Annotated in this window: 109 protein-coding genes, 1 pseudogene and 1 riboswitch (2 of these 111 only partly in view); of the genes and pseudogenes, 69 read left to right on the top strand and 41 right to left on the bottom strand. The window is 66.4% G+C overall.

From position 1 onward, the window contains the following. The 3 genes from KB874_RS11960 to KB874_RS11950 all read right to left on the bottom strand — a co-directional run. Positions 1-66, bottom strand: partial view of a MarR family winged helix-turn-helix transcriptional regulator gene (locus KB874_RS11960; protein WP_212536772.1) — the start only. The gene continues 432 nt to the left of window position 1, outside the view; 66 of the gene's 498 nt are visible here — the first part of the coding sequence; the start codon lies at positions 64-66; the stop codon falls past the left edge of the window. A gap of 131 nt (positions 67-197) precedes the next feature. Beyond that, a complete protein-coding gene (locus KB874_RS11955) occupies positions 198-455 on the bottom strand; it encodes an FAD assembly factor SdhE (RefSeq protein WP_212536771.1) in 258 nt (85 codons plus the stop codon). A gap of 17 nt (positions 456-472) precedes the next feature. Next, a complete protein-coding gene (locus KB874_RS11950) occupies positions 473-865 on the bottom strand; it encodes a helix-turn-helix domain-containing protein (RefSeq protein ID WP_212536770.1) in 393 nt (130 codons plus the stop codon). A gap of 85 nt (positions 866-950) precedes the next feature. Between KB874_RS11950 and KB874_RS11945 the strand changes: the two genes are divergently transcribed. Together KB874_RS11945 and KB874_RS11940 are read left to right on the top strand one after the other, a co-directional pair. After that, positions 951-2,153, top strand: coding sequence for a pyridoxal phosphate-dependent aminotransferase (locus KB874_RS11945; protein WP_212536769.1), 1,203 nt, complete (start codon positions 951-953; stop codon positions 2,151-2,153). A gap of 4 nt (positions 2,154-2,157) precedes the next feature. Next, positions 2,158-2,565: a hypothetical protein gene (locus KB874_RS11940; protein WP_212536768.1), complete on the top strand. Its 408-nt coding sequence runs from the start codon at positions 2,158-2,160 to the stop codon at positions 2,563-2,565. Positions 2,566-2,574: 9 nt separating this feature from the next. Here the strand turns inward: KB874_RS11940 and KB874_RS11935 are convergent, their stop codons facing one another. After that, complete coding sequence (locus tag KB874_RS11935; RefSeq protein ID WP_212536767.1) at positions 2,575-2,859, bottom strand: hypothetical protein; 285 nt, start codon at positions 2,857-2,859, stop codon at positions 2,575-2,577. Positions 2,860-3,015: 156 nt separating this feature from the next. On the opposite strand from KB874_RS11935, the gene KB874_RS11930 reads away from it, so the two are divergent. The 4 genes from KB874_RS11930 (at position 3,016) to KB874_RS11915 (ending at position 6,541) form a co-directional block, all read left to right on the top strand. After that, positions 3,016-3,324 (top strand): hypothetical protein, encoded by a 309-nt coding sequence (locus KB874_RS11930; protein WP_212536766.1) that lies wholly within the window; start codon positions 3,016-3,018, stop codon positions 3,322-3,324. Between the two features lie 75 nt (positions 3,325-3,399). After that, positions 3,400-4,191 (top strand): inositol monophosphatase family protein, encoded by a 792-nt coding sequence (locus KB874_RS11925; RefSeq protein WP_212536765.1) that lies wholly within the window; start codon positions 3,400-3,402, stop codon positions 4,189-4,191. Positions 4,192-4,257: 66 nt separating this feature from the next. Next, positions 4,258-4,845: a thymidine kinase gene (locus KB874_RS11920; protein WP_212536764.1), complete on the top strand. Its 588-nt coding sequence runs from the start codon at positions 4,258-4,260 to the stop codon at positions 4,843-4,845. A 142-nt stretch (positions 4,846-4,987) separates the two neighbouring features. Further along, complete coding sequence (locus tag KB874_RS11915; RefSeq protein ID WP_212536763.1) at positions 4,988-6,541, top strand: DUF1963 domain-containing protein; 1,554 nt, start codon at positions 4,988-4,990, stop codon at positions 6,539-6,541. Here the strand turns inward: KB874_RS11915 and KB874_RS11910 are convergent. The 5 genes from KB874_RS11910 to pcaQ all read right to left on the bottom strand — a co-directional run bounded on the left by KB874_RS11910 (position 6,505) and on the right by pcaQ (position 10,483). Then, positions 6,505-7,623: a beta-ketoacyl-ACP synthase III gene (locus tag KB874_RS11910; RefSeq protein WP_212536762.1), complete on the bottom strand. Its 1,119-nt coding sequence runs from the start codon at positions 7,621-7,623 to the stop codon at positions 6,505-6,507. The two genes, KB874_RS11915 and KB874_RS11910, sit on opposite strands and share 37 nt — an antisense overlap. A gap of 75 nt (positions 7,624-7,698) precedes the next feature. Beyond that, entirely contained in the window at positions 7,699-8,037 is a 339-nt protein-coding gene (locus KB874_RS11905; protein WP_212536761.1) for a tRNA-binding protein, read from the bottom strand. Next, the gene (gene proC, locus KB874_RS11900; RefSeq protein ID WP_212536760.1) at positions 8,030-8,845 is read right to left on the bottom strand and encodes a pyrroline-5-carboxylate reductase; all 816 of its coding nucleotides are present in this window, start codon (positions 8,843-8,845) and stop codon (positions 8,030-8,032) included. The genes KB874_RS11905 and proC overlap by 8 nt, the downstream gene beginning before the upstream one ends. A gap of 33 nt (positions 8,846-8,878) precedes the next feature. Beyond that, a complete protein-coding gene (locus KB874_RS11895) occupies positions 8,879-9,379 on the bottom strand; it encodes a type III secretion system chaperone family protein (protein ID WP_212536759.1) in 501 nt (166 codons plus the stop codon). A 180-nt stretch (positions 9,380-9,559) separates the two neighbouring features. After that, positions 9,560-10,483, bottom strand: a complete 924-nt coding sequence (gene pcaQ / locus KB874_RS11890; protein ID WP_212536758.1) for a pca operon transcription factor PcaQ — start codon at positions 10,481-10,483, stop codon at positions 9,560-9,562. 91 nt (positions 10,484-10,574) lie between these two features. On the opposite strand from pcaQ, the gene pobA reads away from it, so the two are divergent. The 5 genes from pobA (at position 10,575) to KB874_RS11865 (ending at position 14,475) form a co-directional block, all read left to right on the top strand. Further along, positions 10,575-11,753, top strand: coding sequence for a 4-hydroxybenzoate 3-monooxygenase (gene pobA / locus KB874_RS11885; RefSeq protein WP_212536757.1), 1,179 nt, complete (start codon positions 10,575-10,577; stop codon positions 11,751-11,753). Between the two features lie 16 nt (positions 11,754-11,769). After that, entirely contained in the window at positions 11,770-12,153 is a 384-nt protein-coding gene (pcaC, locus tag KB874_RS11880) for a 4-carboxymuconolactone decarboxylase (RefSeq protein WP_212536756.1), read from the top strand. A gap of 44 nt (positions 12,154-12,197) precedes the next feature. After that, the gene (gene pcaH, locus KB874_RS11875; RefSeq protein ID WP_212536755.1) at positions 12,198-12,920 is read left to right on the top strand and encodes a protocatechuate 3,4-dioxygenase subunit beta; all 723 of its coding nucleotides are present in this window, start codon (positions 12,198-12,200) and stop codon (positions 12,918-12,920) included. Beyond that, complete coding sequence (pcaG, locus tag KB874_RS11870; protein WP_212536754.1) at positions 12,920-13,507, top strand: protocatechuate 3,4-dioxygenase subunit alpha; 588 nt, start codon at positions 12,920-12,922, stop codon at positions 13,505-13,507. Before pcaH ends, pcaG begins: the two co-directional genes overlap by 1 nt. 137 nt (positions 13,508-13,644) lie before the next feature. Then, positions 13,645-14,475, top strand: a complete 831-nt coding sequence (locus KB874_RS11865; protein ID WP_212536753.1) for a 3-oxoadipate:acetyl-CoA acetyltransferase — start codon at positions 13,645-13,647, stop codon at positions 14,473-14,475. 33 nt (positions 14,476-14,508) lie between these two features. Here the strand turns inward: KB874_RS11865 and KB874_RS11860 are convergent, their stop codons facing one another. Next, a complete protein-coding gene (locus KB874_RS11860) occupies positions 14,509-15,051 on the bottom strand; it encodes a DUF3859 domain-containing protein (protein WP_212536752.1) in 543 nt (180 codons plus the stop codon). 23 nt (positions 15,052-15,074) lie between these two features. Continuing rightward, complete coding sequence (locus KB874_RS11855) at positions 15,075-16,673, bottom strand: phosphoenolpyruvate carboxykinase (RefSeq protein ID WP_212536751.1); 1,599 nt, start codon at positions 16,671-16,673, stop codon at positions 15,075-15,077. Positions 16,674-17,011: 338 nt separating this feature from the next. Here KB874_RS11855 and KB874_RS11850 point away from each other — a divergent pair, with 338 nt between their 5' ends. The 7 genes from KB874_RS11850 to KB874_RS11820 are packed head-to-tail and all read left to right on the top strand — an operon-like array spanning position 17,012 to position 22,435. Next, the gene (locus tag KB874_RS11850; RefSeq protein ID WP_212536750.1) at positions 17,012-17,713 is read left to right on the top strand and encodes a response regulator transcription factor; all 702 of its coding nucleotides are present in this window, start codon (positions 17,012-17,014) and stop codon (positions 17,711-17,713) included. 4 nt (positions 17,714-17,717) lie between these two features. Beyond that, complete coding sequence (locus KB874_RS11845; RefSeq protein ID WP_212536749.1) at positions 17,718-19,439, top strand: sensor histidine kinase; 1,722 nt, start codon at positions 17,718-17,720, stop codon at positions 19,437-19,439. 4 nt (positions 19,440-19,443) lie between these two features. Further along, the gene (locus tag KB874_RS11840) at positions 19,444-19,878 is read left to right on the top strand and encodes an HPr kinase/phosphorylase (protein WP_212536748.1); all 435 of its coding nucleotides are present in this window, start codon (positions 19,444-19,446) and stop codon (positions 19,876-19,878) included. Then, positions 19,875-20,804 carry an RNase adapter RapZ gene (rapZ, locus tag KB874_RS11835; protein WP_212536747.1) on the top strand — a complete coding sequence of 310 codons (930 nt, stop codon included), beginning with the start codon at positions 19,875-19,877 and terminating at the stop codon, positions 20,802-20,804. Before KB874_RS11840 ends, rapZ begins: the two co-directional genes overlap by 4 nt. After that, positions 20,801-21,199 (top strand): PTS sugar transporter subunit IIA, encoded by a 399-nt coding sequence (locus KB874_RS11830; protein ID WP_212536746.1) that lies wholly within the window; start codon positions 20,801-20,803, stop codon positions 21,197-21,199. Before rapZ ends, KB874_RS11830 begins: the two co-directional genes overlap by 4 nt. Positions 21,200-21,231: 32 nt before the next feature. After that, on the top strand, positions 21,232-21,510 hold the full coding sequence (locus tag KB874_RS11825) for an HPr family phosphocarrier protein (protein ID WP_212536745.1): 279 nt from the start codon (positions 21,232-21,234) through the stop codon (positions 21,508-21,510). Between the two features lie 40 nt (positions 21,511-21,550). Then, a complete protein-coding gene (locus KB874_RS11820; RefSeq protein ID WP_212536744.1) occupies positions 21,551-22,435 on the top strand; it encodes a lysophospholipid acyltransferase family protein in 885 nt (294 codons plus the stop codon). Between the two features lie 3 nt (positions 22,436-22,438). Here KB874_RS11820 and KB874_RS11815 read toward each other — a convergent pair whose 3' ends face one another. Beyond that, positions 22,439-23,314, bottom strand: coding sequence for a 3-hydroxybutyryl-CoA dehydrogenase (locus KB874_RS11815; RefSeq protein WP_212536743.1), 876 nt, complete (start codon positions 23,312-23,314; stop codon positions 22,439-22,441). A 158-nt stretch (positions 23,315-23,472) separates the two neighbouring features. Between KB874_RS11815 and KB874_RS11810 the strand changes: the two genes are divergently transcribed. Beyond that, the gene (locus tag KB874_RS11810) at positions 23,473-24,312 is read left to right on the top strand and encodes a DUF6473 family protein (protein WP_212536742.1); all 840 of its coding nucleotides are present in this window, start codon (positions 23,473-23,475) and stop codon (positions 24,310-24,312) included. A gap of 52 nt (positions 24,313-24,364) precedes the next feature. Here the strand turns inward: KB874_RS11810 and KB874_RS11805 are convergent, their stop codons facing one another. From KB874_RS11805 to gloB, 7 genes are all read right to left on the bottom strand, one after another. After that, positions 24,365-25,291, bottom strand: a complete 927-nt coding sequence (locus KB874_RS11805; protein ID WP_212536741.1) for an electron transfer flavoprotein subunit alpha/FixB family protein — start codon at positions 25,289-25,291, stop codon at positions 24,365-24,367. Further along, complete coding sequence (locus tag KB874_RS11800; protein ID WP_212536740.1) at positions 25,291-26,049, bottom strand: electron transfer flavoprotein subunit beta/FixA family protein; 759 nt, start codon at positions 26,047-26,049, stop codon at positions 25,291-25,293. The genes KB874_RS11805 and KB874_RS11800 overlap by 1 nt, the downstream gene beginning before the upstream one ends. A 142-nt stretch (positions 26,050-26,191) precedes the next feature. Continuing rightward, on the bottom strand, positions 26,192-27,271 hold the full coding sequence (locus KB874_RS23300; RefSeq protein ID WP_212536739.1) for a M48 family metallopeptidase: 1,080 nt from the start codon (positions 27,269-27,271) through the stop codon (positions 26,192-26,194). Beyond that, the gene (locus tag KB874_RS11790; RefSeq protein WP_212536738.1) at positions 27,268-28,548 is read right to left on the bottom strand and encodes a DUF898 family protein; all 1,281 of its coding nucleotides are present in this window, start codon (positions 28,546-28,548) and stop codon (positions 27,268-27,270) included. Before KB874_RS11790 ends, KB874_RS23300 begins: the two co-directional genes overlap by 4 nt. Positions 28,549-28,608: 60 nt before the next feature. Then, the gene (locus KB874_RS11785; RefSeq protein ID WP_212536737.1) at positions 28,609-29,565 is read right to left on the bottom strand and encodes a M23 family metallopeptidase; all 957 of its coding nucleotides are present in this window, start codon (positions 29,563-29,565) and stop codon (positions 28,609-28,611) included. Further along, a complete protein-coding gene (gene clpA / locus KB874_RS11780; RefSeq protein ID WP_212536736.1) occupies positions 29,562-31,892 on the bottom strand; it encodes an ATP-dependent Clp protease ATP-binding subunit ClpA in 2,331 nt (776 codons plus the stop codon). Before clpA ends, KB874_RS11785 begins: the two co-directional genes overlap by 4 nt. Before the next feature lie 150 nt (positions 31,893-32,042). Continuing rightward, entirely contained in the window at positions 32,043-32,804 is a 762-nt protein-coding gene (gloB, locus tag KB874_RS11775; RefSeq protein WP_212536735.1) for a hydroxyacylglutathione hydrolase, read from the bottom strand. 62 nt (positions 32,805-32,866) lie between these two features. On the opposite strand from gloB, the gene KB874_RS11770 reads away from it, so the two are divergent. From KB874_RS11770 to KB874_RS11735, 8 genes are all read left to right on the top strand, one after another. Continuing rightward, positions 32,867-33,613 carry a methyltransferase domain-containing protein gene (locus KB874_RS11770; RefSeq protein ID WP_212536734.1) on the top strand — a complete coding sequence of 249 codons (747 nt, stop codon included), beginning with the start codon at positions 32,867-32,869 and terminating at the stop codon, positions 33,611-33,613. A gap of 280 nt (positions 33,614-33,893) precedes the next feature. Next, the gene (locus tag KB874_RS11765) at positions 33,894-34,460 is read left to right on the top strand and encodes a F0F1 ATP synthase subunit delta (RefSeq protein ID WP_346346541.1); all 567 of its coding nucleotides are present in this window, start codon (positions 33,894-33,896) and stop codon (positions 34,458-34,460) included. Further along, positions 34,461-35,999, top strand: coding sequence for a F0F1 ATP synthase subunit alpha (gene atpA, locus KB874_RS11760; protein WP_212536732.1), 1,539 nt, complete (start codon positions 34,461-34,463; stop codon positions 35,997-35,999). It begins immediately after the preceding gene. 12 nt (positions 36,000-36,011) lie between these two features. Further along, positions 36,012-36,893 (top strand): F0F1 ATP synthase subunit gamma, encoded by an 882-nt coding sequence (locus tag KB874_RS11755; protein WP_212536731.1) that lies wholly within the window; start codon positions 36,012-36,014, stop codon positions 36,891-36,893. Between the two features lie 18 nt (positions 36,894-36,911). Beyond that, positions 36,912-38,336, top strand: a complete 1,425-nt coding sequence (gene atpD, locus KB874_RS11750) for a F0F1 ATP synthase subunit beta (protein WP_212536730.1) — start codon at positions 36,912-36,914, stop codon at positions 38,334-38,336. 52 nt (positions 38,337-38,388) lie between these two features. Continuing rightward, positions 38,389-38,823 carry a F0F1 ATP synthase subunit epsilon gene (locus tag KB874_RS11745; RefSeq protein ID WP_212536729.1) on the top strand — a complete coding sequence of 145 codons (435 nt, stop codon included), beginning with the start codon at positions 38,389-38,391 and terminating at the stop codon, positions 38,821-38,823. A 91-nt stretch (positions 38,824-38,914) separates the two neighbouring features. Next, on the top strand, positions 38,915-39,556 hold the full coding sequence (locus tag KB874_RS11740; protein WP_212536728.1) for a MarC family protein: 642 nt from the start codon (positions 38,915-38,917) through the stop codon (positions 39,554-39,556). Between the two features lie 47 nt (positions 39,557-39,603). Next, positions 39,604-39,954 carry an H-type lectin domain-containing protein gene (locus KB874_RS11735; protein WP_212536727.1) on the top strand — a complete coding sequence of 117 codons (351 nt, stop codon included), beginning with the start codon at positions 39,604-39,606 and terminating at the stop codon, positions 39,952-39,954. Between the two features lie 86 nt (positions 39,955-40,040). On the opposite strand, the gene KB874_RS11730 is transcribed toward KB874_RS11735, so the two are convergent. Beyond that, a complete protein-coding gene (locus KB874_RS11730) occupies positions 40,041-41,048 on the bottom strand; it encodes a ribose-phosphate pyrophosphokinase (protein WP_212536726.1) in 1,008 nt (335 codons plus the stop codon). Positions 41,049-41,141: 93 nt separating this feature from the next. On the opposite strand from KB874_RS11730, the gene KB874_RS11725 reads away from it, so the two are divergent. Further along, entirely contained in the window at positions 41,142-41,741 is a 600-nt protein-coding gene (locus tag KB874_RS11725) for a 2-hydroxychromene-2-carboxylate isomerase (protein ID WP_212536725.1), read from the top strand. After that, positions 41,738-42,526 carry an alpha/beta fold hydrolase gene (locus KB874_RS11720; RefSeq protein ID WP_212536724.1) on the top strand — a complete coding sequence of 263 codons (789 nt, stop codon included), beginning with the start codon at positions 41,738-41,740 and terminating at the stop codon, positions 42,524-42,526. Before KB874_RS11725 ends, KB874_RS11720 begins: the two co-directional genes overlap by 4 nt. On the opposite strand, the gene KB874_RS11715 is transcribed toward KB874_RS11720, so the two are convergent. Both KB874_RS11715 and KB874_RS11710 read right to left on the bottom strand, forming a co-directional pair. Next, complete coding sequence (locus KB874_RS11715; RefSeq protein ID WP_212536723.1) at positions 42,523-43,302, bottom strand: ChaN family lipoprotein; 780 nt, start codon at positions 43,300-43,302, stop codon at positions 42,523-42,525. The two genes, KB874_RS11720 and KB874_RS11715, sit on opposite strands and share 4 nt — an antisense overlap. After that, entirely contained in the window at positions 43,299-44,177 is an 879-nt protein-coding gene (locus KB874_RS11710; RefSeq protein ID WP_212536722.1) for an RNA polymerase factor sigma-32, read from the bottom strand. Before KB874_RS11710 ends, KB874_RS11715 begins: the two co-directional genes overlap by 4 nt. Before the next feature lie 234 nt (positions 44,178-44,411). On the opposite strand from KB874_RS11710, the gene KB874_RS11705 reads away from it, so the two are divergent. Beyond that, positions 44,412-45,278 (top strand): glutathione S-transferase, encoded by an 867-nt coding sequence (locus tag KB874_RS11705; RefSeq protein WP_212536721.1) that lies wholly within the window; start codon positions 44,412-44,414, stop codon positions 45,276-45,278. A 4-nt stretch (positions 45,279-45,282) separates the two neighbouring features. Here KB874_RS11705 and KB874_RS11700 read toward each other — a convergent pair whose 3' ends face one another. Continuing rightward, entirely contained in the window at positions 45,283-46,071 is a 789-nt protein-coding gene (locus KB874_RS11700; RefSeq protein WP_212536720.1) for a protein-disulfide reductase DsbD domain-containing protein, read from the bottom strand. A 146-nt stretch (positions 46,072-46,217) separates the two neighbouring features. Here KB874_RS11700 and KB874_RS11695 point away from each other — a divergent pair, with 146 nt between their 5' ends. Further along, positions 46,218-46,799: a YqgE/AlgH family protein gene (locus KB874_RS11695; RefSeq protein ID WP_212536719.1), complete on the top strand. Its 582-nt coding sequence runs from the start codon at positions 46,218-46,220 to the stop codon at positions 46,797-46,799. Between the two features lie 4 nt (positions 46,800-46,803). Here the strand turns inward: KB874_RS11695 and KB874_RS11690 are convergent, their stop codons facing one another. Beyond that, a complete protein-coding gene (locus KB874_RS11690) occupies positions 46,804-47,766 on the bottom strand; it encodes an L-threonylcarbamoyladenylate synthase (protein WP_249200422.1) in 963 nt (320 codons plus the stop codon). A 114-nt stretch (positions 47,767-47,880) separates the two neighbouring features. Here KB874_RS11690 and KB874_RS11685 point away from each other — a divergent pair, with 114 nt between their 5' ends. Continuing rightward, a complete protein-coding gene (locus tag KB874_RS11685) occupies positions 47,881-49,581 on the top strand; it encodes an acyl-CoA dehydrogenase (RefSeq protein WP_212536718.1) in 1,701 nt (566 codons plus the stop codon). Further along, on the top strand, positions 49,581-50,618 hold the full coding sequence (locus tag KB874_RS11680) for an MBL fold metallo-hydrolase (protein WP_212536717.1): 1,038 nt from the start codon (positions 49,581-49,583) through the stop codon (positions 50,616-50,618). Before KB874_RS11685 ends, KB874_RS11680 begins: the two co-directional genes overlap by 1 nt. 1 nt (position 50,619) lies before the next feature. On the opposite strand, the gene KB874_RS11675 is transcribed toward KB874_RS11680, so the two are convergent. Then, complete coding sequence (locus KB874_RS11675; protein WP_212536716.1) at positions 50,620-50,865, bottom strand: DUF6356 family protein; 246 nt, start codon at positions 50,863-50,865, stop codon at positions 50,620-50,622. Between the two features lie 103 nt (positions 50,866-50,968). On the opposite strand from KB874_RS11675, the gene KB874_RS11670 reads away from it, so the two are divergent. From KB874_RS11670 to KB874_RS11655, 4 genes are all read left to right on the top strand, one after another. Further along, positions 50,969-51,430 (top strand): Lrp/AsnC family transcriptional regulator, encoded by a 462-nt coding sequence (locus KB874_RS11670; RefSeq protein WP_212536715.1) that lies wholly within the window; start codon positions 50,969-50,971, stop codon positions 51,428-51,430. 13 nt (positions 51,431-51,443) lie between these two features. Beyond that, the gene (locus KB874_RS11665) at positions 51,444-51,875 is read left to right on the top strand and encodes a DUF6173 family protein (protein ID WP_212536714.1); all 432 of its coding nucleotides are present in this window, start codon (positions 51,444-51,446) and stop codon (positions 51,873-51,875) included. Between the two features lie 89 nt (positions 51,876-51,964). Continuing rightward, the gene (locus KB874_RS11660; RefSeq protein WP_212536713.1) at positions 51,965-52,099 is read left to right on the top strand and encodes an aa3-type cytochrome c oxidase subunit IV; all 135 of its coding nucleotides are present in this window, start codon (positions 51,965-51,967) and stop codon (positions 52,097-52,099) included. Positions 52,100-52,109: 10 nt separating this feature from the next. Beyond that, a complete protein-coding gene (locus tag KB874_RS11655) occupies positions 52,110-52,751 on the top strand; it encodes a hypothetical protein (RefSeq protein WP_212536712.1) in 642 nt (213 codons plus the stop codon). On the opposite strand, the gene KB874_RS11650 is transcribed toward KB874_RS11655, so the two are convergent. Both KB874_RS11650 and KB874_RS11645 read right to left on the bottom strand, forming a co-directional pair. Beyond that, the gene (locus tag KB874_RS11650) at positions 52,736-53,062 is read right to left on the bottom strand and encodes an AzlD domain-containing protein (protein ID WP_212536711.1); all 327 of its coding nucleotides are present in this window, start codon (positions 53,060-53,062) and stop codon (positions 52,736-52,738) included. The two genes, KB874_RS11655 and KB874_RS11650, sit on opposite strands and share 16 nt — an antisense overlap. Continuing rightward, positions 53,059-53,787 carry an AzlC family ABC transporter permease gene (locus tag KB874_RS11645; RefSeq protein ID WP_212536710.1) on the bottom strand — a complete coding sequence of 243 codons (729 nt, stop codon included), beginning with the start codon at positions 53,785-53,787 and terminating at the stop codon, positions 53,059-53,061. The genes KB874_RS11650 and KB874_RS11645 overlap by 4 nt, the downstream gene beginning before the upstream one ends. A 52-nt stretch (positions 53,788-53,839) precedes the next feature. Between KB874_RS11645 and KB874_RS11640 the strand changes: the two genes are divergently transcribed. The 10 genes from KB874_RS11640 (at position 53,840) to KB874_RS11595 (ending at position 63,304) form a co-directional block, all read left to right on the top strand. Then, positions 53,840-54,706 (top strand): formate dehydrogenase accessory sulfurtransferase FdhD, encoded by an 867-nt coding sequence (locus KB874_RS11640; protein WP_212536709.1) that lies wholly within the window; start codon positions 53,840-53,842, stop codon positions 54,704-54,706. Next, complete coding sequence (locus tag KB874_RS11635; protein ID WP_212536708.1) at positions 54,703-55,119, top strand: cytidine/deoxycytidylate deaminase family protein; 417 nt, start codon at positions 54,703-54,705, stop codon at positions 55,117-55,119. Before KB874_RS11640 ends, KB874_RS11635 begins: the two co-directional genes overlap by 4 nt. Further along, entirely contained in the window at positions 55,116-55,742 is a 627-nt protein-coding gene (gene mobA, locus KB874_RS11630) for a molybdenum cofactor guanylyltransferase MobA (RefSeq protein WP_212536707.1), read from the top strand. The genes KB874_RS11635 and mobA overlap by 4 nt, the downstream gene beginning before the upstream one ends. Further along, positions 55,739-56,230, top strand: a complete 492-nt coding sequence (gene mobB, locus KB874_RS11625) for a molybdopterin-guanine dinucleotide biosynthesis protein B (protein WP_212536706.1) — start codon at positions 55,739-55,741, stop codon at positions 56,228-56,230. The genes mobA and mobB overlap by 4 nt, the downstream gene beginning before the upstream one ends. Continuing rightward, a complete protein-coding gene (locus tag KB874_RS11620; RefSeq protein ID WP_346346540.1) occupies positions 56,227-57,075 on the top strand; it encodes a molybdopterin guanine dinucleotide synthesis in 849 nt (282 codons plus the stop codon). Before mobB ends, KB874_RS11620 begins: the two co-directional genes overlap by 4 nt. After that, positions 57,066-58,325 carry a molybdopterin-binding protein gene (locus KB874_RS11615; RefSeq protein WP_212536705.1) on the top strand — a complete coding sequence of 420 codons (1,260 nt, stop codon included), beginning with the start codon at positions 57,066-57,068 and terminating at the stop codon, positions 58,323-58,325. Before KB874_RS11620 ends, KB874_RS11615 begins: the two co-directional genes overlap by 10 nt. A gap of 47 nt (positions 58,326-58,372) precedes the next feature. Next, positions 58,373-59,566: a bifunctional phosphopantothenoylcysteine decarboxylase/phosphopantothenate--cysteine ligase CoaBC gene (gene coaBC / locus KB874_RS11610; RefSeq protein WP_212536704.1), complete on the top strand. Its 1,194-nt coding sequence runs from the start codon at positions 58,373-58,375 to the stop codon at positions 59,564-59,566. A 99-nt stretch (positions 59,567-59,665) separates the two neighbouring features. Beyond that, positions 59,666-60,118: a dUTP diphosphatase gene (gene dut / locus KB874_RS11605; protein ID WP_428849247.1), complete on the top strand. Its 453-nt coding sequence runs from the start codon at positions 59,666-59,668 to the stop codon at positions 60,116-60,118. 1 nt (position 60,119) lies between these two features. Beyond that, the gene (locus KB874_RS11600) at positions 60,120-61,187 is read left to right on the top strand and encodes a HesA/MoeB/ThiF family protein (protein WP_212536702.1); all 1,068 of its coding nucleotides are present in this window, start codon (positions 60,120-60,122) and stop codon (positions 61,185-61,187) included. A gap of 95 nt (positions 61,188-61,282) precedes the next feature. Continuing rightward, positions 61,283-63,304, top strand: coding sequence for a M3 family metallopeptidase (locus KB874_RS11595; RefSeq protein ID WP_212536701.1), 2,022 nt, complete (start codon positions 61,283-61,285; stop codon positions 63,302-63,304). Positions 63,305-63,355: 51 nt separating this feature from the next. Here KB874_RS11595 and KB874_RS11590 read toward each other — a convergent pair whose 3' ends face one another. Continuing rightward, positions 63,356-64,345 (bottom strand): TraB/GumN family protein, encoded by a 990-nt coding sequence (locus KB874_RS11590; protein WP_212536700.1) that lies wholly within the window; start codon positions 64,343-64,345, stop codon positions 63,356-63,358. 51 nt (positions 64,346-64,396) lie between these two features. On the opposite strand from KB874_RS11590, the gene KB874_RS11585 reads away from it, so the two are divergent. Further along, the gene (locus KB874_RS11585; RefSeq protein ID WP_212536699.1) at positions 64,397-65,065 is read left to right on the top strand and encodes a DUF2161 domain-containing phosphodiesterase; all 669 of its coding nucleotides are present in this window, start codon (positions 64,397-64,399) and stop codon (positions 65,063-65,065) included. Between the two features lie 25 nt (positions 65,066-65,090). On the opposite strand, the gene KB874_RS11580 is transcribed toward KB874_RS11585, so the two are convergent. Continuing rightward, complete coding sequence (locus KB874_RS11580; RefSeq protein WP_249200420.1) at positions 65,091-66,014, bottom strand: DMT family transporter; 924 nt, start codon at positions 66,012-66,014, stop codon at positions 65,091-65,093. A 236-nt stretch (positions 66,015-66,250) separates the two neighbouring features. On the opposite strand from KB874_RS11580, the gene KB874_RS11575 reads away from it, so the two are divergent. The 7 genes from KB874_RS11575 (at position 66,251) to KB874_RS11545 (ending at position 74,173) form a co-directional block, all read left to right on the top strand. Further along, positions 66,251-66,562, top strand: coding sequence for a co-chaperone GroES (locus tag KB874_RS11575; protein WP_212536698.1), 312 nt, complete (start codon positions 66,251-66,253; stop codon positions 66,560-66,562). Between the two features lie 45 nt (positions 66,563-66,607). Beyond that, complete coding sequence (groL, locus tag KB874_RS11570; RefSeq protein ID WP_212536697.1) at positions 66,608-68,245, top strand: chaperonin GroEL; 1,638 nt, start codon at positions 66,608-66,610, stop codon at positions 68,243-68,245. A 185-nt stretch (positions 68,246-68,430) separates the two neighbouring features. Continuing rightward, positions 68,431-69,273 carry a GGDEF domain-containing protein gene (locus KB874_RS11565; protein ID WP_212536696.1) on the top strand — a complete coding sequence of 281 codons (843 nt, stop codon included), beginning with the start codon at positions 68,431-68,433 and terminating at the stop codon, positions 69,271-69,273. Between the two features lie 45 nt (positions 69,274-69,318). Continuing rightward, the gene (gene rnhB / locus KB874_RS11560) at positions 69,319-69,948 is read left to right on the top strand and encodes a ribonuclease HII (RefSeq protein WP_212536695.1); all 630 of its coding nucleotides are present in this window, start codon (positions 69,319-69,321) and stop codon (positions 69,946-69,948) included. A 90-nt stretch (positions 69,949-70,038) separates the two neighbouring features. Continuing rightward, positions 70,039-71,154: a site-specific DNA-methyltransferase gene (locus KB874_RS11555; protein ID WP_212536694.1), complete on the top strand. Its 1,116-nt coding sequence runs from the start codon at positions 70,039-70,041 to the stop codon at positions 71,152-71,154. Between the two features lie 152 nt (positions 71,155-71,306). After that, positions 71,307-72,191, top strand: coding sequence for a DMT family transporter (locus tag KB874_RS11550; RefSeq protein WP_212536693.1), 885 nt, complete (start codon positions 71,307-71,309; stop codon positions 72,189-72,191). Positions 72,192-72,271: 80 nt separating this feature from the next. After that, the gene (locus tag KB874_RS11545) at positions 72,272-74,173 is read left to right on the top strand and encodes a methyl-accepting chemotaxis protein (RefSeq protein WP_212536692.1); all 1,902 of its coding nucleotides are present in this window, start codon (positions 72,272-72,274) and stop codon (positions 74,171-74,173) included. Between the two features lie 98 nt (positions 74,174-74,271). On the opposite strand, the gene aroC is transcribed toward KB874_RS11545, so the two are convergent. Then, the gene (gene aroC / locus KB874_RS11540; RefSeq protein ID WP_212536691.1) at positions 74,272-75,381 is read right to left on the bottom strand and encodes a chorismate synthase; all 1,110 of its coding nucleotides are present in this window, start codon (positions 75,379-75,381) and stop codon (positions 74,272-74,274) included. Positions 75,382-75,472: 91 nt separating this feature from the next. Then, positions 75,473-75,585: riboswitch (TPP riboswitch) on the top strand. Positions 75,586-75,623: 38 nt separating this feature from the next. Between aroC and thiB the strand changes: the two genes are divergently transcribed. From thiB to KB874_RS11525, 3 genes are read left to right on the top strand one after another with little or no spacing between them, the layout of a single operon-like run. Continuing rightward, the gene (thiB, locus tag KB874_RS11535) at positions 75,624-76,601 is read left to right on the top strand and encodes a thiamine ABC transporter substrate binding subunit (protein WP_212536690.1); all 978 of its coding nucleotides are present in this window, start codon (positions 75,624-75,626) and stop codon (positions 76,599-76,601) included. Continuing rightward, on the top strand, positions 76,577-78,085 hold the full coding sequence (locus KB874_RS11530) for an ABC transporter permease family protein (protein ID WP_212536689.1): 1,509 nt from the start codon (positions 76,577-76,579) through the stop codon (positions 78,083-78,085). Before thiB ends, KB874_RS11530 begins: the two co-directional genes overlap by 25 nt. Further along, positions 78,072-78,779: a thiamine ABC transporter ATP-binding protein gene (locus KB874_RS11525; protein WP_212536688.1), complete on the top strand. Its 708-nt coding sequence runs from the start codon at positions 78,072-78,074 to the stop codon at positions 78,777-78,779. Before KB874_RS11530 ends, KB874_RS11525 begins: the two co-directional genes overlap by 14 nt. Before the next feature lie 84 nt (positions 78,780-78,863). On the opposite strand, the gene KB874_RS11520 is transcribed toward KB874_RS11525, so the two are convergent. Genes KB874_RS11520 through petA form a run of 3 tightly spaced genes read right to left on the bottom strand, consistent with a single transcriptional unit; the run spans position 78,864 to position 81,588 of the window. Next, complete coding sequence (locus KB874_RS11520; protein WP_212536687.1) at positions 78,864-79,649, bottom strand: cytochrome c1; 786 nt, start codon at positions 79,647-79,649, stop codon at positions 78,864-78,866. Between the two features lie 19 nt (positions 79,650-79,668). After that, positions 79,669-81,009: a cytochrome b gene (petB, locus tag KB874_RS11515; protein ID WP_212536686.1), complete on the bottom strand. Its 1,341-nt coding sequence runs from the start codon at positions 81,007-81,009 to the stop codon at positions 79,669-79,671. 12 nt (positions 81,010-81,021) lie between these two features. After that, a complete protein-coding gene (gene petA / locus KB874_RS11510) occupies positions 81,022-81,588 on the bottom strand; it encodes a ubiquinol-cytochrome c reductase iron-sulfur subunit (RefSeq protein WP_212536685.1) in 567 nt (188 codons plus the stop codon). Between the two features lie 210 nt (positions 81,589-81,798). On the opposite strand from petA, the gene KB874_RS11505 reads away from it, so the two are divergent. Continuing rightward, entirely contained in the window at positions 81,799-82,458 is a 660-nt protein-coding gene (locus tag KB874_RS11505) for an outer membrane protein (RefSeq protein ID WP_212536684.1), read from the top strand. A 45-nt stretch (positions 82,459-82,503) separates the two neighbouring features. Here KB874_RS11505 and KB874_RS11500 read toward each other — a convergent pair whose 3' ends face one another. Genes KB874_RS11500 through KB874_RS11490 form a run of 3 tightly spaced genes read right to left on the bottom strand, consistent with a single transcriptional unit; the run spans position 82,504 to position 84,852 of the window. Next, on the bottom strand, positions 82,504-83,109 hold the full coding sequence (locus KB874_RS11500) for a glutathione S-transferase (RefSeq protein WP_212536930.1): 606 nt from the start codon (positions 83,107-83,109) through the stop codon (positions 82,504-82,506). Positions 83,110-83,167: 58 nt separating this feature from the next. Then, complete coding sequence (locus KB874_RS11495; RefSeq protein WP_212536683.1) at positions 83,168-84,091, bottom strand: tyrosine recombinase XerC; 924 nt, start codon at positions 84,089-84,091, stop codon at positions 83,168-83,170. Positions 84,092-84,141: 50 nt separating this feature from the next. After that, positions 84,142-84,852 (bottom strand): DUF484 family protein, encoded by a 711-nt coding sequence (locus tag KB874_RS11490; protein ID WP_212536682.1) that lies wholly within the window; start codon positions 84,850-84,852, stop codon positions 84,142-84,144. Positions 84,853-85,045: 193 nt separating this feature from the next. Here KB874_RS11490 and KB874_RS11485 point away from each other — a divergent pair, with 193 nt between their 5' ends. Continuing rightward, the gene (locus KB874_RS11485; protein WP_212536681.1) at positions 85,046-85,366 is read left to right on the top strand and encodes an antibiotic biosynthesis monooxygenase family protein; all 321 of its coding nucleotides are present in this window, start codon (positions 85,046-85,048) and stop codon (positions 85,364-85,366) included. On the opposite strand, the gene KB874_RS11480 is transcribed toward KB874_RS11485, so the two are convergent. Next, positions 85,363-86,049 (bottom strand): response regulator transcription factor, encoded by a 687-nt coding sequence (locus KB874_RS11480; RefSeq protein ID WP_212536680.1) that lies wholly within the window; start codon positions 86,047-86,049, stop codon positions 85,363-85,365. The two genes, KB874_RS11485 and KB874_RS11480, sit on opposite strands and share 4 nt — an antisense overlap. A 214-nt stretch (positions 86,050-86,263) precedes the next feature. Here KB874_RS11480 and KB874_RS11475 point away from each other — a divergent pair, with 214 nt between their 5' ends. From KB874_RS11475 to KB874_RS11455, 5 genes and pseudogenes are all read left to right on the top strand, one after another. Beyond that, a complete protein-coding gene (locus tag KB874_RS11475) occupies positions 86,264-86,812 on the top strand; it encodes a hemerythrin domain-containing protein (protein ID WP_212536679.1) in 549 nt (182 codons plus the stop codon). Positions 86,813-86,879: 67 nt separating this feature from the next. Further along, complete coding sequence (gene choX, locus KB874_RS11470; RefSeq protein WP_212536678.1) at positions 86,880-87,800, top strand: choline ABC transporter substrate-binding protein; 921 nt, start codon at positions 86,880-86,882, stop codon at positions 87,798-87,800. Further along, on the top strand, positions 87,797-88,516 hold the full coding sequence (locus KB874_RS11465; protein ID WP_212536677.1) for a DUF6946 family protein: 720 nt from the start codon (positions 87,797-87,799) through the stop codon (positions 88,514-88,516). The genes choX and KB874_RS11465 overlap by 4 nt, the downstream gene beginning before the upstream one ends. Before the next feature lie 184 nt (positions 88,517-88,700). After that, complete coding sequence (locus KB874_RS11460) at positions 88,701-90,014, top strand: NAD(P)/FAD-dependent oxidoreductase (RefSeq protein ID WP_212536676.1); 1,314 nt, start codon at positions 88,701-88,703, stop codon at positions 90,012-90,014. Positions 90,015-90,196: 182 nt separating this feature from the next. Further along, a pseudogene (locus KB874_RS11455) lies at positions 90,197-90,490 on the top strand (integrase core domain-containing protein); the annotation flags it as partial. A 206-nt stretch (positions 90,491-90,696) separates the two neighbouring features. On the opposite strand, the gene rfbD reads toward KB874_RS11455, so the two are convergent. From rfbD to KB874_RS11435, 4 genes are all read right to left on the bottom strand, one after another. After that, positions 90,697-91,539 (bottom strand): dTDP-4-dehydrorhamnose reductase, encoded by an 843-nt coding sequence (rfbD, locus tag KB874_RS11450; protein WP_212536675.1) that lies wholly within the window; start codon positions 91,537-91,539, stop codon positions 90,697-90,699. After that, entirely contained in the window at positions 91,536-92,585 is a 1,050-nt protein-coding gene (gene rfbB, locus KB874_RS11445; RefSeq protein WP_212536674.1) for a dTDP-glucose 4,6-dehydratase, read from the bottom strand. Before rfbB ends, rfbD begins: the two co-directional genes overlap by 4 nt. Next, positions 92,582-93,148: a dTDP-4-dehydrorhamnose 3,5-epimerase gene (gene rfbC / locus KB874_RS11440; RefSeq protein ID WP_212536673.1), complete on the bottom strand. Its 567-nt coding sequence runs from the start codon at positions 93,146-93,148 to the stop codon at positions 92,582-92,584. The genes rfbB and rfbC overlap by 4 nt, the downstream gene beginning before the upstream one ends. Before the next feature lie 66 nt (positions 93,149-93,214). Next, positions 93,215-94,402, bottom strand: coding sequence for a DUF1972 domain-containing protein (locus tag KB874_RS11435; RefSeq protein ID WP_212536672.1), 1,188 nt, complete (start codon positions 94,400-94,402; stop codon positions 93,215-93,217). Between the two features lie 438 nt (positions 94,403-94,840). Here KB874_RS11435 and KB874_RS11430 point away from each other — a divergent pair, with 438 nt between their 5' ends. The 4 genes from KB874_RS11430 to KB874_RS23155 form a co-directional block, all read left to right on the top strand. After that, entirely contained in the window at positions 94,841-96,256 is a 1,416-nt protein-coding gene (locus tag KB874_RS11430; protein WP_212536671.1) for a hypothetical protein, read from the top strand. A gap of 3 nt (positions 96,257-96,259) precedes the next feature. Then, entirely contained in the window at positions 96,260-98,563 is a 2,304-nt protein-coding gene (locus KB874_RS11425) for an AAA family ATPase (protein WP_212536670.1), read from the top strand. Beyond that, positions 98,560-99,483, top strand: coding sequence for an HNH endonuclease (locus KB874_RS11420; RefSeq protein ID WP_212536669.1), 924 nt, complete (start codon positions 98,560-98,562; stop codon positions 99,481-99,483). Before KB874_RS11425 ends, KB874_RS11420 begins: the two co-directional genes overlap by 4 nt. 413 nt (positions 99,484-99,896) lie before the next feature. After that, positions 99,897-112,782, top strand: partial view of a tandem-95 repeat protein gene (locus KB874_RS23155; RefSeq protein ID WP_283054479.1) — the start only. 17,315 nt of this gene lie beyond the right edge of the window; the window shows 12,886 of its 30,201 coding nt (coding positions 1-12,886); it begins with the start codon at positions 99,897-99,899; its stop codon lies beyond the right edge, outside the window.

Raw genomic sequence — 112,782 nt, 5'->3', positions numbered from 1 at the left:
CGCCTCGAGATAGCTGGTCATGAACCCCTGGTCGGTGGCAGCCTTGACCGAAGCATGCATGCTCATATCCAAATCGTCTCCGCCTGTTCTGGTTCAGCCGAGATTTGGACAAAAAGACCAATATTGCGTTAAACCGAGTCGCATTTGACCGGAGTTGAAACCCGCCTTTGCGATCATATGGTTAACAGGACGTTCGGTCAGCCGTTCGCGGCGATCCGCGCAATGTCGGCGACCAGGGGCGCGTGCGTGTCCGGAGCGGGCGCCTGACCCGAGATCCACTGGTAAAGATCCTGGTCGTTCTCGGCCAGCAACGCCTCGTAGGCGTCGAGTTCCTGGCCGGTCATGTCGGGCAGCCGCGCCTCGGAATAGCGGATCAGCAGGATGTCCATTTCCTTGGTCCCCCGCCGCATCGAGCGCATGGCCAGCCGTTTCAGCCGGGTTTCGCGATCTTCCATCGTCTTCTCCTGCCGTTTCAGCCCTGCGCCCTGACTATCCCGCGCAACCGCTTTTCCAGACGCGACAACTTGTCCGAACTGGTTTGCAGGTGAGCGCGGATGCCGCGGATCTCCAGCAGGATCGACTGGATGTCGGGACTCGTCTCCTCTGCTTCCTCGGGTGCGGACAGACCTTCGCCTTCGCCTGTGATCAGCCAGCCCATCGAGACATTCAGCAGCCCCGACAGCATCGACAGCTTGTTGGCGCGCGGTTCTGCCGTGTCGTTTTCCCAGGATTGCAGCGATTTCAGCTTGATGCCCAGCCGTTTCGCCAGATCGTCCTGCGTCATGCCGGCGGCTTCGCGGGCGGCGGCCAGGCGGTCGCCGAAGGTGGCGATGTCGGGGCCATACCATTGGCTCGTGTCGGTCATGTCGTGATCCTCCCAGCGTGTGCTTGAACGGTTTTCGAGGGCAAACTATGACAGGCGGTGCCGGGTGACAAACAGGAGACGCGCCATGCCTTTTCTCTCTACTGCGCTGGACCGCGTGAAACCGTCGCCCACCGTGGCCGTCACGCAACTGGCGCGCGAGCTGGCCGCAGGCGGGCGCGACATCATCAGCCTCAGCGCCGGCGAGCCCGACTTTGACACGCCCGAGAACATCAAGGCTGCGGCGATTGCGGCAATCCAGGCGGGGAAAACGAAATACACTCCGCCCGACGGCATCGCCGAGTTGAAACAGGCGATCTGCGACAAGTTCCGGCGCGAGAACGGGCTGGAGTATCGCCCATCCGAGGTCAGCGTTTCGACCGGGGGCAAGCAGGTGCTGTACAACGCGCTGATGGCCACGCTGAACCCCGGCGACGAGGTGGTGATTCCTGCGCCCTACTGGGTCAGCTACCCGGATATCGTTCGCCTGGGCGGCGGCGAGCCGGTCATCGTCGAGGGCGAGCGGCAGCTGGGGTACAAGATCACGCCCGAGGCGCTGGAGGCGGCGATCACGCCGAAAACCAAGTGGTTCATCTTCAACTCGCCGTCGAACCCCACCGGCGCGGGCTATTCCGAGGCCGAATTGCGCGCGCTCACCGACGTTCTGATGCGGCACCCGCATGTCTGGGTGATGTCGGACGACATGTATGAACACCTTGCCTATGACGGGTTCCGCTTTGTCACGCCGGCGCAGGTCGAGCCGGGGCTGCATGACCGCACGCTGACGGTCAACGGGGTCAGCAAGGCCTACGCGATGACCGGCTGGCGGATCGGCTATGCGGCAGGCCCGGAACCGCTGATCGCCGCCATGCGCAAGCTGCAATCGCAATCCACGACGAACCCCTGTTCGATCAGCCAATGGGCGGCGGTCGAGGCTCTGAACGGTCCGCAGGATTTCCTTGCGACGCGCAACGACGCCTTCCTGCGGCGGCGCGACCTGGTGGTGGCGGGGCTGAACGCCTGCAAGGGCGTCGATTGCCCGGTGCCCGAGGGTGCCTTTTATGTCTATCCCTCGATCGCGGGCTGTATTGGCAAGACCAGCTCAGGCGGGCGGCGGATCGCCACGGACGAGGATTTCTGCACCGCGCTGCTCGAGGAACAGGGGGTCGCGGTGGTCTTTGGCGCGGCCTTTGGCCTGAGCCCGAACTTCCGCGTCAGCTATGCGGCGTCTGATACCGTGCTGGCGGATGCCTGCCGCCGCATCAAGGCCTTCTGCGACGGGTTGGAGTAGGGCGATGGCCGACCTGCCCGACTATTTCTTTCGCGTGCGGGACAATGGCGCGCTGGTCTTTCGCGTCGACACCGAGAACCGCAATCGCCGGATCGAGATGGAGCCCATCGCCGCGGTCAACCTCGCGCGGGACGAGGTCAAGGCGCAGGGCGGGCGCGACCTGACCAAGGCGGATCTTGTCGCGATCCGGGGCTGGATGGCCGAGCGGCAGGCCATCGCCGCGCTGCGCGAGATCGACGACATCCACCGGACCATCGACCAGCTCAATCGCGCCGCCCACTGGGCGCAGACACGGGCCGAGGACGTGCAACTGGACGAGGTGACTGATGCGCTGCTGATGGCGATGCACGACCTGCGCAGCGTCCTGGTGCGGCGCAAGGCCGAGCGGCTGGCGCGCGGCGAGGCGGACTAGGGCTCCGCGCTACGACAGGTCGGGACTGCCCAGCCGGGTCCTCGCGGCGCCCCGCAATTCCTGCACCAACTCGGGGTTCCCGGCCTCCCACGCCTTGAAGCCGCGATACGCCGCACGCCGCTGTTCGACCTGTTCCGCTCTGCCCTCGGGCGCAGGCGGCGCATCGGAAAAGCGCTGCTTGACGCTTTCGTAGAGCGCGACGCAGCCTTCGGCCTCGGCAGCGTCCAGCACGCGCCGGGCGGCGGTCTCGTCGCAGAGATAGTAGAGGCTGAGAAGCCGTAGCAGGTCGATCATGGTGGCGTTCCTTTGCGGCAGGCCCGGCCGCGAGGGTCGGACGGTGGCCTTTTCAAAGGGTAAACGCGCCGCACGGCGGGTCGCGCCCGGGAAGAAATTGACAGGCCTCACCGTGCTGGTAGCCTGATGTCAGCGACTAGCCCGAAGGGGGATGACATGACGATTGTCAGACTGTTTGCCGCAGCAACCGCTGTCACCCTGTCGGGCGGCGCCGCCCTGGCCTGGGGCGACATGTATGGGGGGGACGCGACGAACGACCCCAATTCGAATTTCCTCACGCATGAATACCGCGCCGCGAGCCATTGCCCGGCGGGATTGCAGCCGGTCTTCGCCGCTGGCGTGATTGCCTGCGGTGTGCCCAATGCCGGGCCTTACGTGGACCGGGCGGGCGGCAGCAGGGGCCATCGCCCGGCCGCGCCCGGCGCCCATGCCCCGGTGGGCGAAAAGGGCGTCGTCTATCGCTGACGGTCCTCCCCCTTGGCATTCCGGGTCAGTCCGCGTATAGGCGCGGCCTGACTTCCTATACATGCGGGGGCGGCCATGCAGGGCAGCGCGAATCTCAACATCATGATCAAGGCTGCCCGCAAGGCGGGTCGTTCTCTGGTCAAGGATTTCCGCGAGGTCGAGAACCTGCAGGTGTCGATGAAGGGCGCGGGCGATTTCGTCTCCAAGGCCGACCTCGAGGCTGAACGCATCCTGCGCGAGGAACTGCGTGGCGCACGCCCGACCTATGGTTGGCTGGGCGAGGAGACCGGCGAGGAAGCAGGCGAGGATCCGACCCGCCGCTGGATCGTCGATCCGCTCGATGGCACAACCAACTTCCTGCACGGCCTGCCGCATTTCGCCATCTCGATCGCGCTGGAACACAAGGGCCAGATCGTGGCGGGCGTCGTCTTTGACCCGGCCAAGGACGAGATGTTCTATTCCGAGAAGGGGCAGGGCGCGTGGATGAACGACTCGCGCCGCCTGCGCGTCTCGGGCCGCCGCCGCATGATCGAGGCGGTCTTTGCCACCGGCATTCCCTTTGCCGCCAAGCGCACGCTGCCCGCGACGCTCAAGGACCTGGCGCGCGTGATGCCGGAATGCGCAGGCGTCCGCCGCTTCGGTTCAGCCGCGCTGGACCTCGCCTATGTCGCCGCCGGCCGCTACGACGGCTACTGGGAGCGAGAGCTGAACCTGTGGGACATGGCCGCCGGCTGGCTGATCGCCAAGGAGGCCGGTGCGCTGGTCGAAGGCGTCCGGGCCGAGGCCGACCCGGCTGAAACCGGCTCCATCCTCTGTGCGAATGGCGAATTGTTCGGCCATCTCGCGGGCTTGATCCGCGCCGAGTGAAGGCCACCCCGGCACGCGGTGCCGCGTCACCTTGCCATGCCCGGCGGGCTGCGGCATCACACGGCCATGGCCAAGCTCTATTTCCACTACTCGACCATGAACGCGGGCAAGTCGACGCTGCTCTTGCAGGCGGCGCACAATTACAACGAACGCGGCATGGACACCTACCTGCTGACTGCCGCGCTGGATGACCGCGCCGGCAAGGGCAAGATCGGCTCGCGCATCGGGCTGGGCCGCGAGGCGGACACGTTCCGTCCCGGCGAGGACCTGTTCGCCAGGATCGCTGCCCGGCTGAAGGCGGGACCGGTGGCCTGCATTTTTGTCGACGAGGCGCAGTTCCTTGACCGCGACCAGGTCTGGCAACTGGCGCGGGTGGTTGACGACCTCGGCGTGCCGGTGATGGCCTACGGTCTGCGCGTCGATTTCCGTGGCGAATTGTTTCCCGGATCGGCCGCCTTGCTGGCGCTGGCCGATACGATGCGCGAGGTTCGCACGATCTGCCATTGTGGCCGCAAGGCGACGATGGTCGTTCGCCAGGATGCGCAGGGCCGGCCCCTGCGCGAAGGCGCCCAGGTGCAGATCGGCGGCAACGAGACCTATGTCAGCCTGTGCCGTCGCCACTGGCGCGAGGCCATGGGCGACCGTCCCGCCTGAGTTGCGCCGCCCGCTTGGTTTCGCCTCATCCTTGCCACGTTCATTCCCGAAAACGGCCAGACTGTTCGCCGATCCTCAACAATGGGATTGGATAGACAGGTGGGAGACACGAGCCATGGTTCTATTTGCGCGATCGACTTTCATGTTTGGCACGGCACTGCTGATCGCGGGGCTGCTGTGGCAAGCGGCGATTGCAAAGGGGTTTACGGAAGTCTCGCCGGCAGTGCTGGACAAGCCGTGGACTGCGCTGGCCGTCGCAATTCTGGGCTTTACGCTGCTTCGGCTTGGCCGGCGGATCGAGGCGGAAGAACGGGCATCAATCGAGTCCGCCGTTGCGGGCGACGAAGCGCAGACGGCCCGGTTCGGGATGAAGCCAAAGGACTTCCGCGACATGCTGCAAGAACTTTCTGCTTCTGCGCTGTCCGCGCGACAGTCGGAACCGGCGCCGAAACCCGCGCCCGAGGCGGCGCGTGTCGCCAAGCCGGTGGAGCCCGAAACGGTGCCCGAGGATGAAGAGGCCGAAGATGCCGATGCCCCGACCCGCGTCGTCATGGCGGCACTGGCCCGCATCCAGGCCGAGGCACGGAACCCGGCGCTTATGGCGGTGGGCCACACACGGTTCCGTGCCGTGCCGGGCCAGGTCGCCGGGCGCAGCTGGATCGGTGGATTGCCCTCGCTGCCCCATGGGGTCGACTGGCCACGCCTTGCGGGGTCGCCTGCGGCGTTCCTGGCGCAGATCGACCTGTCGGAACTGCAACCCGAGATCTGGGGTGGGCAAGGCCCGCGCACGGGCTGGCTGTCGGTCTTTGTAGGTGGTCCGCGCCTCGGCCGGATCGCTGTCCTGCACAACCGTCTCCAGGGCCGCCTGCGCCCCTTGCCGAAAGGCGCTCCCGACCTCTTCCCCGAGCGCGCGCCGGAGTGGCGGCTGTCCGCTTTGGTTGGTCCCGAGGCGCTGATCGCCCCGCGCTGGAGCCTCGAGGCGATGCGCGACGATGGCGACGCGGAACCCGTCGCGGCCCCGGCAGCCTTCCTCGAGGACGGCCGTCTGGACGAGCCCGCGCTCTATCCGTTCGACTGGGTCAGCGCCCTTGCGCTGCTTGACAGCCTGTCGCTCATGCTGCGCCGCCTGCTGAAGAAATGGGAGGCGGATGTCGCCCCGACGCTGGCGTCCGATGCTGCCAGCGCCGCCCGCGAGGCGCGGATGATGACGCTGGCGCGCCTGCGCCTGTTGTCCCGCCAGACCGAGGCACGGGCAGAAGGTGCGCCGTTCGACGAGGATGAGGCAGAGGTGCTGATGTCGCGCCTTGCCGAGCTGACGACCGAGGGCTGGGATGCCGGTCGCCCGGCACGTCTCCTGCTGTCGCTGCCGCTGTTCCGCGCCTACAAGCCCCTGGTCGAATTGCACGCGCGCCGCGTTCTGGCACAGGATCCCGAGGCGCTGCCGCGTATCCCGCGCCGCGCCTTGCTGCCGCACTGGCAGGCGCTGGCCGCGCAGCCTGCGCTGACCATGGGCGGCGAGGCACCGGCAGGGCAGGTGGCCTTGCTGACGGTCCGCGGCGGTGGCCTGACCGGCTGGCAACTGGGCCCGCGCAACGTGCTGACCGTCACCTTGCCGCAAGACGCGCTGGAGCGCGGCGATTTTTCGGCGGCGAGGGTGGCTCAGCCGCGCTCGACCAGCACCGAGCCCACCGAGTAGCCTGCCCCGAAGGAACAGATCACGCCCCTGTCACCGGGGGCGAGATCGTTCGAGTGCAGCGAAAAGGCGATGATCGACCCGGCGGACGAGGTATTGGCGTAGTCCTGCAGGATGTTGGGCTGTTCGCCCGGTCCGGGATCGCGGCCCAGCACCTTGCGCCCGATGAAGTCGTTCATCGTCTTGTTGGCCTGGTGCAGCCACAGCCGCTTGAGGTCGTCGGCGCGCCAGCCGGCATCCTCCATGTGCCCCAGGATATGGGCCGATACCATCGGCAGCACTTCCTTGAACACCTTGCGCCCGTTCTGCATGAACTGCATGTCGCGGCGGTCGTCCATCTGGTCATGCGCGCGGCGCAGGAAACCGTTGTTGTTGCGGATGTTGTTCGAGAACTCTGTGGCGCAGCGGGTGCCGTGGATGACGAAATGCGCGCCTTTCGCCTGTCCCGCGTCCTCGATCAGCACGGCGGTGCAGACATCGCCGAAGATGAAATGGCAATCCCGGTCGCGCCATTCCAGATGCCCCGAGCAGATCTCGGGGCAGACCACCAGCGCGCGCCTTACGCTTCCTGCGCGCACCATGTCCGCTGCCGCCTGGATGCCGAACGTGGCCGAGGAACAGGCCACGTTCATGTCGAAGGCAAAGCCGCCCGCGCCGATCAGCTTCTGGATCTCGATGGCGATGGCAGGATAGGCGCGTTCGTGGTTCGAGGCGGCGCAGATCACCAGGTCGACCTCCGAGCCCTCGCGCCCCGCCACGGCCAGCGCCCTGGTGCAGGCGTCCAGCGCCATTTCGGCCATGATCGAGGGCGTGTCGTCAGGCCGCGCGGGCAGGCGCGGATACATGCGCGCCGGGTCCAGCACGCCGGATTTGTCCATCACGTGTCGACGCTCGATCCCCGAGGCCGAGAGGATGAAGCCGCTGCTGGAATGGGCCATGGGCTCGATCTCGCCGGCGGCGATCTCTCCGGCGTTCTCGGCGTTCCAGCGGTCGGCATAGGCGTTGAAGGCCACCACCAACTCGTCATTGGTGATGATCTCTTGCGGCGTGAACACGCCGTGGCCTGTGATGGCGGGCTGGGTCATGGGGATCCTCCGGTTTCCGAAAGCCAAGCCCGATCGGTGCAGCAAGGTCAAGCTGGACGGTCGGTTGACGCCCCGTCAGTGCATCCGGCCGCCGTTCGGCACCGGGTGGTCCGGCGACAGCAGAACGATTGCGCCGCTCGCGTCGCTGACGCCCAGCACGAGGATTTCAGACAGGAATTTGCCGATCTGGCGGGGCGGAAAGTTGACCACGGCCATCACTTGCCGGCCGACCAGGGTTTCGGGATCGTAATGCACCGTGATCTGGGCAGAGCTTTTCTTGACGCCCAGGTCACCGCCGAAATCCACCCAGAGCTTGATCGCGGGCTTGCGCGCCTCGGGGTAGGGTTCGGCGCGGATCACCGTGCCGGCGCGGATGTCGACGGCCAGGAAATCGTCATAGGCGATCTCAGCCATCGGCTAGTTCCTTCGAGCGGCAGGTTGCCGCGGCGACGGTGTCGCGGATCAGCGGGGGCAGGCCCTTGTCCTGGTCCATCAGCACGGCCAGCCCGGCCTGCGTCGTGCCATTGGGCGAGGTGACGTTGACGCGCAGTTGCGTCGGGTCTTCCTTGGCCTGCATCGCCAGCGCGCCTGCGCCCGCGACGGTCGCCTTTGCCAGCTGCATCGCGAGGTGGGGTGCCAGGCCCTGCGCCTCTCCGGCTGCGGCGAGGCATTCGATCAGGTGAAAGACATAGGCCGGGCCCGAGCCGCTGAGGCCCGTGACCGCGTCCATCTGGCTTTCGCTGTCGAGGTGCACGACCTCGCCCACTGCGGCCAGCAGCGCCTCGGCCATGGCCGTCTGTTCGGTGGTCACGTGATCGTTCCCGATGATGGCACTGATGCCCCGGCCCACGGCGGCAGGGGTGTTTGGCATGGCACGGACGATCGGAGTCCGGTCGCCCAGCGTCTCTGCCAGCGTCGCCAGCGTCGTGCCCGCCGCGATCGAGACGAACAGCGTGTCGCGATTGCCCAGCGCCTGGAGCCCGGGCAGCGCCTCGCCCATCATCTGCGGCTTGACCGCGACGATGACCACCGCCGGGTTCGGCGGCAGCGCGGCGTTGAGATGCGTGTGCTGGTTGATGACCCAGTCCGAGGGTTTTGGGTCGATGACCCAGACCGAGGACTCGGGCAGGCCGCGGGCAAGCCAGCCCTCGAGCATCGCCGATCCCATCTTGCCGCAGCCCAGAAGGACAAGGCCGCGATGCGCCAGTTCGGAATGTTCCATGGTTTTCCCCCGCCTGTTCGACGGGGGCAAGGTTTACGCGCGGCCGTAAGCCTCTGCAATGGCGACCTGCAACGCCTGTGCGGCGGTCTGGTCGGTCCAGCTCATCAGCTGGAAGGCCGGATAGTAGCGTTCCGCCGACAGCACGGCGGCGGTGATCATCGTATCGATCTGTTCCGGCGAGGCGACATTGCCGCCCGCCAGCACCAGGCCGTAGCGGTAGACCATCAGCTTGTGCTGCGCCCAATAGCTGAAGGCGCCTGCCCAGCACTGGTCGTTGACCAGGTTCAGACCCTCGTAGAGCACGTCCATGCGGTCCTCGGGCGGGTCGAACTCGAACGTGCAGATCATCCGCAGCGTCTCGTCAAAGCCCGACCATGCCAGGGTGATCGAATAGGTGCGCCATTGTCCCTGAACCGCCATGGCGATCTGGTCGTCTCCGACGCGATCGAATTCCCAGTCGTTGTGCTCGGCGATGTGCTCGACGATGTCGATCGGGTGCAGATCTTCGGTCAGGAATTGCTCGGACAGGGCCATGCCGCCACCTCTTTGGTTATTGCGCCGGGGTCGGCAAAGACCCCAAGCGCTTGCTGCCTGCTCAAGGGTCTGGGGCGTCCCCAGAGGCCCTTACCAGATATGGTGCATGGGGCACAGGGTCTGTGTAAAGCGAAATCTCGGTGACACCCACATTAAGTTGTGGATGAAGCGCGGGCAGCGTCAGGATATGGGCAGGTCTGCGACCGCGCCCTGCAACGTCCGGACAAAGACCTGCTGGCTGCGCGATGGGGCACTGTCGGGCCGCGTCATCAGCCCGACCGGCCCGGCTGTCAAGTCGAGGTCCAGCGGCAGGGCGCAAAGCCGCCCCTCTGCCAGGTCCGGCGCAACGACCCCTTCGGAGATGAACCAAAGCGCGTCGCTGTCGCGCACATGGACTCGCCCGAACGCGCCCGAGACGCAGTCGATCCGATCGGCGAAGGGCGACAGGCCCTGCGCCAGGCACCAGCGGTCGAGGAAAGGCCGGATCGCCGCATCCTCGGGCGGATAGATCACCGGCCAGTCGGCCAGCCCCTCTGCCACCGGCGTTCCCCGCTTCAGCAGCGGGTGCCCCGGGCGCACGACGCAGATCACCCGCTCGACATAGAGCAGGGTAAAGGACAGGCCCTGCATCACCTTTGGCGCCCCCATCCGCCCGATCACCATGTCCAGCGCCCCGTCGCGCAGCGCGTCGGTCAGCGCGCCATGGGTGCCGTCGCGCAGCGTCAGGCGGGTTTCCGGCGACAGGCGGCGGAAACCCGCGATGGCGCGCGGCAGCAACCGGGCCGAGACGCTGGGCAGCGCGCCGATCGACAGCGTCTCGGCTCCGGCGGTGCGCAGCGCCTCGATCCCCGCCACGCCCCGGCGCAGCGCGGCCAGGCTCTGCCCGGCGAATTCGAGGAACACCTCGCCCTCGGGCGTCAGGCGCACGCCGCCACGGTCACGGTCCATCAGCCGGGCGCCGAGGGTTTCCTCGAGTTCCTTCAGCGTCTTGGACAGGGCGGGCTGCGTCAGCGCCAGCGCATCGCAGGCGGCCTTCAAACTGCCCTGCCGCGCGATGGCGGAAAAGGCCTCGATATGGCGCAGCTTGATCCGGCGATCCAGCATTCACTTTCCCTTTTCGATAAGAAATAGGCCTGAAATGTCATTTTACATGCCGGATGGCTTTAGTATCTACTGGTTTTTGAGGGAGGACGACATGCGGACACAGGTTTGCATCATCGGTGGCGGTCCGGCGGGCCTGTTGCTGGGCCAGTTGTGCCATCGGGCAGGCATCGACGCCATCGTGCTCGAACGCCGCTCGCGCGAGCACGTGCTGAGCCGTATCCGGGCCGGTGTGCTGGAGCAGGGGCTGCTGCGCCTGCTGGACGAAGCCGGGGTGCCGACGCGCATGGACCGGCTGGGCTATCCGCATGACGGCACGGTGATGAGCTTTGCCGAGGGCGAGGTGCGCATCGACTTCAAGGCGCATACCGGCACATCCGTCATGGTTTACGGCCAGACCGAGGTGACGCGCGACCTGTATGACGCACGCGACGCCTGCGGCGCGCCCACCCTGCACGAGGTCGACGAGGTCGAGATCGTCAATGCCGGATTCGACGACGCGCGCGGCTGCACGGTCCGTTTCACCCATGAAGGCACGCGCAAGCAGATCGCCTGCGACTACATCGCCGGCTGCGACGGGTTCCACGGCCCCAGCCGCCACGCGATCCCGGCCGACAAGCGGCGCGAGTTCGAGCGGGTCTATCCGTTCGGCTGGCTCGGCATCCTGTCGGAAACGCCGCCCGTGCACCACGAACTGATCTACGCCAATTCCGAGCGCGGCTTTGCCCTCTGCTCGATGCGCAACGAAAGGCTCAGCCGCTACTATGTGCAATGCCCGATGACCGACCGGGTCGAGGACTGGTCGGATGAGATGTTCTGGGACGAGCTGCGCCGCCGCATCCCCTCGCGCCATGCCGACGCGCTGGAGACCGGCCCCTCGATCGAGAAAAGCATCGCGCCGCTCCGCTCCTTTGTCTGCGAGCCGATGCAGTATGGCCGCCTGTTCCTGGCCGGAGATGCCGCCCATATCGTGCCGCCGACCGGCGCCAAGGGGCTGAACACGGCGGCCAGCGACGTGCATTACCTGTTCCAGGGGCTGAAGGCCCGCTACCAGCACGGCGACGCCGCCGCGCTGCACGCCTACTCGGAAACCGCGCTGAAACGGGTCTGGAAGACGCAGCGCTTCAGTTGGTGGATGACCAAGCTGCTGCACCAGTTCCCCGACACTGACGATTACGAACGCCGCCTGCAAGTGGCCGAGATCGAGCATCTCGCCACCATCCCCGAGGCGCAGGCGACGCTGGCCATCAACTACGTGGGTCTGCCATATTGACGCCGAAAGGGACGCCATGACCAACCGTTACGACACCGGCATGCAGGTCCGGCGCCGCGTCCTTGGCGATGCGCATGTAGACCGCGCCGAGGCCGCAAGGACATCCGAGGACACGCCCTTCCAGACGCTCATCACCGAGGCGGCCTGGGGCACGGTCTGGGCCTCTGACGGGATCAGCGACCGCGAACGCTCGATGCTGACGCTGGCGCTGCTGGCGGCGCTGGGCAATTTCGAGGAGATCCCGATGCATATCCGCGCCTGCGCCCGCACCGGCGCCTCGCGCGTCGACGTGATGGAGGCGTTCCAGCACGTCGCCATCTATGCCGGCGTGCCGCGCGCCAACCACGCGATCAAGCTGGCCAAGCAGACCTGGGCCGAGCTTGACAAGGACACGAACTGACCTGGAAACGCGCCGCTTTCGGGCAAGAGGAGACCGGACCGACCATGACGAAGATCAACGGATACACGGCGCGCGACAGGGCATGGCACCCGCCTGCGCTGACGCCGCTTTACAAGACCTCGGTGGCGCGCAGCCCGCGCTTTGCGCCGCTGGGTTTCGCCACCTCGCTGTCCGAGGAAACCGGGCCGGTCTTCGGCCATGACATCCTCGGGCCGCGCGACAACGACCTGATCCACAACTTCACCGGCGAATCCGCCATCGGACCCCGCATCATCGTGCAGGGCCGGGTGATCGACGAGGTCGGCCGCCCGATGCCGCACACGCTGGTCGAGGTCTGGCAGGCAAATGCCGGCGGCCGCTACCGCCACAAGAAAGAGGGCTATCTCGCGCCGCTCGACCCCAATTTCGGCGGCTGCGGGCGCTGCATCACCGACGAGAACGGCTTCTACGAGTTCCGCACGGTGAAACCCGGCCCCTATCCCTGGCCCAACGGCGCAGATGACTGGCGCCCGGCGCATATCCATTTCTCGGTCTTCGGCCACAGCTTTGCGCAGCGCCTGATCTCGCAACTGTATTTCGAGGGCGACCCGATGATCTGGCAATGCCCCATCGTCGGCACCATTCCGACGCGGGAAGGCATCGAAAGCCTCGTCGCGAAACTCGACCGGCAGAACTCGGTCCCCATGGACGCGCTCTGCTACCAGTTTGACATCGTGCTGCGCGGCCGCCGCCAGACCATGTTCGAAAACCGCATGGAGGGCTTGTGATGAAACGCTTCAACGAAAGCCCGTCGCAGACGGCGGGGCCTTATGTCCATATCGGCTGCACGCCCAATTTCAGCGGCATCCACGGCATCTATCCCGAAGACCTTGGCACCTCGCTGTTCAAGGGAGAGCCGAAGGGCAAGCGGATCACCATCACCGGGGCGGTGATCGACGGCGCGGGCAACACGCTCAAGGATGCGATGGTCGAGATCTGGCAGGCCGATGCCGAGGGGCGGTTCGCGGGCCGCGGCGGCGATCCGGCCTTTACGGGCTGGGGCCGCAGCCCGGGCGACATGACGACCGGCGAATTCACCTTCGAAACGGTCAAGCCGGGCCGCGTCGCCTGGCCCGACGGCCGCCTCCAGGCGCCGCATGTCACCTTCTGGATCGTGGCGCGAGGCATCAACCTGGGCCTGCATACCAGGATGTATTTCGCCGACGAGGAAGCCGCCAATGTCGAGGACCCGATCCTGTCGCGGGTCGAGCACCGGCAGAGGATAAAGACCCTGCTGGCCCAGCCGGCCGAAGGCGGCTACCGTTTCGACATCCGCCTGCAAGGCGAGGACGAGACGATCTTCTTCGACATCTGAGACCATCTACCGCCGGGGCCGCGCACCGGTCCCGGCTTCATCTTGCCCGTAAACTCCGGGGCGCCCGAATGGGCGGGGGCAGAGCCCCCTCGCCACCAGCCAGCAGCGCGCCCCGCGCAGTCCACAGGAAACCGACCATGACCAAACCCTGCATCATCTGCGTCGCGATCACCGGTTCGGTGCCGCAGAAATCCGACAACCCGGCCGTGCCGATCACGGTCGAAGAACAGGTGGAAAGCACGCAGGAGGCCTTCGAGGCCGGGGCCACCATAGCGCATTGCCACGTGCGCAACGACGACGGCTCCACCACCTCGGACCCGGAACGCTTCGGCCGCCTCGTCGAAGGGCTGAAGAGACATTGCCCCGGCATGATCATCCAGCTGTCGACCGGCGGGCGGTCGGGGGCGGGTCAGGCGCGGGGTGGCATGCTGCCGCTGCGGCCCGACATGGCGTCTCTGTCGGTCGGTTCGAACAACTTCCCCACCCGGGTCTACGAGAACCCGCCGGACCTGGTCGACTGGCTGGCCTCGGAGATGCGCAACTACGTGATCAAGCCCGAGATCGAGGCCTTCGACCTCAGCCACATCTTCAAGGCCGCCGAGATGAACCGCGACGGGCGGATTCCGGGCAGGCTCTATGTCCAATTCGTGATGGGCGTGAAGAATGCCATGCCCTGCGACCGGGACGTGTTCGACTATTACATCCGCACGGTGCAGCGCCTTGCGCCCGAGGCCGAATGGTGCGCCGCGGGGATCGGGCGGCATCAGGTCGAAGTCAACGAGTGGTGCATCGCTGCGGGCGGGCACACACGCACGGGGCTGGAGGACAACGTGCGTTGGGACAAGGACCGCCTCGCGCCGTCGAACGCCGCACTGGTGAAACGCGCGGTGGACCTGTGCGAGAAATACGAACGCCCCGTGGCGACATGGCAGGAGGCCCGCAAGATCCTCGACCTGCGCCCGGCCTGAGCCGGTCGGGACGGAACCCCGTCCTGCGTCCCGTCAGGACATCGGCATCGTGCCGAAACAGACCCGTTCCACGGCGGGCACGGGGATACCGTTCAGCACGGTAAAGCGCTGCTCGACCAGCACGGTTTCGCCGTCCGTCAGGCGAAAGGCCCAGGCGCCCGGCACGCGTTCATACTCGTGCTCGAAGGTGAACAGGTTGAGGCTGGCCTCGCCGGGGTAAAGCGTCACGTCCCAGGCCTGCGACGTGACGCCCCGCGCACCCATCGGCGGGTGCAGCACCTCGAGCCGCGCCAGCACCGCATCCTCGCCGCCGACCGTGGCGCGAATACCGAAACTCAGGCCTGGCACCGCTGGCACGACATCGGTGACCACGTCGAAGGCGCGCTCGCCGTCGATCATGTTCATCTGCCCGCTCTCCGTCTCGGGCGCCTCGCGCCGGCCGGTGATCTCGACCTCGCAGATCACGCCGTGGGCCACGGTCATGCCGCCCTGCGCCCAGGACGCGCCCGCCAGCCCGATCAGCGCCGCCGCAAAAAGGCAGACACCCCCGCCCGCCTGAGCGGAAGGGGGTGCCAAAGCCGGGTGCCGGAAAGGGCGCATCAGCCGATGGCCGCGGCTTTCACGTCGTCATCGATGTACGGGACATACTGGGCGAAATTGTCTGCGAACATGCCGACCAGCTTTGCCGCCTGCGCGTCATAAGCCGCCTTGTCGTCCCAGGTCTTGCGCGGGTCGAGCAGCATGTCGGGAACACCCTCGACATGGACCGGAACCTCGAAGCCGAAACTGGCGTCCTTGCGATACTCGACATCGGCCAGCTTGCCGGACAGCGCGGCGCTCAGCAGCGCGCGGGTCGCCTTGATCGGCATCCGCGAACCTGTGCCATAGGCGCCACCGGTCCAGCCGGTGTTGACCAGCCAGCAGGTCGCGCCGTGCTTGGCGATCTTCTCGCGCAGCAGGTTGCCGTAGACCTCGGGGCGGCGCGGCATGAAGGGTGCGCCAAAGCAGGTCGAGAAGGTGGGCTGCGGTTCGGTCACGCCGCGCTCGGTTCCGGCGACCTTGGCGGTGAAGCCCGACAGGAAGTGATACATCGCCTGCGCCGGAGTCAGCCGCGCGATCGGCGGCAGCACACCAAAGGCATCGCAGGTCAGCATGATGATGTTCTTCGGATGGCCGCCCAGTGCCGTGGTCGATGCGTTCGAGATGTAGTTCAGCGGATAGGCGCAGCGCATGTTCGCCGTCAGGCTGTCATCGTCGAAATCGAGATCGAAGGTCTCGGGGTCGTAGACCATGTTCTCGATCACGGTCGCGAACATCTCTGTCGTGGCGTAGATCTCGGGCTCGGCCTCGCGCGACAGGTTGATTGTCTTGGCATAGCAGCCACCCTCGAAGTTGAAGGTTCCGCGATCCGACCAGCCGTGCTCGTCGTCGCCGATCAGCACGCGCTCGGGGTCTGCGGACAGGGTGGTCTTGCCGGTGCCCGACAGGCCGAAGAACACGGCCGTGTCCACCGGGTTGCCCTTGGCGTGGTTGGCCGAGCAGTGCATCGGCATGATGCCCTTTTCCGGCAGCAGGTAGTTCAGCAGGGTAAAGACCGACTTCTTGTTCTCGCCGGCATACTCGGTGTTGGCGATCAGGATCAGCTTGCGGTCGAAGTTCATGCTGATCACGGTCTCGGACCGGCAGTTATGCTTTGCGGGATCGGCCTTGAAGCTCGGGCAGTTGATGATCGTCCAGTCGGCGGTGAAACTGTCCAGGTCCTCGCGGTCGGGACGGCGCAGCATGTGGCGGATGAACAGGTTGTGCCAGGCCAGTTCCGACACGACACGCACGTCGATGGCGTTCGCGGGGTCGGCGCCACCGACGAGGTCCTGCACGAAATAGTCCTTGCCCTTCATGTGCTCGAGCATGTCGGCATACAGCGCTTCAAAGCCCTCGGGGCTCTGCGGGGCGTTGTTTTCCCACCAGATCTTGTCGACGACGCTGTCGGTCTTGACGATGTGCTTGTCCTTGGGCGACCGGCCGGTGAACTTGCCCGTCGTCACGAGGAAGGCGCCGCCCTTGCCCAGGTTGCCTTCGCCTCGTTTCAGCGCGGCCTCGATCAGCGCCGGCTCCATGAGATTGTAATAGACATTGCCCAGCCCTTCGATCCCCTGATCCTCAAGCCGGAATTGCGGGTTGACCCGTCCGAATGCCATCGTGGTTGCTCCTGTCGCTCGCGCTGTTAGCGAAATCAAATTGCGGCGCCAACCGCACCGGTGAAACTTCCCTTAACATGACGCATTCCGGCGTGAACAGTCGCCTTTGACCGAGTTAGCGCAACCAAATCCGGTTTAGCGTTAACCCCGGCGGAAGCTGGCCGGGTCCCGGACAATCCTTCGTATCGCTGGTGAGGCTTTTTAGCCATTCCTTTGCCAAATTCGCGTCCCATCGGAGACGGAAGGGGCCTGATTCGCAGTTTGGGATTGCTGTAAAGCGAAAAATCTCCATACTGAGCGAAAAAATCAGGCAACCAGAGCAGTATAAGGACAACCCAATGTCGAAAATCGCCCTTGTGGACGATGACAGGAACATCCTGACATCCGTGTCGATGACCCTCGAGGCAGAGGGGTTCGAGGTCGAAACCTACAATGACGGGCAGGCCGCCCTCGATGCGTTCAACAAGAAGATGCCGGACATGGCCGTGTTCGACATCAAGATGCCGCGCATGGACGGCATGGACCTGTTGCAGCGCGTGCGCCAGAAATCCCGCATGCCCGTGATCTTCCTGACGTCCAAGGACGACGAGATCGACGAGGTGCTTGGCCTGCGCATGGGGGCGGACGACTACGTCAAGAAGCCCTTCAGCCAGCGCCTGCTGGTGGAACGCATCCGCGCCCTGCTGCGCCGGCAGGAGGCCGTGTCGGGCGACATCGTCGGCGACACCGAAGAAACCAAGCTGATGACGCGCGGATCGCTGACGATGGATCCGCTGCGCCACGCGGTCAGCTGGAGGGGCGCCGACGTGTCGCTGACCGTGACGGAATTCCTGCTGCTCCAGGCGCTGGCCCAGCGTCCGGGCTTCGTCAAGTCGCGCGACCAGTTGATGGACGTCGCCTATGACGACCAGGTCTATGTCGACGACCGCACCATCGACAGCCACATCAAGCGCCTGCGCAAGAAGATGCGCTCGGTCGATCCGGAGTTCTCGGCGATCGAGACGCTCTACGGCATCGGGTATCGCTACAACGAAGAGTAGCATCATGGCTCTGGCCGAACGGATAGGCATGGACGACGACCAGGTCGATCGCCGTGACGCCGATGTTGTCCTGGGTGACGATTGGGTTGCCCCGGACAGCACGGTTGAAAAGGAATTGCGCGACAGCCGCGAGCGGCGCTCGCTGTTCTCGCTCAACCGTTCGCCGCTGACCCGCAAGATCATCACCTTCAACCTCGTCGCGCTGAACATCCTCGCGGCGGGGATCCTTTGGTTGAACTCGTCACGCGACACCCTGGCCGTGCAAAAGGCGAACGCCATGCAGGCCGAGGTCGAACTGATCGCCGACATCTTCGAGGCACAGCTGCCGCCGGGGGCGCCGGTGTCGCTGGGAACCGTCCAGGGAGTCGATGTGCCGGCGACCGTGGCCGGCATCGACCTGCGCCAGGGTGCGCAGCTGATGGTCTTCGACAGCGCCCGCTTTCTGGTGGGCGAGGCGGCCGGCGCGCTCAGCCCCATCGCCTCCACGACGCGCGAGGACGAGAAGCCCACGCTGATCTCGGATTTCCTGAACACCGCCTGGCAGAGCGTGGCGGGCCTGTTCACCTATTTCTCGGCCGAACCCGAATTGCTGCTGGAAGACAAGTTGCGCCGGATGATCGAGACCGGCAACCCGGCCCTGACACGGGTCGAGGCCGGGCGCGGCATTGACGGGCAGGCGCTGTATCACGCGTTCAGCCCGATCCTTCAGGGCGACCGCATCGTGGGCACCGTCGCACTGATCTCGACCGCGGCCGAGATCGACGCTGCCGTCGCCGCTGACCGGGAAAGCGTGTTGCAGATGTTCGTCATCGCCACGCTGGTCTCCATCGGGCTCAGCCTGGTGCTGGCCTCGACCATCGCCAATCCGATTTCCGACCTCGCAAACGCGGCCGAGATCGGCCGCGACCGGAACAAGAAGAACCGCACCCCCGGCCGCATCCGCATCCCCGACCTGACCGCACGGCCCGACGAGATCGGGCGCCTGTCGGGCGCGCTGCGTGGCATGGTCGGCGCGCTGTATGACCGGATCGACAGCAACGAACAGTTCGCCGCTGACGTCGCGCACGAGATCAAGAACCCGCTGGCCTCGCTGAGGTCGGCCGTGGGCTCGATGCGCATGGTCAAGAAGGACGAGCACCGGCAGAAGCTGCTGGACGTGATCGAGCATGACGTGCGCCGGCTGGATCGCCTCGTGTCCGACATTTCCAACGCCTCGCGCCTTGATTCCGAACTGGTCAAGGAAGAGGAGCAGGAGTTCAACCTGCTCGAGATGCTGGGCAACCTGACAGAGTTCCTGGGCCAGGACGCGCGGTCCAAGGGGATCGAGTTCATTACTGACCTGCCGCCGCGCCCGATCCCGATCAACGGGCTGGAACCGCGGCTGGCGCAGGTCTTCGTCAACCTCATCACCAACGCCATCAGCTTTTGCGAGGATGGTGACGCGATCCGCGTCTGGGCCCGGCGCCGCGACAACCGCGTGCTGGTCGTGGTCGAGGATACCGGCCCCGGTATCCCCGAGGAGGCGTTGCAGAAGATCTTCAAGCGGTTCTACACCTCGCGCCCGCAATCGGATTTCGGCAACAACTCGGGCCTGGGCCTGGCGATCTCGAAACAGATCGTCGAGGCGCATGGCGGCGTCATCTGGGCCGAGAACATCCGCCCGACAGAGGCGGATGTGACCTCGGAACCGCTGGGCGCGCGCTTTGTCGTGGGCTTGCCGATCTGACCCCATGTCCAGCGCTGTCCCGTCCCTCCTGCACGCCACCTCCGTCGCGGTGGAAGGACGGGGCCTGCTGATCCGGGGCGCCTCGGGCACCGGCAAGTCCGCCCTCGCGATGGAACTGATCGCCCTGGGCGCCCGCCTGGTCGCCGACGACCGGACCGAGCTGCACCGCCGTGGCGATACCGTCATGTTGCGTTGCCCGCAGGCCATATCGGGACTGATCGAGGCGCGCGGCATCGGCATTCTGCGCGTCGGGCCCGTCTCGGACGTGCCGCTTTGCGCCATCGTCGATCTCGACGCGGTCGAGACGGAACGCCTGCCCCCGGAGCGTCATGCGGAATGCCTGGGCCTGTCCTTCCCTTTGCTTCACAAGGTTGACGCCCCCTATTTCACCGCAGGAATTCTGACCTATATGCGGCAAGAAATGTGGGAAGGGCCATGACACTCGAAGACGATCAGGCGCAGCGCGTCGTTCTGGTGACAGGCCCCTCGGGGGCCGGGCGCTCGACCGCGATCAATGTGCTTGAGGATCTGGGATACGAGGCGATAGACAACATCCCGCTGTCGCTGATCCCCCGCCTGCTCGACGGTCCGCCGGACCCCGCGCAACCGCTGGCGCTGGGCATGGATGTGCGCAACCGCGATTTCAGCGCGGTGGGCCTGCTGGAACTCCATGCCTCGCTGGCGGCGCGCCCAGGACTGTCGGTGGACCTGCTCTACCTCGACTGCCAGCCCGAGGTGCTGGAACGCCGCTATTCCGAGACCCGCCGCCGCCATCCGCTGGCGCCGGACGAGGCGCCCGGAGACGGCATTGCGCGGGAAATGGCGCTGCTCGAGAATGTCCGCCTGTGCGCCGACGTCCTGATCGACACGACGGAGCTGACAGTGCACGATTTGCGCGCCGAGGTCGACCGCTGGTTCGCGGGCCGGACAGGGCGGCGCATGGCCGTATCGGTACACTCGTTTTCCTACAAGCGCGGTCTGCCGCAGGGGCTGGACATCGCGCTGGATTGCCGCTTTCTGCGCAACCCGCACTGGCAGCCCGACCTGCGGCCGCTGACAGGCCTCGACCCCTCAGTCGCCGACAACGTGGCAGGAGACCCCCGCCACGGCCCTTTCCTGGATCACGTCCTGGGTCTGATCCGCTTCGTTCTTCCGGAAGCTGAACGCGAAGGGAAGGCTCATCTTTCGGTTGGGTTCGGCTGCACCGGTGGCCGTCATCGCTCGGTTTCGGTGGCCGAAAACGTGGCGGTGACCCTTGCGGCGGAGGGTTGGCCAGTGTCAATTAGACATCGGGAGCTCGAGCGGATGGGCAGCGTCCCGCGCCGCGGAACCGAGCCCAAAGAACCCGGAAAGGCGTCTGAGTGATCGGGATCGTGATCGTCGCACATGGAGGACTGGCCCGGGAATACCTCGCGGCCGTCGAACATGTCGTCGGGCATCAGCCGGGGATGAAGGCGATCGCGATCGAGGCCGATTGCGACCGCAGCCGGAAACAGGCTGAAATCTGTGACGCGGCGGACGCGGTCGACATGGGTGACGGTGTGATCATCGTGACCGACATGTTCGGCGGATCGCCGTCGAACCTCAGCCTGATGGCGTGCCAGCCGGACAACCGCCGCATTCTCTATGGCGCCAACCTGCCGCTGCTGATCAAACTGGCCAAGAGCCGCCAGCTGAGCGTGCCCGAGGCGGTCCGTTCGGCGCTGGAGGCAGGGCGCAAGTATATCGACAGCCAGAACATCGTTCCCGATGGGACTTGAACTCCGGCGCGCCGCGCCGCAAAAGATCGTGCATGACTGAAACTGTCCAACGCGTCCTGAAGATCGTGAACGAAAAGGGGCTGCATGCCCGGGCTTCCGCCAAGCTGGTCGAGGTCGTGGAAGGTTTCGACGCGCGGGCCGAGGTCAGCCGGGACGGCATGTCGGCCAGTGGCGACAGCATCATGGGCCTTTTGATGTTGGCAGCCGCAAAAGGAACCTCTATCAAGGTTCAGACCTCCGGACCGGATGCGCAGGCGCTGGCCGATGCCATCGAGGCACTTGTCGCCGATCGGTTCGGGGAAGAGTGCTGACCGGGACAAGGGCCCGGCGATTGTGACGGGGCGCAACGGAATGGTGGAAGGCAGCTATCCGACGACCGCCGGACGCAAGGCGCCTGTCGCGCCGCCCTCGAACGCGCCCTACGACAAGCGCCAGATCAGCTACGCAAATACCTTCACCAACCCGTGGAAAGCCAACACCATCCGGGCGATGGAATGGCTGACGGGCAAGATCCCGCTGTTGCGCATGGTCCGCCGGTTCGAGCGCATGGGCCCGGCCGAGGGGCAGGCCTTCTGGACGCAGGCGCTGGACATCATGGGGATCGACCTGCTGACCCCGGCCGAGCAGATCGCCCACATTCCCGCGACCGGCCCGGTGATCGTGGTGGCGAACCATCCGCATGGCCTCGTCGATGGCATGGTCCTGGCCCGGCTGATCGGCCAGGTGCGCACGGATTACAAGATCCTGACCCGCTCGCTGCTGACCGGGGTGAAGGAGATCGAGGAGTTCATGATCCCGGTCCCCTTCCCGCACGAGGATGACGCGCGCGAGCAGAGCCTCGAAATGCGCGCCCGTGCCATGACCCATCTGAAACAGGGCGGCGTCATCGTGCTGTTCCCCTCGGGCGTGGTGGCCAATGCCGCGACCTGGTTCGGCCCGGCGATCGAAGCGGGCTGGAACCCGTTCACCGCCAAGATGATCCAGCGCTCGGGCGCGACGGTGGTTCCGATCTTTTTCCCGGGCCAGAACAGCCGCGCCTACCAGATCGCGAACAAGGTCTCGCCGACGATCCGGCAAGGCCTGCTGATCCACGAGGTCGTGCATGCCTGCAACCGGCCGCAGAAACCGGTGGTCGGCACGCCGATCCACCCAGACGAGATCCGTAGTTTTGCCGGCGGCCAGCGCGAATTCGTTTCCTGGCTGCGGGATCTGACCCTGGGCCTGAAAGAGGACTGACGCCTAGCGTGTCGGCACCGGAACCTCGCCCCGGTAATCGTAGAAGCCGCGCTGTGTCTTGCGGCCCAGCCAGCCGGCCTCGACATACTTGGTCAGCAGCGGGCAGGGGCGGTATTTCGTATCCGCCAGCCCCTCATGCAGCACGTTCATGATGGCCAGGCAGGTGTCCAGCCCGATGAAATCCGCCAGTTCGAGCGGTCCCATCGGATGGTTCGCGCCCAGCTTCATCGACTGGTCGATCGAGTTCACGTTGCCCACGCCTTCGTACAGCGTATAGACCGCCTCGTTGATCATCGGCATCAGGATGCGGTTAACGATGAAGGCGGGAAAGTCTTCGGCGCTGGCGGCGGTCTTGCCCAGCCGTTCGACCACGCTCAGGCAGCTTTCATAGGTGTCCTTGTCGGTCGCGATGCCGCGGATCAGCTCGACCAACTGCATCACCGGCACCGGGTTCATGAAATGAAAACCCATGAAGCGTTCGGGCCGGTCGGTGCGGCTGGCCAGACGGGTGATCGAGATCGACGAGGTGTTCGAGGTCAGGATCGTTTCGGGCTTGAGATCGGGCAGCAGCGCCTCGAAGATCTTGTGCTTGACCTCTTCGCGTTCGGTCGCGGCCTCGATCACCAGGTCGGTCTGGGCCACGTCCCGGAGGGAAAGGGAGGTGCGGATGCGGGCGAGGGCGGTGTCACGCTCGGCGGCGCTGATCTTTTCGCGGCTCACCTGGCGGTCGAGGTTCCTGGTGATCAGCGCCAGCGCTTTGTCCAGCGCGCCTTGGTCGATATCGTTCAGACAGACCTCGTAGCCGGCCAGCGCCATGACGTGCGCGATCCCGTTGCCCATCTGCCCGGCGCCAACCACGCCAACCGATCTGATCTCCATCCTGCGCCTTCCCCTGGTCCGCGTCGCGGCAACCATAGGCCCGGCGTCGGGCGGGCCGCAAGGGCAGGTCGCTAAACTTCTCGGCAAACTGAAGCTTTAGCTGTTCCTCAATGATTTGGACCGATTCTTGTCGAGGGTGAGACGAATGGGGGAATGACATGGCATTCCAGCGAAGGGCCGGTGACGGCCTCAATTACCAGCATTGCCGATACGGCAGTTCGCGCGTCCTGTTCCGCGGGCCGTCGCCGGATCTGACGCAGGACTACATTACTTTTCTGGGCGGCACCGAGACCTATGGCCGCTTCATCCCGACGCCGTTCCCGGCGCTGCTGCAAGGGCGGGTCGCCCCGGGCTGTGTGAATTTCGGCCTGACGAATGCGGGACTGGATCTGTTCCTGAACGACGCCGACGTCCTGGGAATCGCGGCGCAGGCTCGGGTGCGGATCCTGCAGATCCTCGGCGCGCAGAACATGTCGAACCGCTTCTACCAGGTGCATCCCCGGCGCAACGACCGCTTCCTGCGGGCGTCCGACCGGCTGTGCCAGCTGTATCCCGAGGTCGACTTTACCGAATTCCACTTCATTCGCCACATGCTTGGCCACCTGGCTCAATTGTCTCAGGAGCGTTACGGTCAGGTCGTCGCCGAATTGCGCACCGCCTGGGTGGCGCGGATGCGGCACATTCTGATGGTTCTCGAGGCGCCCGTGGTGCTGTTGTGGTTTGCCGACCACGCCCCGCCGGACCACGAGGTTCCCGACCTGCGGCACGACCCGCTGTTCATCACCCGGGCCATGCTCGACGCGGTGCGGCCGCATGCCGCCGACCTGGTCGAGGTGCCCTGTTCCGACCAGGCTCTATGCGACGGCACGCAGGGCATGGTCTTTGCCGAGAACGAGGCCGAGGCGGCGGCGTTGCTCCTGGGGCCGCGCGCCCACCATGAGGCGGCAGAGGCGCTCTTGCCTGTGCTGCGCCCCCATCTGCGCCGCGACGCCGCATGAAAAGGGCCCGCCCCTTTCAGGGCGGGCCCGATGGCGCGCAATGGCGCGACGCTCAGAGCTTGTCGGTCAGTTCCGGCACGGCCTGGAACAGGTCGGCGACTAGGCCATAATCGGCCACCTGAAAGATCGGCGCCTCTTCGTCCTTGTTGATCGCGACGATGACCTTGCTGTCCTTCATGCCCGCCAGGTGCTGGATCGCGCCCGAGATGCCGACGGCGATATACAGGTCCGGCGCCACGACCTTGCCGGTCTGGCCGACCTGCCAGTCGTTCGGGGCAAAGCCCGAGTCGACGGCGGCGCGGGACGCACCCACGGCGGCGCCCAGCTTGTCCGCCAGCTTCTCGATCAGCGCGAAATCGTCTTCCGAACCCACGCCGCGACCGCCCGAGACGACGATCTTGGCCGAGGTCAGTTCGGGACGGTCGCTTTCGGCCACCTTGTCCTCGACCCATTCGCTCAGGCCCGTGGAGGCAGTGGTGCCGACCGCCTCGACCGGGGCGGCATTGCCTGCGCCTGCCGCCTCGAAGGCCGAGGTGCGCACCGACAGGACCTTGACCGTGTCGCCGGATTTCACCGTCTGGATCGCGTTGCCGGCGTAGATCGGGCGCTCGAACGTGTCGGCGTCGACCACGGCGGTCACGTCGGTCAGAACCATCACGTCCAGCAGCGCGGCGACGCGCGGCAGGATGTTCTTGGCGTCGGTGGTCGCAGGCGCCACGATGTGGCTGTAGGTGCCCGCCATGCCCACGACCAACTCTGCCACCGGCTCGGCCAGCATGTGGCAAAAGCCGTGATCACCGGCGAACAGAACCTTGGACACGCCTTGCAGCGTCGCGGCCTCGGCCGCCGCCGCATCGCCACCTTGGCCGGCGACCAGCACATGCACCTCGCCCAGCGGCGCCACAGCCGTCAGGGTCTTGGCCACGGCGTCGGTCGCCAGTGCGCCCCCCGCGACCTCCGCCAAAAGAAGAACCGCCATCACACAACCCCCTTCTCTTTGAGTTTCGCCACCAGCTCGTCCACAGAGCCCACCTTGATCCCCGCCGCGCGCGTCGCCGGTTCCGAGGTCTTGACCACGGTCAGCCGCGGCGCGACATCGACGCCGAGGTCGGCGGCGGTCTGCTCGACCAGCGGCTTCTTCTTGGCCTTCATGATGTTCGGCAACGTGGCATAGCGCGGTTCGTTCAGGCGCAGGTCGGCAGAGATTACCGCCGGCATCTTGACCTTCACCGTCTGAAGGCCGCCATCCACCTCGCGCGTGACCACGGCGTGGTCGCCGTCGACATCGACCTTGTTGGCGAACGTCGCTTGGCTCCAGCCCAGCAGCGCCGCCAGCATCTGGCCGGTGGCGTTCATGTCGTTGTCGATCGCCTGCTTGCCGCAGAGCACGAGACCCGGCTGCTCGTCTGCGACGACCTTGGCAAGAATCTTGGCCACGGCCAGCGGTTCGATGTCCTGGTGCACGTCGTCGGCGGCGACGATCAGGATGGCGCGGTCGGCGCCCATCGCCAGCGCGGTGCGCAGGGTTTCCTGCGCTTGCTTGACGCCGATCGAGACGGCGATGACTTCATCCGCCTTGCCGGCTTCCTTCAGGCGGATCGCCTCCTCGACGGCGATTTCGTCGAACGGGTTCATCGACATCTTGACGTTGGCGAGATCGACACCGCTTCCGTCCGCCTTCACGCGAACCTTCACGTTGTAATCGATCACGCGTTTGACAGGCACCAAAACCTTCATCGGCGTTCCTTCCCTTCAGATGCGCGCGGGGCGGTCCCGCGCCTTTCCCGGCAGGTGATAGCGCGGGCGTCCCGGGCGAAACAGTGAAAAAACGTCACGTTGGCGCCATCCGACGCCGCGTTTTCCGCGCTGCGGCATGGAATCAGCCGCAGATCGCCTTCAACGCCCGCCATTCGTCATCGTTCAGCAGCGGTGTCGCGGCAAAGTCCGGTGGCGTGGCGGTGCGCGCCGCAGCGATGCGGTCGCCCAGCCGGGGATGGGCCATGAAATGCGCCATGATGCCTTCGTCGTCGCCGCCCAGCCTGCGGAACCGCTCGAACATCTCGGCCAGCGCATCCGGCGGTAGGCCCGCCGCCAGCAGCAGGTCGGCGGCAAAGGCATCGGCGGCGGCCTCGGCCGACTGGCTGTATTGCGCGTCGATCAACCGCTCGGCGAGGAACAGCACCAGGGCGCCACCGGCGAAATCGCCAAAGACCAGCCCCAGCACCCCGATTGACCCGGCCGAGCGCAGTGCGTGCCGGGTGGGATCGCGGCTGACCACATGGCCGATCTCGTGGGCGAAGACGGCGGCGACCTCCTCGGGGCTACCGGCCTCGTCGATCAGGCCACGAAAGAACACGACATAGCCGCCGGGCAGCGCGAAGGCGTTGACCATCTTGTGGTCCAGCACGTGCACGGACAGGGGCTGGCCCTCGGGCATCGCGGCGGCCAGCCGGGCCTCCATCCTTTGCAGCGCGGCCAGGCCCGCGGGCGCGGTGCAAAAGCCTACCGACTGCGTTCCGCTTTCGTCCAGCGCGCTACGGATCTGGGACAAAGTGACCTCGCCGAGCGCGCGCTCGCCTTCGGGCGGGATGAACACCGCCAGCTGGTCGGCCATCTTCGGCACCAGAACGAAGACGATCAGCGCGACCGAGGCCACCGCTGCCGCCGCCCAGATCCAGATCTGGCGACGTTGCACGGCGGGCACCGGTGCGGTGCGCCTTGGCAGCTGCGCGGCCAGCGACCGGTCGGGCAGGATCAGCCGTTGCACCGCGTCGTCCGCGCGCCGCAGGATCAGCAGGTCCGCGCCGCCCTGGTCGGGCACTTCGCGGACCTCGTCCAATGGCCAGTTCACACCCGGCCCGGTCAGGCTGCGCCGCGCCGGGTCGAGCTGAAGCCGGATGTCGCGCGGCTCGGCGCTTTGCCCGTCGAAATGGATGGCCCTTGTCTCGAACCCGGTCACAACGAGGCTCCCACGTCCAGCGCCTCGGCAAAGCCTTCGGCCTCGATATGCTCGTCGCGGGGGCGCTGGCGGATCGCGGCAAGCCCGCCGGAGCCGGTCAGTTGCAGGCCCTGGGCATAATGGCGCGTCAGCGGCATGGTGATCAGGGCGTGGGTCAGCGCCGACCAGATCAGGAAGATCGAGAAATACAGCGCCACCCCCAGCAGCACCAGAACCCAGCGGTCCAGCCCGGCCCAAGGCAGGCTGTCGAGCCCCATGTCGGCCAGCGTCTCGGCCGACTGGACGAAGACGAACAGCGCGCCCAGCACCGAAGCCGGCAGCGCGATGCCGAGGCCCGACAGCAGGTAGCCGACCAGGTGAATGCGCAGCACCTTGCGCGGGCTGGCCGCCAAGCGCAGGCCCACGCCGTCCAACGTCTTGGTCGCGGTCAGGCGGACCAGGGTTTCGACCCGGTAATAGGCCAGCCCGTAGAGCATCAGGATGCCGGCCAGCAGGAACAGCAGGAACGACAGACCGCCCGCGCCCGAGCCAAGCGCGCCTGTCGCGACCAGGCCCAGCAGCAGCGCAAGCGCGATCCATTTCAGCGCCGGAAACAGCATCGTCCAGCCTCCGCCCTGGTGCAGCCGCCGGTCGCCGAAAAAGGTCCGGTCGGTGCGGTATTGCTCCAGCTTGAAGGTCATTCGCGGCCAGAGCAGGCCAAGGCTGAGCAGGGTCAGCAGCCAGTGCCCCAGTGCGCGCGCGGCATAGCCCCAGGCCCCCGGCTCCAGCCCGAAGCGCAGCCCGCGCCAGCGGGTGCGGGCCAGCACGTATCGGCGGGCGCGGTACTGGGCGTAGAACCACAGCGGGATCACACCCACGAAGGACAGCAGGTAGGCGGCGACATTGCCTTGCAGCAGCGCGAAGCTGGCGAACATCAGCAGCAGGTTCACCACGCCGATGTAAAAGGCGAGGATGACCACCGCAAAGAGAAAGCCCAGCAGCTTTTCCAGCGGATCGCCGACATATTCCAGCGGCACGCCGCCGATGCGGATCGACGACCAATACCAGCGGCGCAGGCGCGTCTTCATCCAGAAGCGGTAGAAGCCGAGAGTCAGCACCGTGAGCCCGCCAGTGCGTAGCGCGAGCCAGAACAGCGGCCGCCCACGCCCGACAAAAGCGCCTTGCAGCGTGTCCTGGGCAGGCGCGGACGGGTCGGCTGGCTTGACGGGCTCGTCCGCCGGGGCGGTTTCGACCGTGCCGCTGGCGCGGGCCCAGGGGTTGCGGGGTCTGTCCTGCATGGTTGCTCGCCTTCTTCCGGCGCAGAGTGGCCGAAGCCCGCGGCGCGGGCAAGTCGCAGGTCAGGGCACCGTGACATCGGCGTGGCGCGCCGCGATCAGCCGGTCGCCGCGTAGGACGGTGACGAAGCCGCGATAGGCACCGGGGGGCCATCCGCCCTCTGGCGCGCGGCGGCCAAAGGCGCGGAACAACTGCGCCTTGCCCTCGTCGATGGTTTCCTCGTGATCGAACAGGGCGCCGCCCGGCCCCTCGACCCGCATCAGCATCCGGTCGCCGGTTTCGGCGTGAAAGGCGTAGCCATACAGCACCAGGGGTGCGTCCCGCCCGATCTTGGCGCGGCGGGCATCGCCGCTGCGCACCGCGTCGAAGCCGGGCACGCCGTCGCTGAAACCGGCGGTGAACAGGCCGCTGCGGTCATAGGGGATCGGATCGAGCCAGAGCGTCTCCTGCGCCTCGCCGCAGCGCGCGGCACCCGGTGCGAAGGGATCGACCTCGGACCCGTCGGCATTCAGCACGCTGATATGGACATGGGGATAGGTCGTCTGTCCCGACAGGCCAACGCGCCCGATGGGCTGACCGGCCTGCACCCGGTCGCCCGAGTGCACGCCGATCGATCCCTGCGCCATGTGGCAATACAGTGTCTTCAACCCGTTTTCATGCCCGATCCGCACCGCGTTGCCGCATTCCCGCCCCTCGACCGAGGACGCGTTTTCGGGTGTCAGGATCCGGTCGGTCATGCCGTCGCGGGTCGCCTCGACCACGCCGGAGGCGGCGGCCAGCACGTTCACGCCTGCCTCCATCGCGGCAAAATCGGGCAGGGCGATGTCGGTGCCGCGATGGTCGTCGCGGGATTTCGCACCGCACATGTAGTCCGATTGCCCCGGCCCGGGATCGGCATCGACGTAATCCTCGATGAAGCAGGTCGTGCCGGGAACACAGTCGATGGGCAGGCTCAGAAACGGCTCCGCCGCGAGGGATCCCGCGGCGGAGAGAACCGTGATGAGGAGCGCAGCCCTCATTCCGCCGTCAGCAGCGGTGGCTTTTTCGAACCGAGGCGCGGCTTGTCCGGGCCGTCGATCTTCAGCTCGATCTGGCCATCCTTGACCCCGACCTTGACGACGCCACCCTTCGCCAGCTTGCCGAACAGCAGTTCCTCGGCCAGCGGCTTCTTGATGTGTTCCTGGATCACGCGGCCCAGCGGGCGCGCGCCCATCTTGTCGTCATAGCCCTTGTCGCCCAGCCACTCGGCGGCAGGCTTGGTCAGTTCGATGGTCACGTTGCGATCCATCAGCTGAGCCTCGAGTTGCAGCACGAACTTTTCGACCACTTGCAGGATCACCGACTTGGGCAGCGGCGCAAAGCTGATGACCGCGTCCAGACGGTTGCGGAATTCCGGCGTGAAGGTCCGCTCGATCGCGGCGGTATCCTCGCCCTCGCGGCGGTCGCGGCCGAACCCGATCGCGGCCTTGGCCTGTTCGGCAGCGCCCGCGTTCGAGGTCATGATGAGGATCACGTTGCGGAAATCCACCGTCCGACCGTTGTGGTCGGTCAACGTGCCGTGGTCCATCACCTGAAGCAGGATGTTGTAGACATCCGGGTGCGCCTTCTCGATCTCGTCCAGCAGCAGAACGCAATGCGGATGCTGGTCGACGCCATCGGTCAGCTGCCCGCCCTGGTCGAAACCGACATAGCCCGGAGGCGCGCCGATCAGGCGGGAAACCGCGTGCTTCTCCATGTATTCCGACATGTCGAAGCGCAGCAGTTCGACACCCAGCGACGTCGCCAATTGCTTGGCCACCTCGGTCTTGCCCACGCCGGTCGGGCCGGCGAACAGGTAGTTGCCGATGGGCTTTTCGGGCTCACGCAGGCCGGCACGGGCCAGCTTGATTGCGCTCGACAGTGCCTCGATCGCGGCATCCTGGCCGAAGACCACGCGCTTGAGCGTGTTCTCCAGGTCTTTCAGCAACTCGGCATCATCCTTGGAGACGTTCTTCGGCGGGATGCGGGCGATCTTTGCCACGACGGCCTCGATCTCCTTCTGGCCGATGGACTTGCGCCGCTTGCTTGCGGCCAGCAGGTGCTGGGCCGCCCCTGCCTCGTCGATCACGTCGATTGCCTTGTCTGGCAGCTTGCGATCGTTGATGTAGCGCGCCGACAGCTCAACCGCCGACTTGATCGCGTCGCCGGTATACTTGACGGAGTGGTGATCCTCGAAATAGGGCTTCAGCCCCTTCAGGATCTTGATCGTGTCCTCGACCGAGGGCTCGTTCACGTCGATCTTCTGGAACCGGCGCGACAGCGCGCGATCCTTTTCGAAGTGCTGGCGGAACTCCTTGTAGGTGGTCGAGCCCATGGTGCGCAGCTTGCCGCCCTGAAGTGCGGGCTTGAGCAGGTTCGAGGCGTCCATCGCCCCACCCGAGGTCGCGCCGGCGCCGATCACGGTGTGGATCTCGTCGATGAAGAGCACCGCGTCGGGATGCTCCTCGAGTTCCTGCACCACGGCCTTCAGCCGCTCCTCGAAATCGCCGCGATAGCGGGTGCCGGCCAGCAGCGCGCCCATGTCGAGGCTGTAGATCGTGGCCTTGGCCAGCACCTCGGGCACCTCGCCCGAGACGATCTTTCGCGCCAGTCCCTCGGCGATGGCGGTCTTGCCGACGCCGGGATCGCCGACCAGCAGCGGGTTGTTCTTGCGCCGGCGGCACAGCACCTGGATGCAACGCTCGACCTCGTGTTCGCGGCCGATCAGCGGGTCAATGTCGCCCTTGCGCGATTTGGCGTTCAGGTCGACGCAATACTTGCCCAATGCGGATTCCTTGTCGGACCCGCCCTGTGCCGCTTCGGCCTGCTGGCTTTCCTCCTCGGCCTCGGTCGCGCCCTGCACCGGGCGGCTTTCGCCATAGGCCGGGTTCTTGGCCACGCCATGCGCGATGAAGTTCACCGCGTCATACCGGGTCATGTCCTGTTCCTGGAGGAAGTAGGCCGCGTTGCTCTCGCGCTCGGCGAAGATGGCGACCAGCACGTTGGCGCCCGTCACTTCCGTCCGGCCGGAGGACTGGACATGGATTGCGGCGCGCTGGATCACGCGCTGGAAAGCGGCGGTCGGCACCGCCTCGGACCCTTCGATGTCGGTCACGAGGTTGGCCAGGTCCTCGTCGACGAATTCGACCAGGGTGGTGCGCAGCTCTTCGGTATCGACAGAGCAAGCTTTCATCACGCGGGCCGCGTCGGGTTCGTCGATCAGCGCGAGCAACAGGTGCTCGAGCGTCGCAAATTCGTGGCTGCGCGAATTGGCCAGCGCCAGCGCCGAATGGATTGCCTGCTCTAGGGTCGTCGAGAATGAAGGCACGATTGTGCTCCTCTTGTCTGCGCTGGGTCCGTGTGGATCAGCATTGCCTCTCTAGGTTAAAGTTTGGTCGATTGGCCCCTGTCTTCAAGTTTTTTCTTTTCTTGACTGTATCACAAATCATGGCGGACCGGTCATTTGCCGTGCGTCTGGTCAGAACCGGTCCTTGCGGCTGCGGATCTCTGCGAAAACCTTGGCGTCACTGGCGGTTTTCATCCCCAGCGCGGCCTTTACCAGCGGGTTCGACGCACGCAGGAAAGGGTTTGTTTCCAGTTCCAGCGACAGGGGCACCTGAGCGGTGGGTTCGCCCCGGCCGCGCGCTTGCGCCACAGCCTCTGCACGAAATTTAAGCGCTTCGTTCCCGGCTTCAATGGTCAATGCGAAACGGATGTTCGATGTTGTGTATTCGTGCCCGGAATACACCATGGTCTCGGGCGGCAGGGCTGCCAGTTTCGACAGGCTCTGCCACATCATCTCGGGCGTGCCTTCGAACACGCGGCCGCAGCCGCAGGCCATCAGGCTGTCCGCGGTAAAGACCGCCCTGGCCTTCGGGAAATGGAAGGCCATGTGGCCCAGCGTGTGGCCCGGAACCATCAGCGGCACGGTATACGCATCGCCCTCGCCGCCGTTCATGCCCTCCTCCAGCGCCATGTCCAGCGGCGGCAGCTTGGCCTCTTCGGCCTTGGGGCCCATGACCTTGCAGCCATAGCGCGCGCGCAATTCCTCGACGCCGCCGACGTGGTCGTGGTGGTGGTGCGTGATCAGGATCGTGTCGAGCGTCCAGCCCCGCGCGGTCAGCGCATCGACGATCGGGCCGGCCTCGGGCGCGTCGACCAGGCAAACACCGTCTGGCCCCTGGACGAGGTAGGCGTAGTTGTCGGAGAGGCAGGGGATCGTCACGATGTCGAGGGGCATGGCCTTTCCTTCCGGGCTTTGTCAGACTGCCACCAGTCAAACACCTTGGGGCGGGGGCCGCAATGCATCTGGACGTGCAGACCCTGCGCGATTTCTACTACCGCAGCGCGCTGGGCCGCGCCGCACAGAAGATCATCCGTGACGAGGTCGTGCGCTTCTGGCCCGAGACACAGGGCCGAACGGTGGCGGGCTACGGTTTCGCCGTGCCGCTTCTGCGGCCCTTCCTGAAGGAGTCGCGCCGGGTGATCGCGCTGATGCCCGCGCCCCAGGGCGTGATGGCCTGGCCGGGTGGCGGGCTGCCCAATGTGTCCGTCCTGTGCGAGGAAACGTCCTGGCCGCTGGAAACGGGTCACGTTGACCGGCTGGTGCTGATGCACGGGCTCGAGACGTCCGAGCGGGCCTCGGAACTGCTGGACGAGTGTTACCGCGTTCTGGGGCCGGGCGGCGAGGCGCTGTTCGTGCTGCCCAACCGTTCGGGGCTATGGGCGCGCTCCGACCGCACGCCTTTCGGTTATGGTCGACCCTATTCGCTGGGCCAACTCGAGACGCAGCTGAAACGCCACGATTTCGTCCCCGAGGCGCATCTGTCGGTGCTGTATCAGCCGCCGTCGACCCGCCGTTTCTGGATGCGGACGGCGCAGCTGTGGGAAGGCACGGGGCGCGCGATCCCGGCGATCATGGCGGGGGGCGTGATGCTGGTGCTGGCGTCGAAGAAGCATCCGCCGACGCGCCGCGGCGTCGGGCAGGCGGTGCGCATCCCCAATCCGCTGGAGGTTCTGAGCCCCGGCAAGGCGCCGAAACCGGTCTGATCCGAAGCGGTTTCGCGGGATTCTGCGCGCGAAACCGGCGCCGGGTCCACATTTTTTGCCGCATTGCGGCGGCACGAAAGGTCGCAGTTTGCGATAACTTCGCCTAACCGACTGAAAACACGAAATATCGTGGAATCCCTTATATCCCGTTACCATGTTGCGAGGTGGGGAAGGCTCTGCTACATCCGCCGCGATATTTGTGCCTTGGGTCACACAAGGCTGTAAAACGCCCTCGGGCGCCCGGGAGACCGGTGCGCCACGGGGGCAGCATATCGGAAGGGTGGACGTGTCTGAATCAGCATCGATTTCCTCCGGCATCGCCGAGCGCTATGCCACCGCCGTCTTCGAGATCGTCAAGGAATCCAAGGACCTTGCAAAGCTTGAAGCCAATCTCGACGACCTTTCGGCAGCACTTGCCGAAAGCAAGGACCTGCGCGACCTGCTGAAATCCCCTATCTACTCGCGCGAGGCGCAGGGGGGCGCGATCACCGCGATCGCGACCAAGATGGGCCTGATTCCCGCGATGACCAGCGTTCTGGGCCTGATGGCGTCCAAGCGTCGCCTGTTCGTCGTGCCCGCGATGATCGTCCGCCTGCGCGAGATGATCGCCAAGGAAAAGGGCGAAGTGACGGCCGATGTCGTGTCGGCCAAGGCGCTGACCGCCACCCAGGTCAAGAAACTCGCCGAGACGCTCAAGGCCAACGTCGGCCAGGACGTCAAGATCAATGCGACCGTGGATGAAACCCTCATCGGCGGTCTTGTCGTCAAGATGGGCTCGAAGATGATCGACACCTCGATCCGCGCCAAGCTCAACTCCCTCCAGAATGCAATGAAAGAGGTCGGATAAATGGGTATCCAAGCAGCCGAGATTTCTGCGATCCTAAAGGACCAGATCAAGAACTTTGGCCAGGAGGCCGAAGTCGCCGAGGTAGGCCGCGTGCTGTCCGTCGGTGACGGTATCGCCCGCGTCTACGGCCTCGACAACATCCAGGCCGGCGAGATGGTCGAGTTCCCCGGTGGCATCATGGGGATGGCGCTGAACCTCGAGACCGACAACGTCGGTATCGTGATCTTCGGCTCGGACCGGGACATCAAGGAAGGCGACACTGTCAAGCGGACGAACGCCATCGTGGACGTGCCCGCCGGTGACGAGCTGCTGGGCCGTGTCGTGGACGGCCTCGGCAACCCGCTGGACGGCAAGGGCCCGATCAACACCACCGAGCGCCGCGTCGCCGACGTCAAGGCGCCGGGCATCATCCCGCGCAAGTCTGTGCACGAGCCGATGGCGACCGGCCTCAAGGCCGTCGATGCCATGATCCCGATCGGCCGCGGCCAGCGCGAGCTGATCATCGGCGACCGCCAGACCGGCAAGACCGCCGTGGCGCTCGACGCGATCCTGAACCAGAAGTCCTACAACGACGCCGCCGGCGACGACGAGAGCAAGAAGCTGTATTGCATCTACGTCGCCGTGGGCCAGAAGCGCTCGACCGTGGCGCAGCTGGTCAAGAAGCTCGAGGAAACCGGCGCGATCGACTACACGATCGTCGTGGCCGCAACCGCGTCCGACCCGGCCCCGATGCAATTCCTGGCGCCCTACTCCGCGACCGCGATGGCGGAACACTTCCGCGACAACGGTCGCCATGCGCTGATCATCTACGATGACCTTTCCAAGCAGGCCGTCGCCTATCGTCAGATGTCGCTGCTGCTGCGCCGTCCGCCGGGCCGCGAAGCCTATCCGGGCGACGTCTTCTACCTGCACTCGCGCCTGCTCGAGCGTTCGGCCAAGCTGAACGAGGACAATGGCGCCGGTTCGCTGACCGCGTTGCCGATCATCGAGACCCAGGGCGGCGACGTGTCGGCCTTTATCCCGACCAACGTGATCTCGATTACCGACGGCCAGATCTTCCTGGAGACCGAATTGTTCTACCAGGGCATCCGCCCGGCCGTGAACACCGGTCTGTCGGTGTCGCGCGTGGGCTCGTCGGCCCAGACCAACTCGATGAAATCGGTTGCCGGCCCGATCAAGCTGTCGCTGGCCCAGTATCGTGAAATGGCTGCCTTTGCGCAGTTCGGTTCCGACCTCGACGCCGCCACCCAGCAGCTGCTGAACCGCGGCTCGCGCCTGACCGAACTGATGAAGCAGGCGCAGTATTCGCCCCTGACCAACGCCGAGATCGTCGTCGTGATCTGCGCCGGCACCATGGGCTACCTGGACAAGGTTCCGGTCAAGGATGTCGGCCGCTTCGAAAAGGGCCTGCTGGCCCATGTTCGCGGCAAGCACGCAGACCTGCTCGAGTGGATCACCAAGGAAGACCCCAAGATCAAGGGCGACGCCGAACAGAAAATCCGGGCCGTGCTGACTGAATTCGCCTCGGACTTCTCGTAAGAGGATCATCCGATGCCCAACCTCAAGGACCTGAAAAACAGGATCGCGTCGGTCAAGTCGACCCGCAAGATCACCAAGGCCATGCAGATGGTGGCCGCCGCGAAACTGCGGCGGGCACAGGACGCGGCCGAGGCGGCCCGCCCCTATGCGGAACGCTTCAACGCGGTGATGGCGTCGCTGGCCACGTCGGTCGGAGACAGTGACAGCGCTCCCCGCCTCTTGGCGGGGACCGGCAAGGACGACGTGCAGCTGCTGGTGGTTCTGACCGCCGAACGCGGCCTGTGCGGCGGCTTCAACTCGAACATCGTCAAGCTGGCCAAGACCCGGATTGCCGAGCTCAAGGCCAAGGGCAAGACGGTCAAGATCCTGACCGTCGGCAAGAAGGGCCGCGAGCAGCTCAAGCGCGACCATGCGGCGCTCTTCGTCGGCCATGTCGACCTTAGCGACGTCAAGCGCCTCGGCTACGGCAACGCGCAGGACATCGCGCGGGATGTTCTGGCACGCTTTGACAATGCCGAGTTCGACGTGGCGACGATCTTCTACGCCAAGTTCAACTCTGTCATCAGCCAGGAGCCGCGCGCCCAGCAGGTGATCCCCGCTTCCTACGGGACGGCCGAGGATCACCAGGACGGTGCGAGCACGCTCTACGACTACGAGCCGGACGAGGAATCGATCCTCGCCGATCTGCTGCCGCGCGGTGTCGCGACTCAGATCTTCTCGGCCCTGCTGGAGAATGCGGCGTCGGAACAGGGCGCACGGATGAGCGCGATGGACAATGCGACCCGAAACGCGGGCGACATGATCGACCGGCTGACGATCGAATACAACCGTTCGCGTCAGGCTGTCATCACCAACGAGCTGATCGAAATCATTTCGGGCGCCGAGGCGCTCTAAGGAAATCGGAGACGAAACATGGCAAACGCAAAAGGCAAGATCACGCAGGTGATTGGCGCCGTGGTCGACGTTCAGTTCGAAGATCACCTGCCGGAAATCCTGAACGCGCTGAACACCGAGAACCAGGGCAAGAAACTGGTTCTCGAAGTGGCGCAGCATCTGGGCGAGAACACCGTCCGCACCATCGCAATGGACGCGACCGAAGGTCTGGTCCGCGGCCAGGAAGTGGTCGACACCGGCTCGCCGATCTCGGTTCCGGTCGGCACGGCAACGCTGGGCCGCATCCTGAACGTCGTGGGTGAGCCCGTGGACGAAGGTGGCCCGGTCGAGGCGGATGAATACCGCCCGATCCATGCCGAGGCCCCGGCCTTCTCCGAGCAGTCGACCGAGTCGGAAATCCTCGTCACCGGTATCAAGGTCATCGACCTGCTGGCGCCCTATTCCAAGGGCGGCAAGATCGGCCTGTTCGGCGGCGCCGGCGTGGGCAAGACGGTTCTGATCATGGAACTGATCAACAACATCGCCAAGGTGCACTCGGGCTACTCGGTGTTCGCAGGTGTGGGTGAACGGACCCGCGAAGGCAACGACCTCTATCACGAGATGATCGAATCCAACGTCATCAAGCCCGACAACCTGTCGGAATCGCAGGTGGCGCTGGTCTACGGCCAGATGAACGAGCCTCCGGGCGCGCGTGCCCGCGTGGCGCTGACCGGCCTGACCCTGGCCGAGCAGTTCCGCGACGCATCCGGCACCGACGTTCTGTTCTTCGTCGACAACATCTTCCGCTTCACGCAGGCCGGTTCCGAGGTGTCCGCACTTCTGGGCCGTATCCCGTCGGCCGTGGGCTACCAGCCGACGCTGGCGACCGACATGGGCGCGATGCAGGAACGCATCACCTCGACCAAGAACGGCTCGATCACGTCGATCCAGGCCGTCTACGTTCCCGCGGACGACCTCACCGACCCGGCGCCTGCCACGACCTTCGCCCACCTCGACGCAACGACCGTTCTGTCGCGCGCGATCTCGGAACTGGGCATCTACCCGGCCGTGGACCCGCTCGACTCGTCCTCGCGCCTGATGGATCCGCAGATCGTCGGCGAAGAGCACTACCAGGTCGCACGTGACGTGCAGGGGATCCTCCAGCGCTACAAGTCGCTGCAGGACATCATCGCCATCCTCGGGATGGACGAACTGTCCGAAGAGGACAAGCTGACCGTCAGCCGCGCGCGCAAGATCCAGCGCTTCCTGTCGCAACCCTTCGACGTGGCCAAGGTATTCACCGGCTCGGACGGCATTCAGGTTCCGCTGGAAGACACGATCAAGTCGTTCAAGGCCGTCGTGGCCGGCGAATACGACCACCTGCCCGAGGCGGCCTTCTACATGGTCGGCGGCATCGAAGAGGTGATCGCCAAGGCCGAGAAGCTGGCCGCAGACGCTGCCTGATCCAACCCTTTGGGAGTGCCTCCGGGCACTCCCGATGTGAAAGGAGTTTCACATGGCGGACACGATGAAGTTCGACCTCGTCTCTCCCGAGCGCAAGCTGCTCTCGGCGCAGGTGACGGCGGTCCAGATCCCGGGCTCGGATGGCGACATGACCGCCATGCCGAACCATGCGCCCACGATCACCACGCTGCGTCCCGGTCTGCTGACGGTGGAAACCACCGAAGGCACCAGGCAGTTCGTGGTCACTGGCGGCTTTGCCGAGATCGGTGAAAGCCTGTCGGTTCTGGCCGAAAAGGCCCTGCCACGCGAGGACATGGACCAGGCGACCTACGAGGCGCTGGTGGACGAGGCGCAGCGCGCCTACCAGCAGACCAAGGAAGCCTATCCGAACGAGCCGGGCCCCGTCGACGACGCGGCCAAGCTGCTGATGGACATGGTGGCGGTCGGCTCCCATATCGGGCTGGACCCCAAGCAGCCGTCTCTCTGATCCGGTCGGCAGAGTATCCAGGCCCCGGTGACCGAGACGGTCGCCGGGGCCTTTCTTTTGCAAGCACAACCGAAGGACGCGGGCGACACACATGACCTGGGCCGAAGTCATTCGCGAGTTCATTACGCTGGTCGTGGTCATCGACCCGATCGGCAGCCTGCCAGTCTTCTACTTTGCAACCGCCAGTTTGCCGGTCGCCTTGCACTGGAAATTCGCCGCCCGTGCCGTCCTGGTCGCCTGGATCGTTCTGATGCTCTTCCTGGTCGGTGGGCAGATCCTGCTCGAGGCGATTGGTCTGCGCTTCGGCTCGTTCCAGATCGCCGGCGGCATCGTGCTGTTCCTGTTCGCGATGACGATGATCTTCGGCGAATCCAAACCCGATCGGGAGATCGCAGAGGCCGGGCGGGACGACCTGTCCGGTGCGGTCTTCCCTCTTGCCATGCCCTCGATCGCCTCGCCGGGCGCCATGCTTGCCATCGTGGTTCTGACCGATAACCACGCCAACCCGGTCGCCGACCAGGTGGTGACTGCCGGGCTTCTGACGCTGGTCCTGTTGCTGACGCTGGGGCTTCTGTTGCTGGGGGCGAAATTGAAACCCTATCTCGGCAACACCGGCGCGAGCGTCATCAGTCGCGTGATGGGAATCATCTTGGCGACCGTCGCGGTGGATGCCGTCCTGGTCGGGTTGGATGCGGTCGGCGCACTGACCCTCGACGCGGCGGGACAGAATTGACCGCGCGCTTGTGGCGGTCTTAGAGTGCTGCAACGGAGAGGCGTTGCATGAAGAAGTACGTGGGCTCGATGATCGGGGTCGATCAGGGCAATGACGAGGTCTTTTCCGATTTCGCCTCGGGTGGGGACATGTGGACGGGGCAGGGCGCGCGCGAGCGGCGCAAGCGCGTTGCCTTTTCGGAGCCGTTCCGCAAGGTGCCTAGCGTGCAGGTCTCGCTGTCGCTCTGGGACATGGATCAGGGCGCGAACGTGCGCGCCGACATCGCTGCCGACAATGTTACGGAGGACGGGTTCGACCTGGTGTTCCGGACCTGGTCGGATACCCGTGTCGCCCGCGTCCGGATGAGCTGGATGGCGATCGGCGAGGTTGCCAGCGAGGACGACTGGGAACTGCTCTGAGCCCAGGGGGGTGTGCGTCTCCCGCCGTCGGCTGCGCTGTCGTCCCCGCGGTATTCGTGAATCGAAGAAGCGGGCCCAATATAACCTTAGAGAATACCTTCGTAGATCGGGCCGAGCGTCTCCGTCTCGAACAGCGACGAGACGCTGGTGCCGTTCCAGATGTTCAGGATTGCCTGCGCGAAAAGCGGCGCGGTGGGCAGGACGCGGATGTTTGGCGCCTCGCTGATCGGGCCGGTGGGCTGGATCGAATCGGTCAGCACGAGGGATTTCATGACCGAATTCGTCACCCGTTCGACCGCGGGGCCGGACATAACGCCGTGACTGATATAGGCGTGCACCTCGGTCGCGCCGTGTTCGATCAGCACCTCGGCCGCCTTGCAGAGCGTGCCCGCGGTGTCGCACATGTCGTCGACGATGATGCAGCGCTTGCCCGTCACCTCGCCGATGACGGTCATCTCGGCGATTTCGCCGGGCTTTTCGCGGCGCTTGTCGACGATCGAAAGCGGCGCGCCGATGCGTTTGGCCAGCTCGCGGGCGCGGGCCACGCCGCCCACGTCGGGCGAGATCACCATGACGTCGGAGAGGTCCTTGAACTGCTTCTTGATGTCCAGCGCGAAGATCGGGCTGGCATAGAGGTTGTCCACCGGGATGTCGAAGAAGCCCTGGATCTGCGCCGCGTGCAGGTCCATCGTCAGCACCCGCTCGATTCCCGAGGTGACCATCATGTTCGCCACCAGCTTGGCGCTGATCGGCGTGCGCGCCTTGGTGCGGCGGTCCTGCCTTGCATAGCCGAAATAGGGGATCACAGCCGTGATCCGGGCCGCCGAGGACCGGCGCAGCGCGTCGGCCATGATCAGAAGTTCCATCAGGTTGTCGTTAGCCGGGTTCGACGTGCTTTGCAGGATGAACATGTCCTCGCCGCGGACGTTCTCGTAGACCTCGACGAAGATTTCCTGGTCGTTGAACCGTTCGACCCGCGCGTTCACCAGCGAGACGCTCATCCCGCGATAAAGCGACATGCGCCGGGCGATGGCCTGGGCCAGCGGTTTGTTGGCATTCCCTGCGATCAGCTTGGGTTCGATCAGGTTGGGCATGGTCTGGCCTCGGCGCTTGACGGATTCGTGACGTTGCGGTGCGCATAGCATGGCCCTAGGTTGCCTGCCAGCAACACGCGCGGAGGCGGAACCATGGCCCATATCGACTACTTTTTCGCGACCCTGTCGCCCTACACCTATCTCGCCGGCACAAGGCTGGAGCAGATCGCCGCGAAACACGGCGCAACCATCACCTACAAACCCCTGGACATCCTGGCCCTGTTTGCGCGCACCGGCGGCACCGCGCCGGCACAAAGGCACCCGAACCGGCAGGCGTGGCGGGCACAGGAACTGACCCGCGCCTCGAAGAAGACCGGCCTGCCGCTGAACCTGAAGCCGGCGCACTGGCCGACCAATGCCGCGCCTTCGGCCTATGCGATCATCGCGGCGCAGAATGCGGGCGGCGGCGACCTGGGCGCGCTGGTGCATGCGATCCTGCGCGCGTGCTGGACCGAGGACAAGGACGTGGCCGACGACGCCGTGATCCGTGCGGCGCTGGAAGAGGCCGGGTTTGACCCGAAGCTTGCCGACAGCGGGCTTCTGGTCGGTGCCGAGACCTATGCGAAGAACCTGGATGAAGCGGTCGAGCGGGGCGCCTTTGGCGCGCCGACCTACCTGGTCGACAGCGGGCAGATCTTCTGGGGCCATGACCGGCTGGACGATCTCGATGCCCATCTGGCAGGCGATCTTTGACGGCAGGGCTGGTCCTGCGCGAGATGGGGCAGGGCGCCGACCGCGCCCTGCTGCTGCATTGCGGGCAGGGCGTTTCGGGCATGTGGAAAGGCGTGGCGCGGCTGCTGGCAGACCGCCTGACCATGGTGGCGCCCGACCTGCCGGGTCATGGTCGCAGCGCGCCCTTTGCGCCCGGTCGTGACGTGCACGATCAGGCTTGCGATGCCATTCGCCCCCTGTTGCGCGACGGCATACACGTGGTGGGCCACAGTTTCGGTGCCACTGTCGCCTTGCGGCTGGCGCTGGAGGCGCCAGAGCGGATCGCCACGCTGACGGTGGTGGAACCGGTGCTCTTCGCTGCGGCAAGAGGCTCGGCGAGTTTCGCCACGCATCAGGCGGCGGAAGAGGCGTTCTACGCTCCGACCCGATCAGGCGACCTGGCCACGGCAGCGCGCGAGATGAATCGCATCTGGGGTGGCGGCGTGAAATGGGACAGCCTGCGGTCCGAGGCGCAGGCGCTGCTGGCCCGCCAGATGCCCTTCGTCGCGGCGACCGAACCTGCGCTCTGGCACGACTGCCACGGCCTGATGGCAGCTGGCAGGCTGGAGCAGTTGGCCTGCCCCGTGGCGCTGATCCGGGGTTCCGAAACGGTGCCCGTCATAGCGGATATCCATCGTGGCCTGATGGCCCGGCTTCCGTGTGCGACCGACCATGTGGTGGCCGGTGCGGGCCACATGCTGACTGTCACGCATCCCGAGGATGTGGCGCGCGTGGTGGCGGCGCAGCTTGATCTTGCGACCGCCTAGCCGTCCTTTTGGAAGGCGGCGCAGGGGTCGCCGCGCTCGACCGTGTCGGTGATCTCGACGCTGTCGAATGCGCCTTCGGGATCGCCAAAGCCGGTCTCTCCCTGGCCCAGCGCGTGAAAGGTCACGTCCGGCGCGGCGAGGCGCAGCGCGGCGGGGGCGCCCCAGTCGGTGCGGGCATGGCCGTTGCCGGTGATGACCGCGACCGGCGCGCCATGATCCTCGAGCGCGGTCAGCGCGGCACGGGCAAGGAAGGCGTCGCGCAGGCGCTGGATCTCGACCATGACGGGCAGCATCTCTGCCGGCATGGCGTCGCAATGGGCGGCCAGTTGCAGCGCCTCGCGCGCCTGTTGCTGATCCTCGGGCAGGGGATCGGTCAGGCCATAGAGGGACGCGTCGGGACCAAAGATGTCGACGGCGGTTTCAGACATCATGCGCCGCGCCTGTTCGCGTGGCACGGCGGCGCCGTAATAGGTGGCCTCCGGGGCGGCGGCGAAGATCGGGTAATACATCGAGAAGTCGGGCCAGCCGCTCTCGTTCCAGCCAAGCGTGGCTTCGAGCGCGGTCTCGTCCGCGATGAGGGCGGGTGTGATACGGTTGGCTTGGTCCTGCGTCAACATCTCGAAGACCAGGGCGCGCGGCGCTATCTCGGCCACCCGTTCGGCCTGGCGGGCATGATGCGCCGGGTTGTCATGCTGTTCACCGAGGAAGTGCACGTCAGCCCCGGCGGCCAGAGCGGCCGTCGGGGCGAGTAGGAGCGTGAAAACGATGTGTTTCATGCGAGGAAGTGTGCGACTTCCTTGCTCTGGGCCTCAAGCGCTTTCCGCATCTTGGCAAAGGCCGCCGCCTCGAGCTGGCGGACACGTTCCTTGGACAGGCCAAGTTCGGTACCGAGGCTTTCCAGTGTGCGGGCCTCGTCGCGCAGCTTGCGCTCGCGCACGATGAAGCGTTCACGTTCGTTCAGGCCGTTCAGCGCGGTCAGCAGCCATTCGCGCAGTTGTTCTGTGTCGTGGCGGTTCTCGACAATTTCGTCGGCTTGCGCGCTGTCATCCTCCAGCGCGTCGATCCACTCGCGGCCCTCGTCCTCGACCGACTGGGTGGCGTTCAGGGAATAGTCGGAGCCGGACAGGCGGCCTTCCATCATCTCGACGTCGGCCAGCGGCACGCCGATCTCGGTCGCGATCATGTGGCGCAGCTGGTGCCGGTCGAACATCTCGCCCGAGGCTGCGGCCTCGCGCTCCAGCCGGGCCTGGACGCGGCGCATGTTGAAGAACAGCGACTTCTGGCTGCTGGTCGAGCCGGTTCGCACCATCGACCAGTTGCGCATCACGTAATCCTGGATCGACGCCTTGATCCACCACACCGCATAGGTCGAAAAGCGCACGCCGCGGTCGGGGTCGAACTTGTCCGCCGCCTTCATCAGGCCGAGCCCGGCCTCCTGGATAAGGTCGTTCATCGGCGCGCCGTAGCGCTTGAACTTGGCGGCCATCGAGATGGCCAGCCGCATGTAGGCAGTGATCAGGCGGTGCAGGGCCGCCTCGTCGCGCTGATCGCGCCAGGCATAGGCCAGTCGCAATTCGGTCTCGGCGTCCAGCAGCTCGGCCTTCATCGCGCGGCGGGACAGGGTCTGGTCGTTGAATGCGTCAAGTGCCATAAGTCGCTCCCCAGCAGGTCTGTTTCCACAGCCATTTTCTTTGTGGCTCTTGACTGTGTTTACGCAGGCAAACGGCGACCGGATCACTCGGGATCCGAAAAATCTGAAAAAATGTTTCGCAAACGGCGGATGTCCATGTCGATCAAGCCATTTCGCGATGGCCGACCGCAAGAAATCTGATTTCCGCGCGGGCCTGACCGCCGTTAGTCTGTCCCTGTCACCAGGAGGGCACACATGAGTTATACGTTGTTCATCGGGGATCGGACCTATTCCAGCTGGTCATTGCGCGGCTGGATGCTGTTCGCGCGGTTCGGCATCGGCTGCGAGACGCGTCTGGTCGATTTCGACACCGGCGCGGTGGCCGACCAGTTGCCGGGGATGGAGCCCGCGCGCACCGTCCCCTGTGCCCGCACGCCCGAAGGTGCCGTGATCTGGGACAGCTTGGCGATGGCCGAGGAACTGGCCAGCCGCCACCCCGAGGCCGGACTGTGGCCATCCGATCCCGCCGCCCGGGCGACCGCGCGCAGCCTTGCCGCCGAGATGCATTCCGGCTTCAGCGCGCTGCGGCGCGACTGCCCGATGAACCTGCGCGTGGCGCATTCGGGGTTCCAGCCGTCCGAGGCTGTGCTGGCCGACCTGGCGCGGATCGAATCGGTTTGGGCCTTTGCGCGCGAGCGGTTCGCTGCCTCAGGCCCGTGGCTGTTCGGGGCCTATACGGCGGCGGATGTGTTCTTTGCCCCCGTGGCGGCAAGGATTGCCACCTATGACCTAGCGGTGTCCGAGGATGCGCAGGCGTATGTCGCGGCGCATATCGCCGACCCGGAGTTCCGCCGCTGGCGGGCGATGGGCTTTGCCTCGGGCGCGGTTCTTGCGCGCTATGCCAAGGATCTGTCGACCCGGCCATGGCCGGGTCCGGCCCCGCGTCTCGCTCGTGCGGTGGCGCAAGGCACGCCGGAAAACGACGCCTGCCCCTATTCGGGCAAGCCCGTCACGCACCTGATGGCGATGGAGGGCCGCATCTTCGGCTTCTGCAACGCATTTTGCCGGGACAAGACCGTTGCCGACCCCAAGGCCTGGCCGCGTTTCATGGCGTTGGTCTGAGGCGTCAGCCCTTGCAACCGCGAATGTCGATCGCGGTGCCGTCGCCCAGTAGCGTGATGCGGATGCCGGAACGGTCCAGCGCAAAGGCGCCTCCCGACATGTGCCGCATCCGCGCTTCGGCCACCAGCGTCGCGTTCTCGCGATGCGTCTCGGGCTCTGCCACCCAGACGGCCGGATCGGCGGTCTCGATCACGGCCTGCCAGCGTCCGCTCGGGGCGGGGATCTCGGCGCGCAGCCGCAGACCTTTCGCCTCGGGTGATACGGTGCAGCGCACGGCGCCGACCCCGGCCTCCTGCGCGCTCAAGGGCTGGTCGGCCAGCGCGGCGGCGATCACCGGGTCGGGTTTCGTGGCGTTTGGCAGGGCCACGTCGACGCGGACGCGCTGCGGCAGGCAAATGTCCATGCAGACGCCTAGGTCGATGACCCCGCGCAGCCGGGCGTCGCCGCTGCCGTCCAGCGTCACGCGCAGCGGCAGCACCACCTCGTTCTGGTAGCCGACCGACCGCATCCCGGACTGGAAGAAGACATGCGGCGCGGGCCAGTGCACCGCGACGCCGCTGACCCCGGTCGTGCCGCGCCAGTCGAATTCCGGCGGGATGCCCGCATCGCCCGGCGCGCGCCAGTAGGTCTTCCATCCCGGTTCCAGAACCAGGTGCAGCGCCGCCCAGTGGCTGCCATCGGGCAGGCGCCAGCCGGGGCGCAGCTCGGCGCGGATCACGTCCGAGCTGTCGGCAAAGGCGGTGCCGGGCAACAGCAGGGCAAGGCTCAGGGCAAGGGTGCGAAGTATCGTCATGGGACCGGAAATGGCGACTGTCGACTGAAATGGAAAGTCACATTCCGGCGACCCCATGTGTCAGGTGGCGTCTTTGCCACGGCGGCGGCCCTTGCAAGGCGGTGTAACGGTCGCCATTCTCGGCTTATGGCGAGAGAGGTCCAGACATGACGCAAGGCGACGCCGCCACCGTGACCGACCTGACCGGACGGATGCTGATCGCCATGCCGGGCATGGGCGATCCGCGCTTCGAACACGCGGTCGTGTTCATGTGCGACCACTCCTCCGAGGGGGCCATGGGCCTGGTGGTGAACAAGCCCAGCGCCGATCTGGACATGCCCACGCTGCTGTCGCAATTGCAGATCGACCCTGCCGCCGACCTGTCGCGGGTGCGCATCCATTTCGGTGGCCCGGTAGAGATGGGGCGCGGATTCGTGCTGCATTCGGCCGATTACCGCGCGGCCTCGACCACTCTCTCGGTGCGCGAGGACGTGCAGATGACCGCCACGCTGGACGTACTCGAGGACATCGCCGCCGGGCGCGGACCAGAGCGCTGGCTGTTGATGCTGGGCTATGCCGGCTGGGGGGCCGGCCAGTTGGAGGAAGAGCTGGCGCAGAACGCCTGGCTGGTCTGCGAGGGCGTGCCACGGCTGATCTTCGACCTGCCCGATCCCGCCAAGTGGGAGGCCGCGCTTGAATCGCTGGGCGTCGCGGCGCTGGCGCTGTCGGCCGAGGGCGGTCGGGCCTGACGCCCTAGCGTTCCGCCGCCGCCCGGCTGAGCCGGTCGTTGATGGCCACGCCCACGCCCACATGCGGGATCGGCGAGACGGCGATGACCTCTGCGCCGGTGGCATCCAGCCGGTGCAGCGCGTCGAACAGGTTGGCCGCTGCCTCTTCCAGGTCGCCCGAGGGCGACAGGTTCACGTCGCAGGGCACGTCGCCAAAGCCAAGCCGCGCCTCGCCCGGCTCCCAGTCGGTTGCGTTCAGCCGGACGCTGGCCTGCGGCGCGTAATGCGAGCGCAGCTGGCCGGGGGCCGAGATCGCCTCGGACGGGTGGCGTTCGGCCAGCCTGCGGCCCAGCAGCTTTTCCAGGGTTTCCTCGGTAACGCCGCCGGGGCGCAGCAGGGTCGGGTGGCCATACAAGCCCAGGATCGTCGATTCGACGCCCACCGAACACGGCCCGCCATCCAGCACCGCGTCCACCCGGTCGCCCAGCCCCTCGATCACATGCGCGGCGCGGGTCGGGCTGATCTGGCCCGAGCGGTTGGCTGAGGGCGCGGCCACCGGTCCACCGAAGGCCGCCAGCAGGTCACGCGCCACGGGCGCCGCCGGAACTCGCACCGCCAGCGTCGGCAGGCCGGCCGTGACCAGCGACGAGACCGGCGCATCGTCGCGCAGCGGCAGCACCAGCGTCAGCGGCCCGGGCCAGAAGGCCCGCGCCACCAGTTCCGCCTCGACATTCCAAAGAACCAGCGTCTTTGCGGCCTCCATGTCGGCCACGTGCACGATCAGCGGGTTGAAGTTCGGCCGCCCCTTGGCGTCGAAGATCGCGGCAACCGCATCGTCGTTGCAGGCATCCGCGCCCAGGCCATAGACCGTCTCTGTCGGAAAGGCGACCAGCCCACCGCCGCGCAGGATTGCCGCCGCGCGGGACAGGCCCGCCGCGTCGGGTCGCAGCCGTTCGGCGCCTTTCGGCTTCATCGCATCTGCGCTCATGCGCCGGTCCCCCGTGACGCCGCGTTTCGGTTGCCGCCATGGCGGGCATGGCTAGCCTATGCGAAGTTCTGCTACTAAAGCCATGGCCGCTTGCCAAGCCAGACGGAGACGACAATGCCCTTTCGCGCACCGCTCGACGACTATCGCCTGATCCTGAACGACGTGGTCGACTTTGCCCAGGTCACCGCAACCGACCGATTCGCCGAAGCCACGCCCGACATGGTCGACGCGATCCTCGGTGAAGCAGGCAAGATGTGCGAAGAGGTGCTGGCGCCCTTGCAGCGCAACGGCGACACCGACCCCGCCCGGCTGGAGAATGGCGTGGTGCGCACGTCCAGGGGCTTTGCCGAGGGCTACAGGGCGATCGCCGAGGGTGGCTGGGTCGCCATCGCGGCGGACCCGGAGCATGGCGGCATGGGCCTGCCGATGGCGGTAACGACCTGCGTCAACGACATGATGAGCGCGGCCTGCCTCGCGCTGCAACTGAACCCGCTGATGACCCAGGGCCAGATCGAGGCGCTCGAGCATCACGCCAGCGACGAGCTCAAGGCGATCTACCTGCCGAAACTGGTCAGCGGCGAATGGTGCGGCACGATGAACCTGACCGAGCCTCAGGCCGGGTCCGACGTGGGTGCGCTGACGTCGAAGGCCGAGCCGAACGGCGACGGCACCTATGCGATCACCGGCCAGAAGATCTATATCAGCTGGGGTGACAACGATTTCTCGGGCAATGTCTGCCATCTCGTGCTGGCGCGTTTGCCGGGCGCGGCGCCGGGCACCAAGGGGATCAGCCTGTTCCTCGTGCCGAAATTCATCCCCGACGCGCAGGGCAACCCGGGCGTGGCCAACAGCCTCAAGGTCGTCAGCCTGGAGCACAAGATGGGCCTGCATGGCAGCGCGACCTGCGTCATGGCCTACGAGGGGGCGACCGGCTGGCTGGTGGGCGAGCAGCATGACGGCATGCGCGCCATGTTCACCATGATGAACAACGCGCGTCTGGGCGTCGGTGTGCAGGGCATCGGTGTGGCCGAGGGCGCGTATCAGCACGCGCTGGCCTATGCGCAGGACCGCAAGCAGGGGCGCAGCCCCGAAGGTACGATCATCGGCCATGCCGACGTGCGCCGGATGCTGGCCACGATGAAGGCCGAGACCTTTGCCGCGCGCGCCATCGCGCTGTCCCTGGCGGTGTCCATCGACATGGGCAACGCCACCGATGATCCCGAGTGGAAGGCCCGCGCCGCGCTGCTGACGCCCATCGCCAAGGCCTTTGGCACCGATACCGGCATCGACGTGGCGAGCCTTGGTGTGCAGGTGCATGGCGGCATGGGCTATGTCGAGGAAACCGGCGCGGCGCAGTATCTGCGCGACGTGCGCGTGACCGCGATCTACGAGGGCACCAATGGCATCCAGGCGATGGATCTGGTCGGGCGCAAGCTGATGGACGGGGGCGAGGCCGCCTTCCGCCTGCTGGACGAGATCGAGAGCTTTGCCGAGACCGCCCGTGCCACCCATCCCGCGCTGGCAGAGCCGGTTTGGCAGGCCGCCGAGACGCTGCGCGAAACGGTCGAGGCGCTGGTGGCAAGCGACATGGCCGACCGGTTCGCCGTGGCTGTGCCCTTCCTGCGGGGCTTTGCCCGGGTGCTGGGGGCGCATTTCCACCTGCGCGCTGCTGTGGCACGGCCCGACAGCGCGGCCTCGCGGCTGGCGGCCTTCTACATCACGCGGTTGCTGCCCGAGCATGTGGGTCTGCTGGCCCATGCCCGCGCCGGCTCGGATGGGTTGATGGAGATCACGCCCGACGATCTGGCCGCCTGATGGACGGCGCGCGCGGCCCGATCCGCTATCCGTTCGACTCGCCCCCCGCCCCGGGCGAGGCGGTCGAATTGGCCGAGGGCGTGCTCTGGCTGCGCCAGCCGCTGCCGATGAAGCTGGATCACGTCAACGTCTATGCGCTGGACGATGGCGATGGCTGGACGCTGGTCGATACCGGCTTTTCTACTAGGAAAAGCCGCGCGATCTGGGAGACCGCGCTGGCCGGTCCGTTGAAGGGCAAGCCGGTGCGCCGGGTAATCGTCACCCATCACCACCCCGACCACGTGGGCCTTGCGGGCTGGTTTCAGCAGCAGGGCGCCGAACTGGTCACGACGCGCACCGCGTGGCTGTTCGCGCGGATGCTGCAACTGGACGTTCAGGATCGACCCGCGCCGGAAACCGTCGATTATTGGCGGTCCTGCGGCATGGCGCCCGCGATCCTCGATCAGCGGATGAACGAACGCCCGTTCAACTTTGCCGACATGGTCTGGCCGATGCCGCTGGGATTCACCCGGATCCGGCAGGGCGACACGATCCGCGCCGGCGGGCGGGACTGGGATGTGCATGTCGGCAACGGCCACGCGCCGGAACACGCCACGCTTTGGTCGCGCGACTGCACCCTGGTGCTGGCGGGCGACCAGATCCTGCCTTCGATCAGTTCGAATCTCGGCGTCTATGCCACAGAGCCGCAGGCCGATCCGGTGGCCGACTGGCTCGAATCCTGCGAGCGGCTCTCGGGGCTGGGGCGCGAGGATCACCTGGTGCTGGGCGGGCACAAGCTGCCTTTCACCGGGCTGCCCTCGCGGATGCGGCAGCTGGTCGACAATCACCACGGCGCGCTCGACCGGCTGGCGGCGCACCTGGCGCAGCCGCACACGGCGGCCGAATGCTTTGCCCCGCTGTTCAAGCGCAGCATCGGCGACGCTGAATACGGTCTCGCCCTGGTCGAGGCGATGGCCCATTGCCTGCATCTCTGGCACGAGGGCCGCGCCACGCGGACCCGCCGCGAGGACGGCGCGTGGCTGTGGCAGGCGACCTGACCTAGTGCGGCACGCGCCGCGTCATGCGGTCATGCAGGCGGCGGACGATGGTGCTGGCGGTCTTCTCGCACAGGGCGGGAACAAGGGCATGCACCAGCGCGGCACCGGCGGCGACACTCAGCCAGAACCAGAAATGCAGCGCGACCTTCATGTGATCGAAATAGCCCTCGCCGACCGATTCCGGGTGGGCAAGGAAGATGCGCGCCAGAAGCGTCTGCTGGGTGCGGGGCGGGGTGATGTCGGTCATGGCGTGTCCTTTCCTGTCCTGTATCGCCGTTATCGCCCAAGCCCTCTGTGCAGAAATCCCAAATTTCCTTGCGTATATCGATTTTTTGGGATGAAATCCCATTATGGACAGAAAAATTGACGATTTCGACCGCGCCATCCTGCGCCTGCTGCAGCGGGATGCCTCGCTGACCGCCGACGACATTGCCGAAAGGGTGGCGCTGTCGCGCAATGCCTGCTGGCGGCGCATCCGCATGATGGAGGAGGCGGGGGTGATCCGTGGCCGTGTCGTGCTGGCCGACCCGGACAGCCTCGGCTGCCCGCTGGACGTGGTGGTGATGTTGCGCGCCGCCAGCCACGATCCCGGCTGGATGGACCGCTTCCAGGGCGCGGTGCGGGCCATGCCCGAGGTCACCGGCGCCTACCGCATGACCGGCGAGCTGGATTACATGCTGCGGGTTCGCGTCGCCGACGTTCCGGCCTATGATGCCTTCTACAAGCGCCTGATCGCGCGGGTGCCGCTGACCGACATCTCGGCCAGCTTCGTGATGGAAGAAATCAAGGAAACGACGGCGCTGCCCGTCTGAGGAACGATCCGCGATGGCGAAAAAGACCAAGGCCAAGGACACTCCGCGCAAGAGCGCCGTCCATGCCGACGCCCCCGAAGAAGCAGGCGACCCCGTCGAGGCCGTGAACATCGAGGACAAGAGCCCCGCCGAATGGGCCTATGAGCGGCTGGTGGTCTACATCCAGGAGTTCGAATCGCAGCTCGACAATCAGCACGAGGTCGCCATGGGTTTTGCCGGCAGCGATGCCGGAATCGTCCAGATCGAGGGGCTGGGTTTCTTCGATCCCGACATCGTGACTTTCTTCGGCACCGACGAAGACGGCGCGCGGGTGCAGCTGATCCAGCATGTCACGCAGCTCAGCGTCGTGCTGCGCGCCATGCCGAAAGCCCCCGAGGAGGACGCCCCGCGCCGCATCGGCTTTCGCCTGGCAAGCCGCCTCGGCAAGGCTGCGAAAGGAGCGTGACTGCGGCATTTCTTCCGCTTTGCCAGCGTGACAGACCGGGTAAAATGCGCTAACCCCGCTGGGAAACGCAACGAACAGGACCTTTGACGATGGCTGAACACAAGCACGGCTCGATGGACATCACCACGCAGGAAAAGACCTTCGAGGGTTTCATCAACTTCGTCATCCGCGCGGTGATCGTGATCCTCTGCGCCGTCATCTTCCTCGCGATCTTCAACTCCTGATCCCGAAAGCATGCGTATTTTCGGCCTTGCCGCGGCGCTCGCCGTGGCCGTCGCCCTGTCCGGCTGTGCCGGCGGCCCTCAAAACGGCCCGGATTCGACCCCGGAAGAGGCCGCGGCAGCGACCTATCGCCATGACGGCCCGCCCGCGATCACGCTGTACACGATGATCAACAACCGGTCCGGATCGGGTGCGCATACCAGCATCATGGTCAACGGCTCGCAACGGGTGATCTTCGATCCGGCGGGAAGCGTCCGTTTTGCCGGCGTGCCAGAGATCGGCGACGTTCTCTACGGCGTGACGCCCACGATCGAGCGTTTCTACGAAAGCGCCCACGCGCGCGAGACCTACCACGTCCGCATCCAGCATATCGAGGTGCCCGCCGCGACCGCCGAACTGGCGTTGCGCCTGGTTCAGCAGAACGGCTCGGTGGCGCCCGCGGCCTGCACGACGGCGACCTCGGCGATCCTGCAACAACTGCCGGGCTTCGGCTCGATCAGCCGGGTGCTGTTCCCGAACAAGCTGGCCGATCAGTTCGCCACTCTTCCCGGTGTGACAGAGCGCAAGCTTTACGAGAACGACAGTGACGACAAGGCCATCGCCATCGCGGAACTGGAACAGCGGCTGCGAACCCGGGATCAGGCGGGCCAGTAGGCGCCCGCCAGCATCACCACCGCGCCAGTGCCCATGGCGGCAAAGACCGATTTCGTGACGGCGCCAACCGCCAGCGTGGCGATTGCCGCCACCAGTCGCAGCGGGTCGGTCTGTCCGCCGGTGGCGGGCGGCCAGACGACCAGCGGCGCCACCAGCGCGGGCAGGATTGCCACCGCCGTGTAGCGCAGGTGGCGCAGCATCCATTCCGGCAGGGCGCGGTCGCCGACCAGCCCCAGGAACAGAAAGCGCAGGCCGAAACTGCCCAGCCCAAGCCCGAAGATCACGATCCACAGGTCGCTATCGGCGATCATTTGCTCCGCTCCGTGAACAGGGGAAAGCCCAGCCCGCGCCGTTCCGCCTCGGCACCGGCGATCATGCCGCCCAAGCCCCCGATGATCAGTCCGAGATTGTAGGGCACAAAGGCGAAGGCCAGCGCCAGCACCGTCGAGACCAGCGCCGCGATGCGGTGCGCCGGCGTGCGCAGCGCCGGGCCGATCATGGCGAGAAAGGCGATGGGCAGGGCGAAATCCAGCCCCGCCTCGGGCGGGATCGCCGCGCCAGCCCAGGCGCCCGCGACCGTGGCGGCATACCAGGGCGGGCAGATCGGTGTCGCGATCCCCATGAAATAGGCCCAGCGTTCGGCCACGCTCATCCCGGGGCGTTTCTCGTATTCCAGAACCGATCCAGCATAGGTCTGGTCCACCAGGAAATACGCTGTCACCGCCCGCTTCCACATCGGCAGCGCGCCCAGGTAGGGGGTGAGCGAGGCGGAATACATCGCCAGCCGCAGGTTCACCGCCAGCGCCGAGATCAGCACGATCAGCACCGGCGCCTGTTCGGTCAGCAGCGACAGCGCGGTGAATTGCGCCGCCCCCGCGATCACCACGACCGAGAAGGACAGCGTCTCGAACACGCTGAGACCGGCCTCGGTCGCCACCACGCCGAAGAGCGTGGCGAATGGGATCACGATCAGCAGGAAGGGCAAACCGTCCCGCACGCCGCGTCGATAGCTTGACATCACGCTGCTGGACGCCATGACTTGCACTCCGATGGAAAAGCCCGACACCCCTAGCCAAGGCAGAGAGCGGATGCAATCGCCCTACCTGATCGCCCCAGACCCGGCAGCGCCCCGCCTGACCCGTGCGGTCGCGGGCACCGACCAGACCGGTGCCGCAGTCGAGATTTCCGTGGTCGAGGAACGCCCCCTGACGATCTACCTGAACAGCCAGGAGATCGTGACGGCGATGACCATCGGCGATTACCCGGAGTATCTCGCGCTCGGGTTCCTCAAGAACCAGGGCATGTTGCGTCCGGGTGAGGAGATCACCGGAGTCGACTATGACGAGGAGTTGGAGGTGGTCGTGGTGCGGACCGCCTCGCAGACCACCTACGAGGAGAAGGTCAAGAAGAAGACCCGGACCAGCGGTTGCGCCGTGGGGACCGTCTTTGGCGACATGATGGAGGGGCTCGAGGGGCTGACCCTGCCGGCGACGCCGGTGCGGACCTCGTGGCTTTACAGCCTTGCGCATGTCATCAACACCACGCCGTCGCTGTATCTCGAGGCCGGGGCGATCCACGGCACCGTGCTGTGTCAGCAGGATCGCCCGCTGGTCTACATGGAGGATGTGGGCCGTCACAACGCGGTGGACAAGATCGCCGGATGGATGCTGTCCGAGGGCGTCGGAGCCGATGACAAGATCCTGTATACCACCGGCCGGCTGACATCCGAGATGGTCATCAAGACGGCGCTGATGGGCATTCCGGTTCTGGCGTCGCGCTCGGGCTTCACCGCGTGGGGGGTGGAAATCGCTCGGCAGGTGGGGCTGACCTGCATCGGCCGGATGCGCGGCAAGCGGTTCGTCTGCCTGTCGGGCGAGGAACGGCTGGTGCGCGACGCCGATCCCGACAGCGTGGCCGACGAGGACCGCAAGCACCGAAGGAAAAGCGCCGAATGACCGCGCCCCTTCGCCTTGACCCCTCCCATGCCGAGGCCGTGGCCGAGGCCCGCCGCTTCATCGCGGCGCGGCACCGGGGCGACTGGCATTCGGTAGCCTCGGTGGTGCTGACGGCCTCGGGCGCGCGCTACATGGGCGTGAACCTCGACAGCACGTTGCCGCGTGCCTCGGTCTGCGCCGAACCCGTCGCGCTGGGCATGGCGATGGCCGCCGACCCGGACGACCGGGTGGTGTTCTGCGCCGCCGTGAACCGCCGCGGCGAGGTCATCCCGCCTTGCGGTCCCTGCCGCGAACTGATGCTAGATTACGCGCCGCATGCCTTGGTGGCTGTCCCGGGCGAGGGCGATTTCGTCACCATTCCCATGCGCGACCTGATGCCCACCGCCTACAAGCACGACCGGAGAAAGCCATGAGGCCGCTGGGCGTGATCCTCGCCGGCGGGCTGGCGACCCGGATGGGCGGCGGCGACAAGGCGCTGTTGCGCCTGAACGGCCGACCGCTGCTGTCCCATGTGACCGAGCGGCTGGCGCCGCAGGTTGGGGCGATGGCGCTGAACGCCAATGGTGATCCGGCGCGCTTTGCCACCTTCGGCCTGCCGGTGATCCCCGACAGCATCGGCGGCTTTCCGGGGCCGCTGGCGGGGGTCCTCGCGGGGCTCGACTGGGCGGCGGGGCAGGGGGCCGAGGCGATCGTCACCGTCGCGGGGGACACGCCTTTCTTTCCCGCAGACCTCGTGGCGCGCCTAGTCGAGGCGTCGCACGGACAGACGCACCCGCTGGTCCTCGCCGCCACCAAGGGTGAGGCAGAGACGCGCAGCAAATCCCGATCCGGGTTGATCCGGCATCCGACCTTCGGCCTCTGGCCAGTGGCGCTCCGCGACGACCTGCGCGCCGCGTTGGAGGGCGGGTTGCGCAAGGTCGTGCTCTGGACAGAGCCGCATGGCGGGCGCGAATGCGTGTTCCCGACCGATGCGTGTGATCCCTTCTTCAACGTGAACACGCCCGAGGATCTCGCCCGGGCGGAAGGAATGACATGAGAGTCTACGGCGTCACCGGCTGGAAGAACGCGGGCAAGACCGGGCTGATGGAACGGCTGGTACACGAGATCACCGGGCGGGGCTTCAGCGTGTCCACCGTCAAGCACGCGCATCACACCTTCGACGTGGATCATCCGGGCCGCGACTCCTATCGCCACCGCAGCGCAGGGGCGCGGCAGGTCATGCTGTCGTCGCGCAACCGCTGGGCGCTGATGACCGAACTGCGCGGTGGGGATGAGCCGCCCCTGTCCGAGCTGCTGACACGGCTCGACCCGGTCGACCTGGTGCTGATCGAGGGCTACAAGCGCGACACCCACCCCAAGGTCGAGGCCTGGCGCGCCGAAACCGGCAACCCGCTGATCGCGCCGGGCGATCCCACGATCCGGGCCGTGGCCTCGGACTCGCCGCTGGACCTGGACCGCCCGGTTTTCGATCTGAACGACACGAAGGCGGTGGCGGATTTCATCCTGCGCGAAGTGGGCCTGTGAGGGTTGACCGCTTTGTGATGGTCGATTGGTCGGGCGGCAACGACGCCGGCCCGCGCCCGCGCAAGGATGCGATCTGGATCGGCGAGGGGGATTCCGCCCGCTACATGCGCAACCGCATGCTGGCCGAGGCGGCGCTCTCTGACCGGATCGAGCAAGCGCTGATTGCGGGCGAACGGCTGCTGATCGGCTTCGACTTTCCCTTTGGCTATCCGGCGGGATTTGCCCGCGCGCTGACCGGCCGGGACGATCCGCTGGCAGTCTGGCGCTGGCTGGCCGGGCGGATCGAGGATGCGCCGAAAGAGAACAACCGCTTTGACGTGGCGGGCGATATCAACCGCGCGCTGGGCGCGGGGCGCGGGCCGTTCTGGGGCAACGGCCTCAAGCGGGATATCGGCGGCTTGCCGCGCACCAAGTCGGGCTATGCCAACCCATTTCCCGACCGACGCGCCTGCGAAGCGCGCGCCAAGGGTGCCTTCACTTGCTGGCAACTGGCAGGTGCCGGGGCGGTCGGTTCGCAGGTGCTGATGGGCCTGCCGGTGCTGGACCGGGTGCGCGCCGCCTTTCCCGACTGTATCGCGATCTGGCCCTTCGAGCCGCTCGACCGTCCCGTGACCTTCGTCGAAATCTGGCCATCGCTGGTCAACACGGCGGTGCGCGCGGCGACCGGGCCGGGCGATATCCGCGACGCGGTGCAGGTGCGGCTGATGGCAGGGGTGCTGGCGGGGCTTGATCCTGCGCGTCTCGCTGCCATGCTGGCAGTCGATGCCCCGGAAGAGGGATGGATCCTCGGGTTGGGCTTTGAGACGGACCTTCACAACTTGACCGGAGTGACGCTGTGCCGCTGAAACCGCCCCCGCTCAAGAACGACTGTTTCGCCCTGCCGCCCGGCGTTGACTGGACGCCGGTCGATCAGGCGCTGGCCATGCTGCGGGACCGCCTGCATCCGGTAGTGGGACAAGAGACAGTGCCGTTGCAGCAGGCGGCGGGTCGGGTTCTGGCCGCGGACGTGGTTGCGACCCGGTCGAACCCGCCGCAGCCGAACACGGCGGTCGACGGCTATGGCTTTGCCGCGTCCGCCACGGGCGAGGGCGACCAAGTATTGCCGCTGGTCGTGGGCCGTTCAGCGGCGGGCGTGCCGTTTGACGGCGTGGTGCCTGCCGGTCACGCTATCCGGGTCCTGACCGGCGCGGCCTTGCCCAAGGGCGTCGATACGGTCGTGCTGGACGAGGATTGCGCCGTGGGCGAGGGCGTCGTTGCCTTTCGCGGCCCGGTCAAGCCCGGCGCCAACACCCGCCGCGCCGGCGAGGACGTGGCAGAGGGCGATGTGGCGCTGCCCGCCGGCCGGATGCTGACGCCTGCCGATCTGGCGCTGGCCTCGGCGGTGGGGCTGGCGAAGTTGCCGGTTTACGAGAGGCTGCGTGTCGCGGTTCTGTCCACCGGCGACGAGGTGGTGGAACCGGGGGCAAAGGCCGGTCCGGGTCAGATCTTCGACGCCAACCGCCCGATGCTGCTGGCGATGATCGAGCGGTTCGGCTTTCAGGCCATCGACATGGGGCGCGTCCCCGACGACCGCGCGGCGCTGCGCGACCGGCTGGATCGGGCGGCCAGTGTGGCTCACCTGGTGCTGACCTCGGGTGGCGCCTCGGCCGGGGACGAGGATCACGTCTCGGCCCTGCTGCGCGAGGCGGGGGCGATGCAGGAATGGCGCATCGCGCTGAAACCCGGGCGGCCGCTGGCGCTGGGCCTCTGGCAGGGCGTGCCGGTTTTCGGCCTGCCGGGCAACCCGGTCGCGGCCTTTACCTGCACGCTGGTCTTCGCGCGGCCCGCCATGGGCGTCCTGTCGGGCAGCGGGTGGGCCGAACCTCTGGGGTTCACCGTTCCGGCCGCCTTCACCAAGCGCAAGAAGCCGGGCCGCCGCGAATACCTGCGCGCGCGCATCCGCGACGGGCGGGCCGAAGTGTTCCGTTCCGAAGGGTCGGGGCGGGTCTCGGGTCTCAGCTGGGCCGAAGGGCTGGTCGAGATCGGCGACGGCGCGGCGCAGATCGAGCCGGGCGACTTGGTGCGCTACATTCCCTTCGGCAGTTTCGGGTTGTAAGGCTTTCGCGTCGCGCCCATTCTGGCGCGCGAAAACGGGAGGCGGCGATGCTGGCGGGCAAGCGGATATTGCTGATCATCGGGGGCGGGATCGCGGCATACAAGGGCCTCGACCTGATCCGCCGCCTGCGCGAACGCGGCGCAAGCGTGACGCCGGTCCTGACGCGGGCAGCGACCGAGTTCGTGACACCGCTGAGCGTGTCGGCGCTGGCCGGGGAAAAGGTCTATACCGACCTCTTCGACCTGACCGACGAGGCCGAGATGGGCCATATCCAGCTGTCCCGCGTCGCCGACCTCGTGGTCGTGGCCCCGGCGACGGCCGACCTGATGGCCAAGATGGCGGGCGGCCATGCGAATGACCTCGCCTCGACCCTGCTGATGGCGACGGACACGCCCGTGATGATCGCGCCGGCGATGAACGTGCGGATGTGGGACCATCCCGCGACGCAGCGCAACCTCGCCACGCTGAAATTCGACGGGGTGCGCGTGGTCGGCCCCAACGAGGGCGACATGGCCTGCGGCGAATACGGGCCGGGCCGCATGGCCGAGCCGCTGGAGATCGTAGCGGCGATCAAGGCGGCGCTGACGGACGGGCCGTTGAAGGACAAGCGCGTGCTTGTCACGTCCGGCCCCACGCACGAACCCATCGACCCGGTGCGATACATTGCCAACCGGTCCTCCGGCGCGCAGGGCACGGCGATTGCCGAAAGCCTGCGCGACCTCGGCGCCGAGGTGATCTTTGTGACCGGCCCGGCCACGGCGGCGCGCCCTGACGGTGTGACCGTGGTCGAGGTGGAAACCGCGCGCGAGATGCGCGAGGCGGTGATGGCCTCGCTGCCGGTCGATGCCGGAGTCTTTGCCGCCGCCGTCGCGGACTGGCGGGTGGACGGCGCGGGCGCGTCGAAGATCAAGAAGGTCGCCGGCAAGTTGCCCAGCCTGTCCTTCGTCGAGAATCCCGACATCCTGGCCGAGGTCTCGCAACTGGCCGAGGGACGGCCCCAACTCGTCGTGGGCTTCGCCGCCGAGACGGATGACGTGGTGACCCATGCCACGGCGAAACGCGTGCGCAAGGGCTGTGACTGGATCGTGGCGAACGACGTGCGCCCCGAGACGGGCATCATGGGTGGGTCCGAGAACGCTGTGGTCCTGATCTCGGCGGACGGGGCAGAGGATTGGCCCCGCATGGGCAAGCGCGACGTGGCGCGCCGTCTGGCCGAGCGGATTGCGGCGGCGCTGCTATAGGCGCGGCCCGGAGAGCGCCCACCCGCCCACCCCGCCCTCCGGGGCCGCGCGGATCGGGTGGACGCAAAGGCGGAATTGTCGAAGGAAGAAACAGTCGTGATCGAGATCGCCTTTCAATGGGATGACGGTGCGGACCGCGCCCTGGGGCTGCCGGTCTATGCCACGGACGGCGCTGCGGGGGCCGACCTGCGCGCCAACCTGCCCGACCGGGGCCGGATCGTTCTGGAGCCGGGCGGACGCGCGCTGGTTCCCACCGGCCTGCGACTGGCGATCCCCGAGGGCTACGAGGTGCAAGTGCGGCCACGGTCCGGCCTTGCACTGAAACACGGGATCACGCTGCCCAACGCGCCCGGCACCATCGACAGCGACTATCGCGGACCGCTGGGGGTGATCGTGCTGAACGCCGGGGCCGAGCCCTTTGTCATTGTTCATGGCGACCGGATCGCGCAGATGGTTGTCGCGCCGGTATTGCGCGCCAGTTTCCACGAGGTTGAGGCGCTGCCGGATTCGGCGCGCGGTGACGGCGGGTTCGGATCGACGGGAAGGGACTGAGATGCTGCTTGTTCTGGGGCTGGTCGCCGCGATCTGGGGGCTGGGGCAGCTGATGGGCGTGCCCAAGGCGGCGCGCGGCTACATGATCGGACTGCTTTATGTCGTCATCCTGGCGGTGCACGTCGTGCTGCCCTTTGGCCACCCCTTGCGCGCGGCGACAGGCGGCAGCGCGGCGCTTTGGCTGATCCTGGGCGGCTTCGGCGCCCTGGGCCTGGCCTATGCACTGGTGCTGCGGCGGCTGCGCGGCCGGGCGCAGGCCAAGGAGGCTGCCGAGGCCCCCGCCCCGCGCCCCGGCAAGTTCCAGGATGGCGAGTTGGAGCGCTATGCGCGCCACATCGTCCTGCGCGAACTGGGCGGCCCGGGTCAGGCGCGGCTGAAACAGGCGAAGGTTCTGGTCATCGGGGCGGGGGGGCTTGGCTCTCCGGCGCTGCTCTATCTGGCGGCAGCGGGCGTCGGCACGGTGGGCGTGATCGACGACGACACGGTCGATACGGGCAACCTCCAACGGCAGGTCATCCACCAAGACGCGCGCATCGGCATGCCCAAGGTCTTTTCCGCCGAGGCGGCCATGAAGGCGCTGAACCCCTACATCACCGTGCGCCCTTACAAGCGGCGCCTGACCGAGGAAATCGCCGGGGGCCTGTTCGGCGATTACGACCTGGTCCTGGACGGCACCGACAATTTCACCGCGCGCTACCTGTCGAACCGGGTGGCGGTCGAGAAGGGCATGCCGCTGATCTCGGGCGCGCTGAGCCAGTGGGAAGGGCAGATCAGCGTCTTCGACCCTGCTCGCGGCGGGCCGTGTTACCAATGCGTCTTCCCCGAAGTTCCCGCGCCTGGTCTTGCGCCCTCCTGCGCCGAGGCGGGGGTTCTCGGGCCGCTGCCTGGCGTGATCGGGTCGATGATGGCGGTCGAGGCGGTCAAGCTGCTCGCCGATGCCGGCCAGCCGCTGCGGGGCGAGATGCTGATCTACGACGCGCTCTGGGGCGAGACGCGGAAGATCGCGCTGAAGCCGCGGGCGGATTGCCCGGTCTGCGCGGGCAAAGGGGCTCTGCCCCCGGCTGCCTGAGGCAGCCTCCCCCGGAGTTTGCCGGGCAAGATGAAGCGGCGATTGCGGAGTGCCGGGTGCCGGCCTACCTATTGTGCAACCAACAGGAGACCTGCATGACCAACCCGCTTCTCGCCCCCTGGGACACGCCCTTTGACCTGCCGCCCTTCACGGCGATTTCCGACGCTGATTTCGCGCCTGCCTTCGCCGAGGCGCTGGAGCTGCACCTGGCCGAGATCGACGGCATCGCGGACAACCCCGATGCGCCCACATTCGCCAACACGATCGAGGCGATGGAAGGCGCGGGCGAGGCGCTGGACAAGGTGCTGTCGGTCTTTTTCAACGTGGCGGGCGCCGACAGCAACGAGGCGCGCCAGGCGCTCCAGCGGGAGTTCTCGCCGAAACTCGCGGCGCATTCCTCGGCCATCTACTCGAATGAAACGCTTTTCGCGCGGGTCCGCGACCTGTGGGATCGAAAGGACGATCTGGACCTGACAGACGAGGAGGCGCGCGTTCTCTACCTGACGCATCGCGGTTTCGTCCGGGCTGGTGCGGCCTTGCAGGGCGACGCCGCGGAGCGGATGAAGGCGGTCAAGGAGCGGCTCGCCGTGCTGGGCACGCAGTTCACGCAGAACCTGCTCAAGGACGAATCTGACTGGATGATGCTGTTGTCGGAGGACGACCTCGCGGGCCTGCCGGATTTCGTCGTGGATGGCGCGCGGTCGGCCGGTGAGGCGGCGGGCAAGGACGGCCCGGTCATCACCCTGTCGCGCAGCCTGATCGTGCCCTTCCTGCAATTCAGCCCGCGCCGCGACCTGCGGGAAAAGGCCTGGCGAGCCTGGTCGATGCGGGGCGAGAATGGCGGCGAGACGGACAATCGCGGCATCGCGGCCGAGACTCTGAAACTGCGGGAAGAGCGGGCGAAACTGCTGGGCTACGAGGATTTCGCGCGCTTCAAGCTGGAAACCGAGATGGCGGGAACGCCGGACCGGGTGCGCGACCTGCTTATGCAGGTCTGGGAACCGGCCCGCGCCACCGCGACGAAGGACGCCGCCGAGATGGAGGCGATGCTGCGTGCCGACGGTCATGCCGGGCCGCTGGAGCCGTGGGACTGGCGCTACTACGCGGAGAAGCGGCGCAAGGCTTTGCACGATCTCGATGAGGCGGAACTGAAACCCTATCTCCAGCTCGACCGTATAATCGAGGCGTCTTTTGCCTGTGCCAACCGCCTGTTCGGGCTGGACTTCGCGCCGCTGGACGTGGCGCTGTACCACCCGGACGCGCGGGCGTGGGAGGTCACACGGGACGGCAAGCACCTGGCGGTTTTCATCGGGGATTACTTTGCCCGGTCGTCGAAACGGTCGGGCGCGTGGTGTTCCGCCTTCCGCAGCCAGGCCAGGCGGCCAGTGGAAAAGACGCCCGTCGTGGTCAATGTCTGCAACTTCGCCAAGCCGTCCAAAGGCAAGCCCGCGCTGCTGTCCTACGACGACGCGCGCACGCTGTTCCACGAGTTCGGCCATGCGCTGCACCAGATGCTGTCGGATGTCGAGTTCGGCAGCGTCTCGGGCACCAGCGTGGCGCGGGATTTCGTCGAATTGCCCTCGCAGCTCTATGAACACTGGCTGGAGGTGCCCGAGGTCCTGGCCGAATTCGCCACCCATGCCGAGACCGGAGAGCCGATGCCGCAGGCGCTGCTCGACAAGGTGCTGAAGGCCGCGACCTTCGACATGGGTTTCCAGACGGTGGAATATGTCGCCTCGGCGCTGGTGGACCTCGAATTTCATTCCGGCCCCGCGCCCGCCGACCCGATGCAGAAACAGGCCGAGGTGCTGGAGGGGCTTGGCATGCCGCGCGCCATCGCCATGCGGCACGCGACACCGCATTTTGCGCATGTCTTTGCCGGCGACGGCTATAGCAGCGGCTACTACAGCTACATGTGGTCAGAGGTGATGGATGCCGACGCCTTCGAGGCCTTCGAGGAGGCGGGTGGCGCGTTCGACCCGGCCACCGCCGAGAAGCTGGAGAAGTTCATCCTGTCGCGCGGCGGCTCGGAAGAGGCCGAGGCGCTGTACATGCAGTTCCGCGGCCGGATGCCGGGCGTCGAGGCGCTTCTGCGCGGGCGCGGCCTCGCGGCGTGAACGACTTGTCAAACGCGTCGGTCCCGGGTCTGACCCCGGGCCGACGCGCAGTCAGAATGCCAGCCGTTCCAGCGTGAAACCCTCGGCCTCCAGCAGGGCCAGAACCCCGTCCGGGCCGCTAAGATGTGCTGCGCCGAAGGCAGCGACCACCGGCCCATCGGCCTGATCCAGCGTGTCCAGGATCACCGGAATCCAGGCGCGGTTGCGACCGGCCAGCAGTGCGTCGTCCATCGCGGCGAAGATCGCGCGGTTCTCGGCGTCGTCGAGAATGCCGAAACGGGGGGCGAGCACCTCTGTTACCGCCCAGCTTTCGGCATGGGCCTCGTCGAAATAGCTGGCCAGCAGCGTTGCGAACAGGTCGTCCGCAGCACCTTCGGGAATCAGCGCGGCGCGCAGCATCGATACTTGCGTCTCGATCGGGGTTTCAGCGAAGGCATTGAAGGCCGTGTCGAAGGGTTCCAATGCGCGGGTCGGCACTTCTGCCGCGCCAGCCCGCGCCTCGATCCGCGAATCCAGTCCGCCGTCCTTGGCGCTGGCCAGGTCGATGCAGGTGGGCATGGACAGCAGCATGGCGACATACCAGGGCCGCATCTTGGCCGCCATGACAGGGGGCAGGCCACGGGCGCGCATCGCCTCGGCCAGCGCGTCCCAGTCATCGCCCATCAGGTCGGGCAAAGAGCTTTCGGTCAGGACCAGCAGTTCGGGCCGGGTGGCCAGGCTGGCTTGCAGTTGGGCTTCCTCGCGGTCGGTCACTTCCAGCAGCACCGCGTCCGCCTCGTCGATCAGCGGGTCGATCCGGTCCATGATCGCGTCGAACCGGGGATCGTCGAGATGCATCGTGCCGACGAGGTGCAGCACCGAGCCGTCCCGGGTGGCGCGCCAGTGGTTGCCGGCCGGAAACGGGCGCCCCTCGACCATTGTGGTCAGCATCCTGCGTTCGTCCGCGTTCAGGGTGGCGCGCAAGTCCTGCCCGGAACAGGCGGCGAGGGCGGGCAGGGTCAGGCCCAGCCAGATCAGAAGGGCGGTCAGCAGGCGGGTCATCTGTGCTCCGGTTCTTGTGCGCGGGCCATCCTCGCGGCAAAGCTGGCAGGCATGAGGCGGGAAAGCGAACTTTATGCGCCGGTCAAGGCCTTGTTGGAGTCGCAGGGCTACGAGGTCAAGGGCGAGGTCGGCGCGGCCGACCTGGTGGCGGTGCGCGGCGACGCGCCCCCGGTCATCGTGGAACTGAAGTTGCGCATCACGCTGTCGCTGTTCCACCAGGCCTGCGCGCGGTTGCGGATCACCGACCATGTCTATGTCGCGGTGGCGAAACCCACGGGGCGCACGGCGCGGCGGGCGGTCAAGGATAACCTGGCGCTGTGCCGGCGGCTGGGCCTGGGGTTCATCGTGGTCCTGGCGGATGGTCGGGTCGAGGTGATGTGCGATCCCGGTCCCTACATGCCCCGCAAAGACAAGACGCGGGCGGCGCGGCTGTTGCGCGAGTTCCAGCGTCTGCGTGGCGATCCGAACGAGGGCGGCGCGACGCGGCACGGGATCGTCACCGCCTACCGGCAGGATGCCTTGGCCTGTGCATTGCACCTTGCCGGGAAGGGTCCGTCACGCGGACGCGACGTGGCGCAGGCGACCGGCATCGCGCGGGCGACCACCCTGATGCGCGACAATCACTACGGCTGGTTCGAGAAGGTCTCGACCGGGGTCTACGCGCTGACCGAGGCGGGGCGGCTGGGACTGGCCGACTGGGATGGCAGCCTGCCGGGCTAGGCGCGAATCCCTGCGGGTCGTGCCTTCAGGCCCGGCCCTTCATGCGCAGTCTTTCGCGGTGCAGCGTGTACAGCCCCGAGGCGATGATGATCGCACAGCCCACGATCGTCCAGTGATCGGGCAGATCTCCGAAGGCGATGAAACCATAGATCGTGCCCCAGAGGATCAGCGAGTAATGCAGCGGAGCCAGCACCACCGCCTGCGCCATGTCCAGTGCGCGGATGACCAGGATCTCTCCCAGCGCGGCAGTCAGGGAAAGGCCCACGATCAACGCCCAGCTGCGTGCGTCGGGCGGGGCGATCCAGACAAAGGGCAGCGCGATGCTGAGCACGCCCGTCGCGGTCAGCGCGGTATAGGCCACCGTCGTCTCGATGCTGTCGGTGCCCGACAGCAGTCGCGACAGGACCTGTCGCGCTGCGAACAGCCCCGCCGCCGCCACCACCAGCAGGATCGCCGGGTGGAAAACGCCCAGCCCCGGCCGGATCACGATCAGCATCCCGACGAAGCCCACGACCACCGCGGCCCAGCGTCTCGGCCCCACCGGCTCGCGCAGAAGGACCGCGCCGGCGATGGTCAGCATGAAGGGCGCGACAAAGGACACGGCCACGGCGCTGGCCAGCGGCACATGCTTGACCGCCGTTACGAAGAGAAAGGCCGACCCTGCGGCGGCAAGCCCCCGCACGATTTGCGGACCGGGCCGGTGTGCGCGCAGGATATGCGTACCGCGCCAGGCCAGCAGAACGATCACCCCCAGCGTCAGCCCGGCCGAGCGCAACCAGACGATCTGGAGCGGGTGGAACGTGTCGGTCAGCAGCTTGGCTTGAACGTCACCGCTGGCGAACAGGAAGAAGCCCATCAGCATCAGCCCGATGCCCTTCACGTTCTGGGCGTTCTGCGCCGCAGGGTCGGGCTCCGCATGGCGGATCGGGGTGGCGGGCTGAAGCGGCATGGGCGGGGGTCCTGTGCGAAAGGCACGCGGCGACGCTATCGCGGCCCGCGCATGATGGAAAGCGCGCAAAGCGCCTGCGGTTCCCCGGCCGGCGCTGATTTTCTGCAAGCCCTGTGTTGACACGACTCGCGCCCGTCCCTAATTAGCGACCGTTAGCACTCGACGCGGATGAGTGCTAACGGGGTTCGCCCATAAGGGGGATCTCAAGGATAAACTTTGAGCTAGGAGACTCGAAGATGGCATTCAAACCGCTTCATGACCGCGTGCTGGTCCGTCGCGTGAAGAGCGACGAGAAGACGGCTGGTGGGCTGATCATTCCGGACAGCGCCAAGGAAAAGCCGGCTGAAGGCGTGGTTGTCGCGTGTGGCGAAGGTGCACGCAAGGACAGCGGCGAACTGATCGCGATGGCGGTCAGCGAAGGCGACCGCATCCTGTTCGGCAAGTGGTCGGGCACCGAGGTTTCGGTCGGCGGCGAAGAGCTGCTGATCATGAAGGAAAGCGACATCCTCGGCATCATCACGGACGACGCAGCCGCAAAGGCCGCGTGAACCCGTCCTGACAGCCTGAACGAACTTCTGAAAGGAACATAGGAAATGGCCGCTAAAGACGTGAAATTCGACACCGAAGCCCGCACCAAGATGCTGCGCGGCGTTAACATCCTGGCCGACGCGGTCAAGGTGACGCTGGGCCCCAAGGGCCGCAACGTGGTGCTGGACAAGTCCTTCGGCGCTCCGCGCATCACCAAGGATGGTGTGTCGGTCGCCAAGGAAATCGAACTGGAAGACAAGTTCGAGAACATGGGCGCGCAGATGGTGAAAGAAGTCGCCTCGCGCACCAATGACGAGGCCGGCGACGGCACCACCACCGCGACGGTTCTGGCCCAGGCCATCGTCAAGGAAGGCATGAAGGCGGTTGCCGCCGGCATGAACCCGATGGACCTCAAGCGGGGCATTGACCTCGCAACCTCCAAGGTCGTCCAGGCCATCAAGGACGCCGCCCGCACCGTCGAGAACTCGGACGAAGTTGCGCAGGTCGGCACCATCTCGGCCAACGGCGAAGCTGAAATCGGCCGCCAGATCGCCGACGCGATGCAGAAAGTCGGCAACGAGGGCGTCATCACCGTCGAAGAGAATAAGGGCCTCGAGACCGAGACCGACGTTGTCGAGGGCATGCAGTTCGACCGTGGCTACCTGTCGCCGTACTTCGTGACCAACGCCGACAAGATGGTCGCCGAGCTGGAAGACGCCATCATCCTGCTGCACGAGAAGAAGCTCTCGTCGCTGCAGCCGATGGTTCCGCTGCTCGAGCAGGTGATCCAGTCGCAGAAGCCGCTGCTGATCATCGCCGAGGACGTGGAAGGCGAAGCGCTGGCGACCCTCGTGGTCAACAAGCTGCGTGGCGGACTCAAGATCGCTGCCGTCAAGGCACCGGGCTTTGGCGATCGCCGCAAGGCCATGCTGCAGGACATCGCGATACTGACCGGCGGCCAGGTCATCTCCGAAGACCTTGGCATGAAGCTTGAGAACGTGACCATCGACATGCTTGGCTCGGCCAAGAAGGTCACGATCACCAAGGACGAGACCACGATCGTCGATGGTGCCGGCGAAAAGGCCGAGATCCAGGCGCGCGTCGCCCAGATCCGCAACCAGATCGAGGAAACCACCTCTGACTACGACCGTGAGAAGCTGCAGGAGCGCGTTGCCAAGCTGGCAGGCGGTGTTGCCGTTATCCGCGTCGGCGGCATGACCGAAGTCGAAGTCAAAGAGCGCAAGGACCGCGTTGATGACGCTCTGAACGCGACCCGCGCAGCGGTGCAGGAAGGCATCGTCGTCGGCGGCGGCGTGGCCCTGGTGCAGGGTGCCAAGAAGCTCGAAGGTCTGACCGGCGTGAACAGCGACCAGAACGCGGGTATCGCCATCGTGCGCCGCGCCCTGGAAGCTCCGCTTCGCCAGATCGCCGAGAACGCCGGTGTGGACGGTTCGGTCGTGGCGGGCAAGATCCGCGAATCGAACGATCCGAAGTTCGGCTACAATGCGCAGACCGATGAATATGGCGACATGTTCAAGTTCGGGGTCATCGACCCGGCAAAGGTTGTCCGCACCGCGCTGGAAGACGCAGCCTCGATCGCAGGCCTGCTGATCACCACCGAAGCGATGGTGGCCGACAAGCCGCAGAAGGAAAACGCCGGCGGCGGCATGCCCGACATGGGCGGCATGGGCGGCATGATGTAAGACGGCCTTCCTTCGGGAAGACCGGTCGCTCTGCGATCGAAGGGGCGCCTCCGTGGCGCCCCTTTTTCATGTCTTCCTGGCCGCTCGCTGCGACATCGCGCTGCGCCCGTCGGCGGGAATTTCGCCAAGGTTTTCACCCGGTCTTAATCCCCCATTGCGCAAATTGCGCCAAAAGGGGGCGCTTCATGCGGCTATACCGGATCCTGGACAAACTCTTTCCGTCGTCCTTCGGGGCAAAGGTCTGTTTCGTCGTGATCTGCGCCGGGATTCTGCCGCCGGGCATCATCGCGTTACACCTTTTCCTGACCGGCGGGGCAGAGGCGCTGGCGTCGCCCTTTCTCGTCTTGGGCGCCATGGGCAGCGGGGGCGCGGTCTTCCTGACCATTGTCGCTGTGCAGGCGCTGCTGCAGGCGCTGCATGAACTCACCCATGCGCTGCATGACATGCAGGGGCGGCGGATCTACCGGCCCTTGCCGACGCGGTTCGGCGACGAGATCGGGCTGGCCATGCGCTCGGCCAACAGGATGGCCGAGGCGTTGGGCGCCCGTGTCGACCCGGCGCTGGTCGACAGCTGCATCGATCCGCTCACTGGCGTCTTTACCGCCGAGGGGTTCGATACGGCGCTGCGCGAGGCGCGTGGCGGCACCATGCTGGCGATCGAGCTCGACGATTTCACCGGCCTGAATGCCGCGGATGACGGGATCGCTGCCGACCGGATCCTTGTGATCATCGGACGCGTGCTGCGTGAGGCTGTGCGCAAGGGCGATGTGGTCGGCTATTGCACACCCGGTGCCTTCAGCGTCTTTCTCTCCGGCGCCGGGCGCGAGGTCGCGCGCCACGTCGCGGAACGAATCCGGCAGCAGGTGGCGCGGGAAACCGCCCCGTTCGAGCCGCCGGTCACCGTCTCTGTGGGTCTCGCCGTGCGCAACCCCGAAGAAGAGGTGTCGGGCCTCATGCGGCGCGCCGAAGAGGCGCTGGACCACGCCCGCAGCGGCGGGCGCGACCGGGTGGCGCTGGCCGGGGGCTGACCGCCGCACCCTTGCAGTGCGCCGCTGCATCCGCATTCTGGCGGCATGAAGATCCTGCAACCGAATCTGGAAATGCCCTTCTGGGACCGCGGGCAACGTGTCGCCGGCGTCGACGAGGTCGGGCGCGGTCCCCTGGCCGGGCCGGTCGTCGCGGCGGCGGTCATCCTCGATCCCGCCTGCTGGCCCGAGGGGTTGGCGGACTCCAAGACGCTGAGCGCGAAGCGGCGCGAGGCGTTGACCGAGATCATCCGCGCGCAGGCGCAGGTCGGCATCGGCGAGGCGAGCGTCGAGGAGATCGACCGCCTGAACATCCTCCAGGCCACCTATCTCGCCATGCGCCGCGCCATCGCCGCGCTGCCCGTCGCACCGCATTACCTGCTGATCGACGGCAACCGCCTGCCGCCCGGTCTGCCCTGCCCGGCGACCACCGTCGTGCGGGGCGACAGCCAGTCGCCGAGCATCGCGGCGGCCTCGATTGTGGCCAAAACGTGGCGGGATCTTGGCATGAAAATGATCGCGCAACACTTCCCCGGATACGGTTGGGAAACCAACGCGGGATACCCCACGAAGTGTCACAAAAACGCACTCCGAAATCTTGGGGTTACCCCACACCATAGACGTTCGTTCAAGCCGGTCCACGATATCTTGTGGCAAGGGAAAAACCTAACCGACTGATTCAAAATTATAATTGACCGTGAATCGCATCTGACTCAGATTCGTCCTCAACCACAGAGCGCGCCAATGCGCCGGGGACAGAGGCAGAGAATGACGAAGATGACGACGATCAAGGGCGCCCCGGCGCTCCCCCTCAACACGATCCTGGCAGGCGACTGCGTGGAGGTCATGAACAGCCTCCCCGAGGCGTCCGTTGACCTGATCTTTGCTGACCCGCCTTACAACCTGCAATTGAAGGGCGAGTTGCATCGTCCCGACAATTCGCGGGTCGACGCGGTTGACGACCACTGGGACCAGTTCGACACCTTCGCAGCCTATGACCGGTTCACACGCGACTGGCTGGCCGCCGCGCGCCGTCTGCTGAAGCCCGATGGCGCGATCTGGGTGATCGGCAGCTATCACAACATCTTCCGCGTCGGAGCGTCCCTGCAGGATGCCGGCTACTGGATCCTGAACGACGTGGTCTGGCGCAAGTCGAACCCGATGCCGAACTTCCGCGGCAAACGCTTTACGAACGCGCATGAGACGATGATCTGGGCGTCGAAATCCGAAGGGGCGAAATACACCTTCAACTACGAGGCGCTGAAGTCGCTCAACGAGGGCGTGCAGATGCGCAGCGACTGGGTCCTGCCGATCTGCAATGGCGGCGAGCGGCTGAAGGACGCCGCCGGGGACAAGGCGCACCCCACCCAGAAACCGATGAGCCTGCTGCATCGCGTCCTGGTGGCCAGCACCCACCCGGGCGACGTTGTGCTGGATCCGTTCTTCGGCACCGGCACGACCGGGGCCGTGGCCAAGATGCTGGGCCGCGACTGGATCGGGATCGAACGCGAGGCCGCCTATCGCGAGGTCGCGCAGGCACGCATCGACGACATCCGCCCCTTCGACAAGGGTGCGCTGGAGGTCACGAAATCCAAGCGCGCCGAGCCTCGTGTGCCCTTCGGCCAACTGGTTGAACGCGGCATGCTGCGCCCGGGCGAGGAATTGTGGAGCATGAACGGCCGCCACCGCGCCAAGGTTCGCGCCGATGGCACGCTCATCGGCAACGACGTCAAGGGCTCGATCCACCAGGTCGGCGCGCATCTCGAAGGCGCGCCCAGCTGCAACGGCTGGACCTACTGGTGCTTCCGGCGCGACGGCAAGACCGTGCCGATCGACGTGCTGCGCCAGCAGATCCGCGCCGAGATGGACGACTGCGCCACCTGATCCCCGCAAGGGACCGAGACACCGCCAGCGCCCCCCATTCGCGCGGGGCGCGCGCCTCCCCGCCTGCTTGTCAGGCGGGGCTTTTTCGTTTGCGAACCCGCGCTTGACGCCGCGCGCCCGGACAGGCATGACGCCTCAAAACGGGGGCTTCCATGGACATGCGCGCGATCCTGATGGGGCTGGCCTTTGCGGTCATGTGGTCCTCTGCCTTCACTTCGGCGCGGATCATCGTCGCGGCCGCGCCGCCGCTGTCAGCTTTGGCGCTGCGCTTTCTCATCTCGGGTCTGCTGGCGATCCTGCTGGCGCGGGCGCTTGGGCAGTCCTGGCGGCTGACCCGCGCGCAGTGGCGCGCGACCGTGATCTTCGGCATCAGCCAGAACGCGTTGTACCTGGGGCTGAATTTCGTGGCGATGCAGACGATCGAGGCGTCGCTGGCCGCCATCGTCGCCTCGACCATGCCGTTGCTGGTGGCGCTGTCGGGCTGGCTGTTCCTGGGCCAGTCGCTGCGGCCGCTGACCCTGCTGGGGCTGGTGGCGGGCTTTGCCGGGGTGGCGCTGATCATGGGATCGCGTTTTGGCGGCGGGGTCGATCCCTTTGGCCTGGCGCTCTGCGTGGGCGGGGTGATCGCGTTGACGGTCGCAACCCTGTCGCTGCGCAATGCCAGTTCGGGGGGCAGTTTCCTGATGGTGGTGGGCTTGCAGATGCTGGTGGGCTCTGCCGCGCTGTTCCCCGTCGCGCTGGCGACAGAGACGCTTCAGGTACAGATGTCGCCGACGCTGGTGCTTGCCTTTGCCTATACGACGCTTGTGCCGGGGCTGGCGGCAACCGTTGTCTGGTTCTACCTGGTTGACCGGATCGGCGCGGTTCGCGCGGCCACCTTCCACTTCCTCAACCCGTTTTTCGGCGTGGCCATCGCCGCCGTCCTGCTGAACGAAAGGATGGGCTTGCTGGACGCGGTCGGGGTGGCGGTGATCGCGCTTGGCATCCTTTCCGTGCAACTGTCGCGTCTTCCGGCCGCTCGGCCCCGCTCCGGCTGACTGAATCCTGTTCGCCACCAAGGCTTCCTTAACGGATTGGGCTGTATCACGAGCCCGGAGCCGAGGGGAAAGGGCACAGGATGAGCAGACTCAGGATTGGCGCACAGGTTCTTGTTCTTGCGGGAATGATCATTGCCGGCCTTGTGCTGGTGTCCGTGATGTCCGTTCTGGTGAACGCGGGACAATCCGAAAAGATCGCGCAGTCGCGGACGATTGCGGCCAAGACGGCGATGATGGCCGACGTGAAGGAAGATGTCGAGGACGCCGCGTATTTCCTCTATCGCTTCGCCACCGGGGACGTGGCCGCGCTGTCCGAGGTGCAGGCGAATCTCGATGAAATCGCGACCGAAGGGCAAAGGGCCCGGACGTTGTTCGCGAATGCCGACGGCAGCGTGGCGCAGACCGGGATGATGCTGGCCGCCGCCATCGACGCCGTTGCGGCCTTGTCCGACCGGATTGCAGGGCTGCCCGAGGTCGACACGTTCGACCGCCGCGGCGTTGTCGAGCGCGAACTGCTGCCGGTGCTCTCCGGCCAGGCCGAGGCCGTCGATGCCGCCCAGCAGGCCCTGACCGAGGAAAGGAGCGCGGTTTATGCTTCGCTCGATGCCGAGGCGGCCTTTGCCCAGGTGTTGCTACTGGTGATCAATGGTGTCGTGATTGCGGGCTCGGTCGGCTGCGCCCTGTTCTTCGGCCGGCAACTGGCCGCCCCCGTGCGCCGGCTGGACGAAACCGTAAAGTCCATCGCCGACCGGAACTATACCGTCGAGGTGCCCGATACCGCGCGTCGCGACGAGGTGGGCGCGATCGCCCGCGCCCTGTCGGACCTGCGCAACCGGCTGGCAGAAAGCGATGCCGAGGCAGAAGCAGAGCAGGCCCGTGCCGACCGCCGCCTCGCGCTGTTCAAGTCGCTGGGCGACAGCATGGCGGCGTTGTCGCGGGGCGATGTCTCGCGCCGAATGGACGGTGGCCAGTATCGTGAGCTTGGCGCCGACTATGTCCGGCTCTGCGAGGACTTCAACGGCCTCTCGATCGTGATCGCCGATCTGTTCACCTCGCTGCGGGCCAGCATCGATACGGTCGCGCAAAGCTCGCAGGACTTGTCTGGCATGTCCGACGAACTGTCGACGCGGGCCGAAACCCAGGCCGCGACACTCGAGGAGACGGCGGCCGCCATCGAGGAACTCTCGCAAAGCGTGTCCAGCGCCGCCGATCGCGCGGGCGAGGCTGATATCCAGGTCGAAGAAGGCCGTCGCCGTGCCGAAGAGGGGGGCGTCGTGATGGAGAAGGCGCTGATGGCGATGGGGTCCATCGCAAAATCCTCGGAACGCATCACCCAGATCATCGGCGTGATCGACGACATCGCCTTCCAGACCAACCTGCTGGCGCTGAACGCCGGCGTCGAGGCGGCCCGCGCCGGCGAATCCGGCAAGGGCTTCTCGGTGGTCGCTTCCGAAGTGCGGTCCCTGGCGCAGCGCGCCTCTGAATCGGCGCGCGAGATCAAGGATCTTGTGATCGGCTCCACCAAGGAGGTCGAGGATGGTGAAAAGCTGGTGCAGGAAACCAGCGTCATGCTGGGTCAGATCGTCGAAAGCGTGAAAATCGTTTCTGGCCTGGTGTCCGAGATCGCCACCTCGGCCAAGGAACAGGCGTCGGGTCTGCGCGAGATCAACACCGGCATGTCCGAACTGGACAGCGTGACGCAAAAGAACGCCGCCATGGTGAACGAGACGACCGCCGCCAGCACCCAGCTCAAGGAAGAGGCGGGCCGTCTCGCCGACCTTCTGGCGCAGTTCTCGCAGGGCGCGGCCGTCGAGGCGGTTTCCGCACCGGTTGCCGCCCGTCGGGCTCCGGTGGAACCCGCGCCGCGGCCAACCCAGCCCGCGCAACCGGCAAAGCCGCCCATCGCGACCATCGACAAGCCGGCACCAGCCCCGATGAAGAAGGCCAGCGGCAGCGATCTCAGCCTCTGGCAGGAGTTCTAGTATCCACGAGCTGGCGCGGCGCCCTGAGCATCACGTGGCACCGCGCCACGGCCACCAAGCATGGCCTGGCCCGGCTGCCCGGTCGAGGGCGGGGCGTCTCAGGCGCCCGGCCCGATACGCCCGCCTGCCGCGCCGACCTGGCCGCGATGCAGCAGCAGGTGATCGAGGATCACGCAGGCCATCATGGCCTCGCCCACCGGCACGGCGCGGATGCCGACGCACGGATCGTGACGCCCCTTGGTCACGATATCGGTATCCTCTCCGGACCTGGTGATCGTGCGGCGCGAGGTCAGGATTGACGAGGTCGGCTTGACCGAAAAGCGCACGACCACCTCCTGCCCGGTGGAAATCCCGCCTAGGATTCCGCCCGCATGGTTCGAGGTATAGACCGGCCCATCCGGGCCCATGCGGATCTCGTCGGCATTCTCGGTGCCGGTCAGCGCGGCGGCGGCCATGCCATCGCCGATCTCGACCCCCTTGACCGCGTTGATCGACATCATCGCGGCGGCCAGATCGGTATCCAGCTTGCCATAGATCGGGGCGCCCAGACCGGCCGGAACACCGCGGGCCACCACCTCGATCACCGCGCCCACGCTGTCTCCGGACTTGCGCAGCGCGTCGAGATACTCGGCCCAGTCCGCAGCCGCGACCGGATCGGGGCACCAGAACGGGTTGCGCGGGATCTCGGCCATGTCGTAGCGCGCAGGCTCGGCCCGGCGCGGCCCCATCTGCACCATGTAGCCCGTGATCTCGACCGAGGGCGCCAGCGCCGCCAGTGCCGCGCGCGCCAGCCCGCCCGCCGCCACACGTGCCGCCGTCTCGCGTGCCGAGGATCGACCCCCGCCGCGATAATCGCGAATGCCGTATTTCTGCCAGTAGGTGATGTCGGCATGGCCTGGGCGGAATTTCTCGGCGATGTCGCCGTAATCCTTCGACCGCTGATCGGTGTTCTCGATCATCAGCTGCACCGGCGTTCCGGTCGTCCGGCCCTCGAACACGCCCGACAGGATGCGCACGGCGTCCGGCTCGCGCCGCTGGGTCGTATACTTGTTCTGGCCCGGCTTGCGCTTGTCCATCCAGTGCTGGAGCATCGCCTCGTCCACCGCGATCCCCGGCGGGCAGCCATCCACGGTTGCACCCAGCGCCGGCCCATGGCTTTCGCCCCAGGTGGTGACGCGAAACAGATGTCCGTAGGTGTTCAGGCTCATGGCGCGGTCTCCTTTGCCTTGGGTGTTAGGGCAGGGGGCGCGGGGCCTCAAGGGATTTCGCTTGAAGCCGCACCGCTCTCGCCCTAGCTTGCGCCTCACCTCGGGGTGGTGGCGCATCAGCCGCCTGAGATGTCCGTGACGCCGGACGAACCCGTCGAACCTGAACCGGTTAACACCGGCGGAGGGAAGGTTGTGCGGTCTCCGACCATACCTGCCCGACGCCGCAGATATGGAGAAGGGCCATGAAGGCACTCACATTTGCAGCGGCATTCCTGACAGCCACGGCGGCCTCGGCCTCTGGCACGCTGACGGTCTATGCACCTGACTATTTCACCTCGGAATGGGGCCCCGGCCCGAAGATCGAAGAGCTTTTCGAGGCGCAATGCGATTGCGACCTGCAATGGCGGCCCGGCGACCTGCTGCCGCGCATCCTGCTGGAGGGCGCGCGGACCGAGGCCGACGTGGTCATCGGTCTGAACACCGACGTCACGAAGCAGGCGCGCGAGTCGGGCCTCTTCGCCCCGCACGGCGTCGATCTTGCGCCGCTGACATTGCCCATCGACTGGACGGACGAGGTTTTCCTGCCATTCAACTACGGCCACACGGCCTTTGTCTATGACACGACCCGCGTGGCCAACCCGCCCGCCAGCTTTGCCGCGCTGCTCGAGGCGCCCGACGACCTGCGGTTGGTGATCCAGGACCCGCGCAGCTCGATCTCTGGCCTCGCTCTCGTGCTGTGGGTGCGGGCGGTCTTTGGCGACGAGGCGCAGGAGGCCTGGGCGAAACTGGCGCCGAAGATCGTCACCGTGACGCGCGGCTGGTCGGAAAGCTATGGCCTGTTCACCGATGGCGAGGCCGACATGGTGCTGAGCTATACGACCTCGCCGGCCTATCACATCATCGCCGAGGGTGATGAGACCAAGAAGGCCGCGATCTTCCCCGAGGGACATTATTTCATGGTCGAACTCGCGGCAAAGCTGGCGGGAACCGACAATCCCGAGTTGGCCGACCAGTTCATGGCCTTCATCCTGTCCGAGGACTTCCAGTCGATGATTGCCACCGGCAACTGGTCGATCCCGGCGGCGCTGCCAAAGGACAAGTGGCCCGAGGGCTTCCAGCAGCTCGACTTGCCGGAAAAGGTGCTGTTCTACTCCGAGGACGAGGCCGCAGGCCTAAGGGACGAGGCCATCGAGGCATGGCGCAGCGCACTGTCGCAGTAATCGCTGCAACGGCCCTGGCGGCGCTGACGCTGGGGCCGGTCGCGGCGGTGTTGGTCCGGGCCGAGGGGCTGGCCGCGCTGGGCCCCGGCGACTGGCAGGCGCTGCGCTTTACCGTCTGTCAGGCGCTGCTGTCGGCGCTCTTTGCCTGCATTCTGGCGGTGCCGGTGGCGCGCGCGCTGGCGCGCCGGCGCTTTGCCGGGCGCGGGTTTCTGATCGCGCTGCTAGGCGCGCCCTTCATCCTGCCGGTCATCGTGGCGGTCATGGGGCTTCTGGCGGTGTTCGGGCAGAACGGGCTGCTGAACGGCGCGCTGTCGGCGCTGGGCTTGCCCAGGCTGGACATCTACGGTCTGCACGGCGTCGTGCTGGCGCATGTCTTCTTCAACCTGCCGCTGGCGACACGGATCCTGTTGCAGGGCTGGCTGGCCATCCCGGCCGAGCGGCTGCGGCTGGCAGCCTCGCTGGGGCTGACCCCACGAGCGCGGTTCATGGTTCTGGAGGCGCCGCTGATCCTGCGGCTGCTGCCCGGCGCCTTTGCGGTGATCTTCGTCATCTGCCTGACCAGCTTTGCCGTGGCGCTGACGCTGGGCGGAGGGCCGCGGGCGACGACGGTGGAACTGGCGATCTACCAGGCGGTGCGTTTCGATTTCGACCTGGGCCGGGCGGCGGCGCTGGCGCTGATGCAACTGGCGCTGGGCCTGGGTGCGGGGCTGGTGGCGTGGCGTCTGGCGCAAGGTGCGGGGTTCGGCGCCGGGCTGGACCGGGCACTGCCGCTGACCGTGGCGCATGGCCGGGCCTGCGACACCGCCTGGCTGGTGGCGGCTGCGGGTTTTCTGCTGCTGCCGCTGGGTCTTGTGGTCTGGCGCGGCTTGCCAGGCCTGGCGCAGCTGGGGCCGCAGACATGGGCTGCGGCGGGGCATTCGGTGCTGCTGGCGCTGGCCTCGACCGCGCTGTGCCTTTCGTGGACGCTGGCGCTGGCCGGGGCGCGCGGGGCGCTATGGTCGTTGATGGCCATCGCGATCTCGCCGCTGGTGCTGGGGACAGGGCTGTTTCTGATGTTGCGGCCCTTCGTGAACCCGTTTTCCATGGCGCTGCCGGTGACGGCGCTGGTGAACGCGCTGATGGCGCTGCCCTTTGCGCTGCGCATCGTGGCGCCCGAGGTCGAGGCGATCCGCGCCGATTACGGCCGCCTGCGTGCCACCCTTAGACTGACGCCGATGGCCTGGCTGCGGCTGGTCCTGCTGCCCCGCCTGCGCCGGCCGCTGGGCTTCGCGGGCGGGCTGGTGGCGGCGCTGGCCATGGGCGATCTCGGCGTGATTGCGTTGTTCGCCGACCCCGAGCGCGCGACGCTGCCCTTGCAGGTCTATCGCCTGATGGGCGCCTATCGGATGGAGGCGGCGGCGGGCGCCGCCCTGCTGCTGCTGGTACTCAGCTTTGGCCTGTTCTGGGCCTTCGACAGGGGAGGGCGTGCGGGTGCTGCGGCTTGAGGGCGTGACGATCGACATGGGGGGCGCGACGCTGGCGGCGGACTGGGCGGTTCAGCCCGGGCGGCGCGTGGCGGTTCTGGGCCCGTCGGGGGCGGGGAAGTCGACGCTGCTGGACGCCATCGCCGGGTTCCGCCCGCTGGAGCGGGGACGCATCCTGTGGGACGGGCAGGATCTGACCGGCCTGCCGCCGGAGCGCCGCCCGGTCTCGATCCTGTTCCAGGACGGCAACCTGTTTCCGCACCTGACACTGGCCCGCAACCTTGGGTTGGCCCTGCGACCGGATGGTCGGCGCCCGGATGCGGCCGGTATCGCAAGGATCGCTGCGGCGCTGGCGCGTGTGGGGCTGGAGGGGATGCAGGATCGCCGCCCTGGCACACTCTCTGGCGGCCAGCAGAGCCGCGCAGCACTGGCGCGGGTGCTGTTGCAGGAACGGCCCATCCTGCTGTTGGACGAGCCGTTTGCCGCGCTGGGCCCGGCGCTCAAGGCCGAGATGCTGGAGCTTGTACGGGACGTGGCGGCGCAGCTGGGCGCACTGGTGCTTATGGTGACGCATGACGCGGGCGACGCGCGCCGCTTTGCCGAGGCGGTGGTGCTGGTGGCCGACGGCATCGCTGCGCCACCAGTGGAAACCGAACGCCTGTTCGCAGACCCGCCACCGGCGCTGCGCGCCTACCTCGGGGAGGGCGGACACTGACCCCGACCGGCGAGCGCGCCGGTCGCCGAAACGAAAAAGCCCCGCCGGATCGGCGGGGCTTTCCTTTGTGTCCTGTGCGACGGCTCAGGCCTTGTGCTTGAGCGGCTTCCAGAGGCGCTTGTTGGTCAGATACAGCAGCACCGAAAGGATCACGAGGAACAGGACGCCGGTAAAACCGGCCTCTTTCCGCGCCATCATCTTGGGTTCCGCCGTCCACATCAGGAAGGCGGCCACGTCCTCGGCGATATGCTCGAGGTCGGTTGAATGGCCGTCGGCGTATTCCACGTCGTCGCCATAAAGCGGCGGCGCCATCGAGATCCAGCCGCCCGGGAAGGCGGTGTTCTCATAGAGGATGGTCCCGGCTTCTTCCTTTTCCTCGCCGGTATAGCCGGTGAGCAGCGACGCGATGTATTCCGCGCCGCCGATGCCCTTGAACAGCTGGTTCAGGCCCAGACCGTAGGGCCCGTGAAAGCCCGCGCGGGCCTTTGCCATCAGCGACAGGTCCGGTGCGCCGGCCGAGGTCACGTGGGGGAAGTGGTCGGTTGGACGGGCCGGACGGAAGTCGTCAAGCTCGGCATCGAAGATCTCGAAGTTCTGCTCGGCATAGGCGCGGACCTGGTCCTCGGTGAAATGCGGGCCGCCTTCGTCCGCGAGGGTGCGGATCGGCACGTATCTCAGGCCATGGCAGGCAGAGCAGACCTCGGTGTAGACCTGAAGGCCGCGCTGGAGCTGCGCCTGGTCGAAGGTGCCGAAGGGCCCCTCGAACGAGAAGTCGAAATCCTCGACATGGGCTTCGGATCCGGCGGCAAAGGCGCCGACGGCCGAGAGCGTCAGGGCCGTAAGGGCCGTGAAGGTGAGTTTCCTGATCATATCGAACTGTCCTTCAGTCTTATTCGGCCGGGTTGACGACAGGCTTGCCGCCGGCATTCGAGGGATAGTGCGCCTCGAAATCGGCCTCGATCGTGTCGGGCTGCGGCAGCGGCTTTTCGATCACGCCGAGCAGCGGCAGGATCACCAGGAAGTAGGCGAACCAATAGGCCGAGGCGATCAGCGAGAAGGTGGCGTAGGGCTCTTCCGCGGGCATGGCGCCAAGCCACATCAGCACGAAGAAGTCGACGACCAGCAGCCAGAACCACCACTTGAACATCGGGCGATAGCGGCCCGATCGCACCGACGAGGTGTCCAGCCAGGGTGCCAGCGCCATCACCGCGATTGCGCCGAACATCGCCAGAACACCGAAGAACTTGGCGTCGATGATGCCGCCGGTCACGAAGGACGCGATCTGCACCACCCAGACTTCGGAGGTGAAGGCGCGCAGGATCGCGTAGAAGGGCAGGAAATACCATTCCGGCACGATATGCGCGGGCGTCGCCAGCGGGTTGGCCTCGATGTAGTTGTCGGGGTGGCCCAGGTAGTTCGGCATGAAGCCGACGATGGCGAAGAAGACCGCCAGGATCACCGCCAGGGCAAACAGGTCCTTGATGACGTAGTAGGGCCAGAACGGAACCGTGTCCTTCTGCGCGTCAGCCTTGGACGTGCGGCGCACTTCGACACCGGTCGGGTTGTTGTTGCCCGTGGTGTGGAAGGCCCAGATATGCACCGCGACCAGCGCGGCGATCACGAAGGGCAGCAGGTAGTGCAGCGAGAAGAAGCGGTTCAGCGTGGCGTTGTCCACCGCCGGTCCGCCCAGCAGCCAGGTCTGGATCGGCTCGCCGATGAAGGGGATCGCGCCGAACAGGCCGGTGATCACCGTAGCGCCCCAGAACGACATCTGGCCCCAGGGCAGCACGTAGCCCATGAAGGCGGTGCCCATCATGCAGAGATAGATGAGCATGCCGATGATCCAGGTGACCTCGCGCGGCGCCTTGTAGGAGCCGTAGTAGAGGCCGCGGAAGATGTGGGCATAGACCGCGATGAAGAACAGCGAGGCGCCGTTCGAGTGCAGATACCGCAGCATGTAGCCGCCGTTCACGTTGCGCATGATGTGCTCGACGCTGGCAAAAGCCATATCGACATGCGGCGTGTAGTGCATGACCAGCACGATGCCGGTGATGATCTGCAACGCCAGGCAGAAGGTCAGCACGATGCCCCAGATCCACATCCAGTTCAGGTTCTTGGGCGTGGGGATCATGATGGTGTCGTACAACAGGCCGACGATCGGAAGCCGCTTGTGCAGCCACTTCTCGCCACCTGTCGAAGGTTCGTAATGGTCGTGTGGAATACCGGACATTCGCGCGTCTCCTTATCCCAGCAGGATGGTTGTTTCGTCTACGAATTCCGCCGGCGGGACCGGCAGGTTCTGCGGGGCGGGGCCTTTGCGGATGCGGCCCGCCGTGTCGTAATGCGAGCCGTGGCAGGGGCAGAACCAGCCGCTGTACTCGCCCGAGCCGTTGCCCAGCGGCACGCAGCCCAGATGGGTGCAGACGCCCATCATCACCAGCCATTCGCCGGCTTCGTCCAGCGTGCGATTCTCGTCCGTGCCGGGCGTGCCGTCGGGCAGGTTGGCATTGCGCGCCTCATTGTCGATCGTCAGGTCGTCCAGCGACACGGAGCGGCCCAGCTCGATCTCCTCGGCGGTGCGGCGGCGGATGAAGACCGGCTTGCCCAGCCACTTCACCGTCAGCTGCGTGCCTTCAGCGACGCCCGAGACGTCGACGCGGATGGTCGACAGCGCGCGCACGTCGGCGGAGGGGTTCATCTGGTTCACCAGCGGCCAGACAGCGGCGCCCGTCGCGACGACGCCGGCCCCTGCGGTGGCATAATAGAGGAAGTCCCTCCGGGTTCCTTCGTGATCGTCTGCGTGTGACACGAATTTCTCCATTGCTCGGGGCCGTTGACCGGCCGGGAAAGAATTGGGGGCCACCGCCCCGGGTGACCATCGGGCCGCTATTTAGCGGTGTCCCCCCGGCCCGTCCAGCGCGCAAAGCGGCAACATGCGGCAAAGTGCGGAAGTGTCGCGGTTGAAACCGCCCCCCTGCGATGATTATGTCACCCCACAAAGCCACGGAGCACTGCCTCGATGCGTTCCCTGATTCTCGCCACAGCCCTGTCCACAGCCGCCGCTCTGCCCGCCGCGGCCGAGATGGAAGTGTCGATCTACATGGGCTGGCAGACCCTGCCGCACAGCCGCATATCGGGGGATCTGCCAGGGGGCCTCGGCCCCTACAACGAGCTCGTCGGCTGGGAGGGCAAGTCCTTCTCGATGCCACCCTATTACGGCGCGCGGGCGACGTGGTGGCGCGGTGGCGGCGATTGGGGTTACGGGATCGAATACACCCATACCAAGGCCTACATGCCTGATGACGTGCAGAATCGGCTGGGCTTTTCACGGTTCGAATTGTCGGACGGCCACAACATCGCCACCGTCAACCTGATGCGCCGCTTTCCCGATCAATGGGGCGGCCTCACACCCTATGTCGGCGGGGGCGTGGGCGTCGCCTTTCCGCATGTCGACGCCACCAACACGGCGGCCAATTCGCGCACCTATGGCTTCCAGCTGACCGGCCCGGCCATGCGGCTGACCGCCGGGGCAAGCTATCCGCTCACCGACCGCCTGTCGGTCTTCGGGGAATACCAGTTCACGTATTCCTGGAACGAGGGCGACCTGGACAATGGCGGCAGCTTCTCGACCGACATCAAGACCAACGCGCTCAACATCGGCCTGTCACTGAACTTCTGACGGGTCGGGCGGGGCGCACGGCCCCGCCCCTGCAGGTCACTGGCGTCAGCCGACCGGGGCCGTTGCCTGCATCGCCGGACGCTTGCAGAACTCGGAATACCAGGCGGCCAGGGCATCGCGGCCCGTGCGCCAGTCGCGCTCGGGCATGCGGAAGTCGAGATAGCCCAGCGCGCAGGCCACGGCGATCTGGCCGCAATCGAGCGGTCCGTGCAGATGGCTCATCCAGCGCGCGTTCAGCACCTCTATGGCGCGGTCGGCCTTGCCCCAATGTGCGTCCATCAGTGGCTGGAACTGGATCTCGGCCGGGCGCAGGCGCTTTTCGTAGACGATGGCCAGACCGGCCTCCATGATCGCATCGCCCGTCGCCTCCAACGTCAGCGTGTCCCAGAGCCGTGCCGCGGGATAGAGCCCGCCCTTACCGCGGTCATCGAGAAAGCGGCAGATCACGCGGCTGTCATACAGCGCCGGACCATCGGGGCGCAGCAGGGTCGGCAGCTTGGCCAGCGGGTTGGCCGCGATCAGCGTTGGGTCCGAGGCCAGCACGGTGGTCGACACGCTTTTCAACTCGACATCGCCAAGCTGGTCGGTCTCGTGCAGAACCACCATCACCTTGCGCACGAAGGGCGAGATGGGAGAGTGGAAAAGCTGCATCATCGGGGATCTCCTGTCCGGGGGGTTATGGTTGGAAGGCCGCGCGTCGCCGGTGCGGTCATGCCTTCGGATGGCAGGCGTCATAGACGCGCATCAGGTGGACCTGGTCAACCGCCGTATAGGCCTGCGTCGTCGAAAGCGAGGCATGGCCCAGCAATTCCTGGATCGCCCGCAGATCGCCGCCCGCCGCCAGCAGATGCGTTGCAAAGCTGTGGCGCATCGCGTGCGGCGTGGCCGAGGCGGGCAGGCCCAGCTGCATCCGCGCCTGCTCCGTCACCTTCTGGATCAGCCGCGGGTTCAGCGGCCCGCCGCGCGCGCCCCGGAACAGCGGCGCGTCGGGTTCCACCGGGTAGGGGCAGAGCCGCAGGTAGGTCTCGACCGCGCGGCGCGCGACGGGCAGCACCGGCACGATCCGTTCCTTGCCGCCCTTGCCGAGGATGCGCAGGCTGTCGCCAAAGGGCCAGGCGCGACCGGTCAGCCCCAGCGCCTCCGAGATGCGCAGCCCGCAACCGTAAAGCAGCGTTACCACCGCCGCGTCCCGCGCCCCGATCCAGCTGTCGCGGGCCTGTGTCTCGACCGTGCCGATCATGGCGCGCGCCGCGTCCTCGGTCAGCGGGCGGGGCAGCTTCTTCTGGAACTTCGGTGCGCGGGCCGACAGGACCGCCGTGGGTTCATACCCCTCGCGCTCGGCCAGCCAGCGGTAGAAGCTTTTCACCGCCGACAGTTTGCGCGCGACGCTGCGCGAGGATGCTCCGCCCATCCGCAGCCGCGCCATCCAGCCCCGCATGTCCGAGGTCGTCACCCGCGCCAGTGGCGCAAGCCCCTGGGGTTCGGCATGGTGCAGCGTCAGGAAGACGATGAAATCCAGGACGTCGCCGCGATAGGCGTCGATCGTGTTCGGGCTCGCGCCCTTCAGGGCACGCTGGGAATCCAGCCAGCGGGCCAGCGCATCGCGTGCGGCAGGCGATATGTCCAGCGTCATGGGCGCGGCCTCCTCTTGCCACGTCCCCCCAGGGTCGGTTCAGGCAGCGTTCAGCTCAGCCAGCGGCGCATCGTCCGCTCGAACACGCCTGCGAAGAAGGCCAGCAAGTCGGTGCCCTGCTGCGGCGTGAACTGGTGCGGGTCCTCGGCGCCCATGACCAGCATGCCGGGCAGGCGGCCCGGGCCGAAATCGAGTTTCAGGCAGGCCTCGGAGCGGATCCAGGCAGCGCGGTCGCCGTAGATGCGGGCATCGCCGGTCTGCACCTGGCGCAGCGTGACCTGCCGCAGCGGGGCTTGGCCGCCCGCGCTGAGGTAGCGTGCGACAAAGCCCTGCTCGGCTACCGACAGCACCTTGCCCAGGCGCTGCACCGTGCGTGCGCCATCCTCGGCGTTGCTTTCCAGCACCAGCCGCATCGCATCGACGCGCAGGATCTCGGCGACGTCGCCGCCGAGGTCGCGCAGGAAGGGCTCGAACTCGATCGGGTCCAGCATCCGCAGAATGGCGCGGTGCACCTGGTTGGTGCCGGCGAGGTTCTCGTAGGCGGCGGCGATCACGCTGCGATGGGTGTCCTCCAGCCGGTCCAGCCTCGCCTCGAGCCGTTCCATCGCGATACCGCGCAGGTCGATGATGTTCCCGCCCATCGACCGCTCGTTCGCGGCGATCAGGGCCTGCATCAGGTCGCGGTCATCCAGGATGATGTCGGGGCGGGCGATGATCGTCTCGCGAAGCGAGTCCTCGATCCGCTGGCTGGAACTGCTCATGTCGGTCCTGACTGCCTGCTTGTGCCTTGCTGCGTTATTCGGCCGACTTGCGCGGCACTTGGGCCGGTTTTGGCCGTCAGCCCGCCCGACTGTCAAGGATTTCCGCACCCCGCGCCCGTGACGATCTGCGCGATGCTGGGGTTTGGCCACAGTCGCAAGCCGTGGCAGAGTGGATGTCAGGAGGAGTCCCGCCATGCCCGAGATCACGCCCGACAGCGGTCACCAGACCGTCATCACCACGTTCGAGACCAGCCCCGGCACTTGCCAGGACCTGCTGGACGCGCTGCGTGCCGCCTATGCCGAGTTCATCTCGAAACAGCCCGGCTTCATCGCGGCCGGGCTGCACGTGAACGACGCGCAGACGCGCATCGCCAATTACTCGCAATGGCGCCGGCGCGAGGATTTCCTGGCGATGCTGCGCTCGGACGAGATGCGTGACCGCAACCGCCGCATCGCCGAGTTGTGCCGCAGCTTCGAGCCGGTGCTTTACGACGTGGCCGAGGTCTATCCCTAGGCGGCCTCCGCCGCACCGCCCTCCGCGACAAAGCGGAAGCCCTCGCCGCGCATGGTCTGGATCTGGACCGCTTCGCCGGCCGCCTTCAGGTGTCCGCGCAGCGTGCACATGTAGACGTCGAAGACTCGGGCGTCGGGCTCCCCCTCCAGCCCGTAGACATGGCTGAGCAGCGCGTCGCGCGTCACCAGCGTGCCGGCGCGCAGCGCCATGAATTCCAGGATCTCGTAGACCTTGGGCGTCAGGTGCAGCCAGGCGCCGTCCAGCTGCGCGCGCCGCCGCGCCAGGTCCAGGTGCAGCGGGCCAAAGGTCAGCGTGGGGCTGGAACAGCCATGCGCCCGCCGCGCCACGGCGAGGATCCGGGCCGAGATCTCTGTCGGATCGGTGCTGGCGGATATCACCGTGTCGGCGCCTGCGGCCAGCCATTCGGCGATCTGGGATCGTTGCGCCCTGTCGGCGATCAGCACCACCGGCACCGACCCGCAGATCGCGCGCAACGCCGCCAGCGACAGACCATTCGAGACGGTCGCGCCGCCTTCGAGCACCACGGCGTCGATCTCTCCCAGGCGCAGGTAATGCGCGATGTCCTCGGGGCGGTCGGTGCGTGTCAGCAGGCTGCCATCCTCGACCAGTCGCCGCGCGATGTTCATCATGGTCCAGCTGGTCTCGGCGATCAGGTAACGCATCGGCACAGTCCTTGTCACAGGGGCCATCGCCTTGCGATCGTGCCGCGGGCGACGGTCGGTCCCACCGGAACCTTCTGGAGGGGCCGGGACAGGGTCTGCGGTGCCTTCTTTCACCGTCCAGTCTGCATAGCGGTGAATTGCGTCGAAACTGTGGCGATTCCGGGGCGGCACACGGACCGTTGACATCACCCGGCGCCGTGCCACCTTGCGCGCCATGACCCAGGACAACGCCCTGCGCGCCCGCGACCGCCTGCCCGACGCCCTGCGCGTCCTGCTGGAACAATTCCCGCGCGACATGTGGGAAAGCCACCGCAACTTTGCCGGGCTGGTGGAGTTCTGGCTGGACCGGCACCTGATGTTCCGCCGCCTGACCGAGGCGCTTCGCGAGGATGCCGAGGCCGGGCAGGATCGCAAGATCGACCCGCAGGCGATGCGGGCGCGGCTGTCGCGCTATGGCGGGATGCTGGTCGGGCAGTTGCACGGCCATCACCAGATCGAGGACGCGCACTACTTCCCTGTCCTCGCCCGCCGCGAGGCAAGGCTGGAAACCGGCTTTGCCATTCTCGACAAGGATCATCACGCGATGGACGGGTTGCTGGCGCGCTTCACCGAGTCCGCCAACGCCGTCCTGCAAGGCGGAGAGCCGGGGCCCTTCCGCAAGGAACTGCTGTCTTTCGAACGCCTGCTGCACCGGCATCTCGAGGACGAGGAAGACCTGATCGTGCCGGTCATCCTGAAACACGGGGCCGAGGGCCTGCACTGATACCCCGGTTGCATCGGGCGGGCGAAGGGCGTTCTATTGGCGGCAGAAGCAGAACAGGGAGACTGCCATGAACCGCCTTTCCACCTCGGCCCTCGCCTTGGCCCTCAGCGCCGGCACGGCCTTCGCATCCTGCGACAGCGTCACGTTCTCGGATGTCGGCTGGACCGACATCACCGCAACGACCGCCGCCACGACGCTGGTGCTGGATGCACTCGGCTACGAGACCGATATCAAGGTTCTGTCCGTGCCCGTCACCTACCAGTCGATGGCCAATGGCGATATCGATGTCTTCCTCGGCAACTGGATGCCCACGATGGAGGCCGACATCGCGCCCTACCGGGACGCGGGCACCGTGGTGTCCCTGCGCGCCAACCTGGAAGGTGCGAAGTATACGCTGGCGACCAACGCGGCCGGGGCCAAACTGGGGATCGACGATTTCTCCAAGATCGCCGCGGCGGGCGACGCGCTCGACAAGACGATCTACGGGATCGAGCCGGGCAATGACGGCAACCGCCTGATCATGGACATGATCGCGGCCAACGCCTTTGACCTCGAAGGCTTCGACGTCAAGGAAAGCTCGGAGCAGGGGATGCTGGCGCAGGTCGCCCGCGCCGACCGTCGCGAAGAGCCTGTGGTCTTCCTTGCGTGGGAGCCGCACCCGATGAACGCCAATTTCGACCTGACCTACCTGACCGGCGGCGACGACTGGTTCGGCCCGGATCTGGGCGGCGCGACGGTCTTTACCAACACCCGCGCGGGCCTGGTCGAGGAATGCCCGAACGTGGGCACGCTGCTGAAGAACCTGGAATTCAGCCTGGCGATGGAAAACGAGATCATGGGCGCCATCCTGGACGATGGCCAGCAGCCGCAGGACGCCGCCAAGGCCTGGCTGGCGGCCAACCCCGGCGTGCTGGACGGCTGGCTGGCGGGCGTGACGACCAAGGATGGCGGCGACGCCATGGCCGCCGTCAAGGCCGCGCTGGAGTGAAGCGCATCCTGCGCGCCACGAAAGGCCCCGCCGACTGGCAGAGCCTGCTGGGCGATCCGTCGAGACAATGGCGCGCAGGCTTTTCCGCCATGGCCACGGCGCAAAGTTGGGAGGCCGGCTTTCCGCCCGAGGTCGCGGCCCTCTGCGGTGACGGGGCCGACCTGCAACTGGCCATCGCGGAACACCAGGTCGCGCTGCCCGGTCGGGGCGCGCCGTCGCAATGCGACGTCTTCGCGCTGGTTCATGCCGCTGGCCGGGATATGGCCGTGGCGATCGAGGCTAAGGTAGCCGAACCCTTTGGGCCGACCGTGACGGAGTGGCTGGGGGCCGAGCCCTCGACGAACCGGCAGGAGCGTCTGGCCGAACTGTCCGCCTGGCTGGGGCTTGGGCCGTTGCAGGGCGACCTGCGCTATCAGCTGCTGCACCGGACCGCTGCCGCGATCGCCGAGGCGCGGCGGTTTCGTCGTCCGGTGGCGGCCTTGATCGTGCAATCCTTCAGCCCCGAGCGCGCCTGGTTCGCCGATTTCGCGGCCTTCGTCTCGGCGTTGGGTCTGACGGTGGAACCGGACAGGGCCGTGGAAACCATTCTGCCGGACGGGTTGGCGCTGCGGCTGGGTTGGGCATCGGGCGATGCCCGCTGGCTGAAGCCGATTGCCGGCCAGAAGCAGAGTGCAGGGCCGTCCGGCGCCCCGGCGGGAGGGCATGTGAAGCCATGACGGGGTCACGCCAAGGCCCCGGCGCATATGCGCTTGCGCAAACCGTCCAGACGCACGTCTTGGCTCTGCGGTGCATGGACGAAACGCCGGGCACGGAATACATCATGCCTGTCGAGGCCGCGACGTTGCTGATTGCCGTAGCGCCCGTCCCGCATCCCCTGTCCGCACGCAAAGGTTCCCCCCGATGAGCAAGAAGAAAACGCAGATCGTCGTCGTTGGTGGCGGCGCAGGCGGGCTGGAACTGGCGCGCAAGCTGGGGGCGCGTTACGGTCGAAAGCAGCACGACATCATTCTCGTCGACCGCAACCGCACGCATATCTGGAAACCCTTGCTGCACGAGGTCGCGGCGGGCTCGCTGGACGCCAACCTGGACGAGGTGGGATATGGCGGGCACGCGGCGCGCTGGGGCTATCGCTTTTTCTACGGCTCGCTGGAAAGCATCGACCGCGAAGCCGGCACCATCACGACCGCGCCCCTGGTCGACCCCGACGGTGAAGAAGTGCTGGGGCGTCACACGATCCGCTACGACTACCTAGTGCTTGCGATCGGAGGCGTGTCGAACGACTTCGGCATTCCGGGTGTTCGGGAACATGCGATGTTTCTTGAACAGAGATCCCAGGCCGACACGTTCCGGCACAAGCTGCTGAACGCCTGCTTCCGCGCGAACCTTGAAAGCATGGACGGAACGCCGGGCGCGAAGGTGCAGATCTGCATCGTCGGCGGCGGGGCGACCGGCGTGGAACTGTCTGCGGAACTCTTCAACGCGGCCAAGGGGCTGCGGAACTATGGCCTTGAGGTCTTCGACGAAAACACGCTTGCCGTGACATTGCTCGAGGCGGGTCCGCGCATCCTGCCGGCGCTGGACGAGGAACTTGCCCAGACCGCCCGCAGCGAACTCGAAGCCCTTGGCGTGGAGGTCCGGACGTCCACGCAGGTCGTGGAAGTCACGCCGAAAGTCGTTCGCACCAAGGATGGCGGCAAGGTGGATGCGGACCTGATCCTGTGGGCGGCGGGGGTACGTGGCGCCCACGGCGTCGCCGCGATGAGCGATCTGGAGCTGAACAGGCTGGGCCAGTTCATCGTGCGTCCCACGCTGCAATCCGTATCTGACGACCGTATCTTCTGCATCGGCGATTGTGCCTCCTGCACCTTGCCGGGGTCCGAGCGGCCCATTCCGCCGCGCGCGCAGGCGGCGCACCAGATGGCGGAAACCGTATTCCGGAACCTCGGCCGCATCATGGCGGGCAGGGCGCCGCAGGACTTTGTCTACCGGGACCACGGCTCGCTCGTCTCGATGAGTCGTTTCGCGACGGTGGGCAGCCTGATGGGCAACCTTGTCGGCGGGCGGATGGCGATCGAGGGCCGGCTGGCGCGCATGGCGTATCGGTCGCTTTACAGGATGCACATCCTCGCGATCCATGGTTGGTTCAAGGGGACGGCGCTGATCGTGATCGGCCACGTGAACCAGATCGTCAGGCCAAGGCTCAAGCTGCACTGAGCCGGGTGGCCTGAGGCGACGCAAGGGCAATGGTGAAGGCCACGCTGCGCTTGGGTTCAGGACCCATTGATTTCGGCTGGAGGGCATGATTCAGCGTTCGAAAAACGAGCGGTGACATGTCTGAACTCTGGCTGAGCGACGCACAGATGGCGCGTCTGGAGCCCTTCTTCCCGACGTGCTACGGCCCGGAACTCATCGCCCTCGAGGTCCGTGAATGGATAGAGTCTGTCGGTGCCAAGACCGCGTACATCGAGCCGGGATCACCTTGGGAAAATGGCTACGTCAAAAGCTTCAACGCAAGGCTTCGGGACGAACTCCTCGACGGCGAGATCTTCTATGCGTTGAGAGAGGCGCAGATCCTGATCGAACGATGGCGCCGCCACTACAACACCGTTCGCCCCCACAGCGCCTTGTGCTACCGACCACCGGCACCCGAAACTGCCTTGCCGATGGACCACAGGCCCATCATGGATTGACTTTCAAACCCAACCACTCGGGTGGGGCAGACCAACATGGCCGAAACCGGAAACGACAGCTGGCGCCTCAAGGCCGGCGCCAGCGCTCGGTTGAAACGCTGGCCCCGGGCGACGTAGCTTTGCTGTTTGCACGGTGGCCTCAGGCCAGCTCACGTCGCGCCAGCCGGGTCCCTGTGGGAGGCCGATCAGGGGGCCCGATTGACAGACTAGCCCCCGAGCTGCGCCAGAACCTTGTCCAGGCCGGTCTTCCAGTGCGGCGCAGCAATGCCGAAGTCGCGCTCCAGCCGGGAGCAATCGAGCCGCGAGTTCAGCGGTCGTGCAGCCGGGGTCGGATAGGCAGCGGTCGGAATGTCCTCGACCGTCACGTTGCGCCCGGCACGGGCAAAGATCGCGCGGGCGAAATCGGCCCAGCTGACCATGGGCGCCCCGGCATAGTGATAGAGCCCGCCGTTCTGGCCGTCGCACATCGCCTGTGCCATGCGCAAGAGCGTGGCGGCGATGTCGGCGGCGGGTGTCGGCCCGCCCACCTGGTCGGCCACCACCGTCAGCGAGTCGCGGGTTTCCGACAGACGCAGCATGGTCTTTACGAAATTCGCGCCATGCGCCGAGAACACCCAGGAGGTGCGCAGGATCGCCGCATTGCCGCCTGCTGCGATCACGGCCCGCTCTCCGGCCAGTTTCGTGCGGCCATAGGCGTTGGGCGGGGCCACCGGGTCGTCCTCGCACCATGGCGTCTCTCCGGTGCCGGCAAAGACGTAGTCGGTCGAGACGTGGCAAAAGGGAATGCCGCGCGCCGCGCAGGCGGCGGCCATCTCTGCTGGCGCGTCCGCATTCAGGCGCATCGCGGCCGCTTCTTCGGCCTCGGCCTTGTCGACGGCGGTCCAGGCCGCCGCGTTGATGACCACGGTGGGGGCGTGCCGGGCGATCGCCGCCTCGGCGGCGCCCTCGGTCATCAGGTCGGCCTCGGCATGGCCAATCGCCGTCACCTCGGCCTGCGCCCGAAGCTCGGTGGCGACCTGGCCGTTGCGGCCGAAGACAAGGATCGTCATGCCTTCACCCCCAGCCGTTGGCCCACGCCGGCCCGCGCCTGGAGCGGGCGCCACCAGTCCTCGTTGTCGAGATACCAGCGCACGGTCCGTTCCAGCCCTTCCTCGACGGTCACCGAGGGCCGCCAGCCCAGTTCCTCGCGGATGCGCGTGGGGTCGATGGCATAGCGAGCATCATGCCCCGGGCGGTCGGCCACGAAGGTGATCTGGTCGGCGTAGCTGCCCTGCGCCTTGGGGCGCAGCCGATCGAGGATGCTGCAGAGTGTCTGCACCAGGTCGAGATTGGTGCGCTCGTTCTCGCCGCCGATGTTGTAGGATCGGCCCACCTGGCCTTTCTGCACCACCAGCAGCAGCGCGTCGGCGTGATCCTCGACATAGAGCCAGTCGCGGATGTTGGCACCGGTGCCGTAGATCGGCAGCGGCTTGCCCGCGATGGCGTTCAGGATCACCACCGGGATCAGCTTTTCCGGAAAGTGGAACGGCCCGTAATTGTTGGAGCAATTGGTCAGCACGACGGGCAGGCCGTAGGTCTCGTGCCAGGCGCGCACCAGGTGATCGGACGACGCCTTCGACGCCGAATAGGGGCTGCGCGGATCGTAGGGCGTGTCCTCGGTGAACATGACCTCGGGATCGGGCGGGAGAGAGCCGAAGACCTCGTCGGTCGAGATGTGGTGAAAGCGGAAGGCTTCGGGCCGGCCCTGCGCGGTCCAGTAGGCCCGTGTGGCCTCCAGCATGTTGTAGGTGCCGGTGATGTTGGTCTCGATGAAATCGCCGGGGCCGTCGATCGACCGGTCCACGTGGCTTTCGGCGGCCAGGTGCATCACCGCGTCGGGCTCATGCGTGGCAAGGATCCGGTCCAGCGCCGCGCGGTCGCGGATATCGGCCTGCTCGAATGCGTATCCCGGCGCGTTCGAGACGCTTTTGACGTTGTCGAGACAGGCGGCATAGGTCAGCGCGTCGAGGTTGACCACCTGGTGGCCGTCTGCGATGGCGCGGCGCACCACCGCAGACCCGATGAACCCGGCACCGCCGGTGACAAGCAGCCTCATGCCGCGCCCTCCCAGGTGAAGGGACTGTCGAAATCCTTGAGGAAAGGGGCCGCGTCATCCTTGGCGGACAGCAGCGCCTCGCCCTCGAGGCCCCAGTCTATGCCGATGTCCGGGTCGTCGAACCGCACCGCGCCATCGCATTCGGGCGCGTAATAGTCGGTGCACTTGTAGATGATCTCGGTGTCGGGCTCGCGGGTGACGAAACCATGCAGGAAACCCGCCGGGATCATCAACTGCCGGCCGTTCTCGAAGGACAGATCGACGCCAACCCACTTGCCATAGGTCGGAGAGCCCTTGCGGATGTCCACCGCGACGTCGAACAGCTGGCCCTTGCCGCAGCGCACCAGCTTTGCCTGGGCATGCGGGGGCGACTGGAAATGCAGCCCGCGCACCGTGCCGACCGTGGCCGAGAGCGAATGGTTGTCCTGCACGAAATCGTAATGCAGGCCGGCCGCGTCCATGCGGGCCTTGTTCCAGCTTTCCGAAAAGAAGCCTCGGTGATCGCCGAAACGTTGCGGCGTGAGGATCTTTACGCCGGAAAGCGCTGTGTCCTCTATCTGCATCGGATTGTCCTCTTGTTGTCGTGGGTCTGCTTGACTGCGGCTTTGGGGATGCCCCCGTCAGCAGGATCAGTCGGTTTCGAAAAGGGCGAAATAGGCTTCGCCGATATGGTCCCATGTGTAGCGGCGGCGCGCGATCTCCTGCATGTCGGCCCCGATCCGACCGGCATCCGCGGCACCGAGCCCGCGCACCTGCGCCGCCAGGTCCTCGGACGTGTCGAAATAGAGCGCCTTGCCCTCCGTGCTGTGCCGGTTGAAGACGCAACCATGCGCCAGGACCGGTATGCCGAAATGCATCATCTCGACCAGGGATGGGTTCGTGCCCCCGGCGGAATGGCCATGCACATAGACCGAGGCGTGGGCCCGCAGCGCGCGCAGCGCACCGGGCTCGTAGACGGGGTCCAGCAGGTGCAGGTTGGGGCAGGTGCCGTAACGCTGTTTCAGCTCGCGGCCATAAGCGCTGTTCGCCCAGTTGCCGACGAAGACAAGCGGCAAGTCGAGGCCGCGGAAGGCCTCCAGGATGGTGTGCACGTTGTTTTCCGGCTCGATGCGGCACAGCGAAAGGGAATAGCCGCCGGGCAAGCCCTCGGGGATGCCGCCCGTGCCGACGGGGGCCACGGCATGATCGCCGCCATAGGCGATGACCGCGCAATCGCTGCCATAGGTCGCGCGCACATGGTCGGCGATGGCCTCGTTGTCGGCGATCACCCTATGCGAGAACCGCACCGCCGCCCATTCCGACGCCCGCAGGAAGGCGCGGGCCGGGCCGTTCCACTTTGCCCGCTTCCACTCGATGCCGTCGATATTCGTGATGATCCGGGCGCGGCTGATCAGGCGGATCAGCGGCAGCATCATGGCGCCTGAAACACCCAGAAGAACAAGCCGGTCATGCCCGGTGCGGACCGCGTCCAGCAGGCTGAGCGCGTCATAGGGGATGCTCTGCACGCCGTTCGCCTTCAGCCCGACATAGCGCAGGTCGGCGCTGGCAAAGCGGGTGTGGCGCTCGGCGTTGTCCTTCGAGGAACACCACACCGTCAGGTTGTCCCCGGAACCGAGGGCTGCGTGGTAATGGACGAGGTTCTCGGCCAGCGTCTCGAAACCGCCATAACGGCCCGGAACGCCGACGGTTCCGAGGATGGCAATTCTCCTGGCGCGACCCTTTTCGCGGTCGGACCCGTCATGGGGATCGCGGACGGGCGTCCGCTGATCCGGATCGCGTCCTGTGCCTCGCTCAAAACGTTCAGATATGACGGTCATCCCATGAATTTCCGCGCTTGGCCGCGATCTCGGATGGTTTTCCAGTTCGATAACGCAATGAAGTTTCGAGGACCGGTATTGCCCGGCAGGAATTGGTTTCGCAAGTCTTACCGTCGGAGAGCGGTCTTCGCCATCGCGGGATTGTCCATTGCGCCGTCACGCAGGTCGGAAGGTTTTCACCGTTGCGCAAACGCCTCGGCGGGGCGGTGACCGGGCCGACCGGCGCGCGGGGGGCGTTCCGGTGTGCACCGCGCGACAACGGAATGAATGCGCATCCCTGCCGATGCCCAGAAACCGGGCGTTTCGCGATCGTTCCGCGTTCTGACAGGCGGGTCATTCCGGCGCGCCGACCGCGTGGCTTTTCGGTTTTTCCTTGCGCGGCCACCACATCTTGCTACCCTTGCGTGTATTGATTGATGGTCATTACCGGAGGCCGCCGTGAAGCAGGCTGTCGTCATTCTGCACGGCATGGGAGAGCAGATCCCCATGCAGACGCTGAATTCCTTTGTCCGGTCGGTCTGGACGACGGATACGGCCCTGGTGAACCCGGGCAAGCCTGATCCGAACACCGGGGGGCGCCGCAAGGGCAATGTCTCGTGGGCGAAACCCGACCCGCGCAACAACTCGACCGAATTGCGGCGGATCACGACGGAACGGGACGAGGCGGGCAACTACACCGATTTCTACGAATACTACTGGGCGCACCTGATGCACGGCACCACCTGGGAGCACGTGCAAACCTGGATCAAGGATCTGCTGCTGCGCAACCCGTCGACGCGGGTGCCGGGCCGGGTGTTTCACGCCTGGGTCGTGCTGTGGATCATCGCGCTGGTGGTGGTGGGCCTGACGCTCTGGGGGCTCTGGCCCAAGGCCGAGGCGCCCAAGCCCTGGCTTGCCTGGCTGTCGGCGCTGGGCGGGATGGCGGTCGCGGCCTTCGTCTCGGACGTGCTGATCAAGCGGTTCGGCGACGTGGCGCGCTACGTCAAGGCGCTGCCGCCCAACGTCGCCCGGCGGCAGGAGATCCGGCAGACCGGAGTCGACCTGCTGGACCGGCTCATCAAGTCTGGCGAGTATGACCGGATCGTGGTCGTCGCGCATTCGCTGGGCTCGATCGTGGCCTATGACATCCTCGCCATGCTGTTCGCCCGCTACAACACGCAACTGGACGACGGCGATCCCGACGAGATGCAACAGCCCGAGCGGCACGCGCTGGAAGAAATGATCCGCGCCGCTGCGGCGGGTGGCGCGCTGGATCTCGACGCCTTCCAGGACCAGCAGGCAAAGGCGCAGGACGAGGCAAGGGCGCAGGGCGCGGGCTGGATCGTGACCGATTTCGTGACACTCGGCGCGCCGCTGGCCCATGCGGAATTCCTTATGGCCGAAAGCCGCGAGGACATGCGTGCAAGGCAGGAGTCGCGGCTGCTGCCGACGTGTCCTCCGGTGCTGGAATATGACGGCACAACCAAGCTGGCGCATTTCACCTATGCCGGCGGGCGCGACCGTGACCCGCAGGACCGCCGCCTGCCGCATCACGCGGCGCTGTTCGCCTATACCCGCTGGACCAACCTCTATTCCCCGGAAAAGGCCATCCTGACCGGCGACCTGATTTCCGGCCCGGTGGCCGAGGTCTTTGGCCTGAAAACCGACACGGGTGTGCTGCGCGGCATCCGCGACATCGCGGTGCTGCCCGCGCTGGACGCTGCGGGCAAGGTCGCGCCGGGCCATCGGCGCAGCTTCTTCTCGCACAACAATTACTGGGCGCTGGACAAGGGCACCGAGACCGGGCGCGCAGCGGTTCCGCATCACATCGCGGAACTGCGCAAGGCGGTGCGGATCCTGCAACCCCGGGGCTGATTCATGCGTTTCATCGACCGCTCCAAGCTGTCACCTCCCGCAATCCTGTTCGACAAACGCGCAGAGGACGAGCGTCGTCAGGTGCTGGCATTCATCGAGCAGACCTACAGCAAGGGCGGAACGCGCCGGGTGCCTCGGCCCGACTGGCTGGACGCCGATCCCGGCTTTCGCAAAGAGATGGCGGGCCTGTTCAACGGTCTGTGCGCCTATTGCGAAAGCCCGGCAGGGATCGAACCCGAGATGGTCAAGTCCTCGGGCCCGGGGTCATCCGGGATGGTGCGGCGCCACCGTCCGCACGCGCTGGCGCAGGACGAGGACGGGAATACCGAACTGCTGGCCTATTGCTGGCTGATGTACGACTGGGACAACCTTCTGTGGGTCTGCCCGGAATGCGCCCGGCGCAAGGGCAACCTGTTCTTCGTCGAGGGCAAGCGCGGCCAGCCGGTGATGCCCATCGGGGAACTGCGCGAGGTGGAACAGGAACTGCTGCTGGACCCGTGCTTTCACGATCCGCGCGCGCATCTCGATTTCCTGCCAGACGGCCGGGTGAACTGGACCAGTCCGCAGGGCCACGCGACGACCGAGGTCCTGGACCTCAACCGCGAAGATCTGGTCAAGGCCCGGCAGAAGGCAGTGCTGGATCTGGCCGGGGCGCTTGCGGCGGACCGGGCCGCTGCCGCCGATGGGCTGCTGTTCGACGCGGCGTTGTCCGCGCCGGACGCCCATGCCGGGTCGGCCACCGCGGCAATCCTCGCCCATGCCGCCAGCCGCGACCTGCCGCAGGACGGGCCGGAGGCCTTCCTGTCGGCCTTTGCCGATCTCGATGCCGGGGCGCGCGCCGAATTTGTCAACGCGCTGGTCGGTGATACCGACATGACGCTGATCCGGTCGGTGGATTTCATGCCGGAGCCGAAGTTGTCCATCCTGATGGACGAGATCACGCTGCCACCCAAAGCGCGCCCGCGCAGCCGCATCCCCGACATTCGCAACCTGCCGAACGCCAGCAAACCGATCACACGGGTCGAGATCGACAATTTCAAGGCGTTGCGCGGGATCGCCTTCGACCTGCCCGCAAGCGTGACCGACAGCGGCCAGTCGCCCTGCATGCTGCTGCTGGGTGAGAACGCCACGGGCAAGTCCTCGGTGCTGGAGGCGATGGCGCTGGCGGTGATCGGCGCGTCCGAGGCGGCGGCGCTGGATGCGCTTCTGCCCGGCGAAGACCTGTCGCCCGCCGGGCTGATCCACCGGCCCGACATGCATGACTGGGCGACGACCGCGCCGGACATGCGCATCACGCTGGACTTCCTCGATTCCGACAACCCGTGGACGCTGACCGCGCAGGCGGGCGACACCACCTTTTCGGGGTCACAGGACTGCGCGAGGGTCGTCCTCGGCTACGGGCCGCGCCGCTACTTCACCTCGCGCCGGACGCGACGGCTGCGCGCGCCGGCGCATCGCGTGCGCTCGTTGTTCGATCCCATGGATATGATCGCCAACCCGATCCACTGGCTGTCCTCCCTCGACGAGCCGCAGTTCTTTGCCGCCGCCCGCGCCCTGCGCGAGGTTCTGATGCTGTCGGACGACGACGATTTCGAACGCGACGACGACCCCGACACGCCGGGCAGTATCTTCATCCGCCAGAACGGCCAGCGCATCGCGATGAAGGACATGTCGGTGGGATACAAGTCGGTGATCGCCATGGTCAGCGACATCATCCGCGAGTTGCTGTACCATTTCGACAATCTAGAATACGCGGCCGCCGTGGTCTTCATCGACGAGATCGAGACCCACCTGCATCCGCGCTGGAAGATGCGCATCATGACGCTGTTGCGCCGCGCCTTTCCGCAGGTGCAGTTCGTCGTCACCACCCATGATCCGCTGTGCCTGCGCGGCATGTATGACGGCGAGGTGTTCGTGTTGCAGCGTGCCGCCGACACCGACCGGGTGGAACAGGTGGCCGACCTGCCCTCGATCCGGGGGATGCGGGCCGAGCAGATCCTGACCTCGGAATTCTTCGGGCTGGGATCGACCGACCCGGAAACCGACGCGCGGCTGGCGCGCTATAACGCGCTGGCGGCCCGGATCGAGACCCTGACCGAGGCCGAGCGCGCCGAGCTGGACCGTCTGCGGCAGGCGCTGGACGAGGATATGGTGATCGGATCGACCCTGCGCGAACAGGCCTATGCCGAGGCCTTGAAGGAACGGGTGGAAAAGCGCTCCGTCGCGCCGACAACCGCGCCCTCGCCCCGGCGGGCCGAGCTGAAGGATCGCTTTTCCAGCCTGTTCGACCGCAAGGGCGGGCCATGATCCGCGTCGAGCGCACACCCTGCCCAAGGCCGCTGGACCCGGCCTTTCCCGACGAGGCCGGCCCGCGTGAGCTGCGCAAGCTGACCGACAAGGTCGCGCGCGGTGAAACCCTGTCGGGGGACGATTTCCAGGCCTATCGCAACGCGAAGGTGCGCGAGGCGCTGCGCGAGATGTTCCACGGCAAATGCGCCTATTGCGAAAGCAAGATCGCGGGCTCTCAGGATACCGACGTGGAACATTACCGACCCAAGAAGGGCGTGACCGAGGCCGACGACCTCGGCATCGCGCATCCCGGCTACTGGTGGCTGGCGATGGTCTGGGAAAACCTCGTGCTGTCCTGCCAGCACTGCAACCAGACGCGCTCGTCGTTGGTCATCATTCCCGACGACCTCGAAACCGAAGAGGACCTGCGGGAATTCCTGATGCGCCAGCCGCAAAGCCGAGCGGGCAAGCTGAACGCCTTTCCGACAGAGGACAATGTCTGGGTCACGGCGCCGGGCAACAGCCTCGGACAGGAAAGGCCGCTGATCCTGAACCCCGCCGATGTCGACCCCGAGGCGCATCTCGACTGGGTCCTGTTCAAGGGCGCGGCGACGGTGCGTGCGCGGGATGCCAGCCTCGCGGGCGAGGCGACACGACGGATCCTGGGGCTGAACCGCCGATGGCTGGAAGAGGACCGGCGGGTGCACCTGCTGGAGATGCGCGAGGATCGCAACGACATCATCGAGGCGATCAACAACTGGCTGACCGCAGACGATGCCGCCGACCGTGACCGCTGGTCCGCCTGGGCCGACCGCGCCATCGCGCGACTGGTGCGACGGACCGAGCCGGACAAGCCCTTTGCCGGCATGGCGCGCGCCTTCCTGGCGCAGGTCCAGGCCGAGGTCGACGCGATGGCGCAGCCGGGCGGCGGCGGCTGATCCCTCGCCCCCGGCTTGCCGGATTACCCGACTTGACCGTGCAGGCGCGCCAGAAAACTGTGGCGTGGTCGCCGAAGGTATGCATAGCTAACGATACGTTATTCTTCGGGATGCGCTTCCTGCCCGGTTGGTCCTGGAAGCAAGGCCGTCACGGCGCCGGATTGGCTGCGCCACGCCCTTGCCGACGCCGGGTCGCAGATGTGCCGATGCCGGTGGGGCTCGCATTCCGACAAAAGGGTTTGGCCGGTGAAGATATTGGTCCCGGATCGACAGCAGCCCGTCAGGGCCTGGGCTATCGTGCTCCCGTTCGAGGGCAGCGGAGTGCCCCAGTTCGGTCTGCGGAGCCGTGACGATGCCGGCAAAAGGGCCGTCTGGACTGGCCACGGGCCGGGTCACGGCAGGGGGGACATGTGATGGATATCAACGGCACGTCTGGTGCGGACTCGATCTTCGGCACAGACGAGGATGACACCATCACCGCCTTTGCCGGGGCCGACCGGATCCTCGCGCAGGGTGGCGACGACAGTATCGATGCGGGCGACGGCGACGACACTATCGGGGGTGGGGCCGGGGCCGACTACCTGTTCGGCGGCGCGGGCGCGGACGAGTATGTAGGCACGCTGGCCGATCTCCAGAACGACACGATCGACGGTTTCGCCCCCGAGGACCGCATCCTCGTGCTGGGTGCCCGCTTCTTCACCGCGAACCTGACGGTCACGCAGCAAGGCACCGATACGCGGGTCGACATCGACGCCAACGGCGATGGCAGCACGGACTCCACCCTGATCCTCACGGGGCTTTTCCCGGAGGGGCTGCTGGCCCTGCCCACCGGCGCCGACACGATCCTGCTGCGGAACGTGTTCGACACCGTCATCGAGGGCACGCCGGGCCCGGACAGCATCGAGGGCACGCCCTTCATCGATGTGATCATCGGGCTTGAAGACGACGACACGATCAACGCGCAGGCCGGCGGCGACAGCGTCATCTCGGGTCCTGGCGCCGACTCCATCGACGCGGGCGAGGGCGACGACACGGTCGATGCCGAAGAGGGTGACGACACGATCATCGGCGGCCTTGGCGACGACATCATCGATCCTGGGCCCGGCGACGACAGCATCGACAGCGGGCCGGGCGACGATCTGGTCATCCCCAGCCCCGGCAGCGACACTGTGCGCGGGGGGCCGGGCGAGGATACGGTCGACTACCGGCTGGCCACGCTGAGCGATCCCTACACGATCACCATCGGCCCCGACCTGCCCGGCATCGAGTTCTCGACCGCCGATCAGTTCGACGTTCAACTGCTGATCGAGCCGACCGTCTCGGATGGCAGCGAAATCGAAGCCTACCTGTTCGAGATCGAAGACGTCTTTTTCGAGGACAAGACCGAGTATTTCGAAATCCGGACGGAACAGTTCGGCCAGTATTTCGACGAGCAGATCACCATTCACCTGGGCGAGGGCGACGATGACGAGATCGACTTTGACCAGGACATCCACTCGCTCTTCACGTCCGAGGGCGTGTTCTATCGCGACGGCTATGTGCAGCTGGCCGACCCGTTCCTGACGCAGAAGTATTTCGATACCAACCTGTACTACAAGGACTGGATCGGCCTGATCCAGACCATCATGCTGTCGCGCTTCCTGCAGGAAGAGGACGACGCGACACCGGACGACCAGGTCAAGTTCACCGGCGTCGACAACGTCACCCTGACCGAGGCCGACGACCGGTTCTGGATGACCGACAAGGACGAGGGCACGCATTCCGGCTCGGGCGAAATCCTGGGGCTTGGCGGGCGCGACCTGCTGTTCGTCGCGCAGGCCCCGACCGGGGGCGAACTGCTGCTGGACGGCGGCGAGGATGACGACATCGTGGTCGCCATCGAGGGCGAGGGTGTGATCACCGCGGGCGGCCTAGGCCGCGACGTCATTATCAACACCACGCCGGGCGGCAAGATCTATGGCGACACGCCCACCGGCCAGGTCATCAACCCGGACGGAACGGTCAGCAAGGTCGCGGACAGCCCGGAAAACGCAGACCTCTTCTGGTTCGCACCCGACACGACGATCTTCGACCCGCAGCGCGACGACGTTCTGACCTTCTATGGCATCCCGCTGACGGGGGGCGACGCGGGTATGACCTCGTCCAGTTGGGCAATGAAGGCTGTGCCGGGGCTGAGCGCACTGAACTCGGTCACGGGTCTGCTGACCAACGTCATGTCGTTCCAGGCCATCCTGCAACTCAAGCAGGTGGGCGGGCTGCTGCGCACCTCGGCCGATACCTTCCTGCCCAACATCTTCTACATCATCGAGGGCAACGCGCCCGACACCACGCTGCGGGTCGTCAACACGTTCGACCTGCTGTTCAAGCTGGCGACGGGCGTCGATGTCGTCGACGAGTTGAACCTGATCCCCGGGCAGGAGACCGTCCGTTTCAAGGGCGCACAAAACGTCCCGCAGTTCACCTTCGCCACCAAGGATTTCGAGTTCTCCGCCGGTGACTGGGATCCGGTGAACGATGCCGGCGGCTTCATGAGCCTTGCCGCCTCGGCCGTCAACGATACCGGCGATTTCGGGATGCTTTTCAATTTCCCCAGCGCCTTCTCGGTGCTGATGGCGGCGGCGGACGGGCTGGCGGGCGAGTTGATCAAGGCGCTGCCCGGCGTCGGCATGCTGTTTCGCGTCTGGGAATACTGGACCATGGCCGACGGCGCGGCCTGGATGGCGGGCTCGGCGATCCGCCTGTCCAAGAACACGCGCTGGGCCGAGGGCGACGACCCGCTGGTGATCGACCTGGACGGCGACGGGGTGGAGACGCTGTCGATCGACTATTCGCGCGTCTATTTCGACGTGGACAACGACCTGTTCGCGGAACGCATGGGCTGGGTCGGCCCCGATGACGGTTTCCTCGTCCGCGACGTGAACGGCAACGACCGCATCGACAACGTGACCGAGATGTTCGGCGCGCGGGGCGGCGGCGGGTTCGCCGATCTGGCGCCCTTCGACGAGGCGGCGCAGGGCGGCGACGGCGATGGCCGGATCACGGCGGGCGACGCGATCTGGGCCGAGCTGCAGATCTGGCGCGATCTGGATTCCGACGGCTACACCGACGCAGGCGAGCTGTTCTCGCTCGATGCGCTGGGCATCGTGGCGCTGGACCTGGCAAACGATCCGCTGGACATCCGGACGCCGCAGGGTGCGGACCTGCTGTCGTCGGGCGAAGTGGAATTCGCCGACGGCACGATCCGGCGCATGTTCGAGGTGATCTTCGAGACCTCCGAGGCGCTGACCCAGTATGCTGGCGAGGCGGGCCGCGCCGCCTGGCAGCAGGACCTTGCCATCGAAAGCCGCGGCTATGGCTCGATGACCGACCTGAACGTGGCGATGGCGAACGACATCGCGATGGGCCAGATCGTCGCCGACGCCGCGGCGGCGATGACCACGCCCGATTTCCATCAGTTGCGCGCCCAGATCGGCCCCGTCCTGACCTATTGGGGCCAGACGATGGAAACCACGCGGGAACTGGTCCCCGTGCTGCTGGAAACCGATGGCGACGGGGTCGTGACGCTGGCCGATTACGGCATCTATGTCGAGGACGGCACCGGCGGTTACTGGACCCTGCACAGCGGCGCCCCGGTCACAGACGCGGGCGGTGCGCCCATTGACCGGCCGACGCTCGAAGACCTGCTGGCCATGACGACCGCCACCGATCAGGCGTGGCAACTGGAACAGGCATGGTCGCCCGCGACGCGCGGCGAAGCGGTGCAGTTCCGCGAGAGCGCACCCTATCTCATGCGGATCGTCGATGGCCGCGCGGTGATCGACGATTACGGCATCCAGAACCCCGACGGCAGCTGGCGCCTGGCCTCGGGCCGCGAGATCACCGACACCGGTGGCGCGACCATCGCGCAGCCCACGGTGGCGGACATCCTCGCCCTGTCGCGCGATCCCGGCCAGGAATGGCGCGTCGAGGACATCGGCTTCAACGATCTCGCCTCGGTTCCGGTCGAGGCGATCGGCGTGCGCATCACCGACGGCATCCCCGTCGATTACACCGTCGAGGTCACGGACCAGGACGGCACCTTCTATGTCTGGGCGCGCAATCTCGACCGGGCGCTGGAATTGCAGTTCAAGACCGGCGACTCGCGCGAGTTCGCGCTGCGCAACTATGCCGTCGATTTCGACACGCTGGACGAGGTCAACTCCAGCATCGACAGCACCTATCGCGTCGAGCTGATGACGCCGGGCCAGTTCCATTTCGCGACCAGCCTCGCCGGCGTCGATTTCCGCAAGGAGATGCTGACCGCGACGCTCGACAATTCGACGGGACTGATCGACTACAAGGTGGTCGAAGGCGGTAGCTACACCACCTCGACCGAGGAATACGAGTCCGTCATCAAGCCGATGATCGACCTCGTCGGCCTGTCGATCCAGCAATACATCATGGTCAGCAGCCGGATGGCCGTGCGGCTGGCGCTGCAGGACGGCCTCTCGGACTTCTCGCGCGGGCTGGAATACGACCTGGCCTCGGACAAGTATCGTCCGACGACCGACCTGGGCCTTGCGCCCATGTTCACCGCGATCTTCGAGGGCGCACCCACCAGCAACGTGGACGATGCGGTCTATGACTACCTGCAGGACTGGGCGATCATCCTCGCCCAGGTCTTCCCGGACTTCCAGCCGAACGACCCGCAGCTGTTCTTCGACCCCGAGGTGGGCGTCGACCAGCCCTACATCATGCAGATGCTGATCGCCGCGCAGGAGACCGTGGGGCTGGATCTGGATGTCGCCGCCATCGCCAACGCGCTGACCATCGACGAGCGCCGCATCATAATGCACACGCCCGAGCAGACCGAGGTGCGCGGCGACTATGACAACGTCAATTTCTTCTATCTGACCGAAGGCAACCAGGAGGTCATCGGCAGCTACGAGGCCGACGCGGATCAGTTCGACGACAATGTGCAGATCGACGTCTATTTCGTCGGCCAGAACGCCGGCGACGACACGATCTATGACCGCGACCTGGGCGATCACGACCAGCTGCGCTTTGCTCACCTGCGCTCGGACGAGGTGGACGCGGTGCGCGACGGGCAGGACCTGATCCTGTTCTACAACGGCGGCGCCAACCATATCCGCGTCACCGACCAGTTCCTGGGCGAACAGAACATGCTGTTGTCCAGCGGCAAGCGGACCGAGACCGGGGTCGAAGAAATCATCTTTGCCGACAGCGTGGTGTGGAACCGCGGGCGCCTGGCCTTCGAGGTGGTGGACTTCGACCGCGCCGCACTGGTCGAGGCTGACGCCTATTACGGCTCGGGCTCGGGCGACGTGCTGTTCGGGGGGCTGGGCAACGACTATCTAAGCGGCGGCGCGGGGGGCGACAACTACATCTTCCGCGTCGGCGACGGTCACGACGTCATCGACGACCTTGGGAATTTCTCGTTCGGCCCTGTTCAGGCGGGGCTCGATTTCCTGACCTTCCGCGGCGACATCACCGAGAACACCGTGCGGCTGACCCGCGACGGCGCATCGGAAAACCTGCTGATCACCATCCTGGACGAGGCCGGCAACCCGACAGGCGACAGCGTCGAGCTGGTGGGCCAGTTCGGCGGCGTGCGGCTGAACCTTGGTGCGTTTTCCGAGGCGATCGGGGCCGATGACGGGCTGGACTACATCGCGCCGAACCTGATCGAGAAGATCATCTTCGAAAAGGGCTCGGCCCTCGATTACACCGACATCGTCGAGCGGGTCATCGCCAACGCCAAGACCGAGTTCGACGACGCCATCTATGGCATGTTGAACGACAACACGCTGGACGGTGGGGCGGGCGACGACTTCCTCACCGGGCGCTCGGGCTTCGATACCTACATCTACGGCCGCAACTACGGCAGCGACGTCATCCTCGACAACGATTTTGCCTCGGCCCTGTTCGGACCGAAGGACGACAAGCTGCAATTCGTCGACGACCTGCGCTGGACCGACTTCGATTTCCTGCGTGACGGCAGCAGCGACACGATCCGCCTGCGTGTCAAGGACACGACCGATGAGGTCGTCCTGACCGACTACCTCGAAGAGATCCTGCTGGTCGGCTACATCAACCTGATCGAAGAGATCGAGTTCGGCGACGGCACCGTCTGGAACCACCTCAAGCTGCTTCAGCATTACATCGACATCGCCAAGACCGATGGCGACGACACGATCTATGGCTGGGAAACCATCGCCGACCGGATCGACGGCGGGCTTGGCGACGACCGGATGGAAGGGTTCAGTTCCGGGGATACCTACGTCTTCGCAGCCGGATACGGCTCGGACACGGTTCTCGACAGCGCCGGCACAGACAAGATCGAGTTCGTCGGGCTGAATTCCACCGACGTCGATTTTTCGCGAACGGCGCTTGACCTGATCATGACGATCCGCGGCACGACCGACCGGATCGTGCTGGAAAACCAGTATGTCCGCGAGGGCCAGCAGCGCAACGCGGTCGAGTTCTTCCAGTTCGCGGACCGGACACTCGACTACTTCGACTTCAACCCCGAGGACATCGACCTTGTCGGCACCAATGCCTCGGAAACCATCACCGGCTCAAACTTTGCCGAGACGCTGGATTCGCGCGGCGGCAACGACACGATCATCGGCGGCGATGGCGGCGACACCTACCTGTTCGACGTGGGCTACGGCCAGGACCTGATCATCGACACCCGCGTCCGGGCCGCGTGGCAGGACCGCAAGGGCATCATCGTGCCCAAGGACGACGTGGTGAAGTTCGGCGCGGACATCACGCAGGCCAACGTCATCTTTGCCAAGGACGGCGACGATCTGGTGATCTCGGTCGCCGACCGCACCGACACGCTGCGCATCCGCAACCAGTTCCTCGACCTCGACAACGGCGTGGAACGGTTCGAATTCTTCGACGGCGGTTTCATGTCGATCTCGGATGTCGAGGAACAGCTGGCCATCGAGGGCGGCAACCGCGGCGACAACGTGATCGAGGGCAACCCGACCGGCGCCAACGTGCTGGACGGGCGGCAGGGCGACGACACGCTGATCGGCGGCACGGGCGCCGACACCTATGCCTTCAGCGCCGATTACGATTTCGACCGGATCATCGAAAGGCCCGACGCGCCGGGTGTGATCGACCTCGTGCAGTTCGGCGCCTCGGTCAAGCGCGACGCGCTGCGGATCACGCGCAACGGGCTGGACCTGGTGATCGACCTCGGCAACGGGTCGGACGTGCTGACCATCGTGGGCGGGTTGGGCGACACGCGGGTCGAGCAGTTCCGCTTTGCCGATGCCAGCATCCTGACCATCGACGAGATCATCGACGCGATGCTGACCGGCACGGCGGCGAACGAGCAACTGGTCGGTCTCGACAACCGCGATGACACCATCATCGGCGGCGGCGGGTCGGACGCGCTCGAGGGCGGCGCGGGCAACGACACCTACCTGTTCGGCTACGGCCAGGGCAGCAACAGCATCTTCGATACGTCGGGCATCGACCGGCTGGAATTCGGCGCCGGCGTCACGCCCGAGCGCGTGACCTTCGAGAAGATCGGCAACGACCTGCTGATCCGCCTGGCCGCGACCGACGAGCGGATCGCGGTGATCGGCGGTTATCGCCAGAACCCGGTCGAGGTCTTTGCCTTCGAGGACGGCACGGAACTGAGCATCGCCGAGGTGCGCGCACTGATCCGCGACGGCCAGTCGAACGGCTCGCAGGACGTGCTCGACACCTCCGATTTCGGCACCGGCACGCCGCTGGAGCCGGGCGCAGGCCATGACCGCGTGATCCTGTCCGAGGGCAGCGTCGTGGTCTTCCACTCGGGCGACGGCATCGACCGGGTCGAGATGGGCTCGCGCGTGGTCAACGCCACGCTGGTGATCGCCGATTTCGCCAGCAACCAGGCCGACGTGCGCTTTGCCGACGGGTTCGGCCGCGACCTGATCCTGACCTTCCCCTCGACCGGCGACCAGATCGTGATTGCCGGTGCGCTGGGCACGGGTGCTGTGCCGCGCGTGCAGTTCACCAACGGCGTGACCTGGGGCGCGGCCGAGCTTGTGCAGGCGTCGATCAGCGCACAGGCGAGCGGCGGCGACGACACGATGCGCGGCAGCGACCGGGCTGACCTGCTGCAGGCGGGCGCGGGCGATGACGCAGTGCGCGGTGGGCGCGGCGACGACACCTATCGCTTCTGGCGCGGCGACGGCCAGGATGTGATCGAGGACGAACAGGGCTTCGACCGGCTTGACGTGACGGGTTACGCACCGGGCGAGATGCGGGTCGAACGCCTTGCTGCCGGACGCGACGACCTGATCCTGACCTTTTTCGGCTCGGACGACGCGATCATCATTCGCAACGCCGCCGTCGACCTCGTGGTGTTCAGCGACGGCACGGAATGGACGCGCGATACGCTGCTCGACCAGGTGAACGCGGTGGGGTCCGATACCGACGACCTGCTGCGCGGCACGCCGGGCGAAGAGATCTATCGCCCCGGCTTCGGCAACGACCGGATCATCGACGGGCGGGGACGCGACGTCTACACGTTCGAGCGCGGCGACGGCCAGGACCGGATCGAGACCTCCGGCGCGGCGGACGGCTTCGGCGTGATCGAATTCGGCAGCACCATCGCGCTGGAGGACGTGACCGCCAAACGCGACGCCGAGGGCAATCTCGTGCTGATGATCGCGGGTGGCGACGACCGGCTGACGCTGGTCGATCCCGCCGGCGACCCCGACGCCATCGTCGGAACGCTGCGCTATTTCGACGGCCGGACGCAATCCATCGCCACCGTGTCCCGCTCGATCCCCGCGACGGATGGCGACGACCACGTGGTGATCCCCTCGCGCGAGCCGGCCTCGCCCGAGCCGGGCACAGATGTCTTCGGCCGCGACGGCAACGACACGCTGGAAACTGGGCGCGGCGCGGACGTGATGCATGGCGAGCAGGGCAACGATCTGCTGCGGGGGCACAGCGGCGGCGACACCTATTTCTTCGGCCTTGGCGACGGGCAGGACACCGTCGCGGACGTCGAACTTCTGGCCGATGGCGTGGTGGACCGCATCCGGTTCGAGGCGGGAATCCTGCCCTCGGACATCGTGTTCCTGTCGGTCGGGCCGACCGACATGGTGCTTGGCATCGCGGGTACAGAGGACCGCATCACCATCCGCGACATGTTCGGCAATGCCGGGCGCGACGGGCGGATCGAGGAAATCGTCTTTGCCAACGGCACCACTTGGGACCTGGCCGAGATCCTGTCGCGGGCGGGCACGGGCACGGCCGGCGACGACGATATCGACCTGGGAACCGTGGCCGACCTGACGGTGACCCTCTCGGGCGGGGCGGGCGACGATACGCTTGCCGGCGGGCGTGGCGACACGACCTACGAGGTCGAGGCGGGCGATGGCCGGACCGAGATCGTCGAGGCTGGAAACTGGTTCTACTCGGACGACTCGCTGCAACTGGGCGCGGGTCTGGCGCAGGCCGACATGGTGGCGGTGCGGCAGGGCAACGACCTGCTGCTGCGCTTTGTCGGAACCGAGGATCGCGTGCTGATCCGCAACCAGTTCGCCTGGTCCACGCCCGCGATCGACACTTTCACCTTCGACGAAGGCAGCAGTCTGACCGCTGCCGAAGTGACCGCCACTCTGGTGGACGAAGATGCCGCGCAGCGACTTCTCGACCCCAGCACGCCGGATTTCGTGCCCTTCTTCGATCCGCTTTTCGTGCATCCCAATGGCGGCACCGGGGGTTCCTCGGGCGGGGGCGGCGGCACCGGGGGCGGCACCGGCACCACCAACCAGCCCCGCACACTCGAGGCGCAGCCGGGCGTGGTGGACCTGTTCGACTTCTTCGTGCCGGAACTGGACGATTTCGCCGCCCTGACCACGATCACCGGGTTCGAGACCGGCGACCTGGGCGACCAGCTGGACATCCGCCTGGCCGCTGGCCTTGTGGGAGAGGTCGTGGCGCGGCAGGAAGGCGCCGACACCTATGTCTATTTCGTCGATGCGGGCGTGCATGACCTCGATGCCGCGCGGCGGCTGATCCGGCTGACGGATACCGTCACGGGCGACCTGACCTCGGGCAATTTCGCCGGCGCCCCCTTTGCCACCGCCGAGCCGCAAACCGTCGCCGGCACCAGCGCCGCCGAAAGCCTCGCGGGCAGCTGGGGCGACGACACGATCACGGGCGCGGCTGGCAACGACACGCTGGAGGGCGCCGAGGGCCGCGACCTGCTGCAAGGCAACAACAACAACGACACCTATGTTTTCAACCCGGGCTTCGGGCAGGACACGGTGTCGGACAACGGCACGGCCTCGGGATCGACGGCCGATGTGATCAGCTTCGGCCCGGGTATCGACCCGGCCGACCTGATCGTGACGGCCAGTGGCACGAACCTGATCCTGTCCTTCGCGGGCAGCACCGACCGGATCGTGCTGGACCGGACCCTGACCGCCGCAAACTACCGCATCGAAACCGTCACCTTCGACGATGGCACCAGCTTCAGCCATGCTGACCTGATGGCGCTGGCCTTTGTCGGCGACGATACCGACCAGCGGTTCGACGGCAGCTACGACCCGAATGCCTTCGATGGCGGCGCGGGCAATGACAGCCTGTATACGCTCGACGGCAACGACACTCTGACCGGCGGCACCGGCAACGACTTCCTCCGGGGTGGCAACCAGAACGACACCTACCGGTTCGATGCGGGGTTCGGGCAGGACATCGTTTCGGATGATGGATGGTCGAACCAGTCGGGCGCTGACGTGATTTCGTTCGGGCCTGGGATCGACCCGGCGGAGATGATGGTGCGCGCCACGGAGACCGACCTGATCGTGACCTTCCGTGGCAGCGAGGACCGGATCGTCATCCAGAACACGGTGAACAATGCCGACTACCGGATCGAGACGTGGTTGTTCGACGATGGCACCAGCTTCAGCCATGCCGACCTGCTGGCGCTGGCCTGGGCGTCGTCGGAGGCCGACCAGCTGATCGAGGGCGGCTACAACGCCGACGTCATGGATGGCGGTGCAGGCAATGACAGCCTTTACGGCAAGGATGCCGACGACACGCTGACCGGCGGTACTGGCAACGACTTCCTGCGCGGCGGCAACCAGAACGACACCTACCGGTTCGAGGCAGGGTTCGGCCGCGACATCGTTTCCGACGCCGGCTGGTCGAACCAGTCGGGTGCCGACGTGATCGAATTCGGCCCCGGCATCGCGCTGGAAGACCTGCGGGTCGAGGCGACCACCACGGACCTGATCCTGACCTTCGCGAACAGCGACGACCGGATCGTGATCGAGAACGGCGTGACCGGCTCCGATTACCGGATCGAGACGCTGCTCTTCGATGACGGCCGGACCCTGACCCATGCCGACCTGGTCGCCATGGCTTGGATCCCGTCCGATGCCGACCAGTTGCTCAGCGGCAGCAACCTTGCCGAAAACATGGATGGCGGCGGCGGCAATGACAGCCTTTACGGCTTCGATGCCAGCGACACGCTGACCGGCGGCACGGGCAACGACTTCCTGCGCGGCGGCAACCAGAACGACACCTACCTGTTCGAGGCCGGGTTCGGTCAGGACATCCTGTCGGATGCGGGCTGGTCGAACCAGTCTGGCGCCGACGTGATCGCCTTTGGTCCGGGCATCGACCTGGACGACCTGCATGTGCGGATCGAGGGTTTCGACCTGGTGGTCGGATTCACCGGCACCGAGGACCGGATCCGCATCCAGAGCGCGCTCAGCAACGCCGATTACGTGGTCGAAACGCTGCTTTTTGACGATGGTCGCAGCATAACACATGGTGAGCTGCTGGCACTGGCCCTTGCCGGGACCGATGGCGACGACACGCTGAACGGTGGCAACCTGACCGCCGATTCCATCGATGGCGGCGCTGGCGACGACACGCTGAGCGGCAACAACGGCAACGACACGCTGACCGGCGGCGACGGGTTCGACAGCCTGCGAGGCGATGCGGGGCTCGACGTGCTCGAAGGCGGCGCGGGCAACGACACGCTGTCTGGCGGCAACGACGCCGACACGCTGACCGGCGGAGCGGGCGACGACCTGCTGATCGGCGGTCAGCGCGACGATGTCTACAATTTCTCGCTCGGTTTTGGTCGCGACCTGATCGACGAGGACAGCGGCTGGTCCAATACCTCCGGCAACGACGTGGTCGCCTTCGATGGCACGGTGTCTTCGACGGATGTGACCGTCTATATCGACGGCAACGACCTGCTGATCGGCATCGACGGCAGCGACGACCTGCTGCGCCTCGCGGGCACCATTGCGGGCGGCAACAAGCGGGTCGAGACAGTCACATTCGCCGGCGATGGCGTCACCTGGACCCATGCCGACATGCTGGCCGCGGCGCAGCCCTGGCCGGGGTTGGGCGGGGTCGAGGTTCAGGGCAACCCGGCGACAAACATCCTGCAAGGTGGCCCGGGCGACGACCTGCTGCAAGGGTTGGTGACCGGCAGCCGCATGCTGGGCGAGGCGGGCAACGACACGCTGCTGGGCGGTGGCGATGCCGAGACCCTGACCGGCGGTTCGGGCAGTGACAGCCTGTCGGGCGGCGGCGGGAGCGACATCTACCGCTTTGCCGCCGGCTTTGGCCGCGACACGATCGACGACGCGGGCGCCAATGACGGCGACGGGTCGGGCAATTTCGACGCAATCCTCTTCGAGGCGGGCATCGACCCTGCCGACGTGATCGTCGAAAGCACCGAAGTATCCGGCGGCGACATCGTGTTGCGCCTCGCGGGCAGCGACGACCGGCTGACCATCATTGGCGGCAACGAAACGGCGCCTGCCAGCGGCGGCATCGACGAGGTTCGTTTCGACGATGGTACGGTCTGGACGGCAGCCGATCTGCGCGCGGCTGCGACGCCGTTCAACGCGGGCGGCCTCGTCATCGATGCGCCCAACGGTGCCATCGACGACGTGTTCACCGGCACTGATGGCGATGACTGGTTCGACGGGCTGGATGGCGACGACACGATGTCGGGTGGCCTTGGCAATGACGAGCTTTATGGCCGCGCGGGCAACGACGACTTCACCGGCGGCCCGGGCGACGACTATCTGTCGGGCCGGGACGGCAGCGACATTTACCGCTTCGGCGCGGGCTTTGGCCAGGACACGATCGTCGACGGCGACTATGGCGAGGAAGTCACGCCCCTGAACGTCGTGGAGTTCGACGCGTCGCTCTCGTCGGGCGATTTCCTCGTCTACACGGACGATTCCGATTACCGGATGCTGCTGACCTTTGCCGGGGTCGAGGATTTCGTGCAGTTCTCCTTGC

It is taken from the genome of Thetidibacter halocola (assembly GCF_018224955.1).
Lineage (GTDB): Bacteria > Pseudomonadota > Alphaproteobacteria > Rhodobacterales > Rhodobacteraceae > Thetidibacter > Thetidibacter halocola.
Note: the sequence above shows the minus strand (reverse complement) of the source record. Positions and strands in the feature narration are given on the sequence as shown.

Bases quoted from the DNA above. Each gene is read 5' to 3' on its own strand.
- KB874_RS11685 (WP_212536718.1), top strand. From the start codon at position 47,881: ATGCCCTTTCGCGCACCGCTCGACGACTATCGCCTGATCCTGAACGAC.
- KB874_RS11745 (WP_212536729.1), top strand. From the start codon at position 38,389: ATGGCGGACACGATGAAGTTCGACCTCGTCTCTCCCGAGCGCAAGCTG.
- KB874_RS11910 (WP_212536762.1), bottom strand. From the start codon at position 7,623: ATGACCCAGCCCGCCATCACAGGCCACGGCGTGTTCACGCCGCAAGAG.
- KB874_RS11585 (WP_212536699.1), top strand. From the start codon at position 64,397: ATGAGGCGGGAAAGCGAACTTTATGCGCCGGTCAAGGCCTTGTTGGAG.
- rnhB (WP_212536695.1), top strand. From the start codon at position 69,319: ATGAAGATCCTGCAACCGAATCTGGAAATGCCCTTCTGGGACCGCGGG.
- KB874_RS11600 (WP_212536702.1), top strand. From the start codon at position 60,120: ATGCTGCTTGTTCTGGGGCTGGTCGCCGCGATCTGGGGGCTGGGGCAG.
- KB874_RS11660 (WP_212536713.1), top strand. From the start codon at position 51,965: ATGGCTGAACACAAGCACGGCTCGATGGACATCACCACGCAGGAAAAG.
- KB874_RS11425 (WP_212536670.1), top strand. From the start codon at position 96,260: ATGCGTTTCATCGACCGCTCCAAGCTGTCACCTCCCGCAATCCTGTTC.
- KB874_RS11770 (WP_212536734.1), top strand. From the start codon at position 32,867: ATGCATCTGGACGTGCAGACCCTGCGCGATTTCTACTACCGCAGCGCG.
- KB874_RS11575 (WP_212536698.1), top strand. From the start codon at position 66,251: ATGGCATTCAAACCGCTTCATGACCGCGTGCTGGTCCGTCGCGTGAAG.
- gloB (WP_212536735.1), bottom strand. From the start codon at position 32,804: ATGCCCCTCGACATCGTGACGATCCCCTGCCTCTCCGACAACTACGCC.
- KB874_RS11675 (WP_212536716.1), bottom strand. From the start codon at position 50,865: ATGACCGACATCACCCCGCCCCGCACCCAGCAGACGCTTCTGGCGCGC.
- KB874_RS11730 (WP_212536726.1), bottom strand. From the start codon at position 41,048: ATGCCCAACCTGATCGAACCCAAGCTGATCGCAGGGAATGCCAACAAA.
- thiB (WP_212536690.1), top strand. From the start codon at position 75,624: ATGAAGGCACTCACATTTGCAGCGGCATTCCTGACAGCCACGGCGGCC.
- KB874_RS11460 (WP_212536676.1), top strand. From the start codon at position 88,701: ATGAGCAAGAAGAAAACGCAGATCGTCGTCGTTGGTGGCGGCGCAGGC.
- KB874_RS11550 (WP_212536693.1), top strand. From the start codon at position 71,307: ATGGACATGCGCGCGATCCTGATGGGGCTGGCCTTTGCGGTCATGTGG.
- KB874_RS11805 (WP_212536741.1), bottom strand. From the start codon at position 25,291: ATGGCGGTTCTTCTTTTGGCGGAGGTCGCGGGGGGCGCACTGGCGACC.
- KB874_RS11710 (WP_212536722.1), bottom strand. From the start codon at position 44,177: ATGGCACTTGACGCATTCAACGACCAGACCCTGTCCCGCCGCGCGATG.
- KB874_RS11650 (WP_212536711.1), bottom strand. From the start codon at position 53,062: ATGATCGCCGATAGCGACCTGTGGATCGTGATCTTCGGGCTTGGGCTG.
- KB874_RS11950 (WP_212536770.1), bottom strand. From the start codon at position 865: ATGACCGACACGAGCCAATGGTATGGCCCCGACATCGCCACCTTCGGC.
- KB874_RS11845 (WP_212536749.1), top strand. From the start codon at position 17,718: ATGGCTCTGGCCGAACGGATAGGCATGGACGACGACCAGGTCGATCGC.
- KB874_RS11435 (WP_212536672.1), bottom strand. From the start codon at position 94,402: ATGACCGTCATATCTGAACGTTTTGAGCGAGGCACAGGACGCGATCCG.
- KB874_RS11785 (WP_212536737.1), bottom strand. From the start codon at position 29,565: ATGAGGGCTGCGCTCCTCATCACGGTTCTCTCCGCCGCGGGATCCCTC.
- KB874_RS11635 (WP_212536708.1), top strand. From the start codon at position 54,703: ATGACCGCGCCCCTTCGCCTTGACCCCTCCCATGCCGAGGCCGTGGCC.
- pcaQ (WP_212536758.1), bottom strand. From the start codon at position 10,483: ATGCTGGATCGCCGGATCAAGCTGCGCCATATCGAGGCCTTTTCCGCC.
- KB874_RS11800 (WP_212536740.1), bottom strand. From the start codon at position 26,049: ATGAAGGTTTTGGTGCCTGTCAAACGCGTGATCGATTACAACGTGAAG.
- rfbB (WP_212536674.1), bottom strand. From the start codon at position 92,585: ATGAGGCTGCTTGTCACCGGCGGTGCCGGGTTCATCGGGTCTGCGGTG.
- KB874_RS11895 (WP_212536759.1), bottom strand. From the start codon at position 9,379: ATGGCCCTGTCCGAGCAATTCCTGACCGAAGATCTGCACCCGATCGAC.
- atpD (WP_212536730.1), top strand. From the start codon at position 36,912: ATGGCAAACGCAAAAGGCAAGATCACGCAGGTGATTGGCGCCGTGGTC.
- KB874_RS11920 (WP_212536764.1), top strand. From the start codon at position 4,258: ATGGCCAAGCTCTATTTCCACTACTCGACCATGAACGCGGGCAAGTCG.
- mobB (WP_212536706.1), top strand. From the start codon at position 55,739: ATGAGAGTCTACGGCGTCACCGGCTGGAAGAACGCGGGCAAGACCGGG.
- KB874_RS11680 (WP_212536717.1), top strand. From the start codon at position 49,581: ATGGACGGCGCGCGCGGCCCGATCCGCTATCCGTTCGACTCGCCCCCC.
- rfbD (WP_212536675.1), bottom strand. From the start codon at position 91,539: ATGACGATCCTTGTCTTCGGCCGCAACGGCCAGGTCGCCACCGAGCTT.
- KB874_RS11645 (WP_212536710.1), bottom strand. From the start codon at position 53,787: ATGGCGTCCAGCAGCGTGATGTCAAGCTATCGACGCGGCGTGCGGGAC.
- KB874_RS11955 (WP_212536771.1), bottom strand. From the start codon at position 455: ATGGAAGATCGCGAAACCCGGCTGAAACGGCTGGCCATGCGCTCGATG.
- KB874_RS11530 (WP_212536689.1), top strand. From the start codon at position 76,577: ATGGCGCAGCGCACTGTCGCAGTAATCGCTGCAACGGCCCTGGCGGCG.
- KB874_RS11475 (WP_212536679.1), top strand. From the start codon at position 86,264: ATGACCCAGGACAACGCCCTGCGCGCCCGCGACCGCCTGCCCGACGCC.
- KB874_RS11740 (WP_212536728.1), top strand. From the start codon at position 38,915: ATGACCTGGGCCGAAGTCATTCGCGAGTTCATTACGCTGGTCGTGGTC.
- KB874_RS11695 (WP_212536719.1), top strand. From the start codon at position 46,218: ATGACGCAAGGCGACGCCGCCACCGTGACCGACCTGACCGGACGGATG.
- pcaC (WP_212536756.1), top strand. From the start codon at position 11,770: ATGACCAACCGTTACGACACCGGCATGCAGGTCCGGCGCCGCGTCCTT.
- KB874_RS11840 (WP_212536748.1), top strand. From the start codon at position 19,444: ATGTCCAGCGCTGTCCCGTCCCTCCTGCACGCCACCTCCGTCGCGGTG.
- KB874_RS11480 (WP_212536680.1), bottom strand. From the start codon at position 86,049: ATGCGTTACCTGATCGCCGAGACCAGCTGGACCATGATGAACATCGCG.
- KB874_RS11490 (WP_212536682.1), bottom strand. From the start codon at position 84,852: ATGAGCAGTTCCAGCCAGCGGATCGAGGACTCGCTTCGCGAGACGATC.
- KB874_RS11500 (WP_212536930.1), bottom strand. From the start codon at position 83,109: ATGCAGCTTTTCCACTCTCCCATCTCGCCCTTCGTGCGCAAGGTGATG.
- proC (WP_212536760.1), bottom strand. From the start codon at position 8,845: ATGGAACATTCCGAACTGGCGCATCGCGGCCTTGTCCTTCTGGGCTGC.
- pobA (WP_212536757.1), top strand. From the start codon at position 10,575: ATGCGGACACAGGTTTGCATCATCGGTGGCGGTCCGGCGGGCCTGTTG.
- KB874_RS11755 (WP_212536731.1), top strand. From the start codon at position 36,012: ATGCCCAACCTCAAGGACCTGAAAAACAGGATCGCGTCGGTCAAGTCG.
- KB874_RS11640 (WP_212536709.1), top strand. From the start codon at position 53,840: ATGCAATCGCCCTACCTGATCGCCCCAGACCCGGCAGCGCCCCGCCTG.
- KB874_RS11810 (WP_212536742.1), top strand. From the start codon at position 23,473: ATGGCATTCCAGCGAAGGGCCGGTGACGGCCTCAATTACCAGCATTGC.
- mobA (WP_212536707.1), top strand. From the start codon at position 55,116: ATGAGGCCGCTGGGCGTGATCCTCGCCGGCGGGCTGGCGACCCGGATG.
- atpA (WP_212536732.1), top strand. From the start codon at position 34,461: ATGGGTATCCAAGCAGCCGAGATTTCTGCGATCCTAAAGGACCAGATC.
- KB874_RS11850 (WP_212536750.1), top strand. From the start codon at position 17,012: ATGTCGAAAATCGCCCTTGTGGACGATGACAGGAACATCCTGACATCC.
- KB874_RS11485 (WP_212536681.1), top strand. From the start codon at position 85,046: ATGCCCGAGATCACGCCCGACAGCGGTCACCAGACCGTCATCACCACG.
- KB874_RS11655 (WP_212536712.1), top strand. From the start codon at position 52,110: ATGCGTATTTTCGGCCTTGCCGCGGCGCTCGCCGTGGCCGTCGCCCTG.
- pcaG (WP_212536754.1), top strand. From the start codon at position 12,920: ATGAAACGCTTCAACGAAAGCCCGTCGCAGACGGCGGGGCCTTATGTC.
- KB874_RS11580 (WP_249200420.1), bottom strand. From the start codon at position 66,014: ATGCCGCTTCAGCCCGCCACCCCGATCCGCCATGCGGAGCCCGACCCT.
- KB874_RS11670 (WP_212536715.1), top strand. From the start codon at position 50,969: ATGGACAGAAAAATTGACGATTTCGACCGCGCCATCCTGCGCCTGCTG.
- KB874_RS11905 (WP_212536761.1), bottom strand. From the start codon at position 8,037: ATGGCTGAGATCGCCTATGACGATTTCCTGGCCGTCGACATCCGCGCC.
- petB (WP_212536686.1), bottom strand. From the start codon at position 81,009: ATGTCCGGTATTCCACACGACCATTACGAACCTTCGACAGGTGGCGAG.
- KB874_RS11505 (WP_212536684.1), top strand. From the start codon at position 81,799: ATGCGTTCCCTGATTCTCGCCACAGCCCTGTCCACAGCCGCCGCTCTG.
- KB874_RS11825 (WP_212536745.1), top strand. From the start codon at position 21,232: ATGACTGAAACTGTCCAACGCGTCCTGAAGATCGTGAACGAAAAGGGG.
- KB874_RS11940 (WP_212536768.1), top strand. From the start codon at position 2,158: ATGGCCGACCTGCCCGACTATTTCTTTCGCGTGCGGGACAATGGCGCG.
- KB874_RS11545 (WP_212536692.1), top strand. From the start codon at position 72,272: ATGAGCAGACTCAGGATTGGCGCACAGGTTCTTGTTCTTGCGGGAATG.
- KB874_RS11590 (WP_212536700.1), bottom strand. From the start codon at position 64,345: ATGACCCGCCTGCTGACCGCCCTTCTGATCTGGCTGGGCCTGACCCTG.
- rfbC (WP_212536673.1), bottom strand. From the start codon at position 93,148: ATGCAGATAGAGGACACAGCGCTTTCCGGCGTAAAGATCCTCACGCCG.
- KB874_RS11820 (WP_212536744.1), top strand. From the start codon at position 21,551: ATGGTGGAAGGCAGCTATCCGACGACCGCCGGACGCAAGGCGCCTGTC.
- KB874_RS11555 (WP_212536694.1), top strand. From the start codon at position 70,039: ATGACGAAGATGACGACGATCAAGGGCGCCCCGGCGCTCCCCCTCAAC.
- KB874_RS11735 (WP_212536727.1), top strand. From the start codon at position 39,604: ATGAAGAAGTACGTGGGCTCGATGATCGGGGTCGATCAGGGCAATGAC.
- KB874_RS11715 (WP_212536723.1), bottom strand. From the start codon at position 43,302: ATGAAACACATCGTTTTCACGCTCCTACTCGCCCCGACGGCCGCTCTG.
- KB874_RS11520 (WP_212536687.1), bottom strand. From the start codon at position 79,649: ATGATCAGGAAACTCACCTTCACGGCCCTTACGGCCCTGACGCTCTCG.
- groL (WP_212536697.1), top strand. From the start codon at position 66,608: ATGGCCGCTAAAGACGTGAAATTCGACACCGAAGCCCGCACCAAGATG.
- KB874_RS11705 (WP_212536721.1), top strand. From the start codon at position 44,412: ATGAGTTATACGTTGTTCATCGGGGATCGGACCTATTCCAGCTGGTCA.
- choX (WP_212536678.1), top strand. From the start codon at position 86,880: ATGAACCGCCTTTCCACCTCGGCCCTCGCCTTGGCCCTCAGCGCCGGC.
- coaBC (WP_212536704.1), top strand. From the start codon at position 58,373: ATGCTGGCGGGCAAGCGGATATTGCTGATCATCGGGGGCGGGATCGCG.
- KB874_RS11915 (WP_212536763.1), top strand. From the start codon at position 4,988: ATGTTTGGCACGGCACTGCTGATCGCGGGGCTGCTGTGGCAAGCGGCG.
- KB874_RS11690 (WP_249200422.1), bottom strand. From the start codon at position 47,766: ATGAGCGCAGATGCGATGAAGCCGAAAGGCGCCGAACGGCTGCGACCC.
- KB874_RS11725 (WP_212536725.1), top strand. From the start codon at position 41,142: ATGGCCCATATCGACTACTTTTTCGCGACCCTGTCGCCCTACACCTAT.
- KB874_RS11790 (WP_212536738.1), bottom strand. From the start codon at position 28,548: ATGCAGGACAGACCCCGCAACCCCTGGGCCCGCGCCAGCGGCACGGTC.
- KB874_RS11495 (WP_212536683.1), bottom strand. From the start codon at position 84,091: ATGACGCTGGACATATCGCCTGCCGCACGCGATGCGCTGGCCCGCTGG.
- aroC (WP_212536691.1), bottom strand. From the start codon at position 75,381: ATGAGCCTGAACACCTACGGACATCTGTTTCGCGTCACCACCTGGGGC.
- KB874_RS11925 (WP_212536765.1), top strand. From the start codon at position 3,400: ATGCAGGGCAGCGCGAATCTCAACATCATGATCAAGGCTGCCCGCAAG.
- KB874_RS11855 (WP_212536751.1), bottom strand. From the start codon at position 16,673: ATGGCATTCGGACGGGTCAACCCGCAATTCCGGCTTGAGGATCAGGGG.
- KB874_RS11930 (WP_212536766.1), top strand. From the start codon at position 3,016: ATGACGATTGTCAGACTGTTTGCCGCAGCAACCGCTGTCACCCTGTCG.
- KB874_RS11945 (WP_212536769.1), top strand. From the start codon at position 951: ATGCCTTTTCTCTCTACTGCGCTGGACCGCGTGAAACCGTCGCCCACC.
- rapZ (WP_212536747.1), top strand. From the start codon at position 19,875: ATGACACTCGAAGACGATCAGGCGCAGCGCGTCGTTCTGGTGACAGGC.
- KB874_RS11595 (WP_212536701.1), top strand. From the start codon at position 61,283: ATGACCAACCCGCTTCTCGCCCCCTGGGACACGCCCTTTGACCTGCCG.
- KB874_RS11420 (WP_212536669.1), top strand. From the start codon at position 98,560: ATGATCCGCGTCGAGCGCACACCCTGCCCAAGGCCGCTGGACCCGGCC.
- pcaH (WP_212536755.1), top strand. From the start codon at position 12,198: ATGACGAAGATCAACGGATACACGGCGCGCGACAGGGCATGGCACCCG.
- KB874_RS11565 (WP_212536696.1), top strand. From the start codon at position 68,431: ATGCGGCTATACCGGATCCTGGACAAACTCTTTCCGTCGTCCTTCGGG.
- KB874_RS11865 (WP_212536753.1), top strand. From the start codon at position 13,645: ATGACCAAACCCTGCATCATCTGCGTCGCGATCACCGGTTCGGTGCCG.
- KB874_RS11700 (WP_212536720.1), bottom strand. From the start codon at position 46,071: ATGACGATACTTCGCACCCTTGCCCTGAGCCTTGCCCTGCTGTTGCCC.
- KB874_RS11665 (WP_212536714.1), top strand. From the start codon at position 51,444: ATGGCGAAAAAGACCAAGGCCAAGGACACTCCGCGCAAGAGCGCCGTC.
- KB874_RS11935 (WP_212536767.1), bottom strand. From the start codon at position 2,859: ATGATCGACCTGCTACGGCTTCTCAGCCTCTACTATCTCTGCGACGAG.
- KB874_RS11815 (WP_212536743.1), bottom strand. From the start codon at position 23,314: ATGGAGATCAGATCGGTTGGCGTGGTTGGCGCCGGGCAGATGGGCAAC.